At 32.6% G+C, this 88,243-nt stretch carries 88 protein-coding genes and 1 pseudogene; 61 read left to right on the forward strand and 28 right to left on the reverse strand.

Annotation, left to right across the window (positions count from 1 at the left end):
* The first annotated feature begins 104 nt into the window (after positions 1-104).
* The 4 genes from CD128_RS00885 to CD128_RS00900 all read left to right on the forward strand — a co-directional run bounded on the left by CD128_RS00885 (position 105) and on the right by CD128_RS00900 (position 5,068).
* Positions 105-1,349, forward strand: coding sequence for an ammonium transporter (locus tag CD128_RS00885; protein ID WP_103328216.1), 1,245 nt, complete (start codon positions 105-107; stop codon positions 1,347-1,349).
* 235 nt (positions 1,350-1,584) lie between these two features.
* Positions 1,585-2,535 carry a LacI family DNA-binding transcriptional regulator gene (locus CD128_RS00890; RefSeq protein WP_103328217.1) on the forward strand — a complete coding sequence of 317 codons (951 nt, stop codon included), beginning with the start codon at positions 1,585-1,587 and terminating at the stop codon, positions 2,533-2,535.
* A gap of 82 nt (positions 2,536-2,617) precedes the next feature.
* The gene (locus tag CD128_RS00895) at positions 2,618-4,105 is read left to right on the forward strand and encodes a sucrose-6-phosphate hydrolase (protein ID WP_103328218.1); all 1,488 of its coding nucleotides are present in this window, start codon (positions 2,618-2,620) and stop codon (positions 4,103-4,105) included.
* Positions 4,106-5,068, forward strand: a complete 963-nt coding sequence (locus CD128_RS00900; RefSeq protein ID WP_103328219.1) for a carbohydrate kinase family protein — start codon at positions 4,106-4,108, stop codon at positions 5,066-5,068.
* 53 nt (positions 5,069-5,121) lie between these two features.
* Here CD128_RS00900 and agrA read toward each other — a convergent pair whose 3' ends face one another.
* The 6 genes from agrA to CD128_RS00930 form a co-directional block, all read right to left on the reverse strand.
* On the reverse strand, positions 5,122-5,838 hold the full coding sequence (gene agrA, locus CD128_RS00905) for a quorum-sensing response regulator AgrA (RefSeq protein WP_103328220.1): 717 nt from the start codon (positions 5,836-5,838) through the stop codon (positions 5,122-5,124).
* A gap of 12 nt (positions 5,839-5,850) precedes the next feature.
* Positions 5,851-7,140: a quorum-sensing sensor histidine kinase AgrC gene (gene agrC, locus CD128_RS00910; RefSeq protein ID WP_103328221.1), complete on the reverse strand. Its 1,290-nt coding sequence runs from the start codon at positions 7,138-7,140 to the stop codon at positions 5,851-5,853.
* A gap of 21 nt (positions 7,141-7,161) precedes the next feature.
* Complete coding sequence (agrD, locus tag CD128_RS00915) at positions 7,162-7,305, reverse strand: cyclic lactone autoinducer peptide AgrD (protein ID WP_103328222.1); 144 nt, start codon at positions 7,303-7,305, stop codon at positions 7,162-7,164.
* Position 7,306: 1 nt separating this feature from the next.
* Entirely contained in the window at positions 7,307-7,873 is a 567-nt protein-coding gene (locus CD128_RS00920; protein WP_103328223.1) for an accessory gene regulator AgrB, read from the reverse strand.
* A gap of 739 nt (positions 7,874-8,612) precedes the next feature.
* Entirely contained in the window at positions 8,613-9,398 is a 786-nt protein-coding gene (locus CD128_RS00925; RefSeq protein ID WP_103328224.1) for a carbon-nitrogen family hydrolase, read from the reverse strand.
* A gap of 281 nt (positions 9,399-9,679) precedes the next feature.
* The gene (locus CD128_RS00930) at positions 9,680-10,303 is read right to left on the reverse strand and encodes a nitroreductase family protein (RefSeq protein WP_103328225.1); all 624 of its coding nucleotides are present in this window, start codon (positions 10,301-10,303) and stop codon (positions 9,680-9,682) included.
* Between the two features lie 185 nt (positions 10,304-10,488).
* Between CD128_RS00930 and CD128_RS00935 the strand changes: the two genes are divergently transcribed.
* The gene (locus tag CD128_RS00935; protein ID WP_103328226.1) at positions 10,489-12,363 is read left to right on the forward strand and encodes an SdrH family protein; all 1,875 of its coding nucleotides are present in this window, start codon (positions 10,489-10,491) and stop codon (positions 12,361-12,363) included.
* Between the two features lie 78 nt (positions 12,364-12,441).
* On the opposite strand, the gene mroQ is transcribed toward CD128_RS00935, so the two are convergent.
* Positions 12,442-13,182 (reverse strand): intramembrane glutamic endopeptidase MroQ, encoded by a 741-nt coding sequence (gene mroQ / locus CD128_RS00940; protein WP_103328227.1) that lies wholly within the window; start codon positions 13,180-13,182, stop codon positions 12,442-12,444.
* Between the two features lie 176 nt (positions 13,183-13,358).
* On the opposite strand from mroQ, the gene groES reads away from it, so the two are divergent.
* Both groES and groL read left to right on the forward strand, forming a co-directional pair.
* The gene (gene groES / locus CD128_RS00945) at positions 13,359-13,646 is read left to right on the forward strand and encodes a co-chaperone GroES (protein ID WP_103328228.1); all 288 of its coding nucleotides are present in this window, start codon (positions 13,359-13,361) and stop codon (positions 13,644-13,646) included.
* 49 nt (positions 13,647-13,695) lie between these two features.
* Positions 13,696-15,312 carry a chaperonin GroEL gene (groL, locus tag CD128_RS00950; RefSeq protein ID WP_103328229.1) on the forward strand — a complete coding sequence of 539 codons (1,617 nt, stop codon included), beginning with the start codon at positions 13,696-13,698 and terminating at the stop codon, positions 15,310-15,312.
* 605 nt (positions 15,313-15,917) lie between these two features.
* On the opposite strand, the gene CD128_RS00955 is transcribed toward groL, so the two are convergent.
* A complete protein-coding gene (locus CD128_RS00955; protein ID WP_103328230.1) occupies positions 15,918-17,204 on the reverse strand; it encodes an aminotransferase class I/II-fold pyridoxal phosphate-dependent enzyme in 1,287 nt (428 codons plus the stop codon).
* A gap of 194 nt (positions 17,205-17,398) precedes the next feature.
* Between CD128_RS00955 and CD128_RS00960 the strand changes: the two genes are divergently transcribed.
* The 7 genes from CD128_RS00960 (at position 17,399) to pmtD (ending at position 21,646) form a co-directional block, all read left to right on the forward strand.
* The gene (locus CD128_RS00960; protein WP_103299085.1) at positions 17,399-17,494 is read left to right on the forward strand and encodes a Trp-rich small protein; all 96 of its coding nucleotides are present in this window, start codon (positions 17,399-17,401) and stop codon (positions 17,492-17,494) included.
* 178 nt (positions 17,495-17,672) lie between these two features.
* Complete coding sequence (locus CD128_RS00965; protein WP_103299087.1) at positions 17,673-17,849, forward strand: SE1626 family protein; 177 nt, start codon at positions 17,673-17,675, stop codon at positions 17,847-17,849.
* Between the two features lie 243 nt (positions 17,850-18,092).
* Positions 18,093-18,473, forward strand: a complete 381-nt coding sequence (pmtR, locus tag CD128_RS00970; protein WP_103328231.1) for a PSM export ABC transporter transcriptional regulator PmtR — start codon at positions 18,093-18,095, stop codon at positions 18,471-18,473.
* Positions 18,470-19,369, forward strand: a complete 900-nt coding sequence (gene pmtA / locus CD128_RS00975; protein ID WP_103328232.1) for a phenol-soluble modulin export ABC transporter ATP-binding protein PmtA — start codon at positions 18,470-18,472, stop codon at positions 19,367-19,369. Before pmtR ends, pmtA begins: the two co-directional genes overlap by 4 nt.
* Positions 19,366-20,067 (forward strand): phenol-soluble modulin export ABC transporter permease subunit PmtB, encoded by a 702-nt coding sequence (gene pmtB, locus CD128_RS00980; RefSeq protein WP_103328233.1) that lies wholly within the window; start codon positions 19,366-19,368, stop codon positions 20,065-20,067. The genes pmtA and pmtB overlap by 4 nt, the downstream gene beginning before the upstream one ends.
* Positions 20,045-20,917, forward strand: a complete 873-nt coding sequence (gene pmtC, locus CD128_RS00985; protein ID WP_103328234.1) for a phenol-soluble modulin export ABC transporter ATP-binding protein PmtC — start codon at positions 20,045-20,047, stop codon at positions 20,915-20,917. The genes pmtB and pmtC overlap by 23 nt, the downstream gene beginning before the upstream one ends.
* Entirely contained in the window at positions 20,918-21,646 is a 729-nt protein-coding gene (gene pmtD / locus CD128_RS00990; RefSeq protein WP_103328235.1) for a phenol-soluble modulin export ABC transporter permease subunit PmtD, read from the forward strand.
* Between the two features lie 44 nt (positions 21,647-21,690).
* On the opposite strand, the gene CD128_RS00995 is transcribed toward pmtD, so the two are convergent.
* Complete coding sequence (locus tag CD128_RS00995) at positions 21,691-22,251, reverse strand: thioredoxin family protein (RefSeq protein WP_103328236.1); 561 nt, start codon at positions 22,249-22,251, stop codon at positions 21,691-21,693.
* Between the two features lie 193 nt (positions 22,252-22,444).
* Between CD128_RS00995 and CD128_RS01000 the strand changes: the two genes are divergently transcribed.
* From CD128_RS01000 to CD128_RS11750, 4 genes are read left to right on the forward strand one after another with little or no spacing between them, the layout of a single operon-like run.
* Positions 22,445-22,930 carry a hypothetical protein gene (locus CD128_RS01000; protein WP_103328237.1) on the forward strand — a complete coding sequence of 162 codons (486 nt, stop codon included), beginning with the start codon at positions 22,445-22,447 and terminating at the stop codon, positions 22,928-22,930.
* A 56-nt stretch (positions 22,931-22,986) separates the two neighbouring features.
* A complete protein-coding gene (locus tag CD128_RS01005; protein ID WP_103328238.1) occupies positions 22,987-23,544 on the forward strand; it encodes an HAAS signaling domain-containing protein in 558 nt (185 codons plus the stop codon).
* Complete coding sequence (locus tag CD128_RS11745) at positions 23,541-23,798, forward strand: hypothetical protein (RefSeq protein ID WP_231917236.1); 258 nt, start codon at positions 23,541-23,543, stop codon at positions 23,796-23,798. The genes CD128_RS01005 and CD128_RS11745 overlap by 4 nt, the downstream gene beginning before the upstream one ends.
* Positions 23,795-24,382: a DUF4097 family beta strand repeat-containing protein gene (locus tag CD128_RS11750; RefSeq protein WP_415239148.1), complete on the forward strand. Its 588-nt coding sequence runs from the start codon at positions 23,795-23,797 to the stop codon at positions 24,380-24,382. Before CD128_RS11745 ends, CD128_RS11750 begins: the two co-directional genes overlap by 4 nt.
* A 55-nt stretch (positions 24,383-24,437) precedes the next feature.
* Here CD128_RS11750 and CD128_RS01015 read toward each other — a convergent pair whose 3' ends face one another.
* A complete protein-coding gene (locus tag CD128_RS01015) occupies positions 24,438-25,478 on the reverse strand; it encodes a C45 family autoproteolytic acyltransferase/hydolase (protein WP_103328239.1) in 1,041 nt (346 codons plus the stop codon).
* Positions 25,479-25,815: 337 nt separating this feature from the next.
* On the opposite strand from CD128_RS01015, the gene CD128_RS01020 reads away from it, so the two are divergent.
* Entirely contained in the window at positions 25,816-25,989 is a 174-nt protein-coding gene (locus CD128_RS01020) for a hypothetical protein (protein ID WP_103299074.1), read from the forward strand.
* A gap of 165 nt (positions 25,990-26,154) precedes the next feature.
* Positions 26,155-27,192 (forward strand): 6-phosphogluconolactonase, encoded by a 1,038-nt coding sequence (pglS, locus tag CD128_RS01025; protein ID WP_103328240.1) that lies wholly within the window; start codon positions 26,155-26,157, stop codon positions 27,190-27,192.
* Positions 27,193-27,245: 53 nt separating this feature from the next.
* Here the strand turns inward: pglS and CD128_RS01030 are convergent, their stop codons facing one another.
* The 3 genes from CD128_RS01030 to CD128_RS01040 all read right to left on the reverse strand — a co-directional run bounded on the left by CD128_RS01030 (position 27,246) and on the right by CD128_RS01040 (position 30,313).
* Positions 27,246-28,625 carry an aldehyde dehydrogenase gene (locus CD128_RS01030; RefSeq protein ID WP_103328241.1) on the reverse strand — a complete coding sequence of 460 codons (1,380 nt, stop codon included), beginning with the start codon at positions 28,623-28,625 and terminating at the stop codon, positions 27,246-27,248.
* Between the two features lie 148 nt (positions 28,626-28,773).
* A complete protein-coding gene (locus tag CD128_RS01035) occupies positions 28,774-29,703 on the reverse strand; it encodes a manganese-dependent inorganic pyrophosphatase (protein WP_103328242.1) in 930 nt (309 codons plus the stop codon).
* A 55-nt stretch (positions 29,704-29,758) separates the two neighbouring features.
* Entirely contained in the window at positions 29,759-30,313 is a 555-nt protein-coding gene (locus CD128_RS01040) for a cysteine hydrolase family protein (RefSeq protein ID WP_103328243.1), read from the reverse strand.
* Positions 30,314-30,508: 195 nt separating this feature from the next.
* Here CD128_RS01040 and CD128_RS01045 point away from each other — a divergent pair, with 195 nt between their 5' ends.
* Positions 30,509-31,591: a glycosyl hydrolase family 28-related protein gene (locus CD128_RS01045; RefSeq protein WP_103328244.1), complete on the forward strand. Its 1,083-nt coding sequence runs from the start codon at positions 30,509-30,511 to the stop codon at positions 31,589-31,591.
* A gap of 71 nt (positions 31,592-31,662) precedes the next feature.
* Here CD128_RS01045 and CD128_RS01050 read toward each other — a convergent pair whose 3' ends face one another.
* Together CD128_RS01050 and CD128_RS01055 are read right to left on the reverse strand one after the other, a co-directional pair.
* Positions 31,663-32,463 carry a prephenate dehydratase gene (locus tag CD128_RS01050; RefSeq protein ID WP_103328245.1) on the reverse strand — a complete coding sequence of 267 codons (801 nt, stop codon included), beginning with the start codon at positions 32,461-32,463 and terminating at the stop codon, positions 31,663-31,665.
* Between the two features lie 30 nt (positions 32,464-32,493).
* On the reverse strand, positions 32,494-33,561 hold the full coding sequence (locus tag CD128_RS01055) for a nitric oxide synthase oxygenase (RefSeq protein WP_103328246.1): 1,068 nt from the start codon (positions 33,559-33,561) through the stop codon (positions 32,494-32,496).
* 181 nt (positions 33,562-33,742) lie between these two features.
* Here CD128_RS01055 and CD128_RS01060 point away from each other — a divergent pair, with 181 nt between their 5' ends.
* The 10 genes from CD128_RS01060 to CD128_RS01105 all read left to right on the forward strand — a co-directional run bounded on the left by CD128_RS01060 (position 33,743) and on the right by CD128_RS01105 (position 45,269).
* The gene (locus CD128_RS01060; protein ID WP_103328247.1) at positions 33,743-35,212 is read left to right on the forward strand and encodes a nicotinate phosphoribosyltransferase; all 1,470 of its coding nucleotides are present in this window, start codon (positions 33,743-33,745) and stop codon (positions 35,210-35,212) included.
* A complete protein-coding gene (gene nadE, locus CD128_RS01065) occupies positions 35,205-36,026 on the forward strand; it encodes an ammonia-dependent NAD(+) synthetase (RefSeq protein WP_103328248.1) in 822 nt (273 codons plus the stop codon). Before CD128_RS01060 ends, nadE begins: the two co-directional genes overlap by 8 nt.
* A 245-nt stretch (positions 36,027-36,271) precedes the next feature.
* On the forward strand, positions 36,272-36,877 hold the full coding sequence (locus CD128_RS01070; RefSeq protein ID WP_103328249.1) for a DUF2179 domain-containing protein: 606 nt from the start codon (positions 36,272-36,274) through the stop codon (positions 36,875-36,877).
* Entirely contained in the window at positions 36,858-37,037 is a 180-nt protein-coding gene (locus CD128_RS01075; protein ID WP_103328250.1) for an NETI motif-containing protein, read from the forward strand. Before CD128_RS01070 ends, CD128_RS01075 begins: the two co-directional genes overlap by 20 nt.
* Before the next feature lie 259 nt (positions 37,038-37,296).
* A complete protein-coding gene (purB, locus tag CD128_RS01080; protein ID WP_103328251.1) occupies positions 37,297-38,592 on the forward strand; it encodes an adenylosuccinate lyase in 1,296 nt (431 codons plus the stop codon).
* A gap of 94 nt (positions 38,593-38,686) precedes the next feature.
* A complete protein-coding gene (locus tag CD128_RS01085; RefSeq protein WP_103328252.1) occupies positions 38,687-38,989 on the forward strand; it encodes a YerC/YecD family TrpR-related protein in 303 nt (100 codons plus the stop codon).
* Between the two features lie 167 nt (positions 38,990-39,156).
* Positions 39,157-39,852, forward strand: a complete 696-nt coding sequence (gene pcrB / locus CD128_RS01090) for a heptaprenylglyceryl phosphate synthase (protein WP_103328253.1) — start codon at positions 39,157-39,159, stop codon at positions 39,850-39,852.
* Positions 39,849-42,041, forward strand: coding sequence for a DNA helicase PcrA (gene pcrA / locus CD128_RS01095; RefSeq protein WP_103328254.1), 2,193 nt, complete (start codon positions 39,849-39,851; stop codon positions 42,039-42,041). The genes pcrB and pcrA overlap by 4 nt, the downstream gene beginning before the upstream one ends.
* A gap of 3 nt (positions 42,042-42,044) precedes the next feature.
* On the forward strand, positions 42,045-44,048 hold the full coding sequence (ligA, locus tag CD128_RS01100) for an NAD-dependent DNA ligase LigA (RefSeq protein WP_103328255.1): 2,004 nt from the start codon (positions 42,045-42,047) through the stop codon (positions 44,046-44,048).
* Positions 44,049-44,060: 12 nt separating this feature from the next.
* Positions 44,061-45,269: a CamS family sex pheromone protein gene (locus CD128_RS01105; protein WP_103328256.1), complete on the forward strand. Its 1,209-nt coding sequence runs from the start codon at positions 44,061-44,063 to the stop codon at positions 45,267-45,269.
* Between the two features lie 203 nt (positions 45,270-45,472).
* Here CD128_RS01105 and putP read toward each other — a convergent pair whose 3' ends face one another.
* A complete protein-coding gene (putP, locus tag CD128_RS01110; RefSeq protein ID WP_103328257.1) occupies positions 45,473-47,011 on the reverse strand; it encodes a sodium/proline symporter PutP in 1,539 nt (512 codons plus the stop codon).
* Positions 47,012-47,454: 443 nt separating this feature from the next.
* On the opposite strand from putP, the gene gatC reads away from it, so the two are divergent.
* From gatC to dinB, 7 genes are all read left to right on the forward strand, one after another.
* Positions 47,455-47,757 carry an Asp-tRNA(Asn)/Glu-tRNA(Gln) amidotransferase subunit GatC gene (gene gatC / locus CD128_RS01115; RefSeq protein ID WP_103328258.1) on the forward strand — a complete coding sequence of 101 codons (303 nt, stop codon included), beginning with the start codon at positions 47,455-47,457 and terminating at the stop codon, positions 47,755-47,757.
* A 1-nt stretch (position 47,758) separates the two neighbouring features.
* Complete coding sequence (gene gatA / locus CD128_RS01120) at positions 47,759-49,216, forward strand: Asp-tRNA(Asn)/Glu-tRNA(Gln) amidotransferase subunit GatA (protein ID WP_103328259.1); 1,458 nt, start codon at positions 47,759-47,761, stop codon at positions 49,214-49,216.
* A gap of 12 nt (positions 49,217-49,228) precedes the next feature.
* Positions 49,229-50,656 carry an Asp-tRNA(Asn)/Glu-tRNA(Gln) amidotransferase subunit GatB gene (gene gatB, locus CD128_RS01125; RefSeq protein ID WP_103328260.1) on the forward strand — a complete coding sequence of 476 codons (1,428 nt, stop codon included), beginning with the start codon at positions 49,229-49,231 and terminating at the stop codon, positions 50,654-50,656.
* A gap of 200 nt (positions 50,657-50,856) precedes the next feature.
* A complete protein-coding gene (locus tag CD128_RS01130; RefSeq protein ID WP_103328261.1) occupies positions 50,857-51,795 on the forward strand; it encodes a diacylglycerol kinase in 939 nt (312 codons plus the stop codon).
* A 151-nt stretch (positions 51,796-51,946) separates the two neighbouring features.
* Positions 51,947-53,317, forward strand: a complete 1,371-nt coding sequence (rlmD, locus tag CD128_RS01135; RefSeq protein WP_103328262.1) for a 23S rRNA (uracil(1939)-C(5))-methyltransferase RlmD — start codon at positions 51,947-51,949, stop codon at positions 53,315-53,317.
* Between the two features lie 167 nt (positions 53,318-53,484).
* A complete protein-coding gene (locus tag CD128_RS01140) occupies positions 53,485-54,033 on the forward strand; it encodes a DUF3267 domain-containing protein (protein WP_103328263.1) in 549 nt (182 codons plus the stop codon).
* Positions 54,034-54,150: 117 nt separating this feature from the next.
* A complete protein-coding gene (dinB, locus tag CD128_RS01145) occupies positions 54,151-55,221 on the forward strand; it encodes a DNA polymerase IV (RefSeq protein WP_103328264.1) in 1,071 nt (356 codons plus the stop codon).
* Between the two features lie 51 nt (positions 55,222-55,272).
* On the opposite strand, the gene CD128_RS01150 is transcribed toward dinB, so the two are convergent.
* The gene (locus CD128_RS01150) at positions 55,273-55,827 is read right to left on the reverse strand and encodes a 3'-5' exonuclease (RefSeq protein ID WP_103328265.1); all 555 of its coding nucleotides are present in this window, start codon (positions 55,825-55,827) and stop codon (positions 55,273-55,275) included.
* 157 nt (positions 55,828-55,984) lie between these two features.
* Positions 55,985-56,485 carry an H-type ferritin FtnA gene (gene ftnA / locus CD128_RS01155; protein WP_103328266.1) on the reverse strand — a complete coding sequence of 167 codons (501 nt, stop codon included), beginning with the start codon at positions 56,483-56,485 and terminating at the stop codon, positions 55,985-55,987.
* A gap of 190 nt (positions 56,486-56,675) precedes the next feature.
* Here ftnA and murT point away from each other — a divergent pair, with 190 nt between their 5' ends.
* Both murT and gatD read left to right on the forward strand, forming a co-directional pair.
* Positions 56,676-57,986, forward strand: a complete 1,311-nt coding sequence (murT, locus tag CD128_RS01160; RefSeq protein ID WP_103328267.1) for a lipid II isoglutaminyl synthase subunit MurT — start codon at positions 56,676-56,678, stop codon at positions 57,984-57,986.
* 2 nt (positions 57,987-57,988) lie between these two features.
* Entirely contained in the window at positions 57,989-58,708 is a 720-nt protein-coding gene (gene gatD / locus CD128_RS01165; RefSeq protein ID WP_103328268.1) for a lipid II isoglutaminyl synthase subunit GatD, read from the forward strand.
* Between the two features lie 197 nt (positions 58,709-58,905).
* On the opposite strand, the gene CD128_RS01170 is transcribed toward gatD, so the two are convergent.
* A complete protein-coding gene (locus CD128_RS01170) occupies positions 58,906-59,922 on the reverse strand; it encodes an FUSC family protein (protein ID WP_103328269.1) in 1,017 nt (338 codons plus the stop codon).
* Between the two features lie 148 nt (positions 59,923-60,070).
* Between CD128_RS01170 and map the strand changes: the two genes are divergently transcribed.
* Complete coding sequence (gene map / locus CD128_RS01175; RefSeq protein ID WP_103328270.1) at positions 60,071-60,823, forward strand: type I methionyl aminopeptidase; 753 nt, start codon at positions 60,071-60,073, stop codon at positions 60,821-60,823.
* Positions 60,824-60,931: 108 nt separating this feature from the next.
* Here the strand turns inward: map and CD128_RS01180 are convergent, their stop codons facing one another.
* Together CD128_RS01180 and CD128_RS01185 are read right to left on the reverse strand one after the other, a co-directional pair.
* Complete coding sequence (locus CD128_RS01180; protein WP_103328271.1) at positions 60,932-61,789, reverse strand: SDR family oxidoreductase; 858 nt, start codon at positions 61,787-61,789, stop codon at positions 60,932-60,934.
* 126 nt (positions 61,790-61,915) lie between these two features.
* Positions 61,916-62,980, reverse strand: a pseudogene (locus CD128_RS01185) (HoxN/HupN/NixA family nickel/cobalt transporter).
* Between the two features lie 198 nt (positions 62,981-63,178).
* Here CD128_RS01185 and CD128_RS01190 point away from each other — a divergent pair.
* From CD128_RS01190 to vraR, 4 genes are read left to right on the forward strand one after another with little or no spacing between them, the layout of a single operon-like run.
* Positions 63,179-63,565 carry a hypothetical protein gene (locus CD128_RS01190; RefSeq protein ID WP_103328272.1) on the forward strand — a complete coding sequence of 129 codons (387 nt, stop codon included), beginning with the start codon at positions 63,179-63,181 and terminating at the stop codon, positions 63,563-63,565.
* A 26-nt stretch (positions 63,566-63,591) separates the two neighbouring features.
* Entirely contained in the window at positions 63,592-64,293 is a 702-nt protein-coding gene (gene vraT / locus CD128_RS01195; RefSeq protein ID WP_103328273.1) for a cell wall-active antibiotics response protein VraT, read from the forward strand.
* Positions 64,290-65,336, forward strand: a complete 1,047-nt coding sequence (vraS, locus tag CD128_RS01200; protein WP_103328274.1) for a sensor histidine kinase VraS — start codon at positions 64,290-64,292, stop codon at positions 65,334-65,336. Before vraT ends, vraS begins: the two co-directional genes overlap by 4 nt.
* Positions 65,326-65,955: a response regulator transcription factor VraR gene (vraR, locus tag CD128_RS01205; protein ID WP_103328275.1), complete on the forward strand. Its 630-nt coding sequence runs from the start codon at positions 65,326-65,328 to the stop codon at positions 65,953-65,955. The genes vraS and vraR overlap by 11 nt, the downstream gene beginning before the upstream one ends.
* A 52-nt stretch (positions 65,956-66,007) precedes the next feature.
* Here vraR and CD128_RS01210 read toward each other — a convergent pair whose 3' ends face one another.
* The 3 genes from CD128_RS01210 to CD128_RS01220 all read right to left on the reverse strand — a co-directional run bounded on the left by CD128_RS01210 (position 66,008) and on the right by CD128_RS01220 (position 68,074).
* A complete protein-coding gene (locus CD128_RS01210) occupies positions 66,008-67,225 on the reverse strand; it encodes a YihY/virulence factor BrkB family protein (RefSeq protein ID WP_103328276.1) in 1,218 nt (405 codons plus the stop codon).
* 93 nt (positions 67,226-67,318) lie between these two features.
* Positions 67,319-67,603, reverse strand: a complete 285-nt coding sequence (locus tag CD128_RS01215) for a hypothetical protein (protein WP_103328277.1) — start codon at positions 67,601-67,603, stop codon at positions 67,319-67,321.
* Between the two features lie 6 nt (positions 67,604-67,609).
* The gene (locus CD128_RS01220; protein ID WP_103328278.1) at positions 67,610-68,074 is read right to left on the reverse strand and encodes a low molecular weight protein-tyrosine-phosphatase; all 465 of its coding nucleotides are present in this window, start codon (positions 68,072-68,074) and stop codon (positions 67,610-67,612) included.
* A 140-nt stretch (positions 68,075-68,214) separates the two neighbouring features.
* Between CD128_RS01220 and CD128_RS01225 the strand changes: the two genes are divergently transcribed.
* The 3 genes from CD128_RS01225 to CD128_RS01235 are packed head-to-tail and all read left to right on the forward strand — an operon-like array spanning position 68,215 to position 70,255.
* Complete coding sequence (locus tag CD128_RS01225; protein WP_103298571.1) at positions 68,215-68,421, forward strand: DUF1128 domain-containing protein; 207 nt, start codon at positions 68,215-68,217, stop codon at positions 68,419-68,421.
* 13 nt (positions 68,422-68,434) lie between these two features.
* A complete protein-coding gene (locus tag CD128_RS01230) occupies positions 68,435-69,682 on the forward strand; it encodes an aminopeptidase (RefSeq protein ID WP_103328279.1) in 1,248 nt (415 codons plus the stop codon).
* Between the two features lie 39 nt (positions 69,683-69,721).
* Positions 69,722-70,255 carry an acyl-CoA thioesterase gene (locus tag CD128_RS01235; protein ID WP_103328280.1) on the forward strand — a complete coding sequence of 178 codons (534 nt, stop codon included), beginning with the start codon at positions 69,722-69,724 and terminating at the stop codon, positions 70,253-70,255.
* Positions 70,256-71,226: 971 nt separating this feature from the next.
* Here CD128_RS01235 and yfkAB read toward each other — a convergent pair.
* A complete protein-coding gene (gene yfkAB / locus CD128_RS01240; RefSeq protein WP_167797497.1) occupies positions 71,227-72,366 on the reverse strand; it encodes a radical SAM/CxCxxxxC motif protein YfkAB in 1,140 nt (379 codons plus the stop codon).
* Between the two features lie 158 nt (positions 72,367-72,524).
* Between yfkAB and CD128_RS01245 the strand changes: the two genes are divergently transcribed.
* The 7 genes from CD128_RS01245 to CD128_RS01275 all read left to right on the forward strand — a co-directional run bounded on the left by CD128_RS01245 (position 72,525) and on the right by CD128_RS01275 (position 77,957).
* Positions 72,525-72,686, forward strand: coding sequence for an SE1561 family protein (locus tag CD128_RS01245; RefSeq protein WP_103298568.1), 162 nt, complete (start codon positions 72,525-72,527; stop codon positions 72,684-72,686).
* A gap of 71 nt (positions 72,687-72,757) precedes the next feature.
* Positions 72,758-73,276, forward strand: coding sequence for a type 1 glutamine amidotransferase domain-containing protein (locus tag CD128_RS01250; RefSeq protein ID WP_103298567.1), 519 nt, complete (start codon positions 72,758-72,760; stop codon positions 73,274-73,276).
* Between the two features lie 229 nt (positions 73,277-73,505).
* Positions 73,506-74,318 (forward strand): monofunctional peptidoglycan glycosyltransferase SgtB, encoded by an 813-nt coding sequence (gene sgtB, locus CD128_RS01255; RefSeq protein ID WP_103328281.1) that lies wholly within the window; start codon positions 73,506-73,508, stop codon positions 74,316-74,318.
* Positions 74,319-74,495: 177 nt separating this feature from the next.
* A complete protein-coding gene (recX, locus tag CD128_RS01260; RefSeq protein ID WP_103328282.1) occupies positions 74,496-75,299 on the forward strand; it encodes a recombination regulator RecX in 804 nt (267 codons plus the stop codon).
* On the forward strand, positions 75,292-75,606 hold the full coding sequence (locus CD128_RS01265) for a YfhH family protein (protein WP_103328283.1): 315 nt from the start codon (positions 75,292-75,294) through the stop codon (positions 75,604-75,606). The genes recX and CD128_RS01265 overlap by 8 nt, the downstream gene beginning before the upstream one ends.
* 15 nt (positions 75,607-75,621) lie before the next feature.
* Positions 75,622-77,139: an ATP-binding cassette domain-containing protein gene (locus CD128_RS01270; RefSeq protein WP_103328284.1), complete on the forward strand. Its 1,518-nt coding sequence runs from the start codon at positions 75,622-75,624 to the stop codon at positions 77,137-77,139.
* Positions 77,118-77,957 (forward strand): teichoic acid transporter, encoded by an 840-nt coding sequence (locus CD128_RS01275; RefSeq protein WP_231917237.1) that lies wholly within the window; start codon positions 77,118-77,120, stop codon positions 77,955-77,957. The genes CD128_RS01270 and CD128_RS01275 overlap by 22 nt, the downstream gene beginning before the upstream one ends.
* Before the next feature lie 49 nt (positions 77,958-78,006).
* Here CD128_RS01275 and CD128_RS01280 read toward each other — a convergent pair whose 3' ends face one another.
* The gene (locus CD128_RS01280) at positions 78,007-78,984 is read right to left on the reverse strand and encodes a metal-dependent hydrolase (protein ID WP_103328285.1); all 978 of its coding nucleotides are present in this window, start codon (positions 78,982-78,984) and stop codon (positions 78,007-78,009) included.
* A gap of 144 nt (positions 78,985-79,128) precedes the next feature.
* On the opposite strand from CD128_RS01280, the gene mutY reads away from it, so the two are divergent.
* From mutY to CD128_RS01295, 3 genes are all read left to right on the forward strand, one after another.
* A complete protein-coding gene (gene mutY, locus CD128_RS01285; protein WP_103328286.1) occupies positions 79,129-80,172 on the forward strand; it encodes an A/G-specific adenine glycosylase in 1,044 nt (347 codons plus the stop codon).
* Between the two features lie 123 nt (positions 80,173-80,295).
* On the forward strand, positions 80,296-80,838 hold the full coding sequence (gene ntdP / locus CD128_RS01290) for a nucleoside tri-diphosphate phosphatase (RefSeq protein WP_053030354.1): 543 nt from the start codon (positions 80,296-80,298) through the stop codon (positions 80,836-80,838).
* A gap of 163 nt (positions 80,839-81,001) precedes the next feature.
* Complete coding sequence (locus CD128_RS01295; protein ID WP_103328287.1) at positions 81,002-82,738, forward strand: ABC transporter ATP-binding protein; 1,737 nt, start codon at positions 81,002-81,004, stop codon at positions 82,736-82,738.
* Between the two features lie 63 nt (positions 82,739-82,801).
* Here CD128_RS01295 and CD128_RS01300 read toward each other — a convergent pair whose 3' ends face one another.
* Positions 82,802-83,896: an FUSC family protein gene (locus CD128_RS01300; RefSeq protein ID WP_103328288.1), complete on the reverse strand. Its 1,095-nt coding sequence runs from the start codon at positions 83,894-83,896 to the stop codon at positions 82,802-82,804.
* A gap of 159 nt (positions 83,897-84,055) precedes the next feature.
* Complete coding sequence (locus CD128_RS01305; protein WP_103328289.1) at positions 84,056-85,345, reverse strand: glutamate-1-semialdehyde 2,1-aminomutase; 1,290 nt, start codon at positions 85,343-85,345, stop codon at positions 84,056-84,058.
* An 81-nt stretch (positions 85,346-85,426) separates the two neighbouring features.
* On the opposite strand from CD128_RS01305, the gene bcp reads away from it, so the two are divergent.
* The 3 genes from bcp (at position 85,427) to perR (ending at position 87,388) form a co-directional block, all read left to right on the forward strand.
* A complete protein-coding gene (gene bcp / locus CD128_RS01310; RefSeq protein WP_103328290.1) occupies positions 85,427-85,882 on the forward strand; it encodes a thioredoxin-dependent thiol peroxidase in 456 nt (151 codons plus the stop codon).
* A 5-nt stretch (positions 85,883-85,887) separates the two neighbouring features.
* Entirely contained in the window at positions 85,888-86,838 is a 951-nt protein-coding gene (locus CD128_RS01315) for a phosphoglycerate dehydrogenase (RefSeq protein ID WP_103328291.1), read from the forward strand.
* Between the two features lie 94 nt (positions 86,839-86,932).
* Positions 86,933-87,388, forward strand: a complete 456-nt coding sequence (gene perR / locus CD128_RS01320; RefSeq protein WP_103328292.1) for a peroxide-responsive transcriptional repressor PerR — start codon at positions 86,933-86,935, stop codon at positions 87,386-87,388.
* Positions 87,389-88,243: the final 855 nt, after the last annotated feature.

Raw genomic sequence — 88,243 nt, forward strand, 5'->3', positions numbered from 1 at the left:
TAGTTACCATGTTATATTATGTAACATATTGTGTCATTTTATCTTACGAATTTTTGCCATATTGAAAAACTATCATTATGATGTTTTCAAAGGAAGTGGTAATTATGAAGATGGATGACACAATTTTTTTATTTCTTTGTACTTTACTCGTGTGGTTAATGACACCGGGGTTAAGTTTATTCTACGGTGGTCTCGTACAATCTAAAAACGTGCTGAACACAGTAATGCAAAGTATGGCAGCGATGATTATCGTAACTTTCACATGGATTACATTTGGTTTTACATTAAGTTTTGGAACTGGAAATGACTTAATTGGAAACCTTGACTTTTTGGGCTTACAACATGTAGGCTTTGCGATTAATCAAGATTTGAGCCCGCATGTGCCGTTTGCGTTATTTATGCTATTTCAAATGATGTTTTGTACTATTGCGGTCTCAATTTTATCTGGTTCCATTGCGGAACGTATGAGATTTATTCCGTTTACAATTTTCATCATTATATGGGTTATCGTTATTTATAGTCCAGTAGCACACTGGGTTTGGGGTGGCGGTTGGATAGGTAAGTTAGGTGCATTAGATTACGCCGGAGGAACCGTTGTACATATTACCTCAGGGGTATCAGGACTTATCTTAGCCATTATGATTGGTAATGGTAAAAAAATCGAAAAAATTCAGCCCCATAATTTATTGATTACATTAATTGGTGGTATTCTCGTTTGGATGGGATGGTACGGATTTAATACAGGTAGTGCCTATTCATTAAATGATGTTGCATTAGCTTCATTTGTAAACACAGTGATTGCAGCTAGGGGGGGTGCTTTCAGTTGGTTAGTACTTGAATACATAGTAACTAAAAAGCTTAGCCTGCTTGGTTTATTATCAGGGGTGCTTGCAGGTTTAGTAGCTATTACGCCTGCAGCAGGATATGTGAGTTATTTAAACGCATACATCATTTCAATTTGTGGTGGTATCGCATGTTATTTTGTTATTAATATTATTAAAGAGAAATTTAAATATAATGATACATTAGATGCTTTTGGTATACATGGTGTAGGCGGTGTAGTTGGAGCGGTGCTTACTGGCGTCTTTCAATCGCACGCAGTTAATGGGGATATTGATAATGGTCTTGTTTATACTGGAAATATTCATGCAGTATTAGTACAACTTATTGCAGTAGTGGTGGTTGTTATTTATACTATTCTTTTAACTTGGGTTATTGGAAAAGTTTTACAAAAACTGATGCCATTAGCAACTACTGAAGAAGAAGACAAAACAGGATTAGATGAAATCGTTCATGGCGAGAAAGCATACTTCTATGGTGAGCTTAATAAATTAAATAAAAGATATTAAAAGACTGCAAATCAACCCTTTCACTCATTGTTGTCTTATACATAACTAGGTCATTTACTTGTAATTGTAAACTCCCGTCGTTATGTATTTCGACTCCTTGTTTGACAAGGGTTTTCTTACGGTCTTTATATTTTAAGTTTCTAAATGAATATCTAAGTTGAAAATTAGTATTTTAAGCGATTACAATTATGATAAAATATATCGTAAATGGCTATTAATTTAGGTGATTATTATAATGAAAAATATATCAGATATCGCAAAATTAGCGGGGGTCTCTAAAAGTACGGTCTCCCGCTTTTTAAATAATGGATCTGTAAGTCCAAAAACAAAGGATAAATTGAGTCGTATCATTGCAGAACATGATTATCAACCTAATCAATTCGCGCAAAGTTTACGTGCGAAACATACAAATATTATTGGCGCAATTATTCCACGTATGAATTCTCATGCAGTAGATGAAACCGTTAAAGGTATTGTCAGCGTGTGTCAACAACACCACTATCAATTACTGTTAAATTATACCGGATTAGATATCAATGCTGAGATTGCGGCACTTGAAACATTTTCAAGAAGCAAAGTGGATGGCATTATACTCATGGCTACAACGTTAACTGCGCAACATCTTGAAGTCATTCAAAAAATCGATGTGCCTATTATTCTAGTAGGACAATCGCATGAGCACATGCACAGTATTGTTCATGATGATTACCAAGCAGGATACTTAGTGGGTGAGATGATTGGTCAACAACACCTTCAAAACCTTTGTTTCTTTGGTGTTACAGAAGATGATATTGCTGTCGGGATAGAACGTAAACAGGGCTTGCTTGAGGCGCTCAAGCAATATAATATTCATCCTCAAGTATTTGAAACGTCATTTAAGTATGAAGAAGCGAAACCCGAAGTTGCAGAAATACTTCAAACTATGCCTAAGTTGGATGCACTTATTGGGGCAACCGATTCGATTGCTTTAGCGATACATAACTATTGTGTCCAAACGGATTATGCTAAGCAAATGCCGTCTATCTATGGATTTGGTGGTGATCCCATGACGCAATTGGTATCACCAGAAATTATCACGATCAAGTTTAATTATTTTGAGGCGGGTACACAAGCTATGAAACAGTTAAATGATTTAATTTTTTCGGAAAAGGAAGCATCAAAAACGCTCATTTCTGTTAAATTATAGAATAATTGTTTAAATGTGGGACCGATACCAATAGAAATGATAAAATGTAATTAATAATAATCTCTATCGTTGGAGGGGTAACATGGCTGAATGGTCAAGAGAAGAACGCTATCGTCGTTTAGAAGACGTTGAATCAACACAATTAGAAGACTTAAAACATCGAGTCGCAACATCTAAATATCGTCAAACATATCATATTCAACCTGAAACAGGGTTACTTAACGATCCAAACGGTTTAATCTATTTTGGTGGTAAATATTATGTTTCTCATCAATGGTTTCCTTTAGGTGCTGTTCACGGTTTGAAATACTGGTTTAATTATACGAGTGAAGACCTAGTAACATTTGAACCCCAAGGCCCGATACTTAAGCCCGATACGGTATATGATAGTCATGGCGTATATAGTGGAAGTGCCTTTGAACATGAGGGTCACTTATATTATATGTATACTGGAAATCATCGCGATGACAATTGGGAGCGCTATGCTAGTCAAATGATAGCCAAAGTAGAGAAGGATGGAACAATTCATAAATTTGAACAGCCTGTCATTTCCCACCAACCAGAAGGCTATACCAGCCATTTTAGAGACCCAAAAGTATTTGAACATGATAACGAGTTCTACGCTATTATTGGCGCTCAAAACATCAATGAATTAGGTCGCTTTTTATTTTATAAAACCATAGAGCGTCAACTTGATAAATGGGAATTTGTAGGGGAATTGCACACTAGTTTAGAAGATTTCGGCTATATGTGGGAATGTCCTGATTATTTCAAATTAGATGGGGAAGATGTGATTTTATTTAGTCCTCAAGGTCTCGATGCTAAAGGCGATAAATTTAGAAACATTTATCAATCAGGTTATATAATCGGTGAATTGGATTTTGATTCTCTAATATTCGAACATAATGAATTTATCGAATTAGATAATGGATTTGATTTTTATGCACCTCAAACATTTGTTGATGAACATGGTAAACGCATATTAATTGGATGGATGGGGTTGCCAGAAATTAATTATCCAACTGATGAAGAAGGATGGGCGCATTGTTTAACCATTCCTCGCGAATTATCGGTTGAAGATGGTAAATTGCGACAACGCCCTCTTAAAGCGCTAGAGAAGTTACGTACAAATAAAGAAACAGCGCTAGGTTACGCCGATAAATTTTCCCGTATATTACGTCCTTATGAAGGCACGCAATATGAATTAAATATTGAAATTTTGGAAAATGAAGCATCAGAAATTTATTTTGAATTACGTACTTCCAGAAAATGTTCAACGCTTATTACATATAATACGAGAGAACAAAAAATTACATTAGACCGTACAGAGAGCGGTTTATTACCAGATAATGTAACAGATATGACGCGTAGCACCATTTTAGATACGCCACTGACGCATTTACAAATTTTTGTAGATACATCAAGTATTGAAATATTCTGTAACGATGGCGAACGTGTGCTTACATCACGTATTTTTCCAGATGAAGCAGCAACAGGAATTAAAACATCTACTATGTCAGGACAAGTATATTTACAATTTACGAAATATGAACTTAAAGGTGAGAGATAAATGAGAAAATTATATGCACTAGGCGAAGCATTAATCGATTTTATTCCTAATGTAACTAATTCTGAATTGAAAGACGTCACACAATTTAGTCGTCAAGTAGGAGGTGCGCCCGCGAATGTTGCGAGTGTGGCTCAAAAATTAGGTGCAAATGCTGAAATGGTAACACAACTAGGGCACGATGCATTTGGCGATATCATTGTAGAAACGTTAGATCAACTTGGTGTAGGTACACAATATATTAGAAGAACAAACGAGGCTAATACGGCACTCGCATTTGTAAGTTTAAAAGAAGATGGCCAACGCGATTTTTCATTTTACCGTAAGCCATCTGCAGATATGCTATATCATCCATCATATTTAGATGAAATTACAATATCTGAACATGATATCTTACATTTTTGTTCAGTCGATTTAGTAGAAAGTGAGATGAAAGCTTCTCATAAAGTAATGATTGAGAAATTTGAAGCTGCAAATGGTATCGTCGTCTTTGATCCGAACGTAAGATTACCATTATGGGATAATGCAGAGGCATGTAAAGCGGCGATTCAAGAATTTATTCCTAAAGCGCACGTTGTTAAAGTCTCTGATGAAGAACTCGAGTTTATTACTGGGAAAGTAGATGAAACAGAGGCCATTCAATCATTATTTAAAGGCAATGTTGAAGCGGTCATTTATACACAAGGTCCTAAAGGGGCTACCATTTTCTTGAAAAATGGGGAAAGTGTTCATCATGAAGGTTACAAAGTGAAAGCGATAGATACAACTGGAGCAGGGGACGCCTTTGTTGGAGCAGTAATTAGCAGAATGTTAAATAGTGCAATAACTAATATAACTGAACTATTTGAAAATGAAGGCTATGATATACTTAAATTTAGCAATTTAGTAGCAGCCAAAGTGACTACTAAATATGGTGCGATTGAAAGTATCCCCACACTAGAAGAAGTAAAAGAGGATTTGAATTAATAAAATTTAAGCACCAACTGAGATGAATGTCATCAGTTGGTGCTTTTGTATGTTTATATTTTTTTTACATTTCGAACGGAAGCATAACAATGCTCACCATTTTTAAAGTTCACAATACGTTCTTTTGAGTCAATAGATTCGATATTATGTCGATTTACGACGAAACTGTTATGACATCTAAAGAAGCGGTCATCTAACTGAGCAAGTTCTTTAAGATTGCCATAAAATTCAATTTGACGATTATCTAAATGAGCAATTAAGCGATGTGACTTCGTTGATGATTCAAAAAACATCACGTCATCATATTGTACATAAATAGAATTGCTACCACGTTTTAATTCAATTGTTTCCACATTACTTTCCTTAGAAAGTAACTTTAAGCGTGTATGCGCAGTTTCTAAACAATCAATAATTCTTGTTTTCAACTGACTTGGATCATCTTTAAAAATAAAATCCATTGCAGATACTTTGTATACAAACGTTAAATAAGTTAATTCACTATGACTCGTCACAAATATAACGTTACCAATTGGGTCATATTTACGAATTTCACTACCTAATTTAATACCGTTCATATCCGCTTCTAATTGAATATCTAAGAAATAGCAACCTACATCGTTCATTTCTTTAGATTGCTCAATAACCTCATAAGGATCATCTGTAGCTAACGCAATTTCCATTGGTTTTTCCTCAATCATTATATAATTGTTAATAATTGAAACCATATTTTCACGCTGTTTTGCATCATCTTCACAAATGAATATTTTCATCGTTACACATCCTTATGACATATTATTTATAATTTCTACTTTTTGAACGAAATAACCGTTCTCAATTGTCGTATCAAGTAACGCATTTTCAGTAGAATCCGTAATTTCTTTTAGAGTCGTTAAACCTAAACCACGATTCTCTCCTTTAGTTGAAAAGCGTTCTTGGAACAACTCATGAATACGAGGCATATCCTCTTTACATTTATTCATTACAATAAACATAACCGAAGTTTCGGTGTTTATGAAAGCAATTCTAATTAAAGCATCCTCTAAATCCTCAGAAGCTTCAATGGCATTATCAATAATAATTCCAATAATTCGACTTAAATCAATCGTATTCATTTCAATGTATTCTACTAATTCTGGCACTTCAATACTAATAGGGATATTCTTCTCTTGAGCTTGAAGAATTTTAGTCGTCACTAAGCCTTTAATAGCACGAACCTTTAAGTTCTCTGTGCCATTAATTTTAATCGATTTCATTTGAAGATTATCTTTCATAGGCACAATATTTTCATTGAAATATGCTCTTAAACCAGTCATATCATCTTCTCTTATATATTCAGACATAGTAGTTAAAATATTAACATAGTCATGACGGAACTTACGCATTTCATTATTAATTGATTCAATTTGAAGCGTATATTCGTAATACGTTTCAATTTCTTCCATATTACGCTTATAACGAAGTTCACGTTGAGTGGTGTAAGTAATAATAACAATACAAATTGTTAAAAATAGTAGTATACCTATAAATACATACGCAAATAATCGTAATCCTTCTAAATCAAGGTAAAATTTCTGCGTATAAAGGTATAAGGTAATAATTGAAAATACTAAAAATAAAGAAATAATTAGTATGTAAATATTATTGAAAAAAAGATAAGTCTTTTTAAGTCTATTAACTAAAAATCTTATAAAGTATGCACAAATCAAAGCTATTATTGAAAAAGAAATCATATATAATACTAAAAGTGTAAACTTTAAAGTTAAATTATTACCTAATAAATAGAATAGAGATACAGTAAAAAAATTACTTATATACATTACTAGAGTCGACATTAAAATAGCTAAAATTGACCATAACTTAACTTTCGTATAGAAGAAAATTATACATAAAATGATTAAGATTAATACAGATTTTCTGTCAAAATAATAAAACAATATAGAGGAAGGGATTATAATGCCTAAAATGGCTAAATAATCCCTTTTTTCAAATTTAATATCAATGATAATTTTTGCTACCCAAATGAGCATTATAGTTTGAAAAATTGATAATGGTACAAAATTAATAATCGTCATTTCATATACACTTACCTTTAATTATTTATCAGAGAGATTTTGTAATTCTTCTGGTACTTCAGGTTCATCAAAGTATAAGCTACATACATCTTGTACTGAAAAAGTTCCAACTAAACCAAAGATAAAGCTAAAGACTTTTGCAAATAAAACACTTAATAAATTCATATTAATTGTCCCCCTTAGGAAAAAATATTGGTAATAGAGTAATACTTTCAAGTGTTACTCCTAATAAAATGAGTTGTTTATATGGCTCAGGCATTACTAATGAAAGAACTATTAACAATAATGAAAAAATAATTGCTAAAATTTTCTTTCGTGCTCTTAAATGTTGAGGTATTGGTTGCTTTTTGGTTGCAACTGGAGCGTACACTATAATCAGTAGTAACGCTAATGATGCAACAGTATACATTATACCCAAATTTATTGAAAAATAGACAACGAGCCAAGGTAAACCAACAAATAAGATTAAATTTTGAACATGACATAGCAATGATGATCTAGCATGAGCTCCATGTGCATAATGTCTAATTAAAAAATAACTAACGTGTGTGATTAAAGTGTATAGAAATGTATGGAATATGATTGCAGCACCATATGTCACAATTGTCTTTGCTAAATTACTTACTACAACTTGTAACCCTAATCGCACTTTTAAAAATTGAATATGATCAAGGTTGTTCTTTCGTTGTAAGTATGAAGCAAAGCGTTCAATTTGGTTGTCAATTGCTTTCAATATTGTGCCACTCTCCTTAAATCAATTATACAATTTTGTGCAACCAGTCTGTAAAACATTGCTTAACTGTTCAAAATCAATACTTAACTGTTATATTTAAAATACATATAATATTTTAACATATAAAAACATACAGTTTAGTATAAAAAATTGCAAGTTAAGAAGTTTTTGCAAAAATGCGTGGAGTATGTGTTTTAATATAGACATATCACATAGATGTGATAACAACTTAATAATCTTAGTCTTTAAATTTAATAGTTATTGTTTTATTGGCAGTAAAGGATGATGATTTTGTTTGTAGTTGCAAAATCATTTCATCTTGCCCCAAGTTGGAAGGAGTGTTTGTGTAGCTGTAGTAAAGCTTCATAATAGTTTATAATGGCAGAATCTACATTGTCAATTTAGTAAATGCTCTTAGTAGAAGTAATTTAACTTTGTTTTCTTCGTGTAGTTGATTTATTCATTAATAAGCCATCCCAACTTATTAATGAATACTAATTAAAAAGTGACTGAAGTATTAAACTCAGTCGAGAATGATTAACTTAGCTATTAAATGTAATAGAAGGTAATTATTCTCAACGATAAAAGCTATCGTAACATCATTTGTATAAAATGATAATTTTTCATAATTAATAACATCCCCAAAAAGATTGAAAAATAAATGTAAAAAAACATTCCCTTAATAAAACGTAAGCCGTGAGTCTCTCCCAAGCTCACGGCTTTTTTATGTTGATAAAACTTATTTGTATAGTTCTAATCTTAAATTTTTAAATACAGGAATATTATTACGTTGTTGTTCTACTTCATCTATGTCAATATCTACTATAATACTTTCTTCTTCTTGATCAAGTTCTGCTAGGATTTCTCCATTAGGGTTAATAACCATTGAGTGGCCCGCATAATCTGTATTTCCATCATTACCCGTACCATTACATGCAATAATAAACATATCGTTTTCAATGGCACGTGCTTGTAATAAAGTTCTCCAATGGTTTAGACGAGGAGTAGGCCATTGTGCTACATAAAAGCCGATTTGTGCTCCTTCACGTGCTGGATATCTAAGAAGTTCAGGAAAACGTAAATCATAGCAAATGATTTGTGTTGCGATAACACCTGAAGAAAGGGCGAATGGTTCAGGAGCTGTTTTGCCACTTTCTAAAAATTCAGGTTCGTTTAACATAGGTACTAGATGAACCTTGTCATATTTATTAATTCTTTGACCTTCTTTTGAAACAGTAAAAGCGGTGTTATATACTTTGCCATTACGTGTATTTGACACCGAGCCAGCTACTATATCTACATCGTATGTTTTAGCAAGTGTTTGAATAAAAGGAAAACTTCTAGCTAATTCTTTATCAGCTTTATGTGATAATTCATCTAATGCATACCCATTATTCCACATTTCAGGTAAAACGACGACTTCAGTATCTTCATTTAATTCTTTTTCAAACCATTGTTTAATTTTTTGTTCATTTTTTTCAGCATTTCCATATTCAACATAAAATTGAAATAATTGAATTCTCATAGTATCGCTCCTCATCCCTCTAATTGTTTTTAATGTACTAAAATAATTAAGGAAAATCAAAAAGAGAGTGGGACAGAATTCTTTTTAAATTCGTCGTCCCACTCCCAGCTTGCTTTGCTTGTAGAATTTCTTAGTGAAATTCTCTTTGCTGGGGCCCCGCCCGCAAGGATGACTAGAACTGAGAAAAGCTTGATTTAAGCGCCTTCTCAGTTCAGTCAGCTACTGTGAATTTGCAAAATAGCATCATTATATTATTTATGGCCCAGCCTCAAAGAAGTAAATTATTTTTTAACGATAAAACGATTATCAGTTGGTTGGATTTCTTTATCACCTGCTTCTTCGCGAATGTCACCGAATGGCATTTGAGCAACTAATTTCCATGAAGCTGGGATATCAAATTCTTGAGTAGTGATTTGATCAACTAATGGATTGTAGTGTTGTAATGATGCGCCAATACCTTTTGAACTTAATGCAGTCCAAATTGCAAATTGGTGCATTGCATTAGTTTGTACTGACCAATTTGCGAAATTATCAGCGTAACTTGGCATTTTTTCTTGTAGTGCTTTAATAACGTCTTCATCTTCGAAATAAAGAATTGTGCCGTAAGAATGTTTGAAACCTTCAATTCTTTGGTTGGTAGGTTCGAAGTCACGGTCAGGACCCATAACATCTTTTAATACAGTTTTTGTGTTATCCCAGAATTTTCTGTGATTATCGTTTAATAATAAAACAATACGAGTAGATTGAGAGTTAAATGCTGAAGGCATGTATTTAATAATATGTTCAATTAACTCCTCTAATTCTTCGTCATTGATAGAAATAGATGTTTCAGTTTTATAAATTGTACGTCTGTTTTCAATTTCTTTTAAAAATGGTTTTGTGTTTTCTTTATCAAATAAACCCATATCTATGTCTCCTTTGTTTTAAATGATATAAGTTAAGTGTAAATATTATGCTTCAATAAGTAAAATAAATATAACAAAAAGTTTCAAAAGTATTAACATTCTTTATCATTCTTCTTAATTTCATGCATAAGACAATTATATTCCTTATACTAGAAGTGTTAAAAGAAAGAAGGAGGTGACGATTGGTGAAAAAGAAAATAGCCCATGTAACAATACTTCTAACTTTAGGAACATCGTTAATTGGCCCACACGTTCATGCAAAGGAAACATCAAATGAAGCGGTAGAAGCAGAGAATACTCATAAAAATGTAAACACTTCACAATCAGATGAAGCGTTAAAAATTGAAAATGTTTCAAACAATGATAATCATGCTGGTCATTCGGAACAGCCTTTTCAAGAGAAAGAAACTGATGAAGGTAAAACGGGTGATGAATTAAATAATCATGAAAGCGAAGAGGTTCCATCTACTGAGAAATCGGATGAAGTGAATGACAATGAAGATTCAACCTCTAAATCGGAACCATCTGAGGAGACGCCTAAATCTGAGGAAGAAAATGAAACTCAGCCACCATCAGAGGAGAATGGTAACAATGAGCCATCACATGAAGATGGAACGTCTAATTCCAATGGCAATTCAGAGTCTGATGGTAATAACGATGTAAGTGATGAGAATAATCAGGATGGCCAAAACGAGGGTTCTCAAGAAGGCGAGCCAAATACTGATGAAAATGGTAGCAGTGAGAAAACTCATGATGATGGCAATGATAGTGGAACTTCTGAGGATGACACTAGTAAAGATGACAACGATAACGGAAGTTCTGAGGATGATACTAGTAAAGATGATAACGATAGTGGAAGTTCTGGAGATGATACTAGTAAAGATGATAATGAGAATAAAGATGATTCATCCCATTCTTCATCAGAAGATGGTCAAACAAATGACTCGGATAAAGGTGATCAAAGTGAACAGCCGTCAGATCAAAGCGGGGATTCGCATACAACACCGTCAAACCAAGATGAAGATTCACAAGATTCGGACCAACATCAATCGAAACCTTCTGATAATAATGACAAAAATCAATCAGGACAATCAAATTCATCAGATTCATCTCACCACATAAACGGCCAGCATCAAGGACAAAATGACCAAGATAGTAAACATGATTCAAATTGGGATGATAATCAGACGCCTTCAGGAAATTCTAATCAAGATACGTCTCATCAAACTTCAAATGACAATGGTTCACAGTCACAACATCATCAATCGTCTAATAGAAACGATGGATATGACTATCAAAACGGTTATAAGCATAAGGGAGAGCAAAGAAATCAAAACGTCTCAGATGCGATGATTCACCAAATCTATCCTAATAAAAATCATGGGCGTAATTCTCAAATGGAGAATCATTATGCTTCATCTAACCAGTCAAATACTAAACCACAGGGGCATTACGGTCAATCTACTACAAATGACCATAAATATAATGACCATCAATTTAATCATCAATATGTAAGTTACGATGATAATAATGCTAGTGGAAATAATGGGTGGACCTCATTGTTACACAGATTCAATACACTTGCGACGGGTTCATATAAATATAATCCATTTATTATTAATCGTGTTAATCGTTTAGGTGAAAATGAGGATAACGTCACGGATCAAGATTTTTATAGACTTTTTCAAAAGCAAACATTTAATAATGAATATTTAAATTCTTTACAACGTAAGTCAAATTACTTTAGATTTGAGTATTTTAATCCTCTGAATGCTAGAGAATATTATAAAAATTTAGATGAACAAGTTTTAGGATTAATTACAGGTGAGATTGGTTCAATGCCTGATTTGAAAAAGCCGAGTGATAAACACTCAAGTAAAAATGAAGATGAAGCGGATATTCATAGTCATAAAAAGATAATTGAATCTAATGATGATGAGAAAAGCAAAACAAAAGGAAAAGATAATATTGGTAAAGTAAATATTACTTTAATTAGTAGTATCATTATTATATTTTTAGGCATCATAGGACGCTACTTATTTAAACTATTGAAAAATTAAATAATACAAATGAACGCATCTAAACACTCGTCTTTATATTAAATAAAGATTTGAGGGTTAGATGCGTTTTAAATTAGATTAAAATAAAAAATGTAAAATGAAATTTGTTTGATGTTGTATGTCTTTAACTGCATCACTAAAGAAGAATTGCATTAATACGACAAAGCCATTTTGCATCATATGAATAATGATTGGTACAGCGATTCGTTTTGTGAAGACGTAAGCTAGTGAAAAAATCATGCCCATACCAAAGTAAATTAATAAAAATTTAACGTCATTATGTGCTAATGCAAATAATAATGAACTTATAATAGATGCTATAAGGAAAGCGACGATACGGTTACCTTTAATTTTATTGTAAATTTCTCCAAATATAACCTTTCGGAATACGTATTCTTCAAGGATAGGACCTACAATAGAAATAAGTACGATAAACACAGGAAGTTGTTTAGCGATTGCCATGATTCTTTCTGTGTTAGGGCTTTGTTGTGGCTTACCGAAGATCCACATATTAATGATGCCAGCGATCACTTGATAAATCATCACGATACAAAATCCTAATAATGCCCAAGGTACAATGTAACGCTTATATTCTTTATGACCGCGTTCAATGACATTAGGATTTTTAATGATTGAATTTAACCATATAATTAGCGCGGCTGCTATGATGAATAGAATGACTTGCGTATATACGCCTGCTCTTGCTAAAGCCATTCCAGATAGATGACTAAACATTGGTGTCTTTTCCAAGAAAAGTGGTAAGAACTGTGCCAATGCATAAATCAGTAGTGTTAAAAATGCCACCCAAATTCTTGCCATGTTAAACCTCCATCTAAATATCAGTAACTTCTATTCTATCGTAAATATAAGGGATGTACAAAAATAAGAAAAATCATATTGCTTGAAAAATTGACCAACTTTGATTATTATAAAAATTAGATTAGCACTCAAGTTATTTAAGTGCTAAAAAGAGACCTATTAAGGGAGGAACAATCATGCTTAAACCATTAGGAAGTCGTGTGATTATCGAAAGAAAAGAACAAGAACAAACAACTAAAAGTGGAATTGTGTTAACAGATAGCGCAAAAGAAAAGTCAAATGAAGGCGTAGTCATCGCTGTAGGCTCAGGCCGCGTCCTTGACAATGGTGAAAAGGTTGCTCCAGAGGTTAAAGAAGGCGACACAGTTGTATTCCAAGAATATGCTGGTACAGAAGTTAAACGTGGAGACGAAACATACTTAATTTTAAATGAAGAAGATTTACTAGCAATCATTGAAAAATAAAAATATTTAATATTAACGATAAAAATTAAAATTTTACGGAGGTCAAATAATGGCTAAAGATCTTAAATTTTCAGAAGACGCACGTCAAGCAATGTTACGTGGTGTAGATAAACTAGCAAACGCAGTTAAAGTGACTATTGGTCCTAAAGGTCGTAATGTTGTATTAGATAAAGAATATGTAGCACCTTTAATTACAAACGATGGTGTTACAATCGCTAAAGAAATTGAATTAGAAGACCCTTATGAAAATATGGGTGCTAAATTAGTTCAAGAAGTGGCGAATAAAACAAATGAAATCGCTGGTGACGGTACTACTACAGCAACTGTATTAGCTCAAGCAATGATTCAAGAAGGACTTAAAAACGTGACAAGTGGTGCTAACCCTGTAGGCTTACGTGAAGGAATCGATAAAGCAGTGAGAGTTGCTGTTGAAGCATTACACGATATTTCTCAAAAAGTTGAAAATAAAAATGAAATCGCACAAGTAGGTGCTATTTCTGCAGCTAATGAAGAAATCGGTAAATACATTTCTGAAGCAATGGATAAAGTAGGTAATGACGGTGTTATCACTATTGAAGAATCAAATGGTTTAGATACTGAACTTGAAGTAGTAGAAGGTATGCAATTTGATAGAGGTTACCAATCTCCATATATGGTAACTGATTCAGATAAGATGATTGCTGAATTAGAAAGACCATATATCTTAGTTACTGATAAAAAAATCTCATCATTCCAAGACATCTTACCTTTATTAGAACAAGTGGTTCAATCTAGTCGTCCAATCCTAATCGTTGCTGATGAAGTAGAAGGCGATGCGTTAACTAATATCGTATTAAACCGTATGCGCGGTACATTTACTGCAGTAGCAGTTAAAGCACCTGGCTTCGGTGATCGTCGTAAAGCAATGTTAGAAGACTTAGCTATTTTAACTGGTGCAACAGTTATTACTGATGACTTAGGTTTAGAATTGAAAGATGCTTCTATCGATATGTTAGGTAGTGCAAATAAAGTTGAAGTAACTAAAGACAATACAACTGTTGTTGATGGTGATGGTGATGATAACAGCATCGACGCACGTGTAAGCCAAATTAAAGCACAAATTGAAGAAACTGATTCAGACTTTGACAGAGAGAAATTACAAGAACGCTTAGCTAAATTAGCTGGTGGCGTTGCTGTGATTAAAGTAGGTGCAGCATCTGAGACTGAATTAAAAGAACGTAAATTACGTATTGAAGACGCATTAAACTCTACACGTGCTGCTGTAGAAGAAGGTATCGTAGCAGGTGGTGGTACTGCTTTAGTCAACATCTATAATAAAGTAGAAGAAATTGAAGCTGAAGGCGATGTTGCTACAGGTGTAAACATTGTGCTTAAAGCTTTATCAGCGCCAGTTCGTCAAATCGCTGAAAATGCTGGACTTGAAGGTTCAGTAATTGTAGAAAGACTTAAAAATGCTGATGCTGGTGTTGGCTTCAACGCTGCTACAAACGAATGGGTAAATATGCTTGAAGAAGGTATCGTAGACCCTACTAAAGTAACTCGCTCAGCATTACAACATGCAGCAAGTGTAGCTGCTATGTTCTTAACAACTGAAGCGGTTGTTGCGACAATCCCAGAACCTGAGAAAAATGATGCAGGTATGGGCGGCATGCCAGGCATGATGTAGTAAAATAAAATTATTAATATATATTTACTGAGTAGTACTAAGGTTTGTTTTCTATGAAAATAGAAAGCAAACCTTTTATTTTTCTCATTGAAAAATGAAGCAATAATAAGTTAATAATATTTGATCGGTGGTAAATATAAAGTAAAGCCAATGGAGGTCATTATTATGGAATTGATAGGAAAAATTATAAGTTTCACTATGGAAACAATTTCTAATTGGTTAGGTAGTAATGATTTAATTAAAGATATAAAAAATGGTAAAAGTAAAAAGAACTAATTATAAATTAAATATTAGACGCTTTTCTAGAGATAATTCTTCAGAAAAGCGTCTTTCTATTTCCATTATTAAAAGATATTTTAAAGCAATTCTATCAACCAAACTCCCATTAAAATGAACACTACAAGTGAACCAATGAACCAATACAAATTTTTAGTCACATGGCCTGGACTGGTAAATGCATATAGGTATAGATGATAAATTGCAGATACAAACGATATAACGAGTAAAAATGAGAAAATGAAAACCATACTATCACTCCTATTTATATTTGAATGAGTTGGACAGTAAAAAAGAGGAACTAAACTAACTTAGTTCCTCTTAATATATCATTTTAAATCATCAATTGCTTGTGCGATTGAATCGAAGACATGTGGAATATCTTCTTTTTCAACACAACTAAATGCAATACGAATATCTGTATCATTTAGCGCAATAATACCGATTGAATATTTATCGATTAAATGTTTACGTAATTCTTCTGGATTTACGCCATTCACTTTAACTGCCATGAAGTAACCAGAGTTGAAGTCATAAGCTGTCCAGTGCTCTTTGTATTTATCATCATAAATGACCTCTTTAGTCACTTCATAACGAGATTGTAATGTATCGATATTGGCTTGAATTTCTTTATCAAATTGCTCGTGATGCTCAAGTACATATTGAATCGCACTTTGTGAAGGCATTGGGCCACTTGAAATATTACTTCTAATTAAACCTTTAACTTTAGCTTCAAGGACATCTTTAGCAGTGTCATTGTTTAAGCCAAATGTAATAAAGCCTACACGTAAGCCCCATGCAAAGAATTCTTTAGTAGCACCATCTAAACGAATAGGTAAAATATTTTTAGAATCTAATTGTGTAATTGCTGTGAAGATAGATTGCGTATAAACATCTTCATAGAATAAGCCATAGTAAGCATCATCTACAACAGCAATTACTTTTGTGCCTTTATTAGCTAATTGTTCGATAGCTGAAACAATTGTTTTTACTTCATCTTTAGTAGGTGTATAACCAGTAGGGTTGTTCGGATAGTTTAAAATTAATAACACTTTATCTTGGTTACAATTTTCTAATGTCGAAACTAAAGAATTTGTTGTATAGTGACCTTCTTGATCAAAGATTGAATAAGTTTCAATGTTAGCCCCATGTTTTGTATCAAAAATTAATTTATAGTTACCCCAATTGTGTGTAGGTAATAACAAAGTATCACCGCTATCTACAAATAAATCAGCTACTAGTGATAAACCATGCGTTAACGCATTAGTTACGATAGGACGACTAATAGTTTGTGCAGTTAGGTCAGGGTTTTCTTTTAACATTTTTTGTTGCCATAAATCTCTCAAGCTTTCAATACCTTGTGGTGGTGCATATGGAAAGACTTCATCTGGAGATAAATGATTATACACGTCATATAAAGCTGGTGCATACATTTTACCATCTTTATTTGTAGCCATACCAATGGTTGCGTTATACTTCGTTGATTTTGCTTCTGCTGATTGAGACAAAATACCTTTAGGATAATACATTGATTGGCCTAAATTTGATAGCATACTTAAAATTTCAGGACGTTCATTTACAAGTTGATCATTTAAATTTTGTGCTAAAGGGTTCATAGTTATAACCTCGCTTTAATTTTATCATTCATTCTTATATTAACTTGATTTTAAACAAAGATAAAGTCTGCTTATGGTAAGAACATTGATTTTTTAGTTATTTCTTCAAAAGAGAACATTTGTTCGCTTTTTATGTTAAAATGAGGACAGGTCATCAGAAGATATGACACTTTTCATTGTGGAGGTGTAGTGTAATGTCGTGGTTATTAGAAGGTATGATGACTCTAATTACAGGAGGCATACTAGTTATTTTTCGAGTTTGGTTAGAATCAAAGTGGAAGAATAAATAGATGACCTTACACAAAAACCCCTAACTTGCCGCTACAAGTTAGGGGTTGTGTAATGTAATACGTGGATACAATTTAATTTTAACACATGATAAATAAATTTCAATTTACAATTGCTATGAAGGTTTACATACAAAACGCTGAATTTGTTATAATTAGAACAATGAGGTGACACAAAATGATGAAACACTTAACCAAAATATTCGTTGGTTTAGCCATCGTCTTATTTGTTGTTGGCTATTATTTACAAGCGACAGGACATGAGAGTCAAGGTATTAAATTACTATTAGCAGCTATCATGTTTATGATATGTGCTTTTATTAATCGAAGTAATGATAGACGTAAAAATCGTAAATGAATTGATTTTTCAAATTAATAATAATCAATATAGTTCATTTTAAGTAGAAGCAAGATGATAAGCTTCCTTCAGTCGAAGCGAAATTCTGTCTTGCTTCTTTTTTAATGCACTATGTGTATCTATACAATATACACACTTAAACCTTAAATAATCCTTAATTTTCAAGAAATTCAGTAAAAACACTTTACAAACCTGTATATACTGTATATATTATGTATATACAATTATTAAAGGGGGACAGCGATGAAGATAATTTTAAAGAACACCAGTGAACAACCCATTTATGAACAAATTAAGCAACAAATTAAAGAGAATATTTTAAAAGGTTATGTTGAAGCGGGTAGTCATTTACCTTCTATGAGAGAATTAGCTAAAGATTTACAAGTGAGTTTAATTACTACCAAACGTGCTTACGAGGATTTAGAAAAAGAAGGCTTTGTCACAACGATTAGAGGTAAAGGAACATTTGTAAAAGAACAAGATAGTTCAATTTTAAAGGAGAAACAATTCTTTGTGATTGAGAATCTAGCCCGTTCAATGATTAAAGAAGCCAAGACCATTGGAATGCCTCTAAAAGAGTTAAAGGAAATATTAACTTTAATTTACGAGGAGGAAGAAGAATGAATGCAATTGAACTTAGAAATGTAAATTATAGTAATAAGTCTTTTGCGCTCAAAGATATTTCATTCGATGTTCCTCAAGGCTTTGTTACAGGGTTCATTGGCGGTAATGGCGCAGGAAAAACAACAGTCATTCGAATAATTATGGATTTATTAGAAGCAAATAGTGGTGAGATTAAAGTTTTCGATAAAAAGATGGTGCACGAACCACAGTGGATTAAAAATAAAATAGGTTTTGTTTATTCGGAAATTTATTTTAACCAACAGTGGTCAGTTAAAAAGTTAGAAAGCTTTATATCTCCATTTTATACGAACTGGGATACAGAAATGTTTCACCATTATTTAGAAAGATTTAATTTACCATTTAAAAGTAAGGTTAAACACTTTTCAACTGGGATGAAGATGAAGCTCTCACTGGCTATCGCATTAAGTCATCACGCTGAGTTATTCATATTCGATGAGCCAACAGCTAGTTTAGATCCCATCGTTAGAAACGAAGTGCTTGAAATTTTACAACAAGAATTAATTGATGAGAATAAAACCGTGTTTATCTCAACGCACATCATTTCAGATTTAGAAAAGATTGCAGATTATCTTGTTTATTTAAAAGATGGTGAAGTAAAAATTCAAGGCTATCGAAACGAATTGCAAGAGCAATATTTCATTGTAAGAGGCGATACAAAAGATTTAGATGAGGAACTAAATCAATTATTTCTATATAAGGAAGAAAAGGCTACAGGTTATCTAGGATTTACTCAACAAGCAAATGTATTTAAAGAATTGTTTGGTAACAAAGTAGATATTAAACAGCCTTCAATAGAAGAGTTGATGATTTACTTAGAAAAATCTGATCGCATGCATTTACATCAAGAAAAACCTCAAAGTGAGTTGATACAATGAAACAGCTATTAATTAGAAATTTTAAATTACGTAGTTGGACGATTGCTTTATACATTCTGTTACTTGTAATTAATCCTATTTATGCGCTGATCATGGCTAATACAACATGGAGCTTTATTATATACATTCCAGTTGCCATAATATTAATGTTAGTCAGTATTTTAGATGCAGGACATTTATTTAGAATTCATAGAAGATTAGGTGGTAAATCATCTTATTTATTTTATGAAAGCTTACCTGTTTCTAAAAAAGATATGTTAAATGCAAACTATATCACATGTATTATCTTGACATTATTTGGTGCACTCATTATAGGATTATATAATTTTCAAGCTACGAATATCGATATTAATGATTTACGTTATTCTACAGCTATTTCATTCGTATATGTTAATTTCTTCAGTATTCCGATTGCTTTTCAGAAAAATACTGAACGTAAAAGTGAACATATATCATACGCAGTTTACATTATTTTAATGATGTTAGTAATACCTTTTACGATTGCATTAGTGTTTACAGCATCAAATACATTTTTATTAAATAATGCATTAAATACACAGCTGTATGCGAAATATATTAATTATGGCTTACTATTATTAAGTGTTTTATGGATGATAATTAATTACATTATTCAATTTAGACATATTAATCAACGTACTAAAAAGGAGGGCTTTTATGAAGCTAGAGAACATCACTAAAACGTATGGCTCTAACAACGTTTTAGATAATATCGACTTTGATTTTGGAAATAGCCAAATTGTTGGTTTAATAGGTAAAAATGGTGTTGGTAAAACAACTTTAATGAAAGTAATGAACGGCAATATTATTAATTTTAAAGGAAAAGTAGGTCTTAAAGACGACGAAAATGTCGGCTATTTAATTGAACATCCTAAACTTTATGACAACAAAAGTGGCTTATACAATCTTAAATTATTTGCTCAGGTGTTAGGAAAAGGATTCGATAAGGAATATTCAGACAAGATTATCGATGCATTCGGTATGAGACCTTACATTAAGAAAAAAGTTAAAAAATATTCAATGGGTATGAAACAAAAGTTAGCTATTGCAGTATCACTAATGAATAAACCAAAATACTTAATTCTTGATGAACCTACAAATGGCATGGACCCTGATGGTTCAATCGATGTCTTAGAAACAATTCAATCATTAGTAAATGACTTAGATATGAAGATTTTAATTTCAAGTCACAAACTTGAAGATATTGAATTAATTTGCGATAGAGCAGTCTTCTTAAGAGATGGACATTTCGTACAAGACGTTAATATGAAAGATGGCGGTCCTCAAGATCATACATCAGTTAAAGTAAGTCGCGACGACTTCAACACAGCACTTGAATACTTAACGACGCATTTCAATGTTTTACAATCTCATAAAGAGAGTGGCGAAATTAATATTAAAGCGCAACAAGATTATCAATCATTAATTAAAGCCCTTGCTGAGAAGAATATTTATCCTAAATTTATTGAAACACGTAAAAGTTCGCTTCGAGATACGTACTTTAATATTAATCAGAGAGGTGACAAATAAATGAGAAGTATACAATTAGTAAAATATGATATTATTAGTTTCTTTAAAAGCTATTTAACATATATTGCTTTATTACTTATTTGGGCAGTATTAGGATTAATTACAATATTAATGGCTCGTAACAACGATAAAGTAGATTACACAATGATTTTACCAATGGCAAACTGGATGTTCTTATTCTTTGGATTATTAGTAGTCATCAAAACAATCACTCGTGATTATTCTCAAGGCACAATCCAGCTTTACATGAATAAAGTTAAAAATAGAATTGGTTATGTTGTTGCGAAAACAGTTTCTATTATTATCATTTCATTCATTTTCACTTTAATTACTTATTTAACAATGTTAATTATCGAAGCAGCTACAGATGGTAAAAATTTAGATGGAGATAAATTCTTAACAAATATTTGGTTCTATCTTATCTTCTTACTATTCTTTGGTTTATTACTATTCTTAGTAACATTAATCGTTCAAAAACCAGCTGTAATCTTTACTTTAGGTATCTTCTTAGTATTTATTGTACCTTTCGTTCAACCATTCATCGGTTTAATTCCAGAGTGGGGCGATAACATCCAGAAATCACTTAAATATATCCCATTCAGTTATTTAACTGAGAAATCTAATTCTGACAAGATTAAATTTTCAAATTGGCAATGGTTCATTTCAATTGCATCAATTGTTGTATTGTTCATTGCTAATGTGGTTTACGCTGCAAAACGAGATATTTAAGATAAAAGAAAAGTCTGGGCAACTCGCCCAGACTTTTTTAATGCTTATAATGCCAATTTATTAACGATTGAATCATATACTTGATTCCATAATTCTGTGTCATTTTTATACTTTGAGGCAATTTCTTGATGTACTTCTTTTTCTTTATCTTCATAAGTTGGATCGTCTTTCGCAGGTAACTTCTCTGCTCTTAAATTAGTGACAAACTCTTGAGCTTCACGTGCTCTTGGACCCCAAACATTCACTTGTTCATAATTATCATTCAAGAAGATAAAGATAGGAATCGAACGAGCTGTCCCATTAGTTAAATAACGATCAATTAAATTAGTGTCTTCATCTCTGTGAAATACGCGCACTTCAAGATTTAAGTATTCACTGATGCGTGCTAATATTGGAAGATTCATCATTGCGTCACCGCACCAGTCTTCTGTAATCACTAAGACTTTTGAAAATGAAGCACCTTTTAAATTATCAATTTTACTATCATTGGAAGGAATACTAAATGCATCGTATATTGCTAAGACATTATTTTTATTTGTTGTCATGTCGGCAATATAATCTTCGAGTGGTTGGCTTTTTTTGTAATATATTTCTAAGTTAGACATAAGTAAAACCTCCTTAAATAAATTTACATTATTATAACAAGTTTTTTGAAAAATTGATATTTTTAATACTTTTGATAAAAATATAATAATTTTAAAATTAAAAAATCTTATCCTTATAATTCTTGGGATATCTTTGTAGGAAAATGAATTATTATGATATATTTAATTTAATACTATTAAAGTGGTGATTATTTTGCGCATTCAGAATAGATGGGTTGTTTCTATTATTTTTGCTATTTTAGCGTTTGCGGTAGTTATTGGTCTTACTATTTATAAAAATGAGAAGACTGTTGATTTAACAGATGTAAAAATAAATAATATGCAACTCAATCAACAATTCGATAAATCTAATTATATTGTGAATCATCATATTAAATTAGACAGATATGAGTTTTATAATGACAAAAATCATAAAAACGTGACAGTTAAAGTTAAAAAGAAACATAATAAAGTTAAAGGTATCGTCGTGGTCAACGATCCGAAAGTAGATACAAACATTGGCGTTCATATAGGTGATCATGTAGATGATGCCATTAACTATCTAGGCGATAATTATCGTAAAGATAAAGTTGGTAAAGGATACGATGCAATTATTTATGTAGATAAAGAAAATCATATGAAATTATCTATACTTTATAAAAATGATATTGTAAAACGTATTGAATTCTTTAGTCGTTAATTTTTGCATAATATTATTAAAGAGATAAACAAATTAAGAAAGTATGTGAAAGAGAAATGGATAAAATTACTTTTTTAACTGAATTAGAAATGGAATTGAAAGAACTACCAACAAAAGAAAAAGATAAATTAATGGATGATTATGAAAACCATTTTTTTAAACAAGAAACACAAGGTAAATCGGAAAAGGAAATATTATCTCATTTAAGAGAACCACATGCAATTGGTAAAGAATTAAAAGCTAAAGAAGCAATCACACATGCGAAAGTTACGCCTAATCTACGTAACATTCTTAGAGCAATCATGGCGTCCTTAAGTTTGGGCGTCATTTCATTTGTTTTTATCATTATCCCAATCGTTATCTTTTTAGGAATTTTATTTTTAGTATTTCTATTTTCAATCTTTCTCATACTTTTCCCGCTTATATTACTTATCACGGGCTTCGTAAAAGGTATCCAAGATTCGTTTAGTAACTTTCTTTTTAGTGTTTCTTATTGCGGTATAGGAATAGTGCTATTAGCAATGACAATGATTATCACGCGAAATTTATATAAACTCGTATTAAAGTATTTATCATGGTATATCCAAACGATTAAAGGAAGAGTTAAACAATGAAGAAAGCGATCATCACAGGTTTAGTTATTTTTATAGGTTTTTTTATAGCAGGGACGTTAGTATGGTTCGTTCATGATAAAGGTGAATATAAGAAACTAAAGTATAATAAAGAATTTACTAGTAAGAACTTAAATACGCTTAATATTGATAGCTATACTTCTGATGTAGCTATCAAAAAAGGCAAACAATTTAGAGTGAAATATTATGGCGATAATGATATTAAAGTTTCCCCTAAAAAAATGAAATTAATATAAAAGAACGTCGCGCAGAAAATAGAGGCTATAGTTTTAATGTTAATCCCTTCAATTCAAGTAAATCCACCATCTATATTACTATTCCGGAAAAAGGTTTAAATAAACTAAATATTGATGCCAACATGGGTGAATTATCACTTGATAATCTAAAAGTGAATGAAGGTTCAATTCATAAAGATGGTGAAGATGTTTATATTAATCAGTCAGAACTAAAAAATATTAACATTCAGGGTGACTCTACTGATATATTTATTAAAAATAGTGTGGCTAATAATGTTAAATCAAAAACACAATTAGGTAACATCAAAGTAAGTAATTCAAAAGTAAAAGATTCTATATTTATATGTGATAGTGGATCGCTTAGATTTATAGATATGAATAGTGAATCAGATTTAAAAGGCTCAAGTAAACGTCAATCAATCATAATGAGTTACAAAAATAAACCTAAAGATACGCTTTTAAAATTACATCCGGGAACTAGAGAGGCAAAAGTTAAGAATAAGGCTTTTCACGATGGAAAAGTTGGAAAAAGCAAGAATATCGTAGAATTTTATACTGTAAAAAAAGATATTGTAATAAAATAATTAAGTACATAAATAAATGTCGACGGACTATTTCAAAGTTCGTCGACATTTTTATTTAATAATTAGCGAATGTTAAATCTGTATCAATCTGACCAGTAAATTGTTGCATCTCAAGTTCATTACCATCAAGCCATGATTGAAAATCAATTGAAGCGGGCGCTTGGTTCTCACCTAACGTCATCCAAGCTATTAAACTTTGCGGTTCGTACATAGAAGTATGTATCGTACCTGACCAACTTCTAAATAATTTACTATAAATTTCATATTGAGGATCATTGAAAAGTTTGAAAGCAGTAAACTTATCTATGTCTTGTGATACTTGGTTAACAGTACGTTCTAAACGATCACGAGATTCTGTCGTATAATTACGATTTTCATGTGTTAGTAATTCAAAATGATTGGTACATACTTTATTGTATCTCACATCGAAGGAACGAGGCGTGACTTCTACAATAGCGTGATTTAAAGATTTGTCCATTAAAATGTAACTAAATGAACTTCTATGAGGTAACTCTTTTAAAAACTGAATCGCTTCTTCAACATCTTTACAATGTTCTAAGACTAAGCGACCAATCATATAACAAACAAAACCATTAGCAGGTTTCTTACGATGCATAAAGTTATAGCCCATACAAAGACCAGCTTCATTCATTCCGTCCATACGACCTGTAACACGTGAAGTAGGACCAATTTGCGCTAATCCACCATCATTAGGTTGGAATAATAAATATCTGCCATCGTAGGTAGCAGGGTGGTAATCATAATTACGTACCATATAATCTGGTCCTTGGAAGACAGTACAACCACTTTCTTTTAAATCAGTAAAACGGTAATGAGCAAAGTTTAAAATCATCTGTTTCGTTGGCAAATTAAGTACTTCTTGCATTCCCATTAATTCTTCCCAAATTTGGGGCGCATACATTTGAAAAACTGAATAAGTTTCATTTACATCTATATCAAAACGTGGCATACGTTTTTTCCATTCGCGTTCACGATTTTCTAGTAAAGGCGTTTGTTTAAGCCATTGAGCTGTTTTAACGCCTAAATCAAAATGTGACCCTCGAAACGTCATGATATCTGATTTCACTTGTTGCATGAGAAGGCCTCCTGAAAATTAAAAATATTGTAAAATAACATTAATTGAAAATTAATATAATTATTACTATACTGAACATGATAGCAAGAAAAATTAAAAAAACAAGGAGGGATATTATGTTTGGGGATGCATATAGAAAAGTATATAATTCAGTAAAAGCTTGGTGGTTATCTTAGAGAAAATTAAAAGTTAAATATTATGAAGTTTTCAAATTTTTGAAATTCGTTTTTTAGTGATTATTATAAGACGAAAAAAGCTATCTATTTAACCATCACAGTAAGTGTGATAAAATATAATATTGTAAACGCACTTATTTTTATTTCAGAGGTGAAACTTAATGTGGGATTTAATTAAAGGTTTATTCAAATTCTTATTAAGCTTTGTAGTCATCACTACATTAGTAATTGGTGTAGGTGTAGCTGCATTTGCTTATATTTTCAAAAAAGACTTTGAAGATATCGAAAGAAAAACAAAAGAAATCGTTTCAGATATCGAAAGCAATAATGCTTAATTAATTTAACTAATCCAGTAATTTCTTATGAAGTTACTGGATTTTTATTTGAATTAAATAATTTTGTGAAAATTTAGCTATAAATAAAGACTCTGAGTAGGAATAATTGGCATGTATATCTTACTTTTAATAAAATGAAATTAATAAATGATTGGAGGGTTTTCTATGGCAACGAGAGGTTATATTGGATCTTATACTAAAAAAGAAGGTAAAGGTATTTACCGTTTCGAATTAAATGAAGATAATGGTCAAATTGATTCAGTAGAAACTGGATACGAAATTGAAGCGTCAACATATTTGGCACAAACTGAAGACTTCTTATATGCGATTACTAAAGAAGGGGAGCAATGCGGAGTAGCAGCATTCCAAAAAGATGAGGAAGGTAACTTAACATTAATTAACAAATGTTTAGAGTCAACTCAAGGAACAGGATGTTATATTTCTGTTGCATCTAATCGCAATTATTTATTTGAATCGGTTTACGGCGCTGGACTAGCACGTATCTATGAACTAAATAAAGAAACTGGCGAGGTAGTTAGATTGATTGAGGAATTAGCACATGACTATCCAACAGGTAGCCATGAACGTCAAGAACAGCCACACGTTCATTTTATAAACGAAACGCCTGACAATAAATTTGTAGTTGTAACAGATTTAGGTACAGATAGATTAGTCACTTATGAATTTGTTGATAATGGTTTTAAAGAGCATGCTGTTTCTCAATTTAAAGATCAAGATGGCCCTAGACATATCGCTTTTCATAAAAATGGAGAATACGCTTATGTCGTACATGAATTATCCAATTATGTAAGTGTTGTACGTTATAATGATGGGGAATTTGAAGAAATAGAACGTCACTTAACTATTCCTGAAGACTTTGAAGGAGATACTAAATTAGCAGCAGTCAGATTATCTCATGATCAACAAAGTTTATATGTAAGTAACCGAGGTCATGATAGTATTGCAGTATTTACTGTTACTGAAGAAGGCGCAGCACTTAATCCAGTAGAAATTGTAAAAACTGGAGGAGAATTCCCTAGAGATTTCAACATTACGGAGTCAGATGAATATCTTGTATGTGCGCATCAAGAAGGTAATTATGCAGTTACGGTATTTAGCCGTGATATAAATACTGGCAAGCTTACTCCTAAAGATAATCAACATACAGCGCCTGAAGGTGTATATGTAGGATTTATAGAATAATTAAAATAAAGCTACGACATTTAAATGATGTCGTAGCTTTTATATTGTTTAGGTTAATTTTTGAAAATAGCTTTAATATATTTAAATTTACCTTTGTATGGAGGATAAATAATACTAGAATCTAAGCGCGTAGATTTGAAGATATAAGATTTTTTATGACTAAATGTGTCGAATGAATATTTACCATGATATTGGCCGATACCTGAAGCGCCTACACCGCCAAATGGTAAGTTTGGATTTGCTAAATGCATAAGAGTGTCATTAATAGCACCGCCCCCGAATGATAACTCATTTAATACACGGTGAGTAGCATTCTCATCTTCACTAAATAAATATAAACTTAAAGGTTTGGATTTGCTTTGGATAATATCTAGCGCTTCATCAAAATCATCGTAAGTGATAATTGGTAAGAGTGGACCAAAAATCTCTTCTTGCATAATTTTGTGGCTTGGATTAATACCTTCTAGGATGGTCGGTTCAATATAACGTTCAGAAGCGTCCGTCTTACCACCAAATGATATCTCGTTTTGATGGACGGCTAATAGTTCGCTTAATCTATTAAAATGTTTTTCATTTACAATTCGTCCGAAGTCGGGACTTTTTTGAACATCTTTACCATAAAATTCACGTATACTTTGTTTTAAAGCTTCAATAAGTTCGTTTTTAACTTTTCGGTTAACAAGAATATAGTCAGGAGCGACGCAAGTTTGACCAGCATTCGTGAATTTACCAAAGCTAATACGATCACTTGCTACTTTTATATTCGCCGTTTCATCTACAATGACAGGGGATTTACCACCTAGTTCAAGAGTAACAGGCACTAGATTTTTGCTAGCTGCTTCATAGACAACTTGACCGACTTTTTCACTACCTGTAAAGAACATATAATCGAATGGTAAATTGATTAAAGTTTGTGTTTCTTCGATGCCGCCCTCGACAGTAGAAATATATTCAGGCGCAAACGTTGATTCAATTATTTTGCTAATCACATTAGCTACGTGAGGTGTTAATTCAGATGGTTTAACGATAGCAGTGTTTCCTGCAGCAATCGCACCAATTAATGGTTCAAAGACAAGTTGTACAGGATAATTAAATGGACCAATGATTAACACTGTGCCATAAGGTTCAGGCTTGATATAACTTTTAGAAGGGAACATGAATAAAGGTGTGTCCACCTGTTTTGTTTTAGACCAGTTTTTAAGTTCTTTACGCGCCATCTTAATACTTTTTAATAATATACCGATTTCTGTAGCGTATGCTTCAACAGGACTCTTACCTAAATCTTCTTTTAAAGCTTCAAGTAATTCTTTTTCATGATTTTTAATACTCTTACTTAATTGCTTTAATTGTTGTTTTCTAAATTTAATATCTTTCGTTTTATGTGTTTTAAAAAAGGTTTTACTATTTTCGAATTGTTGCGCTATTGATGACAACCACAAGACCTCCTTAAATTTTAAATATTTTTAATAAATTACCTTAATATAAATCGTGAATACAATTTATATTGTCTATACCCAATTATTAAATAATTTAAAAAAACTGAGCCACAAATTGTGACTCAGTTTAATCAAAAACGTTAAATTATTTAGTTAATACTTCAGTAATTTGTGGTACGACTTGTTTTTTACGTGATACAACACCAGATAGGAAGGCCATGCCATCATCTAACTGAACTTTGAAAGCTTCGCCAACTTTATCTTTTTCAGCACCAACAACTAAAATTTTAGAGTCACTATTAATAATATCAGTCACTACTAATACAAATAAATCATATTTTTCGTTAGTACTTGATTCTAACATTGCTTTTTCTAATTCATCTTTACGATCTAATACTTCATCAATATCAACTGTATTAACTTGAGCGATACGAGTTACGTAGTCACCCATGTTAAATGATTTAGCATCCATGTCTAATAATTCTTCTGCAGATTTATCAGTAGTAGATGCACCTGCTTTTAACATTTCTAAACCATATTCGTCTAAATCAACATTAGCGATATCTTTTAATTCTTTAGCAGCATTTACATCTTCTTCAGTGCATGTTGGAGATTTGAATAATAAGCTGTCAGAAATAATAGCTGAAATCATTAATCCTGCAATTTCAGGTTTGATTTCAAAATCACGTTCTTTATACATTTTATATAGAATAGTTGCAGTACAGCCAACTGGTTCAGCACGGTAGTATAGTGGACCTGCTGTTTCAAAGTTAGCGATTCTGTGATGGTCAACTACATTTAAAATTGTTGCATCAGCAATTGTTTCTGCACTTTGTTGGAATTCATTATGGTCAACTAGAATAACGTTTTGTCCTTCTAGATTATCACTTAATAATTCTGGGGCTTTGACTTCGAAATGATCAAGCGCATATTGAGTTTCAGCGTTGATATCACCTAAACGATAAGCAGTCGCTTCAGAATTACCAGTTAATTTTTCAAAATCAGCCATGATGATAGCTGATGAAATAGCATCAGTATCTGGATTTTGATGTCCAAAAATATAAGTTTTTGCCATAGTTTTAATTCACCCTTATCCTATAAATTTAATATCATTTTAGCATGTTTTAAGGTTATACTTCTACCTCGGCGCCTAATGAGTTTTGGAAATGGCCTAATGCCCACTCATGTCCTTGTGCATTAAAAGAGGCCACGCCGTCTTTAGGAATGACAATATGGTAACCAAGATTATATGCAGAAACGGCAGTGTGTAATACACAGATATCTGTACATACGCCTACAATTTCAACTTCAGTGATACCTCTCTCACGAAGTAAGCTATCTAAAGGCGTGCCATAAAATGAATCATAACGACGTTTATCTAAGTAATGAATGTTGTCGCTATCTTTATGTTTGTCATAAAAAGTTTTAACGTTTCCATATAAATCACGACCTGATGTACCAACAATATTGTGTGGAGGGAATAGTTTCGTTTCTGGATGATATTCGTCGTTCTCATAGTGCAAGTCCATCATAAAGAAAATATTATCATTTTGAGCTTGATAGTCTTCAAGACGTTGAATAATGAAGCTTTCAATATCTTGACCCGGTTTACCACAAGTTAAACGGCCATCATCAGCGATAAAATCATAAGAATAATCTACAACAATTAGAGCTTTTTTAGTCATATTCTACCTTCCTCTCAAATGCATGTTTGAGGTATTTGAAAATTGTATAATAATATAGATAAGACTGTTAGTTATACCTCAAGTATAGTTTAACTAATTTTATTAACTATAGTATAGCTTTACTCTAAATTTGATACAAATTTATACATAAATTTTAAAATTGTAATACATAGTGATAGATAGGAGACAATGAAAATGTTAATTAATGCTCAAGATTATGGGTTAAAAGGGAAGAATAAACGTAGAGATACTAAGGCAATTCAACGTGCATTAAATGCTGCAAAAGATGGCGAGCATACCGTTTACATTCCTAAAGGTATCTATCATATCGGTAAAGCTTTAGTGATATATGATTCAACAACATTACTTCTTGAAGATGACACAGTATTGTTACGTTGTAGTAAAGATGCATTGTTAAAAAACGGAAAACGATTTGGTTTTTATCATGGTTACAAAGGAAACAGTCACATTTATATTAAAGGCGGCGTATTTGATATGAATGGTGGAGATTATCCTTATAATAATACGGCTATGTCTATTGGGCATGCGGAAGATATTCAACTATTAGGCGTAACTGTTTTAAATGTAGTAGGTGGCCATGCCTTAGATGCTTGTGGTATTAACGGTTTATATATTAAAGACTGTGTGTTTAAAGGATTTTACGATATTAATGGGGACCGCTCATTTTCAGAAGCAATTCAATTAGATATCCAAGTGCCTGGCGCTTTTCCTAAATTTGGGACGACAGATGGCACAATTACTAAAAACGTGGTTATTGAAAACTGTTACTTTGGTGATTCAGAACATCCAAAAATGCAAGCATGGAATAGAGCTATAGGGTCTCATGCGAGTCGATATAACAAATTCTATGGTAATGTGCATATCCGAAATAACATATTTGATGGTTTAAATGAATATGCCTTAACACCTTTAAAAGCTAAAAATATGATTATTTCACGTAATGAATTTAAGAATTGTAATGGGGGTATTCGCTTTTTAGGTGTAAAAGATGGTAAGAACGCCGCGGATCCAGTTACAGGTCTTGTTCAAGCGTCTCAATCAGGAGAGAATTTCAGTGTGATTGGGAATATCTTTGAAGGCGAAATGAAGAGAGATGCGATTCACGTGAGAAGTTATAATAATGTGAGACATACGAATGTTTTTGTAGCAGGGAATACATTTAATCATGCATCGCAAAAAATACATTTAGAAGATATTTCTGATTTAACCTATAATCAAAGCGATGATGTACCAGTGAAAAAAATTAACGTTCAATAGTATATTATAAAAGCTTCGTCATGATAGATAATCAACTATTTAGGTAATCTATTAAGACGAAGCTTATGTTTTTAATGACGATTAAATGCGCCAATGACTTTTACTTTGAAATCTAACGTTTCTAAGATGGAGATCACTTTATTGAGTTCAGTACATAAACCAATATCAGCTTGCACGTAGAAGCGGTACATACCCAGTTTCGTTTTTAAAGGTCTCGATTCAATCCATGACAAGTTAATATTAAATAACGCAAAGGTATTTAAGATACTCGCTAATAAACCGGCTTTATCAAATTTCGGTGTAATGAGCAATATTGTATTTTTAGCTTTCATATTATAGCGGTCGTGATTTTTTACCACCAGGAAACGAGTCACATTGTGAGGATAATCTTGAATGTTACTATCGATAGGCGTGTAACCATATGCTTCACCGCTTCCAAGAGGCGCAATAGCACCTTCAGAATCTGAAATTTTATCTAAGCCTTGTATAGTACTATCTACATAATCATATGAAAATTGATGTCGATAAATATAAAGACTTGTTTGACTTATAGCCGGTGCAATAGAATACACTTTTATAATATCGTCAACGGTAGCCCCTTCTTTACCATATAAGGCAAAGTTAATAGCTAGGTGAATTTCACCATGAACATAAATTTCCTGTAGTGCTAGTGCGTCAGCAATAATGTTAATTGTTCCTTCGATAGAATTTTCAATAGGTACAATACCGATTGAGTTATCATTTCCATTAACTGCTTTTACTACTTCATATAAATTCGATTTCGGTGAATATGTAGCTTCCTCTTCAGAGATAAACGTTTTTGCAGCTAGGTAAGAGAACGTCCCTTTAGGACCTAAATAATATAGTTGCATCTTATAATGTCACCCCATGACTGTTGAACACTAGTGGAATGGACATTTCATCGCTTGTTTCTCTTTGTAATGGAAATTAGGGTCTTTCATTTCATTATGATAACCATGATGATAATTCGCTGTTAACGTTGGTGAAAGTGGAGGCGCTAACCAAGACCATTTACCAGTCACTTCACGCTGTGCTGCATGTTCTTTTTGTTCAAATAGTTCAAATTGCTTTGATGCAGTTAAATGATCAACGATAGATACACCTTGAGATTTAAATGAATGATAGACAGCATAATTTAACTCTACTAATGTTCGATCTTTATTAAATGATTTATTTTTAAGTGTATCAAATTCGAAAGCTTCTGCAACTTTTTCTAATAAATTGTAGCGATAGGGGTCTGTGAAATTACGTACGGCTATCTCTGTTACCATATACCAACCATTAAATGGCGCGGTAGGGTAAGTAATACCGCCAATTTTTAAATCCATATTAGATATGATAGGCACACCATACCACTTTAAATTTAAATCTTTTAATTTTGGAAAATGGTCATGTTCAATATCGACCTCTTTTACTAAAGATGGTGGTATGTTATACAATTTTACCGGTTCATTAGGCAATTGATAAATTAATGGCAAAACATCAAAATCTGTACCTTGTCCTTGCCATCCTAAATGTTGTGCCAGTTGTGTGATGTCACGTTCAGACGGGTCGCCTTTATCTTCATAGCCGGCATAACGTATAAGTTGATTGTTGTATATACGGGGTGCCTTTTCAGAAGAAAAAATAGTAATATAAGGCTTTATCTTACCGTCGTTCGTTGCTTCATCTAAATGTGTATTAATCGCTTCGATGAAATCTGCTTCAGTTGTCACATCTCGAGCGTCTTTCACATAAAGTGAATCCCAAAATAAGCGCCCGATACAGCGATTAGAGTTTCGCCACGCCATCTTTGCCCCGTAACTTAGCTCCTCATAGGTATGCGTATAGGTGCCAGTTTGAGCAATTTCTTCTTCGATTTCATTGATTCTTTTTTCTACTTTATTGGTTGGATATGCTAATTCGGAATACATGGTTTGTATAAATGACTTTGCTTCTTCAAATATCATATGAACACCTCAATAAGTATTATAATCTAGGCAACTAATGAACACATTCAAATATATTTTTTGTCACGAATTTGTCAGATAACTTTATTTTTATTTTTTAAAAAGGGTAAATGTTCAGAGAATACTCACAATTCACTAATTGTGATAAAATATACAAAAAGGATCGTTAGGAGAGATTAAGGTGTATCGTTACGAAGATAATAGTTTAATGCTACATAATGATTTATACCAAATTAATATGGCCGAAAGTTACTGGAATGATGGCATTCATGAACGTAACGCTGTATTTGATTTGTATTTTAGAAGTATGCCATTTGAAAGTGGTTACGCAGTATTTAATGGATTAAAACGAGTAATTCAATTTATTGAGAATTTCCACTTCAGTGATTCAGATATTGAATACTTACAATCTATTGGATATCAAAATGATTTCCTATCTTATTTAAAGAATCTTAAATTTACAGGTAATATTCGCGCTATGCAAGAAGGGGAATTATGCTTTGGGAATGAACCATTATTACGCGTAGAAGCGCCTCTTATTCAAGCACAACTGATAGAAACGGTATTATTAAATATTATTAATTTCCATATATTAATTGCTACAAAAGCGAGTCGTATTCGCCAAGTAGCGCCTAATGATACGTTGATGGAATTTGGTACAAGACGTGCACAAGAACTTGATGCAGCAGTTTGGGGCGCACGTGCCGCTTATATAGGCGGTTTCGATTCAACAAGTAATGTGCGTGCTGGTAAATTATTTGGTCTTCCAGTTTCTGGAACACATGCACATGCGTTAGTTCAAACATACGGTGATGAATACAAAGCATTTAACATTTATGCTGAACGTCACAAGAATTGTGTCTTTTTAGTAGATACGTTCCATACCTTGAAATCAGGTGTGCCAAACGCTATCAAAGTAGCCAAAGAATTAGGCGATAAAATTAATTTCGTGGGTATACGTTTAGATTCAGGCGATATTGCTTATTTATCAAAAGAAGCACGACGTATGTTAGATGATGCGGGCTTTACAAATGCGAAGATTATCGCTTCTAATGATTTAGATGAACAAACAATAATGAACTTGAAATCTCAAGGTGCTAAAGTGGATTCATGGGGTGTAGGTACGAAATTAATTACCGGTTATGATCAACCAGCGCTAGGTGCAGTCTACAAATTAGTAGCAATTGAAGATGAAAACGGAGAATATATTGATCGCATTAAACTATCTAACAATGCTGAAAAGGTTACAACACCTAGTAAGAAAAAAGTTTACAGAATTATTAACTCAAAAACTGGTAAAGCAGAAGGGGATTACATTACGTTAGAACATGAAAATCCTAATAATGAGAAACCATTAAAAATGTTCCATCCAGTTCATACGTATAAAATGAAACACATTAAACATTTCGAAGCCATTGACTTACATCACTCTATTTTTGAAAATGGTCAACTCGTTTATGACTTGCCAAGTGAAAAAGAAGCGCAAGATTATTTAAAACATGCACTTTCTAAATTATGGGATGAAAATAAACGTTACTTAAACCCACAAGAGTATCCAGTCGATTTAAGTACAGCATGTTGGGATAATAAACATAAACGCATTTTTGAAGTCGCAGAGCGTGTGAAAGAAATGGAGGAAGACAATGACTAAATTACAAGATATCGTAGTGAAAGAAATGAAAGTGAAAAAACAGATTGATAGTGAAAAAGAAGTGCATGAAATCATTCATTTTATTAAAGAATATGTTCAATCTCATGCTTTTATAAAATCACTTGTATTAGGCATTTCTGGTGGTCAAGATTCTACATTAACAGGTAAACTTGCTCAACTTGCAGTAGAAGAATTACGTAAAGAAGGACGAGAATGTCAATTTATCGCTGTAAAATTACCATATGGCGTACAAAAAGATGCGGATGAAGTAGAAGATGCGCTTAAATTTATTCAACCAGATGAAACGATTACAGTTAATATTAAGCCTGCGGTAGATCAAAGTGTTCAATCACTGAAAGAAGCGGGAATTGAACTAACAGACTTCCAACGTGGTAATGAAAAAGCGCGTGAACGTATGAAAGTACAATTTTCAATAGCTTCTAACCGTAGCGGTATTGTCATTGGTACAGATCACTCGGCTGAGAATATCACTGGTTTCTATACTAAATATGGCGATGGCGCTGCTGATATTGCACCTATTTTCGGATTAAATAAGCGACAAGGTAGACAATTATTACAATATTTAAATGCGCCTAAACATTTATATGAAAAAGTACCAACAGCGGATTTAGAAGATGATAAACCACAATTGCCTGACGAAGAAGCACTTGGTGTTACTTATGATCAAATTGATGATTATTTAGAGGGAAAAGAAGTACCAAGTGAGGCACGCGAAACAATTGAAAAACATTATGTTCGCAATGCGCATAAACGTGAGTTGGCTTATACCCGTTACACTTGGCCTAAAAACTAAATTCAGACTCTAAATATAAACACTTTCACTATATATCACCTTATGGGTAACTCACTGATTTATGAGTAGTATACTCCTTTTGTTACCCATTTCGTTTCGTTGATTGACAAGGATTTTCTTGCAGTTTTTATTCTGTAAATTACATGTTTAATCACTATTCTATAAAGATTTTTTAGTGACAAATTAAATATTCACTGATAAAATAATTTCGATTTCAGTTATACAAGGAAGAAATGGGGATTAACATGTCAGTGATCACATCAAATCCATGGTCAATGGTTATAGCGATATTCATCATTAATGTGTTTTACGTAACATTTTTAACAATGCGTACAATCTTAACATTAAAAGGGTATCGTTATATAGCAGCAGCAGTGAGTTTCCTTGAAGTATTAATTTATGTGGTTGGTCTTGGACTAGTAATGTCTAGTCTTGATCAAATTCAGAATATCTTTGCATATGCCTTTGGTTTCTCAATAGGTATCATGGTAGGTATGAAGATTGAAGAGAAACTTGCCTTAGGATATACGGTCGTCAACGTTACTTCAGCAGAATACGAATTAGATTTGCCTAACGAATTAAGAAATTTAGGTTATGGTGTTACGCACTATGAAGCGCATGGTAGAGATGGTAGCCGAATGGTTATGCAAATTTTAACGCCACGTCGTTATGAACGTAAATTAATGGAAACAGTTCGTAATTTAGATGAAAAAGCATTCATCATTGCTTATGAACCAAGAGCTATTCATGGTGGATTCTGGACGAAAGGCGTACGTACACGTAAAGTTAAAGCATACGAAGTAGAAGAAATAGAAAGCGTTGTGGAACACAGTGAAGTTCAGAGTAAATGAGAACGAAACGATTGCTGATTGTTTAGCGCGTATGCGTGAAGAAGGTTATATGCCAGTCCGTCGTATTGAAAAACCAGTTTATACTGAAGATAAAAATGGTAATGTAGAAGTTTTACGTCAAGATATCCAATTTGTTGGTAAGAAAATTGAAGATGAATAATTGAATAGGAAGATTTAAATGAGAAATCTAAGTGCAATTTCTAAATATCGATGGCACTTAGATTTCTTTTTTTATTATGGACATTGGTGTCTATTTTCCAAATAATCTATTATACTTAATCTATAGAAAAAAGGTTTACACTTTTTAAATAAAATCTGTTAAACTAAAAATAAGTACTTAAACACGAACTATTAACGTGTTTTTATAATTAATGTACAGTTTTTGTGATGAATCTAATACATAGAATAGGAGTTTAAAAATGATTGAACGTTATTCAAGAGAAGAAATGGCTAGTATTTGGACAGACCAAAATAGATATGAAGCGTGGTTAGAGGTTGAAATTTTAGCATGTGAAGCATGGAGTGAATTAGGCCACATCCCAAAAGAAGATGTTAAAAAAATTAGAGAAAACGCTAAAGTCGATGTTAAACGTGCGAAAGAAATCGAAGAGCAAACACGTCACGATGTGGTAGCCTTCACTCGACAAGTATCTGAAACATTAGGCGAAGAACGTAAATGGGTTCATTATGGATTAACTTCAACTGATGTCGTTGATACAGCTTTAAGTTATGTGATTAAACAAGCCAATGAAATTTTAGAAAAAGATATTGAACGTTTTATCGACGTATTAGAACAAAAAGCTAAAAAATATAAAACTACTTTAATGATGGGACGTACACATGGGGTGCACGCTGAACCTACGACATTCGGTGTGAAAATGGCATTATGGTATGCAGAAATGAAACGTAATTTAAAACGTTTTAAAGAAGTACGTAAAGAAATTGAAGTAGGTAAAATGAGTGGTGCAGTTGGAACGTTTGCCAATATCCCACCTGAAATTGAAAGTTATGTATGTAAACATTTAGGAATTGACACTGCACCTGTTTCAACTCAAACGTTACAACGTGATCGTCATGCTTACTATATTGCAACATTAGCATTAGTTGCTACTTCTCTAGAAAAATTTGCGGTAGAAATCCGTAATTTACAAAAAACTGAAACACGTGAAGTAGAAGAAGCATTTGCTAAAGGACAAAAAGGTTCATCAGCAATGCCTCACAAACGTAATCCAATTGGTTCAGAAAATATCACAGGTATTTCACGAGTGATTCGTGGTTATATTACAACAGCATATGAAAACGTGCCTTTATGGCATGAACGTGATATTTCACATTCATCTGCAGAACGTATTATGTTACCTGATGTAACCATTGCATTAGATTACGCTTTAAACCGTTTTACAAACATCGTTGATCGCTTAACAGTATTTGAAGATAATATGAGAAATAACATTGATAAAACATTTGGTTTAATCTTCTCACAAAGAGTATTATTAGCTTTAATTAACAAAGGTATGGTTCGTGAAGAAGCATATGATAAAGTTCAACCTAAAGCGATGGAATCTTGGGAAACTAAAACACCTTTCCGTGAATTAATTGAACAAGATAGTTCAATCACTGAGGTGCTTTCTAAAGAAGAATTAGATGAATGCTTCAATCCTGAACATCATTTAAATCAAGTTGATACGATTTTCAAACGTGCTGGATTAGAATAAACCTATACTCTTTTTCAATAAAATGACTACACTTTAATTATTTAATGCGTTAAAATAAATTTATATTGAAATTGGAATATAGGGGTTGTTTGAGATGCAAATCGAGAAACTACGCGGACAAGCATTAGATGAATTATTTGATGCGATATTAACACTAGAAAATAGAGAAGAATGTTATGAGTTCTTCGATGATTTATGCACAGTAAACGAAATCCAATCATTATCTCAAAGACTTCAAGTCGCTAAAATGATTAAACAAGGTTTTACTTATGCCATAATTGAAAAAGAGTCTGGCGCTTCAACAGCTACTATTTCTAGAGTGAAACGTTCATTACAATGGGGTAATGATGCATATACAATGATTTTAGATCGTTTAAATATTGAAACAAAAGAATAAACAGTATATATAACAGGCTGAGACGCAAAGTCTCAGCCTTAATTAATGTCTTCTTGTTCAATAATTTAAATTTTATTTTTCCTATAAAAAGCCGAGGAATCTATTTAGAACTCATAGATTAAAAATGCTATAATTTAGTGTATGTTAAAAAAAGGAGTTATGGATATATGTATGACATTAAAGAGTGGCAACATGTGTTTAAACTGGATCCCGCAAAGGATATTAGTGACAAGGATTTAGAAGCATTATGTATGTCTGAAACTGATGCAATAATGATTGGTGGTACAGATGATATCACTGAGGATAATGTCATTCATTTAATGAGTAGAGTGAGACGATATCCATTACCATTAGTGCTTGAAATTTCAAATTTAGAAAGTATCATGCCCGGTTTTGATTTTTACTTTGTACCAACCGTGTTGAACAGTAATGATACTAAGTACCATAATGGTATTTTACATAAAGCGTTAAAAGAATATGGTCATATGATTAATTTCGAGGAAGTCATATTTGAAGGTTATTTAGTGCTTAATGCAGAAAGCAAAGTTGCACAAGTGACACAGGCAGAGACAGAGTTAACTACAGAGGATATTGAAGCATATGCACAAATGGTTAATGATATGTACAAATTACCAGTTATGTATATTGAATATAGTGGTACATATGGAGATGTTGAACAAGTGAAAGCAGCGTCTCAAATGCTATCAACAACTCAGTTATTTTATGGTGGCGGAATTAGTTCATTAGAAGAAGCCAAGGAAATGAAAGATATTGCTGATACTATTGTAGTAGGTAATATTGTTTATTCGGATATTAAAAAAGCATTAAAAACTGTAAAAATAAAAAAGGAGTCTAATAAATGAATTCATTAGTAGCAAATATGAATAAAGAGCAAAGTGAAGCTGTAAGAACGACTGAAGGACCATTGCTTATTATGGCCGGCGCTGGTTCTGGTAAAACAAGAGTGTTAACGCATCGAATCGCTTATTTATTAGATGAAAAAGATGTTTCTCCTTACAACATATTAGCAATCACTTTTACAAATAAAGCAGCAAAAGAAATGAAAGAGCGTGTGGAACATTTAGTAGGGGAAGAGGCACAAGTGATATGGATGTCTACTTTCCACTCAATGTGCGTGAAGATATTAAGACGTGATGCTGACCGCATCGGTATAGAACGTAACTTCACAATTATTGATCCTACCGATCAAAAATCAGTCATCAAAGATGTACTGAAAAATGAAAATATTGATAGCAAGCGTTTTGAACCTCGAATGTTTATCGGTGCAATTAGTAATTTAAAAAATGAGTTAAAGACACCGGAAGATGCGATGAATGAAGCAAATGATTTCCATTCACAAATGGTAGCGACAGTTTATAGTGGCTATCAACGTCAACTATCACGAAATGAAGCATTAGATTTTGATGATTTAATTATGAAGACCATTCGTTTGTTTGAACGTGTTCCAGATGCATTAGAATATTATCAAAATAAATTCCAATATATTCATGTCGACGAATATCAAGATACTAACAAAGCACAATATACACTTGTTAAATTATTGGCTAGTAAATTTAAAAATTTATGTGTAGTAGGTGACTCAGATCAATCTATTTATGGTTGGCGTGGTGCCGATATACAAAATATTCTATCTTTCGAAGAGGACTATCCTGAAGCTAAGACCATTTTCCTAGAACAAAACTACCGATCAACTAAGACGATATTAACAGCAGCCAATGAAGTGATAAAAAATAACACAGAACGTAAACCTAAAGGATTATGGACAGCTAATACTGGTGGCGAAAAAATTAAATATTATGAAGCGATGACAGAACGTGATGAAGCGGAATATGTTGTGCGTGAAATCATTAAGCATCGTAAGTTAGGCAAAGATTATAGCGATATGGCTATTCTGTATAGAACAAATGCCCAATCTCGTGTACTAGAGGAAACATTTATGAAATCTAATATTCCTTACACAATGGTAGGGGGCCAAAAGTTCTATGACCGCAAAGAGATTAAAGACTTATTAAGCTATCTACGAATTGTAGCTAACAGCAATGATGACATCAGTTTACAGCGTATTATCAATGTCCCTAAACGGGGTATTGGTCCATCTTCAGTTGAAAAAATTCAACGCTACGCAATGGATAATAATATCAGTATGTTTGATGCATTAGGTGAAGTTGATTTTATAGGCCTCTCTAAAAAGGTTACACAAGAATGTATTCAATTCTATGAACTTATTCAAAACTTAATCAAAGAACAAGAGTTCCTTGAAATTAGTGAAATTGTAGATGAAATCCTTGATAAATCAGGCTATCGTCAAATGTTAGAACGTGAGCAATCAATTGAATCACGTTCACGCTTAGAAAATATCGATGAGTTCATGTCAGTACCTAAAGACTATGAAGAAAATACACCACTTGAAGAACAATCATTGATTAACTTTTTAACTGATTTATCATTAGTGGCAGATATTGATGAAGCGCAAATTGAAAATGGTGTAACACTAATGACAATGCATTCTGCGAAAGGTCTAGAGTTCCCAATCGTCTTCCTAATGGGTATGGAGGAATCATTATTCCCACATATTCGTGCAATTAAAAGCGATGATGAACATGAAATGGAAGAAGAACGCCGTATTTGTTACGTAGCAATTACGCGTGCGGAAGAAGTATTATACATCACGCACGCAACATCACGTATGTTATTCGGACGTTCTCAATCAAATATGCCATCACGTTTCTTACGTGAAATACCTGAAGATTTATTAGAAAAGCCTGCGAAACAACAGCGACAAGTTATTACTCCTAAATCTAAGACACCAGCTAAACGTGGATTTAGTAAACGTACGACGTCATCTAAAAAACAAGTATCCGCTTCAGATTGGAACGTTGGTGATAAAGTGACACATAAATCTTGGGGAGAGGGTATGGTAAGTAATGTAAGTGAGAAAAATGGCTCAGTCGAATTAGATATTATCTTCAAATCTGAAGGTCCTAAACGACTCTTAGCCCAATTTGCCCCAATCACTAAAAAGGAGGATTAATGAATGGAAAACATCCAACAACGTGTTAATGAACTACATGATTTATTAAATCAATATAGTTATGAATATTACGTGCAAGATAATCCTTCAGTTCCTGATAGCGAATATGATAAATTATTGCGCGAATTAATAGATATCGAAGAAGCACATCCTGAATATAAAACTGCTGATTCCCCAACTGTACGGGTAGGAGGAGAAGCTCAATCTTCTTTTGAAAAGGTTGATCATGATACCCCAATGCTTAGTTTAGGGAACGCCTTCAATGAGGATGAATTACGACGTTTCGATGCACGTATCCGTGAACAAATCGGCCAAGTCGAATATATGTGTGAATTAAAAATTGATGGTTTAGCTGTTTCATTGAAATACGTAGACGGACGCTTTGTGCAAGGATTAACACGTGGTAATGGAACAACAGGTGAAGATATTACAGAAAACCTACGTACCATTCATGCGATACCTCTAAAAATTAAAGAACCTTTAAATTTCGAAGTACGTGGTGAAGCTTATATGCCACGAAGTTCTTTTATGGCTTTGAACGAAGAAAAAGAGAAGAATGAAGAACAACCATTTGCCAACCCTCGAAATGCAGCTGCAGGTTCATTAAGACAATTAGATCCTAAGTTAGCAGCAAAACGTAAATTAAGCGTATTCTTATATAGCGTCAATGACTTTACTGATTTTAAAGCTACAACACAAAGTGGTGCGCTAGATGAATTAGATCGCTTAGGATTTAAAACTAATCATGAACGTGAACGCGTTGCTGATATAGAAGGCGTATTAGAATATATTAAAAAATGGACAGAACAACGTGAGAATTTACCTTATGACATTGATGGTATTGTAATTAAAGTTAATGACTTAGAACAACAAGACGAAATGGGTTATACACAGAAATCACCTAGATGGGCGATAGCTTATAAGTTCCCAGCAGAAGAAGTGATTACTAAATTGCAAGACATCGAATTAAGTATTGGACGTACCGGGGTAGTGACACCTACAGCTATTTTAGACCCAGTTCGAGTGGCAGGAACTACTGTTTCAAGAGCATCACTTCATAATGAAGATTTAATTAAAGAACGTGATATTCGTATTGGAGATAGTGTAGTTGTGAAAAAAGCTGGCGACATCATTCCAGAAGTCGTGCGTAGTGTTATCGACCGTCGACCTGAAGATGCCGTGCCATATCATATGCCGACGCATTGCCCAAGTTGTGGACACGAGCTTGTACGTATTGAAGGAGAAGTTGCACTACGTTGTATTAATCCTCAATGCCAAGCACAATTAGTTGAAGGGCTTATTCACTTCGTTTCACGCCAAGCGATGAATATTGATGGCTTAGGTACAAAGATTATCCAACAACTTTATCACAATCATCTAATTAAAGATGTTGCTGATATCTTCTATCTTACTAAAGATGATTTATTACCTTTAGAACGCATGGGTGCCAAGAAAGTAGATAATCTGTTAAAGGCAATTGAAATGTCTAAATCGAATTCATTGGAACACTTATTATTTGGCTTAGGTATTCGTCATTTAGGCGCTAAAGCAAGCCAAGTCCTTGCCGAGAAATATGAAACGATGGACCGTTTGCTTGAAGTTACAGAAGAAGAATTGGTAAGTATCCATGACATTGGTGATAAATTAGCGCAATCTGTTGTTACTTATCTTGAAAATGAAGATATTAAAGAACTAATTGAAAAACTTAAGCATAAGAATGTTAATATGAAGTATAAAGGTGTCAAATCTAGTGAAATAGAAGGGCATCCAGATTTTAAAGATAAAACAATAGTATTAACAGGAAAATTACAACAAATGACACGTAAAGAAGCGACGGCTTGGTTGGAAATGCAAGGGGCAAAAGTGACAAGTAGTGTGACTAAAAGCACTGACATAGTCATTGCTGGCGAGGATGCAGGTTCAAAATTAGCCAAAGCAGAAAAATTTGGCACAACAGTTTGGACAGAAGACCAATTTGTAGCGAAACAAAATGAAATATCAGATTAGAGGAGTACGGCAATGAAGCGGACACTACTATTAGTTATAATGTCGCTCGTGCTATTAGCGGCATGTGGCAACGGTAATAGCAATAAAAATGATCAATCAGTTAATAAGCAACAAGATACACAATCAAATTCAAATAATGTTAAAACAATCGCTACCGATAAAAGTGTACAAGGCGATAATTACAGAACAATCCTACCATTTAAAGAAAGTCAAGCACGTGGTGTCTTACAAGATAATATGGCAAACAGCTATAATGGGGGAGACTTTGAACGTGGCTTACTCAATTTAAGTAAGGAAGCTTTTCCAACAGATAAGTACTTATATCAAGATGGTCAGTATTTAAATAAAGATACGATTAATGCTTATTTAAGTCCTAAATATTCTAAAAAAGAAATCGATAAAATGAGTGAAAGTGAGAAAAAATCTAAAAAAGCAAATCAGAATTTAGGTTTAAATCCTTCTCATGATGGAGAAACGAAACCAGAAAAAATTGCTGACAATTCTCCTGCCTATTTATCAAATATCTTAGAACAAGATTTCTACGATAGTAATGATACTAAAGGTTCTAATATTAAAGGTATGACAATTGGATTAGCCATGAATAGTGTGTATTATTATCAAAAAGAAAAAGATGGCCCAACGTATAGTAAAAACCTTGATGACAAAGAAATTGAAAAACAAGGTAAAGCCATGGCATCTGAAATGTTAACGCGATTACGCGCTAATGATGATTTAAAAAATATTCCAATTCAATTTGCTATTTATAAACAATCAGGTCAAGATTCAATTACACCTGGAGAATTTATCGCAAATACAGTAGTAGATGATGATCAAACTAAAATCAGTAAGTGGAATAAAATCAATGAAGTATCAACATTATTACCTTCTGCTACTGCTGAAAAATATGATGAAAACTTAAATAATAACTTCAAACAATTTAATAATAATTTGCAATCATATTTCACTAACTTTACTCAAGCAGTAGGGAAAATCAAATTCGTTGATAAAAAGCCTCAACAATTAACGATTGATTTGCCAATTGATTATTATGGTCAAGCTGAAACAATTGGTATTACACAATATGTGACAACACAAGCTGAAAAATATTTCGACAATATTGATAGCTATGAAATTCGTATTAAAGACGGTAATAATGCGCGCGCTTTAATTACAAAAACTAAAGATGATAAAGAACCACAAGTTCATATTTATGATAATTAATAGAAATGAAGCTGGGACAAAAATAAAATGTCTCAGCTTCATTTTACATATAGGCAGTAGCTGACTGGTTTTTAAAAACGGATTTAAAATCCAAGAGACCGCACAGTCTACTTCTCTCTACAACTATAAAAAATAGCTGTGAAGAAATCTATCGTCATAGATCTCTTCATAGCTAATCTTAGTATGCTTCTATATACAAATATTTACTTTTCTCGTACGATAGATTTAACTTTATCTAAGTCTTGTTTTACAAATTCACCAGGTGATTGTGTTAATAAGCTAACGACATAAGTTACTATGACACTAGCTAAGAAACCAGGAATGATTTCATACATACCGAATAACTCATTGATATTAGATAAAGGCTTAATCCATACAATCCAAACAATAACGACGAGTGCTCCAGCGACCATACCACTCACTGCGCCGGCACGTGTTAACTTCTTCCAGTATAAAGAGAAAAGAACAAGTGGACTGAATGAAGCACCGAATCCTGCCCAAGCATTACCAACTAAGTTCAATATCGTATCATTCGGAGACCAAGCAATTGCAATTGCTACAATCGCTACTGCTAATACAGATAAACGACCAACCAACACGAATTCTTTCTGATGCGTTTTGGCACGTTCTTCACCACGAAATAGTTTATAAAAGTCTTCAGTTAATGAGCTTGAAGTAACTAATAGTTGAGATGAAATTGTGCTCATGATTGCAGCAAGGATAGCTGCTAATAAGAAACCACCAACTAATGGATGGAATAGAATTTGACTCATAACGATAAATAATGTTTCTGGATCTTCCATTTTAATATGGTTATCAGAAATGAAAGCAATACCTGTTAAACCAACACCTACTGCACCTAAAAGGCCTACAGCCATCCAACTAATACCTAGACGACGTGCTTTTGGTAATAATTTATGTGATTTGATAGACATAAATCGAACGATAATATGAGGTTGTCCAAAATAACCAAGTCCCCATGCAAAAAGAGAAATAATGCCTAGGAATGTAGTCCCTCTAAATAAGTCCATATTTGTTGGTTTCATTTCAGCAACACGATGAAACGTATCCCAACCATTTAGTTGCATCATAGCTACTATAGGCACCATCACCATTGCTATTAACATGATTACCCCTTGGAAGAAGTCAGTGATAGATACAGCTAAATATCCTCCAAAGAAAGTATAAAGTATGACGATTACTGCCACTAAGATTAAACCAAAATGATAATTTAATCCAAATGCACTTTCGAACAATTTACCCCCAGAAACAAAACCGGAATGCGTATATAAAGTAAAGAATACGACAATGATGAGACCAGAAATAATTTTAATGATGTTTTGTTTATCATTTAAACGATTTTTAAAAAAGTCTGGAAGCGTAATAGCATCTCCAGCGATTTCTGTATACACTCTTAAACGTGGTGCGACTACTAAATAGTTAATATACGCACCAAGTGTGAGACCAATAGTAATCCATATAGCTGATAGGCCAGTGCTGTATACAGAGCCAGGTAGTCCCATAATCATCCAACCACTCATATCAGAAGCACCTGCAGATAATGCAGTAATATAGGGGCCTATGTTTCTTCCACCTAACATATACTCACTTAAATTACCTGTAGCTTGTTTGTAGCCATAATAGCCAATCACTAATAAAATAATAAAATAAATCGCAATCATAATATAAGTTTGCCAATCCGTGTTAACATGACTGCTTAAACTTGCTCCCAAAGTAAACATCTTTATACCCCCTCTTTTTCTTTTTAGGTGAATACTTCTAAAATAATTTGTTTTAACAGATTGTAAATAACTGCACCTTTAAATTAAATTAGTTACATGTAATATTATACATTATAGTGAATAGATTCGAGAAGTATTATTTCAATAAATAGATGATAATTAACTTTTATTAATAGTTAGTAAGCGTTTTCTTAAAATAATACAAATATCTGAATTTTTATACTTAATTTGCATACTTTATGTAGTTTGTTCTTTAGGAAAGTATTTGTATTTTAATTAAATTTAAATAAGTTACATAAAGAATCGATGATACACCTTAACTAATGTTTAAAAAAGCGATATTAAGCACTATACCAATAAGAATTATGAGAAATATTTAGATTTTTCATTGGAAATTTGATACAATTTTATGATGAATGAGTAATAAGGAGGCTTTTTAATTAATGACTAAAGTTACACGCGAAGAAGTTGAACATATAGCACATTTAGCAAGACTTCAAATTTCTGAAGAAGAAACAGAAGTTATGGCTAATACACTTGAAAGCATCTTAGATTTTGCGAAACAAAATGATACAGCTGATACAGAAGGCGTTGAGCCAACTTACCATGTATTAGACTTACAAAATGTGTTACGTGATGACAAAGCAATCGAGGGCATTCCTCAAGAACTTGCATTAAAGAATGCTAAAGAAACAGAAGATGGTCAATTTAAAGTACCAGCTATCATGAATGAGGAGGACGCTTAAGATGAGTATTCGCTATGAATCAGTTGAAAAATTATCAGAAATGATTAAAAACAACGAGATTAAACCTTCTGAAATTGTTAAAGATATTTATGATGCAATTGAAGAAACTGATCCAACTGTTAAATCATTTTTAGCTTTAGATAAAGAAAATGCAATTAAAAAAGCTGAAGAGCTAGATGAGTTGCAAGCTAAAGGCCAAATCGAAGGTAAATTATTTGGTATTCCAATGGGTATCAAAGATAACATTATTACTAAAGATGTTGAAACAACATGTGCTAGTAAAATGTTAGAAGGTTTCGTGCCTATCTATGAATCTACTGTAATGAATAAATTAAACAATGAAAATGCTGTGTTAATTGGTAAATTAAACATGGATGAATTCGCAATGGGTGGTTCAACAGAAACATCTTACTTCAAAAAAACAGTAAACCCATTTGATCATTTAGCAGTACCAGGTGGTTCATCAGGTGGTTCTGCAGCAGCAGTTGCAGCTGGTTTAGTACCATTTAGTTTAGGTTCAGATACAGGTGGTTCAATTAGACAACCTGCAGCTTACTGTGGTGTAGTAGGGATGAAACCAACATATGGTCGTGTTTCACGTTTCGGTCTTGTAGCATTCGCTTCATCATTAGACCAAATTGGCCCAATCACACGTAATGTTAAAGATAATGCTTTAGTATTAGAAGCCATTGCAGGTGTTGATGAACACGATTCAACAAGTGCACCAGTAGAAGATGTAGATTTCACATCGGAAATTGGTCAAGACATTAAAGGTCTAAAAATTGCATTACCTAAAGAATATTTAGGCGAAGGTGTAAGTGAAGAAGTTAAAGAAGCTGTTAAAAATGCTGTAGAAACTTTAAAATCTTTAGGCGCTGAAGTAGATGAAGTATCATTACCAAACACTAAATATGGTATTCCATCATATTATGTTATTGCGTCATCTGAAGCATCAGCTAACTTAGCTCGTTTTGACGGTATTAGATATGGTTACCACTCTAAAGAGGCTCAAACATTAGAAGAACTATACAAAATGTCTAGATCAGAAGGATTTGGCGACGAAGTAAAACGTCGTATCTTCTTAGGTACATTTGCATTAAGCTCTGGTTATTATGATGCGTACTACAAAAAATCTCAAAAAGTAAGAACATTAATTAAAAATGACTTTGATAAAGTATTTGAAGATTATGATGTTGTAGTAGGTCCTACTGCACCAACAACTGCGTTCAACTTAGGCGATGAAATTGATGATCCTTTAACTATGTACGCTAATGACTTATTAACTACACCTGTTAACTTAGCTGGTTTACCAGGTATTTCTGTTCCTTGTGGACAATCAAACGGACGCCCAATTGGCTTACAATTCATCGGTAAACCATTTGATGAAAAGACGTTATATCGTGTGGCATACCAATATGAAACACAATTCAACTTACATGACGCATACGAAAAATTATAAGGAGTGGAAATAATGCATTTTGAAACAGTTATCGGACTTGAAGTTCACGTAGAGTTAAAAACAGACTCAAAAATGTTCTCTCCATCACCAGCACACTTTGGAGCTGAACCTAACTCAAACACTAACGTTATTGATTTAGCATATCCAGGTGTTTTACCAGTTGTTAATAGAAGAGCTGTAGACTGGGCTATGCGCGCATCAATGGCACTTAACATGGATATTGCTACACATTCTAAATTTGACCGTAAAAACTATTTCTATCCAGATAATCCAAAGGCTTATCAAATTTCTCAATTTGACCAACCAATTGGTGAAAATGGATATATTGATATTGAAGTAGATGGTGAAACTAAACGTATTGGTATTACTCGTCTTCATATGGAAGAAGATGCCGGTAAATCAACACATAAAGATGGTTACTCTTTAGTTGACTTAAACCGTCAAGGTACACCATTAATCGAAATCGTATCTGAACCAGATATTCGTTCACCTAAAGAAGCCTATGCTTACTTAGAAAAATTACGTTCAATCATTCAATACACTGGCGTTTCTGACTGTAAGATGGAAGAAGGTTCATTACGTTGTGATGCTAACATTTCATTACGTCCATATGGTCAGAAAGAATTCGGTACTAAAACTGAATTGAAAAACCTTAACTCATTTAACTATGTAAGAAAAGGTTTAGAATATGAAGAAAAACGCCAAGAAGAAGAATTATTAAATGGTGGAACAATCGGACAAGAAACACGTCGTTTCGATGAATCTACTGGTAAGACAATTCTTATGCGTGTTAAAGAAGGATCAGATGACTATCGTTACTTCCCAGAACCAGATATCGTACCTCTATACGTAGATGATGATTGGAAAGAACGTGTACGTCAAACTATTCCGGAATTACCAGACGAACGTAAAGCGAAGTATGTAAACGAATTAGGTTTACCTGAATACGATGCACACGTATTAACACTTACTAAAGAAATGTCAGACTTCTTTGAAGGTGCAATTGAGCACGGTGCTGACGTTAAATTAACTTCTAACTGGTTAATGGGTGGTGTGAATGAGTATCTTAATAAAAATCAAGTTGATTTAGAAGATACTAAATTAACACCTGAAAACTTAGCAGGAATGATTAAACTTATTGAAGATGGCACAATGAGTAGTAAAATTGCTAAGAAAGTCTTCCCAGAATTAGCTGAAAATGGTGGAGATGCTAAACAAATCATGGAAGATAAAGGTTTAGTACAAATTTCAGATGAAGCTACTTTAACTAAATTTGTAACAGAAGCGTTAGATAATAACCCACAATCTGTGGAAGATTATAAAAATGGTAAAGGCAAAGCAATGGGCTTCTTAGTCGGTCAAATCATGAAAGCGTCTAAAGGTCAAGCTAACCCTCAAAAAGTAAACCAAATTTTAAAACAAGAATTAGATAAACGATAAAATTAATTCTATAAATCCATCTCATGAGTAAAGAAGGACAATCTTTATGTTCTACTCTCGAAACATGAGATGGATTTTTTGTTTTTTATAAATTTTATAATTTTTAAATAATCTAAATTGAGATAATTGAATGAAATACTTTTATCTCTCTCCTAAATCATTTAATATAAGTGTATGTAAAAAAAGTTGAGGGATAATTTATGAGAAAACGTGCAAGAATCATCTATAATCCAACTTCTGGAAAGGAAATGTTTAAGCGAACTTTACCAGATGTATTAATAAAATTAGAACGTGCAGGCTATGAGACAAGTGCATACGCAACTGAAAGGGAAGGCGACGCTACGCTTGAAGCGGAACGTGCATTAAAACAAAATTATGATATTCTTATTGCTGCAGGTGGCGATGGTACTTTAAATGAAGTCGTAAATGGGATTGCAGAACAACCAAATCGTCCAAAACTTGGCATTATACCAATGGGTACAGTGAATGATTTTGGCCGTGCTTTACATCTGCCTAATGATATTATGGGAGCTGTCGATGTTATTATTGACAATCATACAACTAAAGTTGATATAGGTAAGATGAACAACCGCTATTTTATAAACTTGGCGGCTGGAGGACAACTAACGCAAGTCTCTTATGAAACACCTAGTCGCTTAAAATCAATTGTGGGACCATTTGCTTATTACATAAAAGGGTTCGAAATGCTACCACAAATGAAAGCGGTCGATTTAAGAATTGAATATGATGATAATGTTTTCCAAGGTGAAGCATTACTATTCTTATTGGGATTAACTAATTCTATGGCTGGCTTTGAAAAGTTAGTACCTGACGCTAAGCTAGACGATGGACATTTTACTTTAATTATTGTGGAAAAGGCTAATCTAGCAGAACTAGGACATATCATGACCTTAGCATCAAGAGGGGAACATACGAAGCATCCGAAAGTAATTTATGAAAAAGCGAAATCTATCAATATATCTTCATTTACAGAAATGCAATTAAATGTAGATGGAGAGTATGGTGGTAAATTACCAGCTAATTTCTTAAATTTAAAACGTCATATTGAAGTATGTACGCCTAAAGATATTCATAATGAAGAGTTAACTGAAGATCAACAAGATGACGTGCAACATTAAGTAAAATCAAAACTAAGAACGACATATAAGTGAAAATTAAATGATTTAATAATTAATAAGAAGAGGTTGAGTCATAGTTTGACAATACAGGGGAGAGATTTCCACCTACATTAAGCTACTCAAACCTCTTTTTCATGTGGGGTGAAAAAGAGTGGAAGCATTAAAGAAAAATGAAATAAAACAGGGACATGTGGTCGACTTAACTCATGAAGGTCACGGCGTAGTTAAATTTGACCGCTATCCTGTATTTATTCCAAATGCGCTAATTAATGAGGAAATAGAATTTAAAATTATTAAAGTAAAGAAGAATTTCGCTATTGGAAAATTATTAGAAGTTAAAAAAGCGAGCGAAGACCGAGTTGAACCTCCTTGTAAATATTATTGGAAGTGTGGAGGATGTCAATTACAACATATGACGTATGAAGCACAACTCGCGATGAAAAAAGAACAAGTCGTCAATCTTTTCCATAGAAAAGCGCAGTTTAATGAGACGAAAATCAATGACACGATAGGTATGGAAGACCCATGGCGTTATAGAAATAAATCACAATTACCTATAGGTAAAGATAAAGATAATCACACCATTATGGGATATTATCGTCAAAGAAGTCATGACATTATTGATATGGACAGTTGTTTGATTCAAGATCAGCAACATCAAGAGATTATGAATCATGTTAAACAGTGGCTTAATGAATTCAACATAAGCATATATAATGAGCGCACTAAGAAAGGTCTATTAAGACATTTAGTTATTCGTACTGGACATTATACAGATGAAATGATGGTTATTTTTGTAACTAATGGTTCTAAATTTAAACAGACAAAATTATTAGTTGAAAAGTTAACGCAAACATTTCCAAACATTACGAGTATTAAACAAAATATTAATGATAGCCATTCAAATGTGATTATGGGGCAACATTCTATTACGTTGTATGGCAAAGATAAAATTATTGATTCATTAAGCGATATCACTTTCAAAATTAGTGATCAATCTTTCTATCAAATTAACTCAAGTCAGACGGAAAAATTATATGGTAAAGCCATTGAGTATGCACAATTAAATGGTCAAGAAACAGTGCTTGATACATATTGTGGAATTGGGACGATAGGTTTATATATGGCGCCTGTAGCTAAACATGTATACGGAGTGGAAATTGTGCCATCTGCAATTAAAGATGCCAAGCAAAATGCGACTCTAAACGGATTTGATAATACGACTTTTGTCTGTGGTAAAGCAGAAGAAGTCATTATAGAATGGAAACAACAAGGAATTAAACCAGATGTAGTCATGGTCGATCCTCCTCGAAAAGGATGCGATGAAACCTTCTTACAAACACTTCTAGCGCTTAACCCGAAACGAATTGTTTATATTTCTTGTAATCCTTCTACGCAACAACGAGATGCACAAATTTTAGCCTCTAGTTATGACTTAAAAGAGATTACACCAGTGGACATGTTCCCTCAAACAACACACATTGAAACAGTTGCTTTGTTTGAAAGAAAAGAAAATAAATAAGCAATTTTTATCGTTTAAAAAGTGTTTAATTCTTCTGTCATATTCAATCTAGTTTGATTAATATTAAGAAATGATTACAGAGTGTTTAATTTACAAAAAAATACTTTTTTTCTTTTATTTGTCCATGTATACTATGAATGAATTAAGAGGGATAGGGGGTCATAATTGTGCATAAAATCGATTTGAATCATAACCGATTAAACTTATCGAAGTTTATTGCCATACAAATCGTCGTTATATTATTTGCAATTTTGCTGACATATAAATGGGCTTTCTCATTTACGAAAGTGATTGAACAATCATTTATAACTAATATAGTGTTCGGGATATTGGGTTTTGGCATCGTCCTAGCTATACATGAATTAATTCACCGTTTTTCTTTTTTTGTTTTCTCAAAAGGGGAGAAACCTCATTTTAAACATAAAAAAGGAATTTTATTAATTCATATTTCGAAAAAATACTTTAATAAATGGCAATTTTGTACAATTATGTTAGCTCCAGCAATTATGATTACCGCTGCATTAATGGTTTTATTTAGTTTTTATTCTTATTCATCGATTATCTTTGTTTTAAGTATACATATCGGTTATTGTTTACTTGATTTATATTTAGTAGGTATCGTGTTAATTAATAAATTTAAATATGTTCAAACCACTGATGAAGGGTTATTCATGTATCATTATCAACCATATCAAGCTCAGAATGATTACGAATAATATAAATGAAGTCTCAATACAAGCATACTATGCACATCTCATGAGTTTTACTCATAGACGCAGTATAATTGTATCGGGGCTTTTTTATTTTTTATTTTCAGGAAAAGGAGGGACTTAATGGCAGAAAGACGTATTGTGCATATCGATATGGATTGTTTCTACGCACAAGTAGAAATGAGAGATAATCCTAAACTACGTGGGAAACCTGTAATTGTAGGAGGAAAAGCAAGTAACCGTGGTGTAGTATCAACAGCATCTTATGAGGCTCGTAAATATGGCGTACATTCTGCCATGCCAATGTCTCAAGCGCATAAACTGTGCCCTAATGGTTATTATGTTAGAGCACGTTTTGATGCGTATCGTGAAGCTTCTGGTATTATTATGAATATTTTTAAAAGCTATACAGATATCGTTGAGCCCCTTGCCTTAGATGAAGCGTATTTAGATATTACTCATTTAGTAAGACCAGATATGCCGGCTTCTAAAATTGCTGCCTTTATTCGTCGAGACATTTTCGAAAAAACGGGGTTAACCTCTTCAGCGGGTGTCTCATATAACAAGTATTTGGCTAAACTGGCGAGTGGGATGAATAAGCCGAATGGCATGATGGTCATTGATTATAATAACGTGCATGATATTCTTATGAATTTGGATATTGGAGAATTTCCTGGTGTCGGAAAAGCGTCGAAGAAGATTATGCATGAACATGAAATTTATACCGGAAAAGATTTGTATGAGAAATCAGAATTTGAATTAATTCGCTGGTTTGGTAAAAAAGGAAGAGGGCTATACAACAAAGCGAGAGGCATCGATAACAGTGAAGTTAAAGCGACGCGTATTCGTAAATCTGTAGGTACAGAGCGCACATTCTCAACAGATGTGAATGATGATGATGAGATTCTACGGAAAGTGTGGGAGTTATCAAGTAAGACGGCTGAACGGTTAGCTAAGTTGCAAAAGTCTGGCAGTACAGTAACTGTAAAGATTAAGACCCATAAATATGAAACATTCTCCAAACAACGTAGTTTAAGGGAAATGGTAAGTAGTGAAACAGATATTTATAATGTGGCATATGATTTATATAATGAATTAAAAGATCCGGATGTACCTATTCGCTTAATAGGAGTAACAGTCGGAAACTTAGAACAAGCCACATATCAAAATATGACCATATATGATTTTATTTAGAAGATAAAGGTTTATCATTTTACAAGGCTAGTTTGACTCAAGTCTTTAATTTTAACCTTTATCTTTTAAATTTTTACCATAAATCTGTAACATACTATCTAGATTATCATAGTGCTTTAACAATCTAAACGTAATCATGGCGCATGCTTTCGCGTCATTCAGCGCATCATGATGTCCATGAAAGTCCAATTTATAATGGTTCATTAAATGTTTTAAGCCATAGCGATAAGCGCTAATTGTACGTTTAGCTAATTGATAAGAACAGAAATACATTAAAGAAGGCGTTTCGATTTTTAATTGCTTTAAACTTTGATGTAGTACATTCATATCAAATGCTGCATTATGAGCGACGACAGGAAGCTCGTCAATGAATTGCAACATATAAGGATAGACATAGGCAAAGCTAGGCGCATCTTTTACATCTTCAGGTTTTATACCATGGACGGCAATATTTGTTTTTGAAAAGTAATCAAATGGATTTACTAGCGTATAGAATGATTCTATGATTTCATTATCAACTACTTTCACCATACCCACTGAGCAAATACTTGTACGCTTACCATTAGCTGTTTCAAAATCAAGTGCTACAAATGAATTACTAGACATATACGTTTCCTTTCTTTAATTAAAGATGTTGTTAGTTTAGCTTAATATCATTAAAAATAACAGAAAATTGCACATAAAATAACCCGTATTACTCTGAACTGTGGGGGAGAATAATACGGGTTAAATTTATGCTTTAATAATTGATAGAAATTTAAACTTATTCTTCGTCGAATGAACGAGATGCAAGTTCTTTTTCATATAAATATAATGTGTTGCAATCGTCACCGATACGAGTTAAGTAATCGATATGAGTTTCAAAAGTAGATTCTTCTTCTACTTGTTCGTCTAAGAACCAATTTAAGAATGAAATTGTAGCATAGTCTTTATCTTTTTGAGCAATTTCAGATAAGTTGTAGAAACGACGTGTTACATCTTGTTCTTGAGCTAAACCATCTTTGAATGTTTCTAAGATAGAGTTGAACTCAGTTTTTGGTGCAGGAATTGCTCTAAATTCAGCACGTTCTCCACGATCATTGATATAATCATAAATTTTTTTACCGTGGAAGCGTTCTTCTTTAGCTTGTTGAATATAGAAGTTAGCAAAACCTTCGTATGATTTATCATCACAATAAGCCGCCATTGCCATATATGCATGTGCTGCGAAATACTCGTGGTTCATTTGGTCATTTAATGCTTCTAATAAGTCTTTACTTAACATAATTAAGTCACCTCAAATAAAAAATTTAGTCATCTCTATTTGTTCATTTTGAGTATAACAAATTTATTCTCATTAGTAAATAATAATAATTATAATCTAGCGTGTATAATATCATTCCTAATTGAGAATGTTTTTTGTTATACCCGTAACGTGTTATAATTATGCGAGGAATTAAACAAGGAGGAAACTCATGAGACAATGGACTGCAACCCACTTAGCTAAATTGGCCCGTAGAGCAAGTATCGCAGCTGGTAAAAAGGGTACTGACTTACCTGGTCAAATTGCACGTAAAGTGGATCAAAATATATTACGTAAATTAGCCGCGCAAGTAGATGATATCGTATTCGTAAGTGGTACGAATGGAAAGACTACCACTTCTAATTTGATTGGTCATACTTTAAAAGCGAATAATATCGATATTATTCATAATAATGAAGGCGCAAACATGGCGGCTGGTATTACGTCAGCATTTATTATGCAATCAACTAAGAATACAAAAGTAGCGGTAATTGAAATTGATGAAGGTTCTATTCCGCGTGTATTAAAAGAAGTAACACCAACGATGATGATTTTTACCAACTTTTTCCGAGATCAAATGGACCGTTTCGGTGAAATTGATATCATGGTTAATAATATTGCGAAATCAATCAGTAATAAAGGAATCAAGTTATTACTTAATGCAGATGATCCATTTGTGAGTCGTCTTAAAATCGCAAGTGATACGATTGTTTATTACGGTATGAAAGCACATGCCCATGAATTTGAACAAAGTACAATGAACGAAAGTAAGTACTGTCCAAATTGTGGCAGATTATTAGAATATGACTACATACATTATAATCAAATAGGTCATTATCATTGCACATGTGGTTTCAAACGCGAAACGCCTAAATATGAAGTGAACTCATTTGATGTATCACCATTCTTAAAATTAAATATTAACGATGCACACTTCGATATGAAGATTGCCGGAGATTTCAATGCTTTCAATGCTATCGCCGCTTATTCAGTATTAAGAGAGTTAGGACTTAATGATGAGTCCATTCGCAAAGGCTTTGAAACTTATACTTCTGATAACGGACGTATGCAGTACTTTAAACTAAATGAGAAAGAAGCAATGATTAACTTAGCTAAGAACCCTGCAGGTATGAATGCGAGTTTATCAGTAGGCGAGCAGCTTGAAGGCAAGAAAGTTTATGTTATCAGTTTAAACGATAATGCAGCAGATGGTCGTGATACATCTTGGATTTATGACGCTGATTTTGAAAAGTTAAGCGAACAAGATATTGAAGCGATTATTGTTACAGGCACACGTGCAGAAGAATTACAATTGCGTTTGAAATTAGCTGAAGTGACAGTGCCTATTGTGCTTGAAAAGGACATTTATAAAGCAACAGCATTAACAATGAATTATAGTGGTTTCACTGTAGCAATTCCAAACTATACATCATTATCACCAATGCTTGAGCAACTTAATCGTTCATTTGTAGGAGGGCAATAAATATGAATGAATTAACAGTCTATCACTTTATGTCAGATAAATTGAACTTATATAGTGACATCGGGAATATTATCGCCCTTAAGCAACGTGCTAAAAAACGTAATATTAAATTAAATGTTGTAGAAGTTAATGAAACAGAAGGTGTTACTCTGGATAATTGTGATATCTTCTTTATCGGTGGCGGAAGCGACAGAGAACAAAGTATCGCTACGAAAGAATTAAGTAAGATTAAAACAAAATTAAAAGAAGCCATTGAAGATGGTATGCCAGGACTTACGATTTGTGGCGGTTACCAATTCTTAGGCACAAAATATATCACTCCAGATGGCACTGAGTTAGAAGGTTTAGGTATTTTAGACTTTTATACGGAATCACGTACAGATCGTTTAACTGGTGATATTGTGATTGAAAGTGATACGTTTGGTACAATTGTCGGCTTTGAAAATCATGGTGGTCGTACACATCATAACTTTGGTACGTTAGGTCACGTAAAAGTGGGTTATGGCAATAATGATACGGATAAACGTGAAGGTATTCATTATAAAAATTTATTAGGTACTTATTTACATGGACCAATTCTACCTAAAAATCATGAGTTAACAGATTACTTGTTAGAAAAAGCATGTGAACGTAAAGGTATACCTTTTGAACCAAAAGAGCTAGATAACACTGAAGAAGAAGCCGCTAAACGCGTCATCATCGAACGTTCAGCGAAAAATTAAATATAAATAAAAAGGCTGAGACAAAATAAAATGTCTCAGCCTTCATTAGCATTGTGGCAGTAGCTGACTGATTTGGAAATGAGCTTAAATCAAGCTTTTTTCAAACCTAGTCATCCTTGCCGGGGAGCGGGGCCCCAGCACAAAGAATTTCATTAAGAAATTCTACAAACAAAGCAAGCTGGGGTTGGACGACGAAATTATTTTAATTTCTGTCCCCCCTCCCTTTCTTTATCTTCAAAGCGAGTATCAAGTATTTTATATATTAATAAAATTTCATAGATAATATGGCTTTTAATTTGATTTTGATCAAATTCTTCAAGTAATTTAACAGATGATTTTAATGTTGATGCCGCTTCTTTTTGACGAACGAATTTATCATTTGATGGAATGTTATTAATACTTTTACTAATTTTAATGATAGCCATTTTTTCATCAGCAGTAAATATAAGATGAATGTTTTTAGGCAAGTAGATAATGTTAGAAAGATGGGTAGCAAATAAGCGGTCGCTATACGCACGATTAGAAATATCTTTTAATCGAGTCCATTCTTTTTCTTTATTTTTATGGTACCTTAACTCATCTCGTTGGTATCCAATTAACGTTTCTGTCTTGGTATTTAATCCCACTAATTTATCTAGTAAATTATTGCTCTCATCTGATTGAAATTTGCCTAATAGCAATTCTTGGCATCTGATCGCGAACAATTTATACATTTTATGTTCTATAACCGATAAATTATCTTCTATTTGTTGATAATATTTTGGAGGTAAAACGATGAAGTTAACTAATCCCGCAGTTACTAATCCAATTAAAGCAGTTAATAATCTGGAAAAGAAATTAAAAAAGTAGGCATTATGAATACCAGGTATCATCGCCATAGCAGTTAATACTGCAACTGTTGTACCCACTTGTAAGTTTAACTTAGTACACAGTAAAATAGTAAATACCGCAGCAAACGTATATGATAAAGGAGATGTGTCTCCAAATATATAAGTGAATATTACTGCAAATAATGCCCCAATTACTGTAGCAGGCAATCTACGATAACCCTTTTTCAAGGAAGCCTTAGCAGTAGGTTCAATCGTAACAATTGCGGTAAGTATTGCGAAGATAGGAGTTAGATTTAGCATTAAACAAAAAAGGGAGGTCAAAAAGGTCGCTAACCCTGTTTTAATTGTTCTAGCTCCAATAATATGCTTATACCATTTGTTCATGAATCTATAAATCCTCTCGTTGACCGAAAATAATCCTGAATATATATTTAAAAATAATAATTATTAACGTTTTGTTTATCATATTTAGTATATCAAAAAAATTTTGGTATAATAAGATGTAACAACAATTAAAAAGGAACGGGATAATATGATTGTAAAAACAGATGAAGAATTACAAGCCTTAAAGGAAATTGGTTATATTTGTGCGAAAGTAAGAGACACAATGCAAGAGGCTACTAAACCTGGTATTACTACTAAAGAATTAGATAATATTGCTAAAGAGTTATTTGAAGAACATGGTGCCATTTCAGCGCCAATTCATGATGAGAACTTTCCAGGTCAAACATGTATTAGTGTGAATGAAGAAGTTGCACATGGCATTCCTGGCAAACGTATCATCCGTGAAGGTGACTTAGTTAATATTGATGTTTCTGCTCTGAAGAATGGCTACTATGCTGATACAGGCATTTCATTTGTAGTAGGAGAAGCGGATAACCCATTAAAACAAAAAGTTTGTGATGTCGCTATTATGGCATTTGAAAATGCAATGTCTAAAATTAAGCCAGGCACTAAATTAAGTAATATTGGTAAAGCAGTTCATGCCACAGCTCGCCAAAATGATTTAACGGTTATTAAAAACTTAACTGGCCATGGTGTAGGACAATCATTACATGAAGCGCCTAATCATGTTATGAACTACTACGACCCTAAAGATAAAACACTTTTAAAAGAAGGTGTCGTAATCGCAGTAGAACCATTTATTTCTTCTAAAGCAACATTTGTGACTGAAGGCAAAAATGAATGGGCATTTGAAACACGAGATAAAAGTTTTGTTGCGCAAATTGAGCACACAGTTATCGTTACAAAAGATGGTCCAATCTTAACTACTAAATTTGACTAAAAATAAATGATGCAGTAGCGTCAAGATAAATAAAAAGCCCTTAAGAGAGTGTATATTACTCTCTTAAGGGCTTTAACTATAGGGGAAAGTTAATTTTTTGAGAGACATTTATTTACCTAATAACTTTTTCACTTGTGCTTGTAATAATTTTCCAGTAGGATCCGCTTCCGTTTTTAAACGGGTGAAGTCTTCAGACCAAGCTGATGTACGAACTCTTATAGGTGGGTCTTCCTTCTCAATAGTATCCATAATAACTTGAGCTACTTCTGCTGATGTTTGAGAAGCACCGAGTCCATAGTTGTTTTTTAAACCGCCCATATAAGATTGGAATAATGGAAGATATTCGTCTTCTTGAATACCACTTGTAGATTCAAGATGTGCCATAAAGTTATTTGTGAATTCAGACTGAATACCCCCAGGTTCAATTACACTAAACTTTACATTAAATTCAGGTTGGACATAACTAGCTAATGCTTCTGTATAACCCTCAACTCCGAATTTAGTAGCACAATAAATTTCATTGAAAGGTTGACCAACTAATCCACCTACTGATGAAATATTTATTATATGTCCTTGTCGATGTGTTCTCATTGTAGGTAAGACCGCTTTAGTCATTCGCATAACGCCCATTAAATTTAAATTAATCTGCCACATCATTTCTTCATCAGTAGCATGTTCAGTTGTACGCGCAAAGCCGGCACCCGCGTTATTAATAAGTAAGTCAATAGTTTCTTCTTCTTTTAAAATAGCACTCACTGCATTTTCTATACTATTTACTTTCGTTACATCTAACGCTTTAATAACTATATTTAAATTTTTGTCTTTTGCTGTTTGTTTTAACGCGTCTTGTTTATCTAAATTACGCATGGTTGCATATACTTTATATCCTTTTTCTGCTAATAATAAAGCAGTTTCGAAGCCTAAACCGGATGATGCACCAGTAATTAAAGCAATCTTACTATTCATTTTATAATCTCCTTTGGCTTAATGTGAAACTAGTATTCACCATAATCAATCGTAAGTCAATTAAACCTTCTTTAAAAAATGAAAACACCTTAATGCAATAATGTATTGCATTAAGGTGATTATCATTTATGACCAATGTTGTTCAATTTTACCCAATTTCCAAATTAATGTTGAAATGAGCCAAGTAATTAAGAATAAAGCAACTAAAATATATCCTAAATAGTCAAATTGAATCGCTTGTACAAAATCCCAGAATGAACCAGTTAAATGAAATTTATCAGCCATCATTTGAAGTAATTCAATCATTCCAATAACTAAAGCAGCCACTACTGAAATAGCAGTTATCGTGATATTGTAATAAATCTTACGTATTTGATTGAAAAATGCCCAATTATATGCCGACTTCATTACAATACCATCTAACGTATCGAGTAAGCTCATACCAGATGCAAATAATATTGGGAGAGACAAAATACCTATAATGGAAATAGATTGTTGAGATGCGCCTGAAGATAGGGCAAGGAGTGCAATTTCACTGGCAGTATCAAAGCCAAAACCAAATAAAAATCCTAAAGGTAACACATGCCAACTTCGACTTATTAATTTGAAATACGGACCAGTAAAACGAGCTACAAATCCACGTGATTCTAACAAGTTATCTAATTCTTCTTCCTCAATATGTTCATTACGTAATCTGATAAATAATTTTAATAAAGAAATTAAAATTATTAAATTAAGAAACCCAATAAGAATTAAGAAACCCAATAAGAATTAAGAAACAGCCAGATACAAGTGTGCCAATTATACCTCCAATTTCTTGAAAATGTGGTAAGGCATCCTTAGCCCATTTAACCGAAATTCCAAGTAATACAGCCATTAAAAATACAACAGTTGAGTGTCCAATAGAGAAATAGAAACCTACGCCAACAGGTTCTCGACATTGTTGTAAAAGCTTTCTGACCGTATTATCAATAGCAGCAATATGATCAGCATCGAATGCATGGCGTAAACCTAAAGTATAAGCGAGCAAGCCCATACCCAATAAAATATGATGTTTGCTTCCAGCAGTAAATAAGAAACTAACGCCTATGATATGGAGGATAATGACCACTCCTATATAAGGGACCCAACTAAATTTGTTAAATCTCTGTTGATGCATGATAATAACCTCTTTCAAAAATGATATTTAATTATACTCCAATTGAATTTGAAAATGAAATTAATTTTTTAACGATACATAGTCAATATTTATTAAATGAGGGTCAATCTAATGAAAGAGTATGAGCTGAGCATTGGTACTTAAGTATGAGATAAAGATGGTTCCTAAGCCTATATTAAGTCATAGATTAAAGCAATATAATTAAGTTTAATCAGGGACGAGGTGGTTCTATGAATTATATAGATTTATACGTACAACATTTTCTAAAAATAATAATTAAACAAAACATCAATGAATACCGCGTAGCATTAGATAATAAATTAAACAGTATCGAAAGATATATTGCTTATTTAAAAACAAAAAAACTGCAAATGAATAAGTTAATTGACAGTTTAACGGCAACATTAGAAAATAAGTATATTGATATAGCTAATATGTATAATATTAAAAATGCTCAAGAAATTAATAATTGTGAAATTGAAAGTCTAAAAAGACAATTAGATATGTTTGAGGAATATTGCGCTAGAATTGAAGCGGATATTCATCGATGTGCAAGAGAACGCATCACAACGCAAGGGCAGTGCGATATCATTGAGCAAATAAGCATCGTAGCTTAGAAATTTAAAAGATAGGAGGCGACAGATTGACTCGTAAGTATATATCAACCGAATTATTAATTATTTTTACAGCTTTAATGATTATAGCGAACTTTTATTATATCTTTTTCGAGAAGATAGGCTACCTTTTTGTATTGTTACTAGGGTGTATATTAGTTTATGTTGGATACCTTTACTTTCATAAAGTAAGGGGTCTCTTAGCGTTCTGGATAGGTATACTTCTTATCGCTTTTACATTATTATCGAATAAATATACCATTATTATTTTGTTTATTTTCTTAGTTATCGTTATTATTAGATACTTAATTTTCAAATTTAAGCCTTTAGATATAGTGGCATCCGAAGAGGAAGTAACGTCTCCTCAGTTTATTAAACAAAAATGGTTTGGCGAGCAACGCACGCCTGTTTACGTGTATAAGTGGGAAGATGTACAAATTCAGCATGGCGTTGGGGACATCCACATTGATATGACTAAAGCAGCTAATATTAAAGAGAACAATACAATTGTGGTTAGACACGTACTAGGAAAAGTTCAACTTATAGTTCCTACAAATTACAATATCAACTTACACATGGCTGCTTTTTATGGTACAGCTTATTTAAACGGCCAATCTTATAAAGTGGAAAATAACCACATTCAGGTTGAAGAAAAACCTAAAGAAGAAAACTATAATGTAAATATTTATGTTTCAACATTTATAGGTGATGTTGAGGTGGTTTATAGATGAATCACTACTTAAGAGCTATTGGTTCCATGTTAATTCTTGTATATAGCATGTTAACCGCGTTCTTATTTATAGATAAGGTATTCGTGAATATAATTTATTTCCAAGGGATGTTTTATACCCAAATATTCGGTATACCTGTATTCTTATTTTTAAACCTCATCATCATTTTATTATGTATTATTGTTGGCTCTATTTTAGCTTATAAGATTAACCAACAAAATCATTGGATTAAAAATCAAATTGAACATGCTATCGAGGGTGAAACGGTAGGTATCAATGATCAAAATATCGAACTTTATAACGAAACGATTGATATTTATCAAACGCTCGTACCATTAAATCAAGAATTACATCGCTTAAGAATTAAAACGCAAAATCTAACCAATGAAAATTATAATATGAATGATGTTAAAGTGAAAAAAATCATTGAAGATGAACGTCAACGATTAGCACGTGAATTACACGATTCTGTAAGTCAACAACTTTTCGCAGCTAGCATGATGCTCTCAGCAATTAAAGAAACGAATTTAGAGCCACCACTGGATCAACAAATTCCAGTACTTGAAAAAATGGTCCAAGAATCTCAGCTAGAAATGCGTGCACTTTTATTACATCTTCGTCCAATTGGCCTTAAAGATAAATCATTAGGCGAAGGTATTAAAGACTTAGTCATTGATTTACAGAAGAAGGTGCCAATGAAAGTTATTCATGATATCGAAGAATTTGAAGTTCCTAAAGGAATTGAAGATCATTTATTTAGAATTACGCAAGAAGCCATTTCTAATACGTTGCGCCATTCAAATGGTACGAAAGTAACGGTAGAACTATTTAATAAAGTAGATTATTTATTATTGCGTATCCAAGATAATGGGAAAGGCTTTAATGTTGATGAAAAGCTAGAACAAAGTTATGGACTAAAAAATATGCGAGAACGTGCGTTAGAAATTGGAGCTACATTCCATATTGTTTCCTTACCAGATTCAGGAACAAGAATTGAAGTGAAAGCACCATTACATAAGGAGGATGATTTGTATGGCGATTAAAGTACTATTTGTGGATGACCACGAAATGGTTCGAATTGGTATATCTAGTTATTTATCAACTCAAGAAGATATTGAAGTCGTGGGAGAAGGCGCATCAGGAAAAGAAGCTATTGCTAAAGCACACGAATTACAACCAGATTTAATTTTAATGGATTTACTAATGGATGATATGGATGGTGTTGAAGCTACGACTCAAATTAAGAAAGATTTGCCTCACATTAAAGTAGTGATGCTTACAAGCTTTATTGAAGATAAAGAAGTATATCGAGCACTAGATGCTGGGGTGGACAGTTATATTTTAAAAACAACAAGTGCAAGCGATATAGCTGAAGCGGTACGTAAAACATATCATGGTGAATCTGTATTTGAACCAGAAGTATTAGTTAAAATGCGTAATAGAATGAAAAAAAGAGCAGAGTTATATGAAATGCTAACTGAACGTGAAATGGAAATATTATTATTAATTGCAAAAGGATATTCGAACCAAGAAATTGCAAGTGCATCGCACATTACAATAAAAACGGTTAAAACACACGTAAGTAATATCTTAAGTAAATTAGAGGTACAAGATAGAACCCAAGCTGTTATTTATGCTTTCCAACACAATTTAATTCAATAACACGGAAAAAAAGGTCAAGACGCTCTTTCGTCTTGACCTTTTTTATTACGCATTATTTACTTTTTTTGTCATCGTCATCATCATGACTGAATTTATCTTTAATTTTATCAGTAATTGATTCTTTTTCATCTTTTTTATTATCAGGATCTTTATCTACTTTATAATCCTCATCTCGGCCAGCAGGTGTTTGTTTATATTGATATGTTGTGTCTTCGTTGTAATGATTTTGGTTGTTATCATCATGTTTTAATGCTGCTTCTTCTGGTGATAATCCTTTAATTACTTTTCTTTGATGAATGATAGCATTAATTTCTGCACCTACAAGAATAATAAAGCTAGTTAAATAAATCCAAATTAATAATATAATAATACCTGCGATACTGCCATAAGTTTTAGAATAATTACCAAAGTTTGAAATATAGAAACCAAATGCAAATGAACCAATTAACCAAATAACTGACGTGAAAATAGCCCCTGGTAACACAGATTTAAATTTCGTTTTAACATTTGGAGCTACTGAGTAAAGAATAGTGAATAAAATTAAAATGATAATAAATGGTAATACAATTTGAATTAAATTAAATATCCATTTAATTTCATCATCTAAACCTAAAGGTCCAAATAAGAAATCAGCAATAACTGAACCCATAGTAGGTAACGTCATAGCTGCTAAAAAGACAACGCCTAACACGACAGTGAATACAACACTTAATATTTTTAATAAAATACCATTTCTACTATCTTCAACATCATAAGCAACATTGAAAGAGTTCATAATAGCTGTCATACCGTTAGACGCTGACCAAATTGCTAAAATCAAACCGATAGAAAGTAAGCCACCACTAGAGTTTTTAGTGACATCTGAAATAACGCTTTTAATAATTGTAGATGTTTCTGCTGGCGCATTACTTAATAAATCAGTAATTTGTTTTTGGTCTAAATTAAATAATGGTAAAAGTGTTAATAAAAAGATAAGCATAGGGAATAAAGCTAAAACAAAGTGATAGGTCATTTGTGCAGCTAATCCTGCAGCATCATCTTTTCCAATACGATAAATTAAATAAGAGAAGAAATTAGAATCTTTAGTATATTTCGCAGGTTTGTTCAATCTAGAAACAAAGAAAACTTGGTTGTCTTTTTTAGGTTCCTTTGATTGGAATTCTTGAGGTTCAACATATGTACGATCAACCTTAATCTTATCTTTCTTCTCATTCTCTTTATCTTTAATAGAATTAAGATAGTTCGAATTTGATTGATTTTGATTAGACATAACAATCTCCTTTGTACATTAAACAATTATTAAATTTTTAAAACTAAAGGCAAAATTTCTTTGCTGAAAAGGAATTTTGCCTTTGAATATCAATTATTTGCCGATACGGTTATTTTTACGATTTACAAACGTATCTTTAGCATCTCTAATTGATCTTTCTAATTCTGGATTATTACAGCGAATTTCTTCGATAGTATCTTTCCAGTACATAACTTCATCTTTAATAGAACTGATTTTAGATGGTTTACGAGAACGATTACCATTTTTAACATCTTTAGCAGATTGTATTAATGAGTTACGTGTTGATTTATCAGCTAATGTAGCAGCACCGCCAACAATAGCACCGATAATAATACCAGGAATTAATTTGTTTTCCATTTTAAATTACCCCTCTTTCAAATTTGCATCTTTAACGATGAAATCGATTAAATTGTCACAAGATGATTGTACCATTTCATACACACCTTCGAAATTGTTTGTGTAATAAGGATCAGGTACATCACTCTCTTCCATGTTACTAAATTCCAGCAATTTGAACAATTGTCCTTTAAGATTAGGATTAATCGACTTGATATTATTTACATTACTTTGATCCATTGCAATGATGTAATCGAAGTCATCATTCGGTTCAAAAAGCTCACTAATCATACCATCGAAGGGTACATTATGACGTTTGAGAATATCTTGGGTACCCTCATGAGGAGGTTCACCTAAATTCCAACGACCTGTACCTCTTGAATGAACATTAATGCCAGAAATACCGCGATCTTTTAAACGCTCACGCATAATTGCTTCAGCCATAGGAGAACGACAAATATTTCCTAGACAGACAAAAGCTACATCTATCAATATACATACCTCCAAACTATAATATAAAACCATTTTATAGTTAATTTAAACATTTAGAAAGTAATAAATTTGCCAAATTCTATAAAAGTTTATTAAATATTCATACTTTGATAGAATATTGAAATAAAGAGGTGATGAATATGGCACAAAATAATGAAGAAATGATTAAAGATATTAGAAAGAAATTAAACATAGTTAATCAAGGTTTATTAAATCCGGATAAATTTAAAGAGGCAAACACACAAGATATTGAAGAAATTCATAGTTTTGTAATGTCTAAAGAGTCATTTTCACCGAGTGAAGTTACAGCGATAGCAGATGAATTAGGCAATTTGCGTCAAGACTAAGGAGGAAGTTCACATGGCAACATTGAGTTTTGAAGAGAAATTACAACAATACGCAGAATTATTAGTAAAAGTAGGGATGAACGTTCAACCTGAACAACCTGTTTTTATTAGATCATCTGTAGATGCAATAGAGTTAACACGCTTAATTGTTGAAGAATCTTATAAAGCAGGCGCATCAGATGTCAGAGTAGTTTATGGTGACCCTACATTAAGTCGTTTAAAATTTGAATATGAGACTGTAGAGACTTTTGAAGATTCACCAGTAAAATCATATGACGTCGAAGAACGCATGGATTATGCAAATCGAGGTGCTGCTAATTTAGCGTTACTTACTGAAGATCCTGATTTATTAAATGGAATAGATTCTAAAAAACTAAAAGCGTCTCAAATGAAATACGCTCAAGCATTCAAAGGTTATATGGAAGGAAGCCAGAAAAATAAATTCCCTTGGGTAGTTGCCGCATTTCCTTCTAAAGCATGGGCTAAGCGTGTTTACCCTGAACTTTCAGAAGGGGAAGCATTTGAAAAATTTGTAGATGAAGTATTTGATATCGTACGCATTGATGGTAATGATCCAATTGAAAACTGGAAAAACCATGTTGAAAATCTGAGCGTACATGCGAATAAACTACAAGAGAAAAATTATAAAGCATTACATTATCTGTCTGAAGGTACGGATTTAGTAGTAGGCTTACCAGAAGGGCATATTTGGGAAGACGCTACAAGTTACGTTAATGGCGATCAACAACCTTTTATTGCGAACATTCCTACTGAAGAAGTGTTCACAGCACCAGACCGCAATAATGTAAATGGTTATGTAACGAATAAGCTTCCATTGAGTTACAACGGTACTATTATTGATGGGTTTACATTAACTTTCAAAGATGGTGTAATCGTTGATTATAAAGCTGAAAAAGGTGAAGACGTATTAAGAGACTTAATTGATACAGATGAAGGCTCTAAACGTTTAGGTGAAGTAGCACTTGTGCCAGATGATTCACCAATTTCTAATCGTAATACTATTTTCTACAATACTCTATTTGATGAGAATGCATCATGCCATTTAGCTATTGGCTCAGCATATGGTTTCAACGTTAAAGGTGGCACTGAAATGACTACTGAAGAGAAGATTGCTAGCGGGTTAAATGATTCAAATACACACGTAGACTTCATGATAGGTAGTTCTGATTTAACAATTTACGGCATCCTTCATGATGGTAGTAAAGAATTAGTTTTTGAAAATGGGAATTGGGCACAGTAACATACTAGAAAGATAGATTATATAAAAGGGGTAGTCAAAATGTCACAAAAGCAAGTTGAGAAAAAATCAATGTCTGAGTCAAAAAGTATTAAATCAAAACAAGTCTTTCCACAAGACACAAACCATCATCATACAATGTTTGGTGGTTCTTTGATGGCTAACATAGATGAAATTGCTGCGATTACCGCAATGAAACATGCGAACGCTCAAGTAGTAACAGCATCTACAGATTCAGTTGATTTCTTAAGACCAATTAAAACAGGCGATATTACGTCATATGAAGCAATGGTAAGTTATGCAGGCACAAGTTCAATGGAAGTTTGTGTGCAAATAATTATTGAAGATGTTTTAAATAAAGAAAGACACTTAGCTGCATTAAGCTTTTTAACATTTGTAGCATTAGATGATGATGGTAAACCTGTACAAGTACCAAAGGTTTACCCAGAAACTAAAGTAGAAAAATGGTTCTACGAAAGCGCACCTAAACGCGTTCAACGTAGAAAAGATAGACGCGAAGAAAGTAAAAGCACATTAGATTTCCTTTCAAACGCACAAAATATCGAAGAAGTATAAAAAAATATAATAGGGAAAAGACCTAAATATAAAATTATGGTCAAATGAAAAAGGCAATTTCTATTAAAATATATAGAAATTGCCTTTTACTTGTTAATTTATTTTAATGATACGTGTTAAATGAAATAATACGCGAGACATTTATTTTTAAACATTTGAATGTAAAATTATATATAAATATACAGTGTTATAGTAAGGATTTATTAATGAACATAAGTGCTATGCACTTATGTAAGAAATTCTAAAGATGAACTACGAATGACGTTGTGTGCCCCTCGCGTTTTTTATTGAACACAAATGCAATTGCACTTGTGTAAGGCGTACTAAGATAGATAACGAAACGTAGTTGAGTGACGCCTGAGGAATTTAAGTTTATTAATGAACGTAAGCGTTCAAACACTTACGTAAGTAGTTCTAAGGTAGATTACGAAGTGTAGTTGTGAAGACTCCTGGCTTTTTTCATATTGAACACAAGTGCAAATGTACTTGTGTAAGGCGTTCTAAGATAGATTACGAAATGTAGTTGCGTAGACTCCTAGGGGAGCAGTGCCAGTCGAAGACTACAGGCTGAGACGGCACCCCTGGAAAGCTTAGTAACATAAGTGAGTGAGTATCTATCTAAGAACGCCTTTACAAGACTACAGGCTTGAGCCTTTCCCACAGGAAAGCGCAACAACTTAAACAAGTGAATATCTACCTAAGAACTACTTTACAAGACCAAGGCTCGACCCAGCCCCCTAGGCAAGCATCTCAACTTAAGTAAGTGAATATCTATCTAAGAACGCCTTTACAATACTACAGGTCTAAGCCTTTACCGCAAGAAAGCGTCGCAACATAATGAGTAAATGTTCATCTAAGAATTTCTTTTCGAGCTAATAATACGAGGTATTATAAATAAAGAAGCCAGTAAATAAATTATAAAAATCATTTACTGGCTATTTTAGAATTTAAGTTCCAACCTCTTTTTTTACTTAATTAAAGATGTGCTCGCTATGCATAGCAATTTCATTTTTTCTGAAATCCGTATTAGGATAATACATATTTTTAACTAACACATTTGGCCCTAAACAATGGAATGCTTCACAATGACAATTTAGAGATTTCGCTAAATCACTAGCTAACCAAGTATTAAATACATCCGTTAACTTATCACGTTTAATATTAGAAATTGACCCATTTTCATCACCGAAATCGGTAACAATTACATCACCACTAAATACATTGACATTTAAACGACTACGTCCATCAGGGTCGTTACGCATAGTCACGTTTTTAGCATCTCTTAAACGTTGCAATAACGCTTGGTCATTCTCATCATTAATACATGGATAAATAGGTAATGTACCAAACAACATCCACACATCTTCATCACGAATATCTAATAAATGATGAATAGCCGATTTCATTTCTTTGAGCGATAACACATTAAGTTGACTCGCGAAGTCAGCAGGATACATAGGATGAACTTCATGTCTGCTACATTTCATATCATTCACAATTTCATTATGTATCTTATCTAAATATGGTAAAGTGCTTTGATTTAACATCGTTTCAGCTGATACAAACATGCCTTGCTCAGATAAAGTACTCGCATTATCTAACATTTGTTCATATAATTTTAATTTTGCTTTCAATGGTGGTTGTTTCTTCATCGCGCCGAAACCAACATCAGTAAATTCTTGTATTGTCCCCCAGTTATGAGAAATATGCATCACATCGATATATTCAGCAATATCTAAGTATCGATCTTGAGGAAGTGTTAAATTAGAATTCATTTGTACATAAATACCGCGATTTTGCGCATATTTTAAAAGTGGCTTCACCACATTTTTAATGGATTTCTTAGAAAACATTGGTTCGCCACCAGTAATAGACATTGTACGTAAATGAGGGATTTCATCTAAACGTCTATAAATAAGGTCCATAGGTAGAGGATCTGGATCTTTCGTTTGTAATGTGTAACCTACAGCACAATGACTGCATCGCATATTACATAAATTAGTGGTAGTAAATTCAATATTACTTAAAGTTAAGTTCCCATGTTCTTCGATGTCGTTATAAGCTTCCCACGGATCATTTGTGATAGAAATGGGTTTTTTACTATTTGTCATCAACATTATTATTACTCCTAAACTTATAAATTCCTTTCTCCGTTGCTAAAAAGTACAGTAAACATTATTAAGATTATATCCCTTTTTGTCAAATTCTGTTAGGATAAAACTAACGTAATAGTTAAATAAAATAATTTTTTAAAGGAGTGTTCATTTTAATGGACGAAAAACAAACTATTGATCAAATTAAAAGTCGTTTATCAAAATTCTTAGAAGATATCGATCATGTTAACCCGGATGAAGTAAGTGTAGAAGATATCGATGAGTGGATTGGATTACTAGATCAACTAGAAGAAAAAGTTAAACAAGTCTCTAAATAAATTTTATGTTTAAAGCACCTTAAACTTGTCTATATATTAAATATAAATTAGTTAAGAAAGGTGATACACATATGGCTAAAAAAGTAGCAATTATCTTAGCAGACGAATTTGAAGATATCGAATTAACAAGTCCTAAAGAAGCTTTAGAAGAAGCTGGATTTGAAACTGAAATTATTGGAGATACTGCTAACGCAGAAGTCGTTGGTAAACATGGCGAAAAAGCTACAGTAAATGTAAGCATTGCAGATGCTAAACCAGAAGACTATGATGCATTATTAATTCCTGGTGGCTTCTCTCCAGACCACTTACGTGGAGATGCTGAAGGTCGCTATGGCGCATTCGCTAAATACTTCACTAAAAATGACGTACCAACATTCGCAATTTGCCATGGCCCTCAAGTTTTAATCGATACTGACGACTTAAATGGTCGTACTTTAACTGCTGTATTAAACGTACGTAAAGATTTATCTAACGCAGGTGCAAACGTGGTTGATGAATCAGTAGCAGTTGACAAAAATATCGTTACAAGCCGTACACCTGACGATTTAGATGATTTCAATAGAGAAATCGTAAAACAATTAGAAGACTAATGAGTTTAATATAATTAACTAGCATTTGAAACATGTATTTATTGTAACCGAAGCTGTCCACGAAGTCACTGACTTTGTGGACAGCTTTTTGATTTTTGTCTATTTGTATAGACTCAGGTCTCATGCCTAATACACCTTGGGACTGATTTTTAATGATAAGTATAGCTAAAAATATAAAGTACTGTTAAACTCTCAATTATAGAGTGAGTTTAAGTAAAGGAGCTAGCGCATGAAAAGAAGCCAAAGATATAACAACTCGCCTGAGAGCTATTCACATTATCATAATGAACCCCATTATAATACGTATTACAGACCTGTAGGCAAACCGCCTAAAAAGAAAAAAAGTAAGCGTATTTTTTTAAGAATATTTATTATTTTAGCCATCCTATTTGCCTTGTTTACTGGTTTAATGTATTTCTTATCATCTAGAGCGAATGTGGAGGCTTTACAAACGATTGAAAATAAAAGTAGTTATGTTCCAGTAGATAATATGCCTGATTATGTAAAAGGGGCATTTATTTCTATGGAAGATGAACGATTTTATAAACATCATGGATTCGATGTTAAAGGTACTGTCCGTGCTATATTTTCAACTATAGGTGAACATGACGTTCAAGGTGGAAGTACCATCACGCAACAAACTGTTAAAAACTATTATTATAGTAATGAACGATCGTTTACTAGAAAACTTAAAGAACTGTTTGTAGCACACAAAGTCGAACAAGAATATAATAAAAATCAGATCCTAAGTTTCTATTTAAATAATATTTATTATGGCAGTGACCAATACACAATTGAAAGTGCCGCAAACTATTACTTTGGTACTACAACAAATCAAAACAATAGCAGTATGTCTCAAATTACTGTATTACAAAGTGCTATTTTAGCAAGTAAAGTGAATGCACCTAGTGTGTATGACATCAATAATATGTCCGATAATTTTAAAAATCGTATTAAAACAAATTTAGAAAAAATGAAACAACAAGATTATATTAATGATAGCCAATACCAAGAAGCATTATCACAATTAAATAATTATTAAGTTATTGTTATGAATGAAGAGTAAGATGCGTATAAAATCTTAATCTTCATTTTTTATTTGTTTAGATAGTTAAAATGCTTTGAGAGTGGAGATAGCTATTATAAAATAATAAATGTTGAAGTTGGAAATATTCACGAGCAGTTATTATAATTCATTTTCAGAAAAGGAGGGGAAACAATGCCTAAAATTACTAAAATTGAAGTTCAAAAGAAAAATACGGAACGTTTCAATCTGTTCTTAGACGGAGAGTTTGAAATGGGTATAGATATCGATACGTTGGTGAAATTTAATTTAAAAAAGGGACAAGTTGTTGAAGCGGCTGAGATGGAACAAATCCAGAAATACGAACATTATAGACTAGGTGTTAATATAGCCATTCAATATCTATCTTATAAGAAGAGAACTGAGAAAGAAGTGCGCCAACATTTAGAGAAGAGTGAAATTAGTGATTTGGCAATTCAACAAGTTATTGATTACTGTTATAAAGAAAAATATATTAATCACAATGATTACGCTGAAAGTTTAAAAAATACAATGATTAATACTACAGATAAAGGGTCGGAAGTGTATAAGCAGAAATTGTATCAAGTAGGGATAGAACCTAACATTATTAATCATTTCGTGGCGATTTATGAAGAAGAACAGCCATTAGAAGCGGTGGTTAATGTAGCTCAAAAAATAATGAAAACTAAAAAAGGTCCAGAAAGTAAAGTAAAACAAAAAGTATTGCAGAGCTTAATTCAAAAGGGTTACTCCATGGAAGTAGCTAACCAAGCTATGAGTGAATTAGACTTTACGCAAGATGAAGCAATGATGGACAATTTGTTACAACGTGATTTAGAAAAAGTTTATAACAAACAGCGTCGTAAATATGATGGACAAATGCTTGTGATGAAAACCATTGAGTCGCTTATGAGAAAAGGTTATAAATATGATAAAATTAAAGATAAATTAGAAGAAAGTGGTATTTCTGATGAATGATAAAAAACTCAGTGATATGTCTGAACAAGAATTAAGACATGAGATTCAAACGTATAAAGAAAAAATGCGCAAAGCAGAAATGAATGGCATAATGAATGAATATGATGTCTATCAAAGTAAAGTGATTGTAGCAGAAAGCTATTTAGTTGATCGTACTAAAATTGAACTTGGCAGAATATATAAATTAACAGATGGTAGTGAACAATATTTTAAAGTTGAACGGTTAAAAGGTATCTTCGCATGGGGGTATAGAATTAATAGTTCTAATCCTGAGGAAGGTTTACCAATCGCTTTATTAAAAATTTAGAAGGATGTAACAAGAATGGGAAGTTCAATAGTTTTAAAGTTACTTAACGTTACGCAATATTATAGAAACAAAAAAGATAGGAAATGGTATTTACCATATGGCTATGCTGCTGAAGACATTGAATTAAATAAAATATCTTTGCATATATATCAAGGTGAAGCGCTAGCAATTATTGGAGAACCTGGCTCATCAAAAACATTGCTTGGTAGAATCATGTCTGGTGATATCAAGCCCGATAGAGGGAAAGTACTCCAATCGGTTTCTACATATTATGGTGATATTAAAGATAAACATTTATTAGATATTACAGTAAAAGAATATACTAATGATATTCAACGCTTATTTACATATGAAACGTCCTCACATAGTGTGGAGCAAATTATTAAATTCGCACATTTGGATGACAAAGCTTCTACAAAAGTGAATGAACTTAGTCATTCAGAATTTGCACAATTGATATTAAGTATTGCTAGAGTATGTCGCAATGAAGTGATTATCTTAAATCACATTATTGAACATCTTAATGAAGACTTTTTAGAGAAAGCGAAACAACTGTCTAAAGATTATGTTTCTGAGAATTTGTCCATCGTCTTTATTGATAATGATGTAGATAAAGTCGCTAAAGTTAGTAACTACGTCGCATGGATTTCACATGGGCAATTACGTTTAGAAGGCTCACTAAATCAAGTGTTACCTGTATTTAGAGAGCATGAACGTGATAGATTAAGCATTGAAGGTGAAGAAGAACAACAAAACTTTGACCTGGATTGGAAAGAAAGTCGAAGTAGATTACCTGAAATGAGTTATAACTTTAAAAGAGTTGAACGATATAAACATGTCAAAATTCCAGATTTCATAGTAAAATTTTGGACGATATTAATTGTCGGATTATTAGCTTTCGTATTATTTGCTGCAATGGTAGTAAATAATGTTGGCAAAGTTGAAATACCAGCCAATGAAGTTCAAAAGAAAGTGCAGAATAAAGATAAAGATCCATTTGAAGATAAACTGGCATACGGCATTGTTCTTGATAAATCAGTTAAACTTAATGGAGAAGAAAATCGCAATATACCTAAATATAGTTTCGTTACTATTACAGGAGAAAGCGCTAAAAATTATCGCGTTATTGTGGATGATAAAAATTATGAGATTGGGAAAAGTAAACTGCAATATTTTAATCCGGCTGCACTTTATGAATCTCATGAATTTAAAACATTAGCTCCATATATGAAATCAAATTATAGTAATTACGTTGATTATTTCAATGGTCAATTACATAAAAAGCATGAGCAAGTTAAGAAAACACTTGTACCAGAAAAAGACCAACGCTTTGTTGTTCCTATCACACAACAACCTATTGATATGTTATTTAATGATGAGAATAAATTAACTGGTTTTGTTTATCCCATCGTAGACAAAGATAAATTGAAAGACAAATATCATATTAAACAAGATTTATGGACGGTTAAAACGAGCGATGGCTATTTAATTGCTGATATGAAGAACAATAAATGGATTTATGTGGAATTGTAGGTGGAAAAATGATAGATAATTTAATTTTATATTTTAAACACTTTCCATCACTTTTAAAATTTGCAAAGCAAAGATTACTTAATACATGGAAATGGTTTGCTTCATTATTTTTAGCACAGTTGATTCTTGTAGTCATCTTACTATTATGTGTGTCGTTCTTAGAAATAGAAGAGGTAGTTAAAGCACAATGGTTATATAGACTTCTCACGTTTATAACTTTTATAACAATGGTATGTACAATCTATAAAGCTTATGCAGAATATAGTCGAGATTACCTAATTACCAAGTCGTTTCAATTAACTCCTTTAGTGACAGCTATCATGAATGTCATAATGGGCAATATTGTTATTTGGATATTATCACTAATTATTGCTATTTTTAAGCCTATGAACTTGGAAACATCAGTGCTTTCATATTTATTCTTTGCTTTAATGTGTATGCTATTTATGATATTTATTGTTGTGACGCTAGGATTACTTGATTTAATTAGTAACAAAGTTACTAAACTATTTATCATTGTGAGTACAATTTGTTTCCTCTTGGCACCAATAATTTATATTCCTAGCACGAAATTTCATATTATTAACCAAATTTTAAAGATTAATCCAATTTATTATCTTTTAGATGGCTCAGCTAGTTCCGTTATATTTGGTTCTGTAAATATGTATAATATCGCTTATCACTTTTATTTCATTATCTTTATAGTTTTAGTGGGCACAATCAATTTCATGTTAGTGCGATACGTTGCTCATGAAAAGTATAAATATACGCATCATACCCAAAATGTAAAAGAGGGTACAGAACAGAAGTTAAAATAAAAAAGAGGTACGCTATCAATTAATATATTTGATAGCGTACCTTGTTCTATTAATTGGAGTATAATTTTTTTTGTAATTTTTCTTCTGTAAATACCCAACCAATATAAGAATGATCGATATGATTATCTTTATCTAAATGTGCAATAGCAGCAAAAGAATAATGACCTTTATTTAAATAACGTAAATCAATTAATCTAATTTCGGTAGTGTCATCATCTAGCTGACGTGTCTGCCAACGATAAATTGAGGAGAAATTTAAAAACGTTCTAATATCAGGATTCCCTTTAATTTGCCATAATAATGAATCTGGTGAAAACTTCTGACGTTTAACTTTGTCAGTAAATGTGACGTTTCGACCATATGCGCGTCCGACATAATCATGTTCTTCAGTTTGAATTGCGACACGCCACTCCATAAATTTCATAGTGGGCGCTACAAAGATTTTAACTGGACGATGTTGTTGTTGAATTTGTTTTAGAGCTTGTTTGCGGATAACGGCCTGCATTTTAAAACGAATAATATAATAAACAATAAGTATTGCTATAATTGGGAAGAACACTAAAAACGGATGAACTCCGAATGCCCAAATTATGATACCAAGACATAAAATACCAAAGATGATTGGATCAAATGTATTAATCACACTGAGTTGAATCCATTTATTAGTAATAGGTCGCAAGGCTTGTGTACCATAAGAATTGAAAATATCTACAAATACATGAAGAAATACTGCAAGTTGCGCCCATAACCATACATGTGTTGCATCAATATGTGGAAATAAAATGTAAATAGCGAATGTAATTAATATCGGCCACAAAATAGTAAACGGAATTGAATGTGTGATACCTCTATGATGAGAAATGTAAGTTGCATTATTTTTTAATTTTAAAACAGTATCACCATCAGGAATTAAAGATCCAGCAATTAAAGTTGTAGCCGTAGCTGCCATTGTATCCGCCATCACAGGATCTTGCGTAGCTAAGGCGGTCAGTCCGACACCTATAGCAATATGTGTGGCTGTATCCATAAAAGTTCACTCTTTTCATTTGAATTTAATATATATTATAATCTAAAAATTAGAATAACAAAATTAAGACACTTAATAAAAAATAAAAAATTAGTTAAATTGGATAAAGTAGAATAAAAATGAATGTAGAGAGGAAAAATATAAATGTTCAACGAACCCACTTTTAAAAAAAATATCGTTACATGGTTCAAAAAAAATCAAAGAGAAATGCCATGGCGTGAAACGACAAATCCTTATTACATTTGGCTAAGTGAAGTAATGTTACAACAAACGCAAGTTAAAACTGTTATAGATTATTATCATCGATTCATTAATCGTTTCCCAACAGTCGAAGCACTAAGTAATGCTAATGAAGATGAAGTGCTAAAATATTGGGAAGGGCTTGGATATTATAGTCGTGCACGTAACTTTCACACGGCTATTAAGGAAGTAGAAGAGAAGTATAATGGCGAAGTCCCTTCCTCTCCTGATAAGTTTGCTCAATTAAAAGGGGTTGGACCGTATACGCAAGCAGCTGTCATGAGTATTGCATTTAATCACCCCTTAGCTACAGTAGATGGAAACGTCTTTCGAGTATGGTCAAGATTGAATAATGACACACGGGATATTAAGTTGCAGTCTACACGTAAAGCATATGAACAAGAACTACTACCTTACGTACAAGAAGAAGCGGGTACATTTAACCAATCTATGATGGAATTAGGCGCATTGGTTTGCACGCCTAAAAATCCATTATGTTTATTTTGCCCTGTTCAAGAAAATTGTGAAGCGTTTAAAGAAGGAACAGTGCTTGAATTACCTGTTAAAACTAAAAAAGTGAGTAAGAAAACCAAAAATCTAAATGTCTTTTTAGTAAGAAATTCAAAAGGCGAATATTTGATAGAAAAGAGACAAGAAAAATTATTGAATGGTATGTGGCAATTCCCTATGTTTGAAGGACCAGAGGCGTTAAAACAATTAGAAGAAAAATTAAACGTTGAAGTAACAATTGCGGATGAAAAAATATTTCACCTTAAACACCAATTTACGCACATGACATGGGATATAAGTGTTTATAGTGTCATTGAAGACGTGGATATTTCTCTAGAGAAGTTTAAAGGTCAAATGGAATGGTTAGATTTAAATGAACGTCATCAATATACGCTTCCTGTCTCAATGGATAAAATATATAAATTTATCGTCGGATAAACTAACTATCATGTATGACTCATGAGAATGATTAATTTAAAAGTATTTTAATGATGTTTAAAGTCTTTTTTGAAAATATGCTATAATTTAAAGTGCAAAAATGATTAAAAGGTGGTGTGGAGTATGGTAAAAGAATCTATACCTAAAGAAGGCGAAAATATAAAAATCCAGAGTTATAAACATGATGGAAACATCCATAGAGTTTGGTCTGAAACTACTATTTTAAAAGGGACGGATCACGTAATCATTGGGGGAAATGACCATACTTTAGTCACTGAAAGCGATGGTCGCACTTGGATTACAAGAGAACCAGCAATTGTTTATTTCCATTCTGAATACTGGTTTAATGTAATATGTATGTTTAGAGAAGATGGTATCTATTATTATTGTAACCTATCTTCACCATTTGTCTGTGACGAAGAGGCTCTGAAATATATTGATTATGATCTCGATATAAAAGTATATCCAAATGGCAAATATCATCTGTTGGACGAAGATGAATATGAACAACATATGAATCAAATGAATTATCCTCATGATATTGATGTTATTTTACGTCGCAATGTCGATATTTTACAACAATGGATTGAACAGAAAAAAGGACCGTTTGCGCCTGATTTTATTAAAGTGTGGAAAGAACGATATAAAAAGATTCGCAATTATTAAGCATAATAGATGTAATCAGTACACAATTGTTTTATAGTACTTGAGTAATAATAATTAGAGGTTGAAACTACTTTTTAATTACAGATGCTACCGTTTGTAAATTAAGTCTTCAACCTCTATTAATTTTCATAAATAAGCGTAAATGGATGGAGGGGGAACACGAATGATACGACGATATTTAGAGTTCGTGAAACCATATAAATATCGTATATTTGCGACGATAATTATTGGTATTATCAAATTCGGCATACCAATGTTAATACCATTATTAATTAAATATGCTATAGATGGAGTTATTAATAACCATTCGCTATCTACGAATGAAAAATTTCAACATTTAGCAGTGGCGATTGGGATAGCATTATTTATCTTCTTAATTGTTAGACCACCTATTGAATATCTTCGCCAATACTTAGCTCAATGGACAAGTAACAAAATTTTATATGATATTAGAAAGCAATTATATAATCACTTGCAAGCATTAAGTGCAAGATTCTATGCGAATAATCAAGTCGGCCAAGTTATTTCACGAGTAATTAATGATGTGGAACAAACTAAAGATTTCATTCTTACTGGTCTGATGAATATATGGTTAGACTGTGTAACTATTATTATTGCTCTTTCTATTATGTTCTTTTTAGATGTTAAATTAACGTTAGCAGCAATTTTCATCTTCCCATTTTATATTTTAACCGTCTATTTCTTCTTCGAACGTTTAAGACAGTTAACACGCAAACGTTCACAAGCACTTGCAGAGGTACAAGGATTTCTACATGAGCGTGTACAAGGGATGTCAGTTATTAAAAGTTTCGCTATTGAAGACAACGAAGCGAAAAATTTTGATCACAGAAATCAAAATTTCTTAACTAAAGCTTTTCAACATACTTCATGGAACGCGTATTCATTTGCAGCTATTAATACGGTAACAGACTTAGGACCAATTATTGTTATTGGTGTCGGGGCTTATCTAGCTATTAATGGTTCAATCACTGTTGGTACATTAGCTGCTTTCGTCGGATATTTGGAACAATTATTTGGACCGTTAAGAAGATTAGTTGCTTCGTTTACAACGTTAACGCAAAGCTTTGCCTCAATGGACAGGGTCTTCCAATTAATGGATGAAGATTATGACATCAAAAATGGCATCGGTGCTCAACCTTTTGAAATTAAACAGGGACATATTGAATTAAAAAATGTAAGTTTTAAATATAATGACGATGAGTCCCTTATTTTAAAAAATATTAACTTAAATATTGAGCGTGGAGATACTGTAGCTTTCGTCGGTATGAGTGGTGGCGGTAAATCAACATTAATCAATCTTATTCCTCGATTCTACGATGTGACTCAAGGTGAGATTCTTATAGATAATCACAATATTAAAGACTTTTTAACTGGTAGCTTAAGAAATCAGATTGGCTTAGTGCAACAAGATAATGTTTTATTCTCAGATACTGTAAGAGAAAATATTTTATTAGGTCGACCAGATGCTACAGAAGAGGAAGTGATTGAAGCGGCTAAAATGGCAAATGCTCATGACTTCATTATGAATCTTCCTCAAGGTTACGATACTGAAGTAGGGGAACGCGGTGTTAAACTTTCTGGTGGACAAAAACAACGTCTTTCTATTGCACGTATATTTTTAAATAATCCGCCTATTTTAATTCTAGACGAAGCAACAAGTGCACTCGATCTAGAAAGCGAAGCAATTATTCAAGAAGCTTTAGATGTTCTAAGTAAAGATAGAACAACTTTAATTGTGGCGCATAGACTTTCAACTATTACTCATGCTGATAAAATTATTGTTATGCAAAATGGACAAATAGTTGAAACCGGCACACATGATGAACTTATTGCTAAAAAAGGCGCGTATGAACATCTATATAGCATTCAAAACTTATAATAAAAAAATCCGCTTATTAAGTTTAATCACTTAGTAAGCGGAATTTTGTTTATCAGTAGAAAATCATAAATCAAAATCTTCATCAGCAATATCAATATCAGTATCGTTACGATGATAAGTGAAGAAACTTAATCGTAATCTATCAAGATGTTCTAAGAAGTAACGATATTCTTTGATTGCAGAAATGATTTGCATAATATTTGAATATGAATACTCAGTTTGATAAGGATTTTGAATTAATTGTTGTTGGAAAGCATCCATTAAATCTTTCTTTTGAGGATTTATAATCTGATTATCAAAGTGTTCAACATTATACTTTGCTTTCTTAGACAAGCTTTTTAAAATTTGTTCATGATATGCAGTTAACGAATCTAATTCTAATTTAATTTGGAAGATTAAATTGTGATTCACGTGATGTAAGTCATTTTGGTAACGTGACATTCGATTTAATACTTCATAAGCTTGTCTTGTAGTACCAACAACTTCTTTAAATAGGATTTTCTTTCTATTTTGTTGAAAAGCAGTTTTACGCGTTAATGCTTTTTCTTCTACGTAGTAATTAAAAATTTGTTCTAATTTTGTAATGCGAGAATCTATTTGTTCACCATCTTCTTTAATCTGATGATAGTCAGAGGCATCATTCAACACAAGTTTGAACCAAATAAATATATCTGAAGCAATATTAACGGAATTATGATATATTTTGGTTTCAAATTTAGGTGGTAAAAAAATCAAGTTAACGATTGAAGCACTCAGTACACCAATCATAACTAGGATAAATCTAAAGGTAGCTGCTACATAAAATGATCCAGTGTGTTGCCCCATAATAATGAGGGCAGTTACACCTGCTAAAGTAGCAACATGCGCTAAATTAATCTTGTATAAAATAGCGATTAATAATATAACTGTTACACCCATAATAACAATATTTTTACCAAATATTGTTACCATAATTACTGCAAGGATTGCGCCAATGACATTACCTGTAGCTTGCTCAGAGATTGTTTTAATTGAGCGATAGATATTAGGTTGCATAGCAACAATCGCACTAATACCCGCTACAGATTTTAAACCAACGTTATCAGGTAAAAAAGAAGCTATGAACAGAGCAAGGATAATTGCGATTCCAGTTTTTAATATACGAGCTCCTAGCCTCAACTATAACGCTCCTTTTAAAGAAATAATTTTAATTTAGTATACAACCGAATCTTTATTCTATACAAGTTTTTATCCTAAATAAATTAAAATAGCCTATTAAATTGTTATTAGAATGTGAAAACAACAATTTAATAGGCTTAATTTTTTTAATCTTAAGTTTTATTTCATTTGGCTAAATGCGTAATCAGCCGCTTCTAATGTTTTGTCAATATCTTCTTCTGTATGTTCAGTAGTTAAGAACCAAGCTTCGAATTTAGAAGGTGCTAAATTAATACCTTGGTTTAACATTAATTTAAAGAATTTAGCAAATGCTTCGCCATCGGAATTTTCTACTTGTTCGTAGTGCGTAATTTTTTCATCTGTGAAGTATAGAGTTAATGAACCATAAACACGGTTAATCGTAGCGGTAATATTATGTTTTTCAATTAACTTATTTAATCCATCTTCTAATCGTTTACCTAGGGCATCTAATTTTTCATAAACTCCATCTTGTTCTAAAACTTCTAATAATGCAATACCTGCTCTCATTGAAAGAGGATTACCAGCCATAGTACCAGCTTGATAAGCAGGGCCTAGTGGTGCAACATGTTCCATGATATCTTGACGGCCGCCATAGCCACCGATTGGTAAACCACCACCGATAATTTTACCGAAAGCTGTTAAATCAGGATAAACATTTAATAAATCTTGAGCGGCACCATAATGGAAGCGGAAGGCAGTGATTACTTCATCATAAATAACTAATGCCCCATAATCATGTGTGATCTTATTTACTTCTTCTAAAAATCCTGGTTGAGGTTCTACCATACCGAAGTTACCAACGATAGGTTCAACTAATACTGCAGCCACTTCATCGCCCCAATGTTTCATAGCTTCTCGGTAAGACTCAACATCATTAAACGGAACGGTGATGACTTCTCTAGCTACACTTTCTGGTACACCAGAAGAGTCTGGAGAGCCCAGTTGTGAAGGACCACTACCAGCAGCTACTAATACTAAATCAGAGTGACCATGATATGAACCTGCAAATTTAATAATCTTGTTACGTTTAGTATAAGCACGTGCAACACGGATAGTAGTCATTACCGCTTCAGTACCAGAGTTAACAAAACGAATTTTTTCGAATGAAGGGATAGCTTCACGTAATTTTTTACTAAAATCAATTTCTAACTCAGTAGGCGTACCATATAATACACCTTTAGCTGCTTGATCTTGAATTGCTTGAGTAATATGAGGATGCGCATGTCCAGTAATAATTGGACCATATGCTTGTAAATAATCGATAAATTTATTGCCATCTACATCATATAAATATGCGCCATGACCTTCGCGCATAACTACTGGGGCACCGCCGCCAACTGCTTTATAAGAACGAGAAGGCGAATTAACTCCACCTAAAATATACTCATTAGATAACTTTTGAAGACGTTCACTCTCAGTGAATTTCATTTAGTATCAACCTCTCTTATTTTAATAATATTCATTACTATCGTATCATATAACTAATAATAAGAAGAAATAGGTGAGATTATGTTAAATAAAGGTGAACAATTTCCAGAATTTAAATTAGAAAATCAAAATGGCGAATGGATAACTAATGAAACGCTTAAAGGCAATAAAGCAATCTTATATTTTTATCCAAGAGACAATACGCCGACTTGCACTACCGAAGCATGTGATTTTAGAGATAATATAGCATTATTTAATGATATGGATGTCCAAGTTTATGGCATTAGTGGAGATTCTAAGAAAAAACATCAAAATTTTATTAACAAACATAATTTGAATTTTGATTTATTAGTAGATGAAGATTATCAACTATCTAAAGCTACTGGCGTTTATCAATTGAAAAAATCATTTGGCAAAGAAAGTATGGGGATTGTACGTACTACGTTTGTAATTGATGAAGACGGTTATATTATAGATGTCATTGAAAAAGTGAAAGTTAAAACACAATTAGATGAGCTTAAACAAATATTGGGGTGAACTCTATGAAAATCGTTAGCTTGAAGAGACTTGGAGATATAGAAAGTGAGTTGAAAAATAAATATCCAGATTTGGAATTTTCATTTTTCAAAAAAGCAGAAGAAATACCTGAAGAATTAAAAAAAGAGTTGGATATATTAATTGGCTACTCTAGTGGCGTTGACAAAGCGTTTATAGAGTCATGTCCAAATTTAAAATGGATAGCATGGTACGCTACTGGTGTTAATAATCTACCATTAGATTATATAAAAGAACGTGACATCGTCTTAACTAATACAAGAGGTGTGCAAGCTAAGCAATTAGCTGAATTTATCTTAGCGTTTATACTAGATGATTATAAAAAAATGCGTACATCATATATTTATCAAAAAGAGCATAAATATGACTCTACATTAACTGGTAGACGTATAGATGGAGAGAAAATTTTGTTCTTAGGTACAGGGGCAATTGCACAACGTGCAGTTAAACTACTATCGCCATTCGATGTGGAAATAGTAGGAGTAAGTAAATCAGGTAGAGAAAAAACTGGATTTACTGAAACTTATAAAATTGAAGATTTAGACAATGTGATAGGGAAAGCAGATATTGTTATTAATTCTCTCCCAGAAACACAAGAAACATATCATTTACTAAATCAATCACATTTTGAAAAAATGAAAGATGAAGCACTCTTTATCAATGTAGGTAGAGGAACGATAGTTGCTCAAGAAGATATAGTTGAAGTACTGAAGAATAAATTGATTCGTCATGCCTATTTAGATGTATTTGAAAATGAACCCCTTGAAGCGGATAATCCATTGTACGATCTGGATAATGTGACGATTACTGCCCATATAACTGGCAATGATATAAATATCAAAAAAGACGCTACAGAGATATTTGAGAGAAATTTAGATGATTTTCTCAATAAGAATGAAGTAAATGAGAATAGAGTAGATTTAGATAAGGGATACTAGCCGAAAAATACCGTACTTATTGACAGCGCGCTTTCTTAACAGTTATATTAATATTAAGTAATAATTATTATTAAGTAGAAAGATGGTGAATTCAATGAGTGCAGAATTAGAGTCTATAGAACATGAACTTGAAGAATCAATTGCAGCTTTAAGAAAAGCAGGAATCAGAATTACACCACAAAGACAAGCAATTATTCGTTATCTAATTACTTCTCATTCTCATCCAACAGCGGATGAAATTTATCAAGCACTTTCACCTGATTTTCCAAATATTAGTGTTGCGACGATTTATAACAATCTTAGAGTGTTTAAAAGCATTGGCATTGTAAAAGAATTAACGTACGGAGATGCTTCAAGCAGATTCGACTTTAATACACATAATCATTATCATGTTATTTGTGAAAAATGTGGTAAGATAGTCGATTTTCATTATCCGCAATTAGATGAAGTGGAACAACTTGCTCAACATATAACTGAATTTGACGTAACACATCATCGCATGGAAATATACGGGCTATGTAAAGAATGCAAAGGTAAAGAAGAACAGTAAATATAATTTAATCGTTATTAAATTTAGAAGACTAGAACAATGATTTGTTCTAGTCTTTTTTGTTAGAGAAACTTATTAAATAAGAGAGAAATAACTTTGTAAGGTATAAAGGGTGGAAATAAACATCTAAAGTCATATACCTCTCTAAAGAAAGAAAAGTAAATAAAGATATTGAAATAGTAGATAAATAATACTAAGTTTGAGAAAGTTAAGTTTAATATATGAAGGCGTTCGTTAATGAAGATCCTTAAAATAGAATGATAATATTGCTTAAGACAATTTTTATTGATCAGCACTCATTACTATGATGTTAATTGAAAAAAATAAAAAATAGAAAAAACTTATTTATATTATAGAAGAGATAATGAGTGTATTGACATTGTATTAACAATGAAAATGGCTTAAAAATAAAAGAAAATAACTAGTTTTTTAATGTAATTAGTATAAAATATACTCTTTATAATTAAAGGATACATTCCATGTGAAATATTAAACTTATTTTTGTCTTGTATATGATTGACGTTCTAAATTAATCTTGCTATTATATAAAAGTCGTCAAAAACACATAACATTTCCTTGAAAGGCAAAGTTAAGTTTTTTAAATTAATGTTAAGAAAGTGTAATTTTGACTATTGAAAACAAAACAAAAACATTATAAGATATTAAATGTTGAAATAATCAATTAAGTTTTTGAACTGATAAAAAATTAAAAAAGTTCTTGACATGAGATATTGATTGTTGATATAATTAATAAATGTAATTGTTAAAAATGAACATTGAAAACTGAATGACAATATGTCAACGTTAATTCCAATAAATGTAACGATAAGTTACAAACACTATTTAGTTTTATGA

Source organism: Staphylococcus croceilyticus (assembly GCF_002902575.1).
In the GTDB taxonomy this organism is placed as follows: domain Bacteria; phylum Bacillota; class Bacilli; order Staphylococcales; family Staphylococcaceae; genus Staphylococcus; species Staphylococcus croceilyticus.

Excerpts from the sequence above, each read along its gene's own strand:
- CD128_RS00885 (WP_103328216.1), top strand. The coding sequence starts at position 105 with ATGAAGATGGATGACACAATTTTTTTATTTCTTTGTACTTTACTCGTG.
- CD128_RS00890 (WP_103328217.1), top strand. The coding sequence starts at position 1,585 with ATGAAAAATATATCAGATATCGCAAAATTAGCGGGGGTCTCTAAAAGT.
- CD128_RS00895 (WP_103328218.1), top strand. The coding sequence starts at position 2,618 with ATGGCTGAATGGTCAAGAGAAGAACGCTATCGTCGTTTAGAAGACGTT.
- CD128_RS00900 (WP_103328219.1), top strand. The coding sequence starts at position 4,106 with ATGAGAAAATTATATGCACTAGGCGAAGCATTAATCGATTTTATTCCT.
- agrA (WP_103328220.1), bottom strand. The coding sequence starts at position 5,838 with ATGAAAATATTCATTTGTGAAGATGATGCAAAACAGCGTGAAAATATG.
- agrC (WP_103328221.1), bottom strand. The coding sequence starts at position 7,140 with ATGACGATTATTAATTTTGTACCATTATCAATTTTTCAAACTATAATG.
- agrD (WP_103328222.1), bottom strand. The coding sequence starts at position 7,305 with ATGAATTTATTAAGTGTTTTATTTGCAAAAGTCTTTAGCTTTATCTTT.
- CD128_RS00925 (WP_103328224.1), bottom strand. The coding sequence starts at position 9,398 with ATGAGAATTCAATTATTTCAATTTTATGTTGAATATGGAAATGCTGAA.
- CD128_RS00930 (WP_103328225.1), bottom strand. The coding sequence starts at position 10,303 with ATGGGTTTATTTGATAAAGAAAACACAAAACCATTTTTAAAAGAAATT.
- mroQ (WP_103328227.1), bottom strand. The coding sequence starts at position 13,182 with ATGGCAAGAATTTGGGTGGCATTTTTAACACTACTGATTTATGCATTG.
- groES (WP_103328228.1), top strand. The coding sequence starts at position 13,359 with ATGCTTAAACCATTAGGAAGTCGTGTGATTATCGAAAGAAAAGAACAA.
- groL (WP_103328229.1), top strand. The coding sequence starts at position 13,696 with ATGGCTAAAGATCTTAAATTTTCAGAAGACGCACGTCAAGCAATGTTA.
- CD128_RS00955 (WP_103328230.1), bottom strand. The coding sequence starts at position 17,204 with ATGAACCCTTTAGCACAAAATTTAAATGATCAACTTGTAAATGAACGT.
- CD128_RS00960 (WP_103299085.1), top strand. The coding sequence starts at position 17,399 with ATGTCGTGGTTATTAGAAGGTATGATGACTCTAATTACAGGAGGCATA.
- CD128_RS00965 (WP_103299087.1), top strand. The coding sequence starts at position 17,673 with ATGAAACACTTAACCAAAATATTCGTTGGTTTAGCCATCGTCTTATTT.
- pmtR (WP_103328231.1), top strand. The coding sequence starts at position 18,093 with ATGAAGATAATTTTAAAGAACACCAGTGAACAACCCATTTATGAACAA.
- pmtA (WP_103328232.1), top strand. The coding sequence starts at position 18,470 with ATGAATGCAATTGAACTTAGAAATGTAAATTATAGTAATAAGTCTTTT.
- pmtB (WP_103328233.1), top strand. The coding sequence starts at position 19,366 with ATGAAACAGCTATTAATTAGAAATTTTAAATTACGTAGTTGGACGATT.
- pmtC (WP_103328234.1), top strand. The coding sequence starts at position 20,045 with ATGAAGCTAGAGAACATCACTAAAACGTATGGCTCTAACAACGTTTTA.
- pmtD (WP_103328235.1), top strand. The coding sequence starts at position 20,918 with ATGAGAAGTATACAATTAGTAAAATATGATATTATTAGTTTCTTTAAA.
- CD128_RS00995 (WP_103328236.1), bottom strand. The coding sequence starts at position 22,251 with ATGTCTAACTTAGAAATATATTACAAAAAAAGCCAACCACTCGAAGAT.
- CD128_RS01005 (WP_103328238.1), top strand. The coding sequence starts at position 22,987 with ATGGATAAAATTACTTTTTTAACTGAATTAGAAATGGAATTGAAAGAA.
- CD128_RS11745 (WP_231917236.1), top strand. The coding sequence starts at position 23,541 with ATGAAGAAAGCGATCATCACAGGTTTAGTTATTTTTATAGGTTTTTTT.
- CD128_RS01015 (WP_103328239.1), bottom strand. The coding sequence starts at position 25,478 with ATGCAACAAGTGAAATCAGATATCATGACGTTTCGAGGGTCACATTTT.
- CD128_RS01020 (WP_103299074.1), top strand. The coding sequence starts at position 25,816 with ATGTGGGATTTAATTAAAGGTTTATTCAAATTCTTATTAAGCTTTGTA.
- pglS (WP_103328240.1), top strand. The coding sequence starts at position 26,155 with ATGGCAACGAGAGGTTATATTGGATCTTATACTAAAAAAGAAGGTAAA.
- CD128_RS01035 (WP_103328242.1), bottom strand. The coding sequence starts at position 29,703 with ATGGCAAAAACTTATATTTTTGGACATCAAAATCCAGATACTGATGCT.
- CD128_RS01040 (WP_103328243.1), bottom strand. The coding sequence starts at position 30,313 with ATGACTAAAAAAGCTCTAATTGTTGTAGATTATTCTTATGATTTTATC.
- CD128_RS01045 (WP_103328244.1), top strand. The coding sequence starts at position 30,509 with ATGTTAATTAATGCTCAAGATTATGGGTTAAAAGGGAAGAATAAACGT.
- CD128_RS01050 (WP_103328245.1), bottom strand. The coding sequence starts at position 32,463 with ATGCAACTATATTATTTAGGTCCTAAAGGGACGTTCTCTTACCTAGCT.
- CD128_RS01055 (WP_103328246.1), bottom strand. The coding sequence starts at position 33,561 with ATGATATTTGAAGAAGCAAAGTCATTTATACAAACCATGTATTCCGAA.
- nadE (WP_103328248.1), top strand. The coding sequence starts at position 35,205 with ATGACTAAATTACAAGATATCGTAGTGAAAGAAATGAAAGTGAAAAAA.
- CD128_RS01070 (WP_103328249.1), top strand. The coding sequence starts at position 36,272 with ATGTCAGTGATCACATCAAATCCATGGTCAATGGTTATAGCGATATTC.
- purB (WP_103328251.1), top strand. The coding sequence starts at position 37,297 with ATGATTGAACGTTATTCAAGAGAAGAAATGGCTAGTATTTGGACAGAC.
- CD128_RS01085 (WP_103328252.1), top strand. The coding sequence starts at position 38,687 with ATGCAAATCGAGAAACTACGCGGACAAGCATTAGATGAATTATTTGAT.
- pcrB (WP_103328253.1), top strand. The coding sequence starts at position 39,157 with ATGTATGACATTAAAGAGTGGCAACATGTGTTTAAACTGGATCCCGCA.
- pcrA (WP_103328254.1), top strand. The coding sequence starts at position 39,849 with ATGAATTCATTAGTAGCAAATATGAATAAAGAGCAAAGTGAAGCTGTA.
- ligA (WP_103328255.1), top strand. The coding sequence starts at position 42,045 with ATGGAAAACATCCAACAACGTGTTAATGAACTACATGATTTATTAAAT.
- CD128_RS01105 (WP_103328256.1), top strand. The coding sequence starts at position 44,061 with ATGAAGCGGACACTACTATTAGTTATAATGTCGCTCGTGCTATTAGCG.
- putP (WP_103328257.1), bottom strand. The coding sequence starts at position 47,011 with ATGTTTACTTTGGGAGCAAGTTTAAGCAGTCATGTTAACACGGATTGG.
- gatC (WP_103328258.1), top strand. The coding sequence starts at position 47,455 with ATGACTAAAGTTACACGCGAAGAAGTTGAACATATAGCACATTTAGCA.
- gatA (WP_103328259.1), top strand. The coding sequence starts at position 47,759 with ATGAGTATTCGCTATGAATCAGTTGAAAAATTATCAGAAATGATTAAA.
- gatB (WP_103328260.1), top strand. The coding sequence starts at position 49,229 with ATGCATTTTGAAACAGTTATCGGACTTGAAGTTCACGTAGAGTTAAAA.
- CD128_RS01130 (WP_103328261.1), top strand. The coding sequence starts at position 50,857 with ATGAGAAAACGTGCAAGAATCATCTATAATCCAACTTCTGGAAAGGAA.
- dinB (WP_103328264.1), top strand. The coding sequence starts at position 54,151 with ATGGCAGAAAGACGTATTGTGCATATCGATATGGATTGTTTCTACGCA.
- CD128_RS01150 (WP_103328265.1), bottom strand. The coding sequence starts at position 55,827 with ATGTCTAGTAATTCATTTGTAGCACTTGATTTTGAAACAGCTAATGGT.
- ftnA (WP_103328266.1), bottom strand. The coding sequence starts at position 56,485 with ATGTTAAGTAAAGACTTATTAGAAGCATTAAATGACCAAATGAACCAC.
- murT (WP_103328267.1), top strand. The coding sequence starts at position 56,676 with ATGAGACAATGGACTGCAACCCACTTAGCTAAATTGGCCCGTAGAGCA.
- gatD (WP_103328268.1), top strand. The coding sequence starts at position 57,989 with ATGAATGAATTAACAGTCTATCACTTTATGTCAGATAAATTGAACTTA.
- CD128_RS01170 (WP_103328269.1), bottom strand. The coding sequence starts at position 59,922 with ATGAACAAATGGTATAAGCATATTATTGGAGCTAGAACAATTAAAACA.
- map (WP_103328270.1), top strand. The coding sequence starts at position 60,071 with ATGATTGTAAAAACAGATGAAGAATTACAAGCCTTAAAGGAAATTGGT.
- CD128_RS01180 (WP_103328271.1), bottom strand. The coding sequence starts at position 61,789 with ATGAATAGTAAGATTGCTTTAATTACTGGTGCATCATCCGGTTTAGGC.
- CD128_RS01190 (WP_103328272.1), top strand. The coding sequence starts at position 63,179 with ATGAATTATATAGATTTATACGTACAACATTTTCTAAAAATAATAATT.
- vraS (WP_103328274.1), top strand. The coding sequence starts at position 64,290 with ATGAATCACTACTTAAGAGCTATTGGTTCCATGTTAATTCTTGTATAT.
- vraR (WP_103328275.1), top strand. The coding sequence starts at position 65,326 with ATGGCGATTAAAGTACTATTTGTGGATGACCACGAAATGGTTCGAATT.
- CD128_RS01210 (WP_103328276.1), bottom strand. The coding sequence starts at position 67,225 with ATGTCTAATCAAAATCAATCAAATTCGAACTATCTTAATTCTATTAAA.
- CD128_RS01215 (WP_103328277.1), bottom strand. The coding sequence starts at position 67,603 with ATGGAAAACAAATTAATTCCTGGTATTATTATCGGTGCTATTGTTGGC.
- CD128_RS01225 (WP_103298571.1), top strand. The coding sequence starts at position 68,215 with ATGGCACAAAATAATGAAGAAATGATTAAAGATATTAGAAAGAAATTA.
- CD128_RS01230 (WP_103328279.1), top strand. The coding sequence starts at position 68,435 with ATGGCAACATTGAGTTTTGAAGAGAAATTACAACAATACGCAGAATTA.
- CD128_RS01235 (WP_103328280.1), top strand. The coding sequence starts at position 69,722 with ATGTCACAAAAGCAAGTTGAGAAAAAATCAATGTCTGAGTCAAAAAGT.
- yfkAB (WP_167797497.1), bottom strand. The coding sequence starts at position 72,366 with ATGACAAATAGTAAAAAACCCATTTCTATCACAAATGATCCGTGGGAA.
- CD128_RS01245 (WP_103298568.1), top strand. The coding sequence starts at position 72,525 with ATGGACGAAAAACAAACTATTGATCAAATTAAAAGTCGTTTATCAAAA.
- CD128_RS01250 (WP_103298567.1), top strand. The coding sequence starts at position 72,758 with ATGGCTAAAAAAGTAGCAATTATCTTAGCAGACGAATTTGAAGATATC.
- sgtB (WP_103328281.1), top strand. The coding sequence starts at position 73,506 with ATGAAAAGAAGCCAAAGATATAACAACTCGCCTGAGAGCTATTCACAT.
- recX (WP_103328282.1), top strand. The coding sequence starts at position 74,496 with ATGCCTAAAATTACTAAAATTGAAGTTCAAAAGAAAAATACGGAACGT.
- CD128_RS01265 (WP_103328283.1), top strand. The coding sequence starts at position 75,292 with ATGAATGATAAAAAACTCAGTGATATGTCTGAACAAGAATTAAGACAT.
- CD128_RS01270 (WP_103328284.1), top strand. The coding sequence starts at position 75,622 with ATGGGAAGTTCAATAGTTTTAAAGTTACTTAACGTTACGCAATATTAT.
- CD128_RS01275 (WP_231917237.1), top strand. The coding sequence starts at position 77,118 with ATGGATTTATGTGGAATTGTAGGTGGAAAAATGATAGATAATTTAATT.
- CD128_RS01280 (WP_103328285.1), bottom strand. The coding sequence starts at position 78,984 with ATGGATACAGCCACACATATTGCTATAGGTGTCGGACTGACCGCCTTA.
- mutY (WP_103328286.1), top strand. The coding sequence starts at position 79,129 with ATGTTCAACGAACCCACTTTTAAAAAAAATATCGTTACATGGTTCAAA.
- ntdP (WP_053030354.1), top strand. The coding sequence starts at position 80,296 with ATGGTAAAAGAATCTATACCTAAAGAAGGCGAAAATATAAAAATCCAG.
- CD128_RS01295 (WP_103328287.1), top strand. The coding sequence starts at position 81,002 with ATGATACGACGATATTTAGAGTTCGTGAAACCATATAAATATCGTATA.
- CD128_RS01305 (WP_103328289.1), bottom strand. The coding sequence starts at position 85,345 with ATGAAATTCACTGAGAGTGAACGTCTTCAAAAGTTATCTAATGAGTAT.
- bcp (WP_103328290.1), top strand. The coding sequence starts at position 85,427 with ATGTTAAATAAAGGTGAACAATTTCCAGAATTTAAATTAGAAAATCAA.
- CD128_RS01315 (WP_103328291.1), top strand. The coding sequence starts at position 85,888 with ATGAAAATCGTTAGCTTGAAGAGACTTGGAGATATAGAAAGTGAGTTG.
- perR (WP_103328292.1), top strand. The coding sequence starts at position 86,933 with ATGAGTGCAGAATTAGAGTCTATAGAACATGAACTTGAAGAATCAATT.